The sequence below is a fragment of the Pirellulales bacterium genome (assembly GCA_019636345.1).
Classification (GTDB): Bacteria; Planctomycetota; Planctomycetia; order Pirellulales; family Lacipirellulaceae.
The window spans coordinates 57,672-173,014 of sequence record JAHBXQ010000001.1 but is presented as its reverse complement, the minus strand read 5'-3'; the positions used below and the strand labels follow the sequence as shown (position 1 = coordinate 173,014).

At 66.1% G+C, this 115,343-nt stretch carries 88 protein-coding genes and 1 pseudogene (2 of these 89 cut by a window edge); 36 read left to right on the top strand and 53 right to left on the bottom strand.

What is annotated here, in order from left to right:
* The 6 genes and pseudogenes from KF688_00630 to KF688_00605 form a co-directional block, all read left to right on the top strand.
* A pseudogene (locus KF688_00630) lies at positions 1 to 808 on the top strand (hypothetical protein); it begins 329 nt to the left of the window's first position.
* A gap of 379 nt (positions 809 to 1,187) precedes the next feature.
* On the top strand, positions 1,188 to 1,733 hold the full coding sequence (locus KF688_00625; GenBank protein ID MBX3424156.1) for a hypothetical protein: 546 nt from the start codon (positions 1,188 to 1,190) through the stop codon (positions 1,731 to 1,733).
* A gap of 80 nt (positions 1,734 to 1,813) precedes the next feature.
* Positions 1,814 to 3,079 carry a hypothetical protein gene (locus tag KF688_00620; GenBank protein ID MBX3424155.1) on the top strand — a complete coding sequence of 422 codons (1,266 nt, stop codon included), beginning with the start codon at positions 1,814 to 1,816 and terminating at the stop codon, positions 3,077 to 3,079.
* 190 nt (positions 3,080 to 3,269) lie between these two features.
* The gene (locus KF688_00615) at positions 3,270 to 4,223 is read left to right on the top strand and encodes a DMT family transporter (protein ID MBX3424154.1); all 954 of its coding nucleotides are present in this window, start codon (positions 3,270 to 3,272) and stop codon (positions 4,221 to 4,223) included.
* A gap of 64 nt (positions 4,224 to 4,287) precedes the next feature.
* Positions 4,288 to 5,400, top strand: coding sequence for an aminotransferase class I/II-fold pyridoxal phosphate-dependent enzyme (locus KF688_00610; protein ID MBX3424153.1), 1,113 nt, complete (start codon positions 4,288 to 4,290; stop codon positions 5,398 to 5,400).
* Positions 5,401 to 5,695: 295 nt separating this feature from the next.
* Positions 5,696 to 6,304, top strand: coding sequence for a CHRD domain-containing protein (locus tag KF688_00605; protein ID MBX3424152.1), 609 nt, complete (start codon positions 5,696 to 5,698; stop codon positions 6,302 to 6,304).
* A 115-nt stretch (positions 6,305 to 6,419) separates the two neighbouring features.
* On the opposite strand, the gene clpX is transcribed toward KF688_00605, so the two are convergent.
* Both clpX and KF688_00595 read right to left on the bottom strand, forming a co-directional pair.
* Positions 6,420 to 7,700 carry an ATP-dependent Clp protease ATP-binding subunit ClpX gene (gene clpX / locus KF688_00600; protein MBX3424151.1) on the bottom strand — a complete coding sequence of 427 codons (1,281 nt, stop codon included), beginning with the start codon at positions 7,698 to 7,700 and terminating at the stop codon, positions 6,420 to 6,422.
* 351 nt (positions 7,701 to 8,051) lie between these two features.
* Entirely contained in the window at positions 8,052 to 8,312 is a 261-nt protein-coding gene (locus KF688_00595; GenBank protein ID MBX3424150.1) for a hypothetical protein, read from the bottom strand.
* A 294-nt stretch (positions 8,313 to 8,606) separates the two neighbouring features.
* Between KF688_00595 and KF688_00590 the strand changes: the two genes are divergently transcribed.
* The gene (locus tag KF688_00590) at positions 8,607 to 10,745 is read left to right on the top strand and encodes a hypothetical protein (GenBank protein ID MBX3424149.1); all 2,139 of its coding nucleotides are present in this window, start codon (positions 8,607 to 8,609) and stop codon (positions 10,743 to 10,745) included.
* Between the two features lie 33 nt (positions 10,746 to 10,778).
* On the opposite strand, the gene KF688_00585 is transcribed toward KF688_00590, so the two are convergent.
* From KF688_00585 to KF688_00540, 10 genes are all read right to left on the bottom strand, one after another.
* On the bottom strand, positions 10,779 to 12,149 hold the full coding sequence (locus KF688_00585; protein ID MBX3424148.1) for an NPCBM/NEW2 domain-containing protein: 1,371 nt from the start codon (positions 12,147 to 12,149) through the stop codon (positions 10,779 to 10,781).
* A gap of 7 nt (positions 12,150 to 12,156) precedes the next feature.
* Positions 12,157 to 13,146 (bottom strand): terpene cyclase/mutase family protein, encoded by a 990-nt coding sequence (locus KF688_00580; protein MBX3424147.1) that lies wholly within the window; start codon positions 13,144 to 13,146, stop codon positions 12,157 to 12,159.
* Between the two features lie 92 nt (positions 13,147 to 13,238).
* A complete protein-coding gene (locus KF688_00575) occupies positions 13,239 to 13,874 on the bottom strand; it encodes a hypothetical protein (GenBank protein MBX3424146.1) in 636 nt (211 codons plus the stop codon).
* A 176-nt stretch (positions 13,875 to 14,050) separates the two neighbouring features.
* Entirely contained in the window at positions 14,051 to 17,404 is a 3,354-nt protein-coding gene (locus tag KF688_00570) for a hypothetical protein (protein ID MBX3424145.1), read from the bottom strand.
* Positions 17,405 to 17,474: 70 nt separating this feature from the next.
* Positions 17,475 to 19,760 carry a hypothetical protein gene (locus tag KF688_00565; protein MBX3424144.1) on the bottom strand — a complete coding sequence of 762 codons (2,286 nt, stop codon included), beginning with the start codon at positions 19,758 to 19,760 and terminating at the stop codon, positions 17,475 to 17,477.
* Positions 19,757 to 21,973, bottom strand: a complete 2,217-nt coding sequence (locus KF688_00560; protein ID MBX3424143.1) for a BatA domain-containing protein — start codon at positions 21,971 to 21,973, stop codon at positions 19,757 to 19,759. Before KF688_00560 ends, KF688_00565 begins: the two co-directional genes overlap by 4 nt.
* Before the next feature lie 46 nt (positions 21,974 to 22,019).
* The gene (locus KF688_00555) at positions 22,020 to 22,925 is read right to left on the bottom strand and encodes a DUF58 domain-containing protein (GenBank protein ID MBX3424142.1); all 906 of its coding nucleotides are present in this window, start codon (positions 22,923 to 22,925) and stop codon (positions 22,020 to 22,022) included.
* Between the two features lie 42 nt (positions 22,926 to 22,967).
* On the bottom strand, positions 22,968 to 23,945 hold the full coding sequence (locus KF688_00550; protein MBX3424141.1) for an AAA family ATPase: 978 nt from the start codon (positions 23,943 to 23,945) through the stop codon (positions 22,968 to 22,970).
* 278 nt (positions 23,946 to 24,223) lie between these two features.
* Entirely contained in the window at positions 24,224 to 26,341 is a 2,118-nt protein-coding gene (locus KF688_00545; GenBank protein MBX3424140.1) for a PQQ-binding-like beta-propeller repeat protein, read from the bottom strand.
* Positions 26,338 to 26,517 carry a hypothetical protein gene (locus tag KF688_00540; GenBank protein MBX3424139.1) on the bottom strand — a complete coding sequence of 60 codons (180 nt, stop codon included), beginning with the start codon at positions 26,515 to 26,517 and terminating at the stop codon, positions 26,338 to 26,340. The genes KF688_00545 and KF688_00540 overlap by 4 nt, the downstream gene beginning before the upstream one ends.
* Positions 26,518 to 26,803: 286 nt before the next feature.
* Here KF688_00540 and KF688_00535 point away from each other — a divergent pair, with 286 nt between their 5' ends.
* Positions 26,804 to 27,109 carry a DUF983 domain-containing protein gene (locus tag KF688_00535; GenBank protein MBX3424138.1) on the top strand — a complete coding sequence of 102 codons (306 nt, stop codon included), beginning with the start codon at positions 26,804 to 26,806 and terminating at the stop codon, positions 27,107 to 27,109.
* A gap of 34 nt (positions 27,110 to 27,143) precedes the next feature.
* On the opposite strand, the gene KF688_00530 is transcribed toward KF688_00535, so the two are convergent.
* The 18 genes from KF688_00530 to KF688_00445 form a co-directional block, all read right to left on the bottom strand.
* Entirely contained in the window at positions 27,144 to 27,431 is a 288-nt protein-coding gene (locus KF688_00530) for a hypothetical protein (protein ID MBX3424137.1), read from the bottom strand.
* Between the two features lie 62 nt (positions 27,432 to 27,493).
* Positions 27,494 to 27,982 (bottom strand): DUF420 domain-containing protein, encoded by a 489-nt coding sequence (locus KF688_00525; protein MBX3424136.1) that lies wholly within the window; start codon positions 27,980 to 27,982, stop codon positions 27,494 to 27,496.
* A 68-nt stretch (positions 27,983 to 28,050) separates the two neighbouring features.
* A complete protein-coding gene (locus tag KF688_00520) occupies positions 28,051 to 28,683 on the bottom strand; it encodes an SCO family protein (GenBank protein ID MBX3424135.1) in 633 nt (210 codons plus the stop codon).
* Positions 28,680 to 29,492 carry an ABC transporter permease gene (locus tag KF688_00515; protein ID MBX3424134.1) on the bottom strand — a complete coding sequence of 271 codons (813 nt, stop codon included), beginning with the start codon at positions 29,490 to 29,492 and terminating at the stop codon, positions 28,680 to 28,682. The genes KF688_00520 and KF688_00515 overlap by 4 nt, the downstream gene beginning before the upstream one ends.
* 163 nt (positions 29,493 to 29,655) lie before the next feature.
* Positions 29,656 to 30,594 (bottom strand): ABC transporter ATP-binding protein, encoded by a 939-nt coding sequence (locus tag KF688_00510; protein ID MBX3424133.1) that lies wholly within the window; start codon positions 30,592 to 30,594, stop codon positions 29,656 to 29,658.
* 33 nt (positions 30,595 to 30,627) lie between these two features.
* Positions 30,628 to 31,062, bottom strand: a complete 435-nt coding sequence (locus KF688_00505; GenBank protein ID MBX3424132.1) for a cytochrome C oxidase subunit IV family protein — start codon at positions 31,060 to 31,062, stop codon at positions 30,628 to 30,630.
* A gap of 136 nt (positions 31,063 to 31,198) precedes the next feature.
* On the bottom strand, positions 31,199 to 32,305 hold the full coding sequence (locus KF688_00500; GenBank protein ID MBX3424131.1) for a heme-copper oxidase subunit III: 1,107 nt from the start codon (positions 32,303 to 32,305) through the stop codon (positions 31,199 to 31,201).
* Between the two features lie 62 nt (positions 32,306 to 32,367).
* On the bottom strand, positions 32,368 to 33,306 hold the full coding sequence (cyoE, locus tag KF688_00495; GenBank protein MBX3424130.1) for a heme o synthase: 939 nt from the start codon (positions 33,304 to 33,306) through the stop codon (positions 32,368 to 32,370).
* Positions 33,303 to 34,376, bottom strand: a complete 1,074-nt coding sequence (locus KF688_00490) for a COX15/CtaA family protein (GenBank protein MBX3424129.1) — start codon at positions 34,374 to 34,376, stop codon at positions 33,303 to 33,305. Before KF688_00490 ends, cyoE begins: the two co-directional genes overlap by 4 nt.
* A gap of 117 nt (positions 34,377 to 34,493) precedes the next feature.
* Entirely contained in the window at positions 34,494 to 36,272 is a 1,779-nt protein-coding gene (locus tag KF688_00485; protein MBX3424128.1) for a cbb3-type cytochrome c oxidase subunit I, read from the bottom strand.
* A gap of 62 nt (positions 36,273 to 36,334) precedes the next feature.
* Positions 36,335 to 37,132 (bottom strand): cytochrome c oxidase subunit II, encoded by a 798-nt coding sequence (gene coxB / locus KF688_00480; protein ID MBX3424127.1) that lies wholly within the window; start codon positions 37,130 to 37,132, stop codon positions 36,335 to 36,337.
* Between the two features lie 83 nt (positions 37,133 to 37,215).
* Complete coding sequence (locus tag KF688_00475; protein MBX3424126.1) at positions 37,216 to 38,547, bottom strand: c-type cytochrome; 1,332 nt, start codon at positions 38,545 to 38,547, stop codon at positions 37,216 to 37,218.
* A 70-nt stretch (positions 38,548 to 38,617) separates the two neighbouring features.
* Positions 38,618 to 39,523 carry a hypothetical protein gene (locus KF688_00470; GenBank protein MBX3424125.1) on the bottom strand — a complete coding sequence of 302 codons (906 nt, stop codon included), beginning with the start codon at positions 39,521 to 39,523 and terminating at the stop codon, positions 38,618 to 38,620.
* A 72-nt stretch (positions 39,524 to 39,595) separates the two neighbouring features.
* On the bottom strand, positions 39,596 to 40,390 hold the full coding sequence (locus KF688_00465) for a hypothetical protein (GenBank protein ID MBX3424124.1): 795 nt from the start codon (positions 40,388 to 40,390) through the stop codon (positions 39,596 to 39,598).
* 170 nt (positions 40,391 to 40,560) lie between these two features.
* Complete coding sequence (locus tag KF688_00460; GenBank protein MBX3424123.1) at positions 40,561 to 45,216, bottom strand: c-type cytochrome; 4,656 nt, start codon at positions 45,214 to 45,216, stop codon at positions 40,561 to 40,563.
* A gap of 87 nt (positions 45,217 to 45,303) precedes the next feature.
* Entirely contained in the window at positions 45,304 to 46,692 is a 1,389-nt protein-coding gene (locus tag KF688_00455; GenBank protein ID MBX3424122.1) for a hypothetical protein, read from the bottom strand.
* Between the two features lie 110 nt (positions 46,693 to 46,802).
* Positions 46,803 to 47,579, bottom strand: coding sequence for a cytochrome b N-terminal domain-containing protein (locus tag KF688_00450; protein MBX3424121.1), 777 nt, complete (start codon positions 47,577 to 47,579; stop codon positions 46,803 to 46,805).
* 105 nt (positions 47,580 to 47,684) lie between these two features.
* Complete coding sequence (locus tag KF688_00445; GenBank protein ID MBX3424120.1) at positions 47,685 to 48,716, bottom strand: ubiquinol-cytochrome c reductase iron-sulfur subunit; 1,032 nt, start codon at positions 48,714 to 48,716, stop codon at positions 47,685 to 47,687.
* A gap of 839 nt (positions 48,717 to 49,555) precedes the next feature.
* Between KF688_00445 and purD the strand changes: the two genes are divergently transcribed.
* The 5 genes from purD to KF688_00420 all read left to right on the top strand — a co-directional run bounded on the left by purD (position 49,556) and on the right by KF688_00420 (position 56,996).
* Positions 49,556 to 50,830, top strand: a complete 1,275-nt coding sequence (gene purD / locus KF688_00440; protein MBX3424119.1) for a phosphoribosylamine--glycine ligase — start codon at positions 49,556 to 49,558, stop codon at positions 50,828 to 50,830.
* A gap of 156 nt (positions 50,831 to 50,986) precedes the next feature.
* A complete protein-coding gene (locus tag KF688_00435) occupies positions 50,987 to 51,511 on the top strand; it encodes a hypothetical protein (protein MBX3424118.1) in 525 nt (174 codons plus the stop codon).
* 187 nt (positions 51,512 to 51,698) lie between these two features.
* On the top strand, positions 51,699 to 52,085 hold the full coding sequence (locus KF688_00430) for a hypothetical protein (GenBank protein ID MBX3424117.1): 387 nt from the start codon (positions 51,699 to 51,701) through the stop codon (positions 52,083 to 52,085).
* A gap of 206 nt (positions 52,086 to 52,291) precedes the next feature.
* On the top strand, positions 52,292 to 55,765 hold the full coding sequence (locus tag KF688_00425) for an ABC transporter permease (GenBank protein ID MBX3424116.1): 3,474 nt from the start codon (positions 52,292 to 52,294) through the stop codon (positions 55,763 to 55,765).
* Between the two features lie 106 nt (positions 55,766 to 55,871).
* Positions 55,872 to 56,996: a hypothetical protein gene (locus KF688_00420; protein MBX3424115.1), complete on the top strand. Its 1,125-nt coding sequence runs from the start codon at positions 55,872 to 55,874 to the stop codon at positions 56,994 to 56,996.
* 120 nt (positions 56,997 to 57,116) lie between these two features.
* On the opposite strand, the gene KF688_00415 is transcribed toward KF688_00420, so the two are convergent.
* From KF688_00415 to queC, 3 genes are all read right to left on the bottom strand, one after another.
* Positions 57,117 to 58,220: an esterase family protein gene (locus KF688_00415; protein ID MBX3424114.1), complete on the bottom strand. Its 1,104-nt coding sequence runs from the start codon at positions 58,218 to 58,220 to the stop codon at positions 57,117 to 57,119.
* Between the two features lie 109 nt (positions 58,221 to 58,329).
* Positions 58,330 to 59,016 carry a 7-carboxy-7-deazaguanine synthase QueE gene (locus KF688_00410; protein MBX3424113.1) on the bottom strand — a complete coding sequence of 229 codons (687 nt, stop codon included), beginning with the start codon at positions 59,014 to 59,016 and terminating at the stop codon, positions 58,330 to 58,332.
* 213 nt (positions 59,017 to 59,229) lie between these two features.
* Complete coding sequence (gene queC / locus KF688_00405; protein ID MBX3424112.1) at positions 59,230 to 59,952, bottom strand: 7-cyano-7-deazaguanine synthase QueC; 723 nt, start codon at positions 59,950 to 59,952, stop codon at positions 59,230 to 59,232.
* Between the two features lie 165 nt (positions 59,953 to 60,117).
* On the opposite strand from queC, the gene queF reads away from it, so the two are divergent.
* Both queF and KF688_00395 read left to right on the top strand, forming a co-directional pair.
* Positions 60,118 to 60,501, top strand: coding sequence for a preQ(1) synthase (gene queF / locus KF688_00400; protein MBX3424111.1), 384 nt, complete (start codon positions 60,118 to 60,120; stop codon positions 60,499 to 60,501).
* An 82-nt stretch (positions 60,502 to 60,583) separates the two neighbouring features.
* The gene (locus KF688_00395) at positions 60,584 to 61,597 is read left to right on the top strand and encodes a sugar phosphate isomerase/epimerase (protein MBX3424110.1); all 1,014 of its coding nucleotides are present in this window, start codon (positions 60,584 to 60,586) and stop codon (positions 61,595 to 61,597) included.
* 180 nt (positions 61,598 to 61,777) lie between these two features.
* On the opposite strand, the gene KF688_00390 is transcribed toward KF688_00395, so the two are convergent.
* On the bottom strand, positions 61,778 to 64,228 hold the full coding sequence (locus KF688_00390) for a hypothetical protein (protein MBX3424109.1): 2,451 nt from the start codon (positions 64,226 to 64,228) through the stop codon (positions 61,778 to 61,780).
* Positions 64,229 to 64,988: 760 nt separating this feature from the next.
* On the opposite strand from KF688_00390, the gene KF688_00385 reads away from it, so the two are divergent.
* Together KF688_00385 and KF688_00380 are read left to right on the top strand one after the other, a co-directional pair.
* Positions 64,989 to 65,429 carry a TraR/DksA family transcriptional regulator gene (locus KF688_00385; protein MBX3424108.1) on the top strand — a complete coding sequence of 147 codons (441 nt, stop codon included), beginning with the start codon at positions 64,989 to 64,991 and terminating at the stop codon, positions 65,427 to 65,429.
* A gap of 132 nt (positions 65,430 to 65,561) precedes the next feature.
* Entirely contained in the window at positions 65,562 to 66,740 is a 1,179-nt protein-coding gene (locus KF688_00380; GenBank protein MBX3424107.1) for a trypsin-like peptidase domain-containing protein, read from the top strand.
* Between the two features lie 5 nt (positions 66,741 to 66,745).
* Here KF688_00380 and KF688_00375 read toward each other — a convergent pair whose 3' ends face one another.
* From KF688_00375 to proC, 3 genes are all read right to left on the bottom strand, one after another.
* Positions 66,746 to 67,291: a hypothetical protein gene (locus tag KF688_00375; GenBank protein ID MBX3424106.1), complete on the bottom strand. Its 546-nt coding sequence runs from the start codon at positions 67,289 to 67,291 to the stop codon at positions 66,746 to 66,748.
* Positions 67,292 to 67,374: 83 nt separating this feature from the next.
* Entirely contained in the window at positions 67,375 to 67,629 is a 255-nt protein-coding gene (locus tag KF688_00370) for a hypothetical protein (protein MBX3424105.1), read from the bottom strand.
* Between the two features lie 86 nt (positions 67,630 to 67,715).
* A complete protein-coding gene (gene proC / locus KF688_00365) occupies positions 67,716 to 68,537 on the bottom strand; it encodes a pyrroline-5-carboxylate reductase (GenBank protein MBX3424104.1) in 822 nt (273 codons plus the stop codon).
* A 243-nt stretch (positions 68,538 to 68,780) separates the two neighbouring features.
* Between proC and KF688_00360 the strand changes: the two genes are divergently transcribed.
* From KF688_00360 to KF688_00340, 5 genes are all read left to right on the top strand, one after another.
* The gene (locus KF688_00360) at positions 68,781 to 69,194 is read left to right on the top strand and encodes a hypothetical protein (GenBank protein ID MBX3424103.1); all 414 of its coding nucleotides are present in this window, start codon (positions 68,781 to 68,783) and stop codon (positions 69,192 to 69,194) included.
* Between the two features lie 90 nt (positions 69,195 to 69,284).
* Complete coding sequence (locus tag KF688_00355) at positions 69,285 to 69,512, top strand: hypothetical protein (protein MBX3424102.1); 228 nt, start codon at positions 69,285 to 69,287, stop codon at positions 69,510 to 69,512.
* 275 nt (positions 69,513 to 69,787) lie between these two features.
* Positions 69,788 to 71,104 (top strand): hypothetical protein, encoded by a 1,317-nt coding sequence (locus KF688_00350; protein MBX3424101.1) that lies wholly within the window; start codon positions 69,788 to 69,790, stop codon positions 71,102 to 71,104.
* Positions 71,105 to 71,296: 192 nt separating this feature from the next.
* The gene (locus tag KF688_00345) at positions 71,297 to 72,277 is read left to right on the top strand and encodes a hypothetical protein (protein ID MBX3424100.1); all 981 of its coding nucleotides are present in this window, start codon (positions 71,297 to 71,299) and stop codon (positions 72,275 to 72,277) included.
* A gap of 521 nt (positions 72,278 to 72,798) precedes the next feature.
* On the top strand, positions 72,799 to 75,033 hold the full coding sequence (locus KF688_00340; GenBank protein MBX3424099.1) for a carboxy terminal-processing peptidase: 2,235 nt from the start codon (positions 72,799 to 72,801) through the stop codon (positions 75,031 to 75,033).
* A gap of 64 nt (positions 75,034 to 75,097) precedes the next feature.
* On the opposite strand, the gene KF688_00335 is transcribed toward KF688_00340, so the two are convergent.
* Positions 75,098 to 75,871 carry an MBL fold metallo-hydrolase gene (locus KF688_00335; protein MBX3424098.1) on the bottom strand — a complete coding sequence of 258 codons (774 nt, stop codon included), beginning with the start codon at positions 75,869 to 75,871 and terminating at the stop codon, positions 75,098 to 75,100.
* 88 nt (positions 75,872 to 75,959) lie between these two features.
* Positions 75,960 to 76,982, bottom strand: coding sequence for an anthranilate phosphoribosyltransferase (gene trpD / locus KF688_00330; protein ID MBX3424097.1), 1,023 nt, complete (start codon positions 76,980 to 76,982; stop codon positions 75,960 to 75,962).
* Between the two features lie 185 nt (positions 76,983 to 77,167).
* Between trpD and KF688_00325 the strand changes: the two genes are divergently transcribed.
* Positions 77,168 to 78,103 carry a nucleoside hydrolase gene (locus KF688_00325; protein MBX3424096.1) on the top strand — a complete coding sequence of 312 codons (936 nt, stop codon included), beginning with the start codon at positions 77,168 to 77,170 and terminating at the stop codon, positions 78,101 to 78,103.
* A 33-nt stretch (positions 78,104 to 78,136) separates the two neighbouring features.
* On the opposite strand, the gene lepA is transcribed toward KF688_00325, so the two are convergent.
* Both lepA and KF688_00315 read right to left on the bottom strand, forming a co-directional pair.
* Positions 78,137 to 79,951, bottom strand: a complete 1,815-nt coding sequence (gene lepA / locus KF688_00320; GenBank protein ID MBX3424095.1) for a translation elongation factor 4 — start codon at positions 79,949 to 79,951, stop codon at positions 78,137 to 78,139.
* 197 nt (positions 79,952 to 80,148) lie between these two features.
* Positions 80,149 to 81,183 carry an ROK family protein gene (locus KF688_00315; protein ID MBX3424094.1) on the bottom strand — a complete coding sequence of 345 codons (1,035 nt, stop codon included), beginning with the start codon at positions 81,181 to 81,183 and terminating at the stop codon, positions 80,149 to 80,151.
* Positions 81,184 to 81,498: 315 nt separating this feature from the next.
* On the opposite strand from KF688_00315, the gene KF688_00310 reads away from it, so the two are divergent.
* Positions 81,499 to 82,629 carry a peptidase gene (locus tag KF688_00310; GenBank protein MBX3424093.1) on the top strand — a complete coding sequence of 377 codons (1,131 nt, stop codon included), beginning with the start codon at positions 81,499 to 81,501 and terminating at the stop codon, positions 82,627 to 82,629.
* A 12-nt stretch (positions 82,630 to 82,641) separates the two neighbouring features.
* Here the strand turns inward: KF688_00310 and KF688_00305 are convergent, their stop codons facing one another.
* Positions 82,642 to 83,385, bottom strand: a complete 744-nt coding sequence (locus tag KF688_00305; GenBank protein ID MBX3424092.1) for a hypothetical protein — start codon at positions 83,383 to 83,385, stop codon at positions 82,642 to 82,644.
* A 384-nt stretch (positions 83,386 to 83,769) separates the two neighbouring features.
* Here KF688_00305 and eno point away from each other — a divergent pair, with 384 nt between their 5' ends.
* Entirely contained in the window at positions 83,770 to 85,047 is a 1,278-nt protein-coding gene (eno, locus tag KF688_00300; GenBank protein ID MBX3424091.1) for a phosphopyruvate hydratase, read from the top strand.
* 178 nt (positions 85,048 to 85,225) lie between these two features.
* Positions 85,226 to 86,896: a hypothetical protein gene (locus KF688_00295; GenBank protein ID MBX3424090.1), complete on the top strand. Its 1,671-nt coding sequence runs from the start codon at positions 85,226 to 85,228 to the stop codon at positions 86,894 to 86,896.
* Positions 86,897 to 87,316: 420 nt separating this feature from the next.
* On the opposite strand, the gene KF688_00290 is transcribed toward KF688_00295, so the two are convergent.
* A complete protein-coding gene (locus KF688_00290) occupies positions 87,317 to 92,998 on the bottom strand; it encodes an ATP-binding protein (protein ID MBX3424089.1) in 5,682 nt (1,893 codons plus the stop codon).
* A gap of 776 nt (positions 92,999 to 93,774) precedes the next feature.
* On the opposite strand from KF688_00290, the gene KF688_00285 reads away from it, so the two are divergent.
* The 3 genes from KF688_00285 to KF688_00275 all read left to right on the top strand — a co-directional run bounded on the left by KF688_00285 (position 93,775) and on the right by KF688_00275 (position 95,996).
* On the top strand, positions 93,775 to 94,806 hold the full coding sequence (locus tag KF688_00285; GenBank protein ID MBX3424088.1) for an alpha/beta hydrolase: 1,032 nt from the start codon (positions 93,775 to 93,777) through the stop codon (positions 94,804 to 94,806).
* A 174-nt stretch (positions 94,807 to 94,980) separates the two neighbouring features.
* Positions 94,981 to 95,313 carry a hypothetical protein gene (locus KF688_00280; protein ID MBX3424087.1) on the top strand — a complete coding sequence of 111 codons (333 nt, stop codon included), beginning with the start codon at positions 94,981 to 94,983 and terminating at the stop codon, positions 95,311 to 95,313.
* 128 nt (positions 95,314 to 95,441) lie between these two features.
* Complete coding sequence (locus tag KF688_00275; protein ID MBX3424086.1) at positions 95,442 to 95,996, top strand: hypothetical protein; 555 nt, start codon at positions 95,442 to 95,444, stop codon at positions 95,994 to 95,996.
* Between the two features lie 32 nt (positions 95,997 to 96,028).
* On the opposite strand, the gene KF688_00270 is transcribed toward KF688_00275, so the two are convergent.
* The 3 genes from KF688_00270 to surE all read right to left on the bottom strand — a co-directional run bounded on the left by KF688_00270 (position 96,029) and on the right by surE (position 98,323).
* A complete protein-coding gene (locus tag KF688_00270) occupies positions 96,029 to 96,769 on the bottom strand; it encodes a hypothetical protein (GenBank protein MBX3424085.1) in 741 nt (246 codons plus the stop codon).
* A gap of 167 nt (positions 96,770 to 96,936) precedes the next feature.
* On the bottom strand, positions 96,937 to 97,461 hold the full coding sequence (locus KF688_00265) for a hypothetical protein (GenBank protein MBX3424084.1): 525 nt from the start codon (positions 97,459 to 97,461) through the stop codon (positions 96,937 to 96,939).
* Between the two features lie 58 nt (positions 97,462 to 97,519).
* On the bottom strand, positions 97,520 to 98,323 hold the full coding sequence (surE, locus tag KF688_00260) for a 5'/3'-nucleotidase SurE (protein MBX3424083.1): 804 nt from the start codon (positions 98,321 to 98,323) through the stop codon (positions 97,520 to 97,522).
* A gap of 436 nt (positions 98,324 to 98,759) precedes the next feature.
* Between surE and guaA the strand changes: the two genes are divergently transcribed.
* The gene (gene guaA / locus KF688_00255; protein ID MBX3424082.1) at positions 98,760 to 100,346 is read left to right on the top strand and encodes a glutamine-hydrolyzing GMP synthase; all 1,587 of its coding nucleotides are present in this window, start codon (positions 98,760 to 98,762) and stop codon (positions 100,344 to 100,346) included.
* Positions 100,347 to 100,422: 76 nt separating this feature from the next.
* Here guaA and KF688_00250 read toward each other — a convergent pair whose 3' ends face one another.
* Entirely contained in the window at positions 100,423 to 100,971 is a 549-nt protein-coding gene (locus tag KF688_00250; GenBank protein ID MBX3424081.1) for a DUF456 domain-containing protein, read from the bottom strand.
* A gap of 420 nt (positions 100,972 to 101,391) precedes the next feature.
* Here KF688_00250 and ettA point away from each other — a divergent pair, with 420 nt between their 5' ends.
* The 3 genes from ettA (at position 101,392) to KF688_00235 (ending at position 105,259) form a co-directional block, all read left to right on the top strand.
* On the top strand, positions 101,392 to 103,071 hold the full coding sequence (gene ettA / locus KF688_00245; protein MBX3424080.1) for an energy-dependent translational throttle protein EttA: 1,680 nt from the start codon (positions 101,392 to 101,394) through the stop codon (positions 103,069 to 103,071).
* 49 nt (positions 103,072 to 103,120) lie between these two features.
* Entirely contained in the window at positions 103,121 to 103,549 is a 429-nt protein-coding gene (locus KF688_00240; protein MBX3424079.1) for a hypothetical protein, read from the top strand.
* Between the two features lie 96 nt (positions 103,550 to 103,645).
* Positions 103,646 to 105,259, top strand: a complete 1,614-nt coding sequence (locus tag KF688_00235; GenBank protein MBX3424078.1) for a hypothetical protein — start codon at positions 103,646 to 103,648, stop codon at positions 105,257 to 105,259.
* A 107-nt stretch (positions 105,260 to 105,366) separates the two neighbouring features.
* Here the strand turns inward: KF688_00235 and KF688_00230 are convergent, their stop codons facing one another.
* The 5 genes from KF688_00230 to KF688_00210 form a co-directional block, all read right to left on the bottom strand.
* Positions 105,367 to 105,930, bottom strand: coding sequence for a translation elongation factor EF-P (locus KF688_00230; protein ID MBX3424077.1), 564 nt, complete (start codon positions 105,928 to 105,930; stop codon positions 105,367 to 105,369).
* A 127-nt stretch (positions 105,931 to 106,057) separates the two neighbouring features.
* On the bottom strand, positions 106,058 to 107,437 hold the full coding sequence (locus KF688_00225) for a sigma-54-dependent Fis family transcriptional regulator (protein MBX3424076.1): 1,380 nt from the start codon (positions 107,435 to 107,437) through the stop codon (positions 106,058 to 106,060).
* An 820-nt stretch (positions 107,438 to 108,257) separates the two neighbouring features.
* Positions 108,258 to 109,157: a tyrosine recombinase XerC gene (gene xerC, locus KF688_00220; protein ID MBX3424075.1), complete on the bottom strand. Its 900-nt coding sequence runs from the start codon at positions 109,155 to 109,157 to the stop codon at positions 108,258 to 108,260.
* A 118-nt stretch (positions 109,158 to 109,275) separates the two neighbouring features.
* Positions 109,276 to 109,512: a hypothetical protein gene (locus KF688_00215; GenBank protein ID MBX3424074.1), complete on the bottom strand. Its 237-nt coding sequence runs from the start codon at positions 109,510 to 109,512 to the stop codon at positions 109,276 to 109,278.
* Between the two features lie 156 nt (positions 109,513 to 109,668).
* Positions 109,669 to 110,886: a hypothetical protein gene (locus KF688_00210; protein ID MBX3424073.1), complete on the bottom strand. Its 1,218-nt coding sequence runs from the start codon at positions 110,884 to 110,886 to the stop codon at positions 109,669 to 109,671.
* Positions 110,887 to 111,243: 357 nt separating this feature from the next.
* Between KF688_00210 and KF688_00205 the strand changes: the two genes are divergently transcribed.
* Together KF688_00205 and KF688_00200 are read left to right on the top strand one after the other, a co-directional pair.
* A complete protein-coding gene (locus tag KF688_00205) occupies positions 111,244 to 111,990 on the top strand; it encodes an ABC transporter permease (protein ID MBX3424072.1) in 747 nt (248 codons plus the stop codon).
* 463 nt (positions 111,991 to 112,453) lie between these two features.
* A complete protein-coding gene (locus KF688_00200) occupies positions 112,454 to 112,945 on the top strand; it encodes a DinB family protein (protein MBX3424071.1) in 492 nt (163 codons plus the stop codon).
* A gap of 151 nt (positions 112,946 to 113,096) precedes the next feature.
* On the opposite strand, the gene KF688_00195 is transcribed toward KF688_00200, so the two are convergent.
* Positions 113,097 to 113,294 carry a hypothetical protein gene (locus tag KF688_00195; protein ID MBX3424070.1) on the bottom strand — a complete coding sequence of 66 codons (198 nt, stop codon included), beginning with the start codon at positions 113,292 to 113,294 and terminating at the stop codon, positions 113,097 to 113,099.
* A gap of 938 nt (positions 113,295 to 114,232) precedes the next feature.
* Between KF688_00195 and KF688_00190 the strand changes: the two genes are divergently transcribed.
* Positions 114,233 to 115,343, top strand: partial view of an aminotransferase class I/II-fold pyridoxal phosphate-dependent enzyme gene (locus tag KF688_00190; protein MBX3424069.1) — the 5' end (the start) only. Its footprint extends 2,399 nt past the window's final position; the window shows 1,111 of its 3,510 coding nt (coding positions 1-1,111); the start codon lies at positions 114,233 to 114,235; its stop codon lies beyond the right edge, outside the window.

Genomic DNA, 115,343 nt, shown 5'->3' with positions numbered 1-115,343 from the left:
CGTCAGCGGAAGCGGGTACTTCGACTCCTCCCCGCTGGTGATGCCGGGACGGCAGAACTTCTCGCAAGGCGCGATCTATCGGCTGAAACTCGCGAATCTGCCCGAGCGTCCGGGCGTGGAACTCTATCCCACGCTCGAAGTCGCCCCCGTGACGCCGCGGACCGACGCGTTCCTGGCTCACGCCCCGATCCCGGTGCAATTCACCGACGAGGACCTCGATCAGGTGCTCAGCGGCAATTTTGTGACCAAGGTGATCTACCTGCCGGATCCCGAGTTCCAGGAGCTGGCGCTGGCCGGGGTGGAAACCCTCGTCAGCACGCGACTTGATCCGGGCGTCGACCCGATCGCCGAAGCGGACCGTCGCGGTTCGATCCTGGCGATCCTGCGGGTCGGCAACCTCGATCTGCAATCGCCTGGACAAGGTGGCATGATCGGCGGGGAGGTCTATCCGGCCCAGTACTCCGAGGGGTGCATGGACGGCGGCTACGGCTCTTACGGCGGCGGGGCGCCAATGGGTCCCCAGGGGATGCCGACGACGGGGTTTTCGCCCCAAGTGATGCCTCCCCATCTCGTGAGCGGCGTCACGGGTCCGCAGTACGGCATGCCGATCACGGGCACGCCGATCGGGCTGCCCGGACCGCCCCATATTCCGCTGGGGCACCAAGCGGGATTGACGCAGCATGTGATGAAGAACCGGACCCGCGTGCTCATGCCGCCGCCGGTTCACAAGATGAAGATCTCGGTGAAGCAGCGTCCGGGCATGGATTATCCCCGGCCGGTCAATCACGTGAAGATCGACGAGACGAATCGCGCACCATTGCGGATCTTCGGCGGCACGCTTCCGCCGGCTCTCCCCGCGGCCGACAAGGCCTTGGGCGAACGGCTCGCTTCGCGGCTCGGCTGCGACAAGTGCAACGACGAAGGATGCGAGTACTGTCAGTAATCGAGTCGGATCTTTTTTTGGAATCCCAATGACAACGGTTCGCCACCCACTTCGCTGCGGCAGTCGTCGCCAGCGAGCCGCTGGCAAAATTCTTTGGGCAGGGCTGGTCTGTATCGCGAACCTCGGGTTCGCGGCCGGGCAGGACGGGCCAGCCCATTGGCTGCACGCCGGCGCCATGCCTCCGGGAGCGATTGGACGCCAGCGGCTGTTGCGCGGCGGACCGTTGTCTGGATACTGTCAGCCGGTGGAGATTCGCGCCCCTCGCGGGGCGCGGATCGCCCCGGCCGCGGGGCCCGGGTTCGGCGCGCCCCAACCCGACGCCCTGCTGGCAGGCTTGCACGTGGGATTTGTGTACCGATTTCAAGTCACCCAGATCCCCGAACACCCGGGGGTCGAAGTGTTTCCGACAGTCGAGTTGATCGATCGACTCTACCCGCCGCCGGGGGAGGCGCTCAAGTTCCCCGTGCCGGTGGACCTGACTCTGGAAGAACTGCTGATGGCCGCCGAGGGGCGGTTCGTAACCCGCGTGATTTACGTCGAAGACCCGTCGCTCGCACTGCCGATCGCTCAGGGGAGCCTCAACGAGCAACCGTGGATGGAGGTCGGCCCCGGCGAGGATCCGCTGGTGGCGGCCGACAGTCTGGGGCGCCCGATCGCGATTCTGCGAATGGGCGCCCGCACGCCTGATATGCACCAAGCCGATGGCTCGTTCAACTACGGCGCCGAACCGGCGATCGTGTACGAACGAGCTCGCCCCGAACGCCCCGCGACGACTCCGCTCGCCCGCTAAGGCGACGGGCGTCTTTCGCAATCGCAAGTTCGCCCCCTTATCTTGTAGCCTGCCGCTCGCCCGCCGGGCCTTTGCCTCTCATGTCGCAAGCCGTTGCCACGCCGACGTTCGCCACGGGTCCCGTCGGGGCCCCCGCGTGGTTTCGCTACGGCGTGATCGCCGCGGCGGCGCTGCTGATGTGCTCGTGCCGCTCGGCCGTGCCGCCGGGGGACCAGGCGAAGATCGCTCGACAATCGCCCTCGCCGTCGTTTCCGTCCGACGACGTAACGTACTCCTCCGACGGCAAAGTGGCTCCGGCTCAATACGCACCCCCGGCGGAACTCCCGTCTCATCTGACCCCCGATCAGTTGGTGGCGGCGCGCTGCCTGCCGCCGGGGTGCACCTGGCAGCCGTGCGCCGGGGGCTGCTCGTGCTGCGGTCCTAGCTGCTCGATCCGCGGACCCGACGACGAGTATCTCTGCGACGGCGGCGATCACGGACTTCCCGCCGGAGTGCGGGCCGATTGGCGCGTGACCGGGCTCGAGCAAGAAGACACGATCGCCCACTACGACACGGTCGACGGACGGACGGTCGTCACCCCCAGCAACAAAGTGTGCATCTACGCCCCGCGGTTCGGGGTGGTGCGGCGGGTCGTCGACCCGGTCGGTTACAACCAGGCAATCATGGTCGAAGCGGTCGACGAGAACGCCGCGGTCGCCCGCGTCGACGAACGCGAACGGGTCGCGGCCCGCACCGCTCGGCTCGAGCCGACGATCGACCGCATGCGGATGCCGCCGAGCCTCTTGCGCGAACGCCAACAGCCGGGCGAGTTGGATCGCGACCAGCGCGTCGCGGCCGCCTTGGGTTCGCTGGCGCCGTACGCGAATTTGTCGATCATCACCACGGGCAAGATCGTCGGCCGCGACGTGGTCGAGATCGGCCGCTCGTCGCTGGCCGCGGTCTCGTGGTCGGGCGATCAAGCGGTGCAAGTGCTGCTCGACGCCGATCGGGCGCAAGCCGAGGTCAGCGTCCAAGAGCCGGGCGTAATCTATCGCCTCGACGAACCCAACCATCCCAAGCTGCGACTCGTGAAGCTCGCCTCGCGCGGCTCGGCCCAGCAGGGCGAACTGGTTGAGTTCACGCTGCGGTACGATAACCTGGGAGACCGAGTCATCGGCAATGTGACGATTGTCGACAATCTGACCACCCGGCTCGAGTACGTCGAGGGGAGCCAGAAGTCGACCGCCAAAGCCGACTTCTCGACGAGCCGCAACGAAGCGGGCTCGCTGATCCTCCGCTGGGAGATCGACGAACCTCTGCAACCCGGCGACGGCGGCGTGTTGCAGTTCAAGGTGCGCGTGCGGTAGAGCGCCGCGGCGCTAAAGCGACCCCATCGCACTCTTCCGTAGGGTGACGACAGCCGATGGCTTGGCATGCGATGACGCGTGCCTCAGGCAGGGCTTTAGGGTTCGTCGGACGGGCGGTACGATGGCGTGGTACGCCCGCTGCCGGCCGTCGTTCGGCACGGCGCTTGTTTCCGCTCCCCGCTCGTGCGCAATGCCCTACCTCGCCTTTCTGTTCATCTGCGTGGTGTGGGGCGCCAGCTTTATCCTCATGGATCGGGCGATGCACGCCGTCGGGCCGTTGGGGGTCGGCATGGCGCGGCTGTTGGGGGGAGCCGCGGTGCTGGCCGTGTACTGCTTGGCGCGGCGAACCTGGGCGCAGTTCCGACCGATCGACTGGGTCCACCTGACGATTGTTGCGCTGCTGGCCAACACTTGGCCGTTCTTGATCCAGCCCTACGTGATGCGGCAGGCCGGCGAACACGGGTTCTTCGGGCTGATGGTCACCTTCGTCCCGCTGGTGACCATTCTCGCCTCGATGCCCATGCTGGGGCAACGCCCCACGCCGCGACAGTTGGTCGGCGTGTTGGGGGGGTTGGCTTGTGCGTGGCTCGTCGTCCTCGACGGCACGCAACGCGGCATCGGCGCATGGGATCTGGGGCTCGCCCTCACCGTGCCGCTCGGCTATGCGGTGGGCAACACCTACATCAAATGGAAGCTCGACCATCTGCCGGCCGCGCCGCTCTCGACTGCGTTCTTGGCCATCGGGGGAGCGGCGCTCGTGCCCCTGCGGATGAGCCCCGCGGCGATGACCGCTCTGAATCTGCAAGGCCCCGCCGAGCCCCGCGACTGGCCGTTGGCTATCGGATCGCTCGTGCTGCTGGGGGTAGTGAGCACGGGGGCGGCCATTCTGCTGTTCATTTGGCTTGTGAAGACGCAAGGCCCGTTGTTTGCGGGGATGGTCACCTACGTCGTTCCGATGCTGGCCTTGGTGTGGGGACAGGTCGACGACGAGCGACTCACCCCGCTGCAAATCGCCGCGGTGTCGGGAGTGCTGGCGATGGTCGCGTTGGTACAATGGGGGGCCGCACGACCGTTGCCCAGCCTCGGCGTCGATCCCGACGCCGCCAGCAATCCGGCAACGTTGCCGACGACGATAAGAAACTGACTTCAAAGCGCCGCCCTTTCGTTGATTGTCTGACACTCCGACCTCTGACCTCCGATCGCTCCTCATGCATCCTTGGCTCGCCCAGCGCACCGCGAATTTCGACAGCTCGGGCATCCGCAAGGTGTTCGACCTCGCCGCGAAGATGAAGGACCCGATCAATCTGTCGATCGGGCAGCCCGACTTCCCCGTGCCCGACGCGGTGAAGGACGCCGCGATCGACGCCATCCGCAACGATCGCAACGGCTATAGCGTAACGCAAGGCATCAGCGACTTGCGAACCCGACTGCAAGCGCAGATCGACGCCGAGTACGGCCACGCCGATCGCAAGGTGCTCGTCACCTCGGGCACCAGCGGAGCGCTGGTGATGGCGATGCTGGCGATGATCGACCCGGGGGACGAAGCGATCTTCTTCGACCCCTACTTCGTCATGTATCCGGCGCTGGTGGGAATGGTCGGCGGTCGGGCGGTGACGATCGACACCTATCCCGATTTCCAGATCGACGTCGAGAAGGTCGCCGCGGCGATTACCCCCAAGACCAAGATGATTCTGCTGAACAGCCCGGCGAACCCGACCGGGGTCGTCGCCGGCGCCGAGCAGGTGCGGGACCTCGCGGAACTGGCGGCTAAGCACAACATCGCTTTGCTCTCGGACGAGATCTACCGGCAGTTCTGCTACGACGGCGCCCTCCCCTCCCCCGCCGCGCACAATCCGCAGACGATCGTGGTCGACGGCTTCAGCAAGTCGTACGGGGTCACGGGCTGGCGCGTGGGTTGGATCCACGGCCCGGCGGCGATCATCGACAAGCTGACGGCGCTCCAGCAGTACACCTTCGTCTGCGCGCCCCACCCGCTGCAATGGGGCGTCGCAGCGGCGCTCGACGTCGACATGACCGCCCAGGCGCGCATCTACGCCGATCGCCGCGACCTGATCGTCGACGGGCTCCGCGACGCGGGGTACGAAGTCGCACCGACCGGCGGCGCGTTCTACGTGTTTCCCAAGGTCCCCCGCTGCGCCGGCAGCGGCAGCGAGTTCGTTGCGCGGGCGATCGAGAACGAACTGCTCGTCATCCCGGGAGGAATCTTCTCGGCGCGCGACACGCACTTTCGCATCAGCTACGCGGCGAGCGAAGCGACGCTCGCGCGCGGGCTCGACGTGCTCCGCCGGCTCCGCGGCTAACGGCGCCACGCCGTCTGTCGCGACGGGTCGCATGGCTTGCATTGTTTTCGGATTATTTGGAAGTTCGCCGTTTCTCGCGACTTTCGTTGCATCCAGGCGACGCGGCCTCGCGTACCGTTCGCGGCCGCTTCGAGTCCTGGCCGATGCAACGCCGCTCTTCTCGCGAAATTGCTTGCCTTGCCCTCGACAACGGCGCCATAATCACGGCGCTCTGATGGCGTGAGGAATTTCCTGGCAAGCCGCCGAGGCGTCGTTGCGGCTTGCTTCCATCATCTTTTCGACAAGGAGAGTTCTCGTGAAACGCATGCTGACGCATTGCTGCTTGGCGTGGGGCGTTCTAGCGACTTCGTTCGCCTTTGCCCACGTTCGAATCTACGAAGCGTTTATGGACGGCCCGAGCGAGTTTCCGCCCAACGCCTCGCCCGGCACGGGGTTTGTCCGCGTGACAGTCGATCTCGATCAGTTCACGATGCGCGTCGAGGCGAACTTCACCGGCCTCGTCGGAACGACGACTGCCGCTCACATCCATGGGCCAATTCCTGATGCTCCGGCCAACCCCCTGGCCTCGGTCATCTCGCAAACGCCCTCTTATCCTGGGTTTCCTATCGGAGTCACCTCGGGATCGATGGATGAAACTTTCAACATGCTGCTTACGACCAGCTACAACGGCAACCAGACCTTTGTGAACGACAACGGGGGGACCGCCGGCGCGTTCGGCGCCTTCGTCAACGGTCTCGACGCCGGGAAGATGTACTTCAACATCCACTCGACGACGTTTCCCGGGGGCGAAATCCGCGGCTTTCCCACGTTCGTTCCCGAACCGTCGTCGATCGCCCTGATCGGACTGGCGACCTGCGGGGTCGTGGCGCGGAGGATGGTCCGGCGTGCGCGAGTCGTCGCGTAACGCGACGTTCAGCCGGACGACCGAAATGACCGAGAGCCTGGTCGAGCACGTCGCTCGACCAGGCTCTGGCTGTTGGGATCGGGTTGATTCGATCCAATCGGAATCCGCAAGCGAATCACGCGCTCTTCGCCGGCGGTTCGCCGAACAGTTTCTCGCGACCGTCGACGATGTCGTCGGTGATCACGTAGCGGTTGCCGCGGGGTTGGTCGGGCAGATCGAACATGATGTCGAGCATCACGTTCTCGATGATCGACCGCAGCCCGCGGGCGCCCGTTTCGCGTTGGGCAGCCTTGTGGGCGATCGCCTGCAGGGCCTTCTCGGTGAACTTGAGGTCCGCCTCTTCCATCGCAAACAGGTGCTGGTACTGCTTGATCAGGGCGTTTTTCGGCTCCTGCAGCACGCGGACCAGCGAATCCTCGCCCAGCGGTTGCAGCGAGGTGACGACCGGCAACCGGCCGACCAGTTCGGGAATCAAGCCGTACTCGATGATGTCGTCGGCATTGACCTGGGCAAGCGTTTCGCCCAGCGTCATTTCGGAGGCGCTTTCCCCCTTCTGACCGAAGCCGATCGAACGCTTGCCGAGCCGCTTCTTGATGACGTCCTGGACGCCGTCGAAGGTGCCGCCGCAGATAAACAGGATGTTCGTGGTGTCGATCTGGATGTACTGCTGCTCGGGGTGCTTGCGGCCGCCCTGCGGGGGGACGTTCGCCGTGGTGCCTTCCAACATTTTGAGCAGGGCTTGCTGCACCCCTTCGCCCGACACGTCGCGAGTGATCGAGACGTTCTGGCTCGTCTTGCCGATTTTGTCGATCTCGTCGATGTAGAGCACGCCGCGCTGCGCCGCCTCGATGTCGAAGTCGGCCGCATGGAGCAGCTTGAGCAGCAGGTTCTCGACGTCCTCGCCCACGTAGCCGGCCTCGGTCAGCGTCGTGGCGTCGCCGATAGCGAAGGGGACGTTCAGGCTGCGAGCCAGGGTCTTGGCGAGCAGCGTCTTTCCGCAACCCGTGGGACCCACGAGCAGGATGTTCGACTTGTCGATCTCGACGTCCGACTCCTCCTCGGCGGCCATCAGCCGCTTGTAGTGGCTGTGAACCGCGACCGACAGGACGCGCTTGGCCGATTCCTGCCCGATGACGTACTCGTCAAGTTCGGCCATGATCTCCCGCGGGCTGGGGATCTTGGCGAACAGTTGTTTGCTGGAGCCGCGACGTTTCCGTTCCTGGTCGAGGATCGACTGGCACAGTTCGATGCACTCGCCGCAGATGTAAACGTCGCCGGGGCCTTCGACGAGGGGCCCGACGTCGCGGTAGCTTTTGCGACAGAACGAGCAGAAGGCGTTTTTCTTGGAGGCGGCGCCGCGCCGACCGCCGCTGGTCAAATCCTTACCGGAGGGCATGCAACTCTTCCTTTGCGTCGTCGCAGCGCGATTGGGGCATCGCCGTCCCAATGCGCCGCATGGCGTGTCACGTTGTCGCTCGAGGGGAGTTGTTACCCGGCTTACGAGCGGGGATCGGCCGAAATCCGGCCTAACCCGTCGCTCGGGCGCCCTTCCTTCATACCCGGCGAGCCGTCCTTGACGCGCCCAGTTCGAGCTGCTCTCACCTGAGAGCCCGTCGTCGTCGCTCTCTATACGTCGCCCCGACTGGCCTCGTTCATCGACTTTCTGCACAAGGTTCGGCCACGTTCGTCGCGGGCCGCCGGGCAACCGCGACAGCCGCTGCCGGCGTCAACACGGGAACAGCCGGAACTATCCGGCGCTTCCCTTCTCGTGGAGTTCCGTCTTGACGCTGCTAGCGAGCTTCGCCTTGATAGTTCGGAATTCTTCGTCGCTCAGACCACCGCGAGTATGAAGCTCGCGAAAGTTTGTCATCATCTCGTTGCTGGCGCCATCGGCGCGATTGGCGCGATCCCGCCATTTTCGCACCAAACTCATCCCCGCGGCGGTGATCAGAAAGGTGACCCACGCAAGGACCACAGCGCGCATCAAGGCATCGGCCGAGTCGGTCATCGCTGTTGCTCGCCGGCAGCCTTCGGCCGCCTCGTTCGTGAAACTTCCGCCCCAGTTGCTGGCATTATGGCGCAGTCGGCCTAACCAGTCCAGTTTAGCGCGCCGGGACCGCGCCCCGGCCGGCGCCGGCAGAACTTGCCCCAACCGCGACATTTCGCCCACTGCGCCACGTCGACCGGATTGCCGCAGTCTGAGGGGCCCGGGCTGCTTCTGTCGATAGCGGCTGATAGCGCGGCGCCCTGCGCCGACAGGTCATCGTCGCCCACAACTCCCCCGACCGCCTCGGCCGTCGAGATGCCCCGCCTTAACCAATCTGTTCGTTCGTCGAGCACGCCGTCTCCTCGGCGAGCCGGGAGCCGCCGGCAATGCGCTGCCGCGCTGGCGATCGTTCTGGGCGTTTGGGCCGCCGAGACCTTTGCGGCGGGCGTCAACGCACCTCCTGTCGCCGACCCGCGCCGCCTCGAGCCGCTCTACTGGCGCGAACCGACGTTCTTCATCCCCTTTCAACCCGACCCGCAGCAGTTCCTGGCCGGATCGATGCGCGAGGTCCGCCTGCTCGCCTCGCGCGACGGCGTCGCCTGGGACATGCTGCAACGAGCGCGGCCCGAGGTGCGGGGCTTCAGTTACCGCGCGCCCGGAGACGGCGAGTACTATTTCGCCGTGCAGGTCGAGGACTCGGCCGGCCGGCTGACGCCCGCGACGATCTCGACGCCGCAATTGCGCGTCGTCGTCGACGGCACGCGCCCGACGATCAAGCTCGAGGCGTCCGCCGGCATCGCCGGATCGACCACTTTGCGATACGACGTCAGCGATGCGACGCTCAACCCCGAGACCTTGCGAATCGAAGTCAGCGAAAGCGGCCGGGCATGGCGATCGGTTCAAGTCGGTCCCCCCGACATGACGCGACCCGATCGCCTGCTCGGCGGAGTCACGTGGGCGCCGGCCGAGACGGGGGCCAAGCTGCGGTTCCGCGTCGCAATTGCCGACCGCGCGGGAAACACGGCAACGGCGGAGACAGGAGTCGGCGAGCCAACACGTCCGTCGTCGCCGCAGGGAGGGACGCCAGGCGCGTTGGTCGCTGCCGAGGCCGCGACGCCCGGTGCGTCGCAGTTTCCGTTTCCGTCGTTTGATGCGTCGGCTCCTGCGGCCACAAGCCCCGCCACGCCCGCAGTCCAGCCAACCGGCCCCGAACTGGAAGGCCCCAGCTTCGGGGCGCCTGGGTTGAGCGCCCCGCGCCAGAACTCGCCCGCTCCGGTCGCGTCCGGCGCGGAAGGCCCCGGCTTGGAAGGCCCCGCGCTGGGTCCCGCGGCAAGTGCCGCGCCGCTTCGCGGCGCGGAGATTCCGTCGCTGCTCATCGCCGGCGATCGTGCTGGCGCCGCGACGCCGCAACTCTGGCCGGCCAGCAACGCCCCTAGAAGCCCGGCAGGGTTGGGAAGCCACTCGGATTTCGGGCAAGCGGATCTCGACATGGGCGACAACAATTCGCTGCAGGCCAATTCCTCACGCCCCGACCGCCCTGCTCCGCCGGTCGACAATCCCTATGCGGCGCCAGGACGTTCCGCGGCCAGCGGGTTCGACGCCAGTTCGTCGCGGTTGGCCGCCCACCCTGCCTCGAGCGGCGGGCGGACCGTGTATGCGGCCGACCCGTTCGCCGCGAGCGCCGAAGCGACCGTCGGCGAAGCGGCCTCGCGACCGTTCAACCCGCTCGGAACGGCGGCAAGCTCGCCTGAGAATCCGTTCGCTGCGGTCTCTGGATCGTCGCCGTCGTGGCTTGCCGCCGGCGCCGCTCCGCTGGGCGATTTGCCCCCGGGGACCATGCTCGTCAACTCGCGCACCTTCGAGGTCGAGTACGACGTCAGCACAGCCGGCGAATGGGGGGTCGCTCGCGTCGAGTTGTGGGGGACGTCCGACCATGGCGCCACGTGGCGCAGCTTTGCCGTCGATCCCGACAGCCGCAGCCCCGTGCGGGTCGCGGCGCCGGGCGGGGGATTGTTCGGCTTGCGAATCGTCATTCACGGCGCCAACGCTGCAGCGACCCCGCCCCCGGCCAGCGGCGAGAAACCCGAGATGTACGTTTACGTCGATCTCCACCCGCCGGGGGTCAACCTGCTCGGCGCCGAGCGCGGGCAAGGAGACGCCGCCGAGATGCTGCGAATCCGCTGGTCGGCGTCCGACTCGAATCTCGCCGAACGGCCGGTGACGATCCTCTACAGCAGCCACGAGACGGGCCCGTGGTCGACTGCGGCGGCCAATTTGGAGAACTCGGGCGAGTTTCACTGGCGGCTTCAACGGCATCTGCCCGAGCGACTCTTCCTGCGCGTCGAGGTCCGAGATCAAGCGGGGAACATCGGCTTTGCGCAGCTAAAAAATCCCGTGCTGCTCGAAGCCCCGCAACCGGTCGGCCGGCTGCGCGCCGTTCGCCCGGCGGGCTGATTCTCGGGACGCTTCAACTCTAGGGAGGAAGCCTTACTCGAACCGGGCGTCGAGCCAGGCCGCGCGATCAAGTTCGTCGCCCCGATCGGCCGCGTCGACTGCGAGGGCGATGCGACGGGCGCCGAGCAACTCGACGACGATCGACGTCGGCTTGTCGTCGCCGCGAAGCACGGGCGACTCGGCCGCCGCCTGCCAGGATCCGTCGTCATCCCGTTGCACGAGCACCCGGCAGCGAACGCTTCCTCCGCCGGCGGCGGAGTCCTCGATTGCCGGCGCGGCGACGAATCGCTCAGCCCCCGCCGGAACGACATATTCGACCCGGGCGGGCGCGTGGAGGGCGACCCCCTTGAAGTACTGCATTCCGCGCACCGACAGCGGCCCTCCGCCGAGGCTCGCGTCGCGAACCAGCGGCCACCTCGCCGCGAGTTCGGGCGACTGCTCGTACTCGGCCGTCGGCAGATCGGAAAGGTAACGCACCCGGGGCGCCAAGCTCTGCATGGCAACGATTGCGCGGCGGTCGATGCGTTCGCACACGGCTCCGCCGGCCAGGACAACGCGGAAGCCGTCCGGCTGCTCGCGCAGGTCGGCCGCGGAAAGCCGAGCGCCCTCGGCCAGCGCGATCCACAACCGCGCATTGCCGACGGCCGGCGACGATTCGGTCGCAGCGGCGAAACGAACGCCGACGATCCGATCGAGCGGCAACGTCAGCCTCCCCAGCGAACTGTCGATGTCGATCTGGGCGCCCTTGGCCGGCGCCGGGACTGGGCCGATCGAGCAGACCGTTCCCGTCACGGCGTCGCCAGCGGCGAGCAGCACCACGTCGCGCCCCGCGTGTCCCGCAGCCGCGCGGGCGAGTTGGCGTTCAGCCGCGGCGCGACGCACCGGATCGGCGGGGAGGCCGAGGCCGACACTGGCGAGTTCCCCGCGACGCAGCGTCACGGCGCCGACTCCGGCCACGTTCGCCGTCGCGGCGTCGCCGGCCAGCGTCAACGGCTCGGGCCCCAGCCACGACTCGGCCAGCGGAAGACGCGATCCGTCGCGGAGGCGAACCTCGCGGCGAGCCGCGCAACGCTGCGGGAGCCCCCACCGGACGAAGTCGTCGAGCGCGAGCGTCCTCTGCTCGATCGCCTCGACCGCGGACACCTCGGCAGCCGTCTGAAATCGGAGCCCGCTCGCCGCGTCGCCTCCCGTCCACACGGCGACGACCCGCGCATCGCCAAGCAGCACAAGCTCGCGAGGGACCGGTTCCGCACCATGCGAATCGCCGCGACCCAACAGGCCAGTCGCGACCAGCAGGATGCCCAGGACGGCGACTTCCGGGTCGATCCGTTCCGATCCCTGTGCCTGGAGGCGAAGGAATCCGCAGCGAAATGGCTGAGAGCAAAGTCGCTTGAGCCGTTTCATTGGAGAGTCATCGCTGCAGGATCGGCAAGTAGTTGTTGGGGGTAAGCAACACGATGCAAGCGATCGCGGTGGCGTACTCGCTGCCGATGCCGTCGCGCCACGAGCCGTCCTCCTGCTGGCGCGACATCAGATCGTCGCGGATCGCCGGATACCAGGTGCGCCAGCGCTCGTCTCCGGCGTGCCACATCGCCTGCACGGCGTAGTAGTGGGCGTAAAAGTAGTGGGGAACCATGTTTTCTCGCTCGGCCTGCGGGCGGAACTGGTCCAAGTACGTCAAACCGCGATCGATCTCGGCGCCATGGTAGACTCCCGCGTTGTAGAGCGCGACGACCCCCGCGGCGGAGCGCGGGAATTCGCTCGTCGCCTCGCCCGCAGTCAGCATATAGCGAAAGCCTCCGTCGTCGTTCTGGCAGAGTTTCACGTAGTCGAGCCCCCGGTCGATCGTCTCCCGCGGCACGGCGATCCCCGCGTTGCGGGCCGCGCGGAGCGTCATCAACTGGCACACCGTCACCGAGACGTCGGCGTCGCGCGGCGCAGGGCGATAGCGCCACCCCCCTTCCTCGTTCTGCGAACCGACGATCACGCGCACCGCGTCGGAAATCTTGTCACGCAGGTCGTTCCGCGCGGCCATGCCGTGGCACTCGCACAGGAAGAGCGCCGCGAAACCGTGCTCGTACATGATTTGGTTGGTCGTCGCCGTCGGGGCAAGAACGACCCCGGACTCGCTGACGTTGGCCAACAGATAGTCGAGGCACCGGTCTAGCGCCTCTCCGTACGGCCCGCGACCGGGCGTGCTTCCCGAGGCGAGCATCGCCATGCCGGCCAATCCGCAGATCGCGACGTTCCCCCCGGAACGACTTGCGCGGAACGCCCCGTCCTCCGTCTGCCGCTCGACGAGATATGCCAGACCGCGAACTGCCGCCTGCTCAGCGGCGGGGGTGAGCAGATCCGATTGGGGGAACAACCCGTCGCCAGCCCGCGCCGACTGCGGTGCCATCGTTCCTACGGCGATTGCGACCGCCGCGACAACCGCCGCATGCGGAATCGCGCGCCGCCGCGCGGGGCGTATTGCAGCGGCGTTGCGACGGTTCACAACGCCCCCTGATCGTCGGCGTCCGGTTCAGCCAGCGCGCGGAAATACGCCTCGATCTCCGCGGCATACTCGGGGAGGAACTCTTCGCGAAGCGGCTGCAGCAGTTCGTCCCGCTGGCGTTCGGGCAAGTGTCCCCACACGTCGCGGACCAAGTCCTCGGCCGCGGCGAGCGACGCACGCACGTCGTTTCCTTGCCCGGTCGCGGCGACGGAGCGGTTGGGGTTGGCGCCCCCCGGCTTTCCCCCCGGTTTGAGCTTCGGCGGGCCGGAACCCGGTTTGGAGCAGGTCCCCCCCATCGACTGCTGGCACTGCCGCTCAAGCTGCGCAAGGGCGGCGTCGAGCTTGACGAGCGCCGCCTGCTGCGAGCGCTCCGCCGCAGGGACCGATGCGAGCGCCGCCAGCGCCTCGGCCGCGGCATGCATGTCGGCGATAATTGGCCCCAGCGCCGCGTCGGCCGCAGGCCCGGCGACGACCGCGGCGGCGGGTCGTTGCAGCGTTCGCCGCCAGCCGGGGGAAAGCGGCTTCGGCGCCGCAGTCGCGGCGCCTGCGTACTCGACGCTGCCGAACACGACGAGCAGCAGCAGCAGCCAAGTCGCAAGCGGTGGCGTCAAGAATCGGATATGCGATCGCATGACAAATTCAAGAGCGTGGTTCGACGGCTCCCTCGCGACAAGCCCCGGATCGGGAGACGGTCCTCTTATCGGCGATCATAACGCGCCGGCAAGCGACTCGCTACGCGAGGTCGCTTGCACCCGGGGTCGTCCTCCGCGAATTGGTCCGGCTCGTGAGTTATCGGGTCCTATACGTGCTACTCATGCGCCGCCAGTTTTTCGGCGAGTTCACGCGCCAGTTCGACCAAGGCTTGTTGCTGCCGCTGCAATTCGGGAAGCTCGCCGCGCTCGTCGCCGGCGCGTTCAAGTTGGGCCGTGCGGTTTCGCAATTCGGACTGAAGTTCGCGCAGCAACCGCAGTTGGGCCGTCGCCTCGGCAAGCGACCGCTGCTGTCGCTCCGCGGCCCGCTCGGCGTCGGGAGCGGCGTCGGTCGTTGCGCCGCCGCGGGGCGTCGCTTCGCTCTGCTCGGCGATCGCCGCGGCCAGTTGCTCCAGCCGCCGCAGGGCGCGCTCCGCCGCAGGGAGCGCCTCGGCGCCCTCAGTCGTCGACTCCAACGCCGCAGCGGCAGAGTCCATCTCGGCCGCCGTCGCGCGGAGGGCGAAGGCGAATACGCCAAGTTCGGCGACCGATCGAGCCGCCGCCAGCACGTCGTCGCGCAACGCGGCCTGTTCGATCGCCAGGGGCCGACGTACGGCCTCGCCGGCGTTCGAGTCCAGCGAGCCGAGACCCGCGATCACCTCGCGCTCCCGAGAGAGGAACCGATCGACCTCGCCGGCCAAGCGGCGCAGCTTCAATTCGGCGGCAAGTTGCTTCTGCCGCGCTTCGGCGTCGGCGAGTTTCGCGTCGGCCTGCGCGAGTTTGTCCGCTGCGGCCGCAGCGCTCCGCTCGCCTGACGACGCGCCCAGTTCCCGGGCCGCGTCGGCTAGATCCCGAGCCGCCGCGGGAGCAAGGGACGTCGTTCGTTCGGCGAGCGCCGCGGCCCGCTCGGCTGCAGCGGATTGCAATGGCTTGGCCTGCGGCGGATCGCGCGTCTCCGACCGATCGGCCGCAAGCGATTCAACGTCCCGCCGCAGTCGGCCGGCGTCGCGCCGCACGGACTGCAGGTCTCGCAGCCGCTCCTGCGCCGCTGTGAAGTCCCACGCGGCAAACTCGGCGAGCAGCCGCTCCAACCGCTCGACGACCCCCTGCTGCGCCTCGGTCGCGCTGGCGTAGCGGCCTCCGGCGAGGTCCTCCGCGGCCGCCGCGGCCAGCGGTTGCACCCCCAACTCGACGGCCAGCGCTGCGATCCGCTGCAATTGCTCGGCGTCGGTCGGTTGATCGGCTGCCAATCGGGTTGCGACGTCCCCATACCGTGCGAAAGTTTCCGCAAGCCGAAACGCGACGTCCCGTTGCGCGATCGTTCGCTTGCGTCGCTGGCGGTCGGTCGGCTGCACGGACCCTGCCAAGGCCGCGCGAGCCAGTTCGGCAGTCTGTCGTCGCTCGACCAGTTGGAGATCGACGAGCGCCGTCAGTTCGCGCTTGAGTTGCTGCAACTCGCTCCAGCGGGCCAGGGCGTTGATCTCGACCGCCAGCAAGACCAGCAATTCTCGCTGAGCTGCGCCGACAGCGGCCGACGCAGCGGCTCGCTCAGAATCGTCTTGGTGAAAGTCGTTCACGGCGGCCAACGCGCCGTCAATCCGCCCAAGCAGGGCCGGGATCGGGCGATCCAGGCTTTCGGCGAGCAATTGCAGTTGTCGCGCCGCCGGTTCCGCGGCCAGGTCGTTGATCGCATAGCGGAACCGCAGATCGGCGACCGCCTGAACCGCCGCGGCGCCGCCGACGAGCAGCAGCTCGCGAACCTGGTGTTGGTCGTTTCGCACCGCGACAAGGTCGATCGCGTCGGAGCCGACCGCCGCGAAGGGGGCGTGTGCGGCCCGCTGGGCGCCCTCGGCGGCGATCAGCCGCTCGAGCAGGGCGTCGAGATCGGCCCCGAGCGACTTGAGGAGCCTGTCGCGGCCGACGACGCGAATCGCCAGCGGACGGGAACTGAACGCAATCTGCCCGCGGCTGTCGACGACCCGCAGCCGCACCGCAAGTTGATCCCCCGCGACAGCCGCGGCATTGGCCAACGACAGACGGTGGACCCCGACTGCGCGTTCTCCCTGATTGCTCAAATCGCTGTCGCCAATTGCAGCAAGGGCCAGCGGGATCGACTCCCGATGGCGCATCGCTTCGGTCGCAGTTCCGCCGGATGCATCGCCGACCGCAACCTCCACGGCCGCCAGCCCGACGTCGTCCCCTGCCTGATAGCTGAGCGGGATCGTCGCCGTGGCAAGCGTTTCCAACTCGCCGGCCGGCGCGACGATGGCGCCGAGCGGCGGTCGATCGGGTTGCACGTCGAGTTGCAGTCGGCGGCGGGCGATCGCCGTCATGCCTCGGCGGGTGACGATTTCGATGCGGTAGCTCCCGGAATCGCTGGGCGTCCACCCCGCGTCGCTCGTAATGAAGCGCAACCCGGCCGCGTCGAGTTGCATAGGCGTCGGCGCAGCGGCGACCGATTCCGGCGGCAAGATCCGCACCCTCGTCGCAGACTCGGACAGGCGTCCGGAGACCGCGACTTGCGATCCCGCGAGGAGCCGCGCCTCGCCGCCGTGACGTTCGCTCGGCCGATTGGCGTACGGCGGCGGCGCGACCTCGATCTGCAACTCGAGGATCTCCGGCGGCGGCGCCGCTTCGACCGCTCGCCACGGCATGCGACGGTCGTCGCCGCCGACCGCGCGGTACTCGAACGACTCTTGCACATTGCCGACGCGGATCTCGACACGATCGCTCGGGGCGGCGAACTGCTCGGCGACGACTTCGCCGCGGCCAGACTCTGAGGATCGTCGCTCGAATCGCACAGGATCGGGAAGAGGTCCGTTCGCATCGACGAGCACCACGACGAACTCCCCTCCGCGCGGGACGAGGGTCGGGGCGTCGACGAACTGCAACTCATGCCGCCGCGGCCACTGGGCCGCGCTGGTCGGGTCGGCTAGCCGAGCGACTCCGGCGGCGAAGTGCCACGGCGCCAGCCAAGCCGCGAGCGCCACGGCCGCGCAACTGGCTGCGGCAGCCCCTGTCGCGACGCGCCACGCCGGCTGCGGAAGCGCTGTCCCGACATCGAGCGAGGCGAGCGAGGTCGAGGCGCGAAGCACGACCGAGCGGCGCAACTCGGCGGAGCCTTCGCGGGGATCGTCCGGATCGGTGCCGGCGAACGCCCACCCGCTGCTGACGAGGCTGCCTCCGTCGGAGGAACCGCGATCGATGGATTGGGCGATCTCCAACGGGGACGCCCCGCGGCAGGCGACGCGGATGTTGGCCGCGATTGCCGTTGCAACGCCAACCGCCCCCAGCGTCGTCAAAAGCCACCGCCCCGCGCTGCCGGGGGGAGCCTGCCACCGCCAATCCGTCAGCGCGAGCGTTGCGGCCAGCGCGACTGCTGCGGCAAGGCCGTATCCCCCGATGGTCGTCAACCGCCGCCGCTGCTGGCGACGGGCAAGCCGTGCGAGTTGTTCAGCGATGTCGGCGTTCATGACGGCAAGCGTGCGTAAGTGCGATTGCGAGAGGAGCCGCGACGTTGCGGGCGATTCGCGACTGTCAATTCTAGAGCATTCCGCTGCGACGGCGGAGCAACCATTCGCCCCCCGCGAACAGGCAAAACAGTCCGATCAGCCAAGGCCGATTCCAAAGCGGTTCGGGGGGCATCCGCTCGAGCACCGTCGGCTCGGGCGGTGGCAAATCGGCCATGAGCGTCACGGCGTCGGCAATGCGGTAGCACCGGCCGCCAGTCGTGCGGGCGGCGCGCGCGAGGGCGTCCCAATCGATCGCGAGCCGACTCAATTCGCCGAGTGGCGCTGCGACCGAAAACTGCGTTTTCAGATTGTCGGCGCCGGGCGCTCCGGCTAGCGTCGCGGCGTAGTCGTCGCTCGGCAATCCTGCGATCGTCCCCTCGTAGCGGTCGCGGGTTCCTGGAATGCGCGCAAGGCTGGTCCGCCGCGTCGTGGTCGCGGCGCCGACGATTTCGACCTCGACCGAATCCGGCGGCGCCTCGTCTCCCGGCAGACGACCTTGCACACGGACGCGCACCGACTCCCCCGGTTCGTACTCGCGTCGATCGATGGAGATGCGAATCGCCCCCCGCGCGATGCGACCGCGGGCTAGCCGGCGAACGGTTTGTCCCCAGTAGCGGGCGAAGTACCGATCGTCGTTGCGCCACCGCCAGCGCCACGATTCGTCAGCCAGGTGCATCACGACCTCGCCGGCGCCGACGTAGTGCCGCAGAATCGCCGGTTCGTCGTCGACATCCTCGGCTTGCGCTTGTGCCGAGTTCTCCAGAGCGGACGCAAACACGGCCAGCGTCTCGGCGCCCGGCTTGGGTTCGACGGGGCTCAGACGGCGCCACGCTCCCGGCAATCGGCGCCAGATCTCGGCCGATTGTTCCGGGCTGGCGCCGATCTCGAGCGTCGCCTGACGGGCTCCGAGCGCCGTGGGGACCACGGCCCTCGGCACAGCGTCGTTCGGTTCCAGACGCAGCGGGTTGAGCGCCAACCTGGTCAGCGGCAGCAAAGTTTGCATTGCGGGGACGTCGCGATAGGCCGCCGGCATGTACCGCGGCCCGGCGATAATCGCCACGCCGGCTCCTTCGTCGGCCACGTAGTCGCGCAGTTCGTCCCAAGCATGCCGCGGCAGGAGCTGGGGATCGACGTCGATCAGCACGAAGGCATCGTACTCCCGCAGCGCGGTCCGCGTGAGCGGGAAGTGACTGATCGCCGCGCGGTCGACCTCGGCGAACTCCGGATCGGCGTCTTGCAGCAGGACGTTCAACGCGAGCGCGGGATCGCGCTCCAACAGGCTCTTGAGCGCCCGTAACTCGAACCCCGGGGTCGAATCGACGAGCAACACCCGGATCGGTTCGGCGCGAACCGCGACAACGCCCTCGGCGACGTTGTTCGCGGCGAGCGACTCGTCGGCGCGGGGAGCGATCGACACGGCGACTCGTACTGTCCCTGGCGCCACGGGGCGCCAGGCCAGTCGCGCGGTTGCCGCGGCCCCGTCGGAGGGGAGTTCGACTTCGGCGACGGCCTGCGACTGGCCATCGATCACCAACTCGACCTGCGCGGTCTCGCCGGCATATCCCGTGGCGCGGATTTGAGCCTCGACGTCGAGTCGATCCCCTGGGAACACGATCGGCTCGATCACAAGATCCTCGACCGCGATGTCGGGCCGGGGACGATCGCTGCCGACGGCGACGGCGTAGATCGGCACGCCGAGGGCCTGAGCCCGCAGGGCCGCGTCCTCCAACGAACGACCGGCGGTCACGACGCCGTCGGTCGCGACGACGATCGCCGCCGGCACGGTTGCCGACCGGGTCGACGCGGCGACTATTGCGTCTCCCAGCCGCGTCGCGTCCCCCACGTCCGGCATCGGGGCGGCGTGCATCTGCATCGCGTCGAGCGGAGCGACCGTCGCGTCGAATGCGAGCAGTTCGACGACGAAGTCCCGCTTAAGCTGCGCGAGGAGCGAGTTGTCCCCGGCGTCGAGCCACTCGGCCGCGGCCTGCCAGCGGGGGAGCCGCGACGATTCTGACGAGGCGTTCTCCGTCGTCGCGTCGTCTGTCAGCATGCTTCCGCTGCGGTCGACCAAGACGGCGATCCGCGGGCGGTCGAGCCGCCGCCGTTGCCATGCAGGCTGGGCGAGCATCGTCGCCAGGACGGCGATCGCCCCGCAGCGCAGCGCGGCCAGCGCCGCGCATCGTCCCCCGCCGAACGCGGCGCTCTCGCGGCGGTAGCTGGCAATCGACCAAGCCGCCGCGGCAAGCGCCGCTCCCGCGAGCGCCCACGGCGGCGCCAGCAAAGTGAACTCCAGAGTGCGATCAAGCTGGTCGGTCATGCGCGTCCCCGGGCAAGGCGGTGGACGAGCACCCGCTCGACGACCATGCCGACGAGCGCCGCGGCGAGCATCGCAAACGCCAGCGGCGTCGCCGGCGCAGCGAGCGCGTTGCGCACCGCGCCCGGCGCCGTGGGCTGACCTGCCAAAGCCAGCAGCGTCGTCGCGTCGCACGGGACGAGGTCGCTCTCGCGGGGATCGAAATTCACGGCGAATAGAGCCGCGGGAGTGCGTGCGCCGGTCTCCCCCGCGCCACGACCAACGGGCGTCAGGCGATAGAGCCCTGTCTGACAGGTTTCCAGCAGCAAAGCGGTCGGCCCGGGCGGAACGGGGCGTTCGCCGCCGGGCGTCGACCACGCGAACGGACGACCCTCGACGGGCAACGGCGTCGCGAGCGGCTCGCCCGCCAGCCGTTGGCGACTGCGGCTGGATCGTCGAACCGTCAGATCCTCGACGAACCGCTGCACGAGCGGCACGAAGGCCGGGCTCGCCGCAAGGGTCGACCACGGCTCAGCCGACGTGGCGTCGCCGCCGGGGCGACGGAGCGCGAAGTCGGTCGCAATCATCCCGACTCGACCGGCCCCGAAATCGCGGAGGACGACCAGCGGATCGCCGTCGTCGAGCGTCGCAGCAATCTCGACGGGCCCGACGACCGCCTCGCTCGCCTCCGGCCACGGTTCCAGCGGGACGTGTTTGAGAACCCGCGCGGTGAGCAGCCCGGCTCGCTCGCGCCCGGCGAACGGAGCAACCACGGGGTGGCGGTAGTCCAGCGGGTCGATCCGTCGCGGCCCGCCGATTGGCGCCCCCGCGATTCGCAACGGCGCCAACGGGATCGACGCGGCGTCGTCCTGCACCGGGCCGAAGCGGTCGTTGAAGTTGTCCGCATCAACGCGATCGCCAAGCACGACCCCCAGCGCCCCGCCAGTCGCCACGCAGCGGCGCAGTACGGTCGCCTCGCGTTCGCTGACTTCCGCCACGTTGCAGAGGATCGTCGCAGCATAGTCGCTCAGAGGCAGACCCCCGAGTTCTGCGGCGGGGAACTGCATCACGCTCATCCCAGCGGTCGCCATCGCGCCGCGCGGCGCCAGAGCCCGAGCGAAGTCATCGGCTCCGCGCGGCGATTCCTCGATGCAGGCAATCCGCCGCACGAGAGGGACCGACGCCGCAACCCAGCGACGATCGTCCGCAGCCAATGCATCGGCGCCATCGAGTCGGACCTCCCAAGCCGCATCGCCGGCGGCCAGCGGGTGGAGTTCGAACCGCACGGAGACCGCTGCATCGCGAGCCAGCTCCACTGTCTGCCGCTCCATGGCTACGCCGTCGGCGAGGAGTTCGACTTGGACAGGGCCTGTCGCGTCGCCGAAACTGCGGACCACCGCGACGATCGCCCCGCGGGCGCCGGCCGTGACGCTCGGCGGATCGAGCGCCGCGTCGACGACCGCACGATTGTCGCGAAGGCCGTCTGCCTCGAGCGGGAACCGCATGGTCGCCGTCGCCGCGAGGCGCTTCCACGCGCTCTGCCGAGCGGTCGCGACCGAGTCGTCGCCCAAGAGCTCGCCCCACGTCGTTTCAGCTCGATCGGTAAGCCACGCGACCTCCGCCGCAGCGATGTGCGGGAACAGTTCGCGGCCCCGGGCCAACGACTGCTCGACCGCCGAGAAGATCGCGTCGAGTTCCGAGCGGGTCGCTTGCTGCTCGATGGCGTTGACGGCGGCCCGGACCTGGGACGGGTCCTGCACCGGGCGCCCCAACAGTTCCTCGACCCCGGCTCCCCAGGCGAGCACCGAGAACGCGTCCCCGGGCGCCGCGACGTCGACGAGCTGTGCAGCGATCGCTTGCGCATGTTCGAGCCGGGTCGCGTCCCCGGCGCGGGCGCCCATCGACAGCGATGCGTCGAACACCAACACGCGGTGGACGGAGTCGCGTTGCGGCGCCGCCCCGGTCGCGGGGCGCCACTCCGGCTGCGCGACAGCCAAGGCGACCAACGCCACGATCCCCGTCCGAAGCGCCAACAGCAACCAGTTCTGCAACTTGATACGTCGCGATTCATTTTGAATCGCCTCGAGCAGCAACTCGATCGCCGCCCAGTGGGTTTCGTCGTACCGGTTGCGGCTCCACAGGTTCACCACCCACGGCAACGCCGCCGCCGCCAGCCAGCCCAAGAGCGCCGGGCTGCCGAACTCGAGGACGGCGATGGGCGAAGCGATATCAGGCATAGATGCGGAGACGTTTGCGAGAGCCGGCGGCGCTTGCGCCGGCGACTCACCCGCCTCGGACCGCGCGGCGCATTAGGACGCGGCGCAGCGGGGCGTCGAACGGTTCGTCAGTGCGGCAGAGCTCATAGTCGATCTGGGACTCGCGGCAACCGCTCTCAAGGGCCTCCAGGAACCGCGCGAGGGCCGCAAGGTACGCTCGCCGGACGCCGGCCGGTTCGACCTCGACCTGCGGCAGCGCCTCGAGACCGCGGAATCGCGTGGCGCGATCGAACGGGAACTCGACCTCGTCGGGATCGAGCACCTGCAGCACGACGACCTCGTGCCGCCGATGCCGCACATGCCGCAGCCCGGCGAGGGTCGCTGTCGGGTCCCCCAGCAGGTCGCTGACCACCACGACGATGCTCCGGCGCCGCAAGCGGTCGGCCAGTTCGTCGAGCGCCGGTTGAATTGCCGAGCACCGCTCGGCTGGGGCGCGTTCGAGCGTCCAGGCGATCTGAGCCAGGTCGTTCGGGTTGGCGCTCGGCGGGACGACCTCCCGCACGCGATCGTCGAACGTAAACAGCCCTGCGCTATCCCGCTGGCGGTAGACCAACAGGGCCAGCGCCGAGGCGAGGCAGGCCCCGTACTCCAGTTTCGACAACGGCGCCGCGGGGCTTTTGTAGCGCATGCTCTCGCTGACATCGACCGCCAGCGAACAGACGAGATTCGTCTCGGCCTCGTACTGCTTAAGATACATCCGGTCGGACTTGCCGAAGGCCTTCCAATCGACGTAGCGAGGATCGTCGCCGGGGGCGTACTCGCGATGCTCGGCGAACTCGACCGATTGCCCGCGGCGACGACTGCGCCGGCGACCGGCGAGATAGCCGTCGACGACATGCCGAGCCCGCAGTTCGAGCCCGGCGAGTCGCGCGACCGCATCGGGACTCAGCTTGGCGGCGGCGGCGAGGGGCATGGGGGGAAATTGGCGGTTGGTGGTCGGCCAGACTGGCTTGCTCTACTTCGTCTGGAGCAGCTCTTCGATCACGTCGTCGGTCGAAATCCGTTCCGCTTCGGCGGTGAAGTTGGCGATAAGGCGGTGCCGTAGCACGGGTTTGGCCAGCGCGCGGACGTCGGCTTCGTCGACGAAGTGCCGGCCGTCGATCGCAGCGCGGGCCTTCGCAGCAAGCACCAAATGCTGACTTGCTCGCGGCCCGGCGCCCCATCGCAGGTATTTTTGGGCGATCGGCGCCGCCTCGGGCTGACCGACCCGCGTGCGCCGGGCGATCTGCAACGCGAACCGCGCCACATGATCGGCCGTCGGAACGCGGCGGACGACGTGGATGAACGCTTGGATCTCGTCGGCGGCCAGCGTCGGCGTAGCAGCGGGGACGTAGTCGGCGGTCGTCTGCTTGACGATCGCAAGCTCCTCGTCCTCGCTCGGATAGTCGACCAGCACCTCCATCAGAAACCGATCGAGCTGCGCCTCGGGGAGCGGGTAGGTTCCCTCCTGCTCGATCGGGTTCTGCGTCGCCAGGACGAAGAACGGTCGCGGCAGTTCGCGCCGCTGCCCGCCGGCGGTCACTTGGCGCTCTTGCATCGCCTCAAGCAGCGCGGCCTGAGTCTTCGGCGGCGTGCGGTTGATTTCGTCGGCCAGCACCACGTTGGCAAACACGGGGCCGGGCAAGAAACGGAAGGTCCGCTCCCCCGTAGCCGCGTCGTGCTGAATGATGTCGGCCCCCGTGATGTCGGCCGGCATCAGGTCGGGGGTGAACTGAATCCGGTGAAAATCGAGCGACAACGCCTCGGCCAGCGTGCGCACCAGCAACGTCTTGGCGAGCCCCGGCACGCCGACCAGCAGGCAATGTCCCCCCGCGAACAACGCGGTCAGCAGTTGTTCGACGACCTCGCTCTGACCGACGACCACCTTGGCGAGTTCTCGGCGGAGATTGGCGCACGCTTCGTGGAGTCGCGCGATGGCTTGGGCGTCGGACACGGCGGCGGCTCCAGGGGGGCGGGTGCGTGAATTTGGCGATTGTCTGGTCGGGGGGGGCGGCAGAAGAGGACGCGGACAAACGCGGATGAGGCGGGTGTTCGCGGCAGTTCTCCTGTTCTTGATCCGTCACTCGAATTCCGAAAAACCGCCGATTCCGCGGATGTCGATCAGGGCGTCGGCGAGGCGATAACGGATTGCTGACGATATGCCGAGAAGCTGTGACTTCTCTGACAGATCCCGCGACGTCCCGCCTGATCCGCGTCCTCCGCATCCCACGATTATTCTCCCGGTGCGTCCGCGCGGCGAAAGACGGCGAGGTTTCGTCGGCTTGCAGCGACGAGGTGCTCGCCGGCGACAAACACGTTCACGCCTCCTTCCTCGGCCAGCGCCAGTTCGGCGCCGGCGGGCTGACATGTCGCCGCGTCGACAATTCTGACGCCGGCGGCGGTCGGCCACAACAGCCGATTTTGGGCCAACATCCCCTGCCCCGCTCCGGCCCAGAGGCCTTCGCCCCAATCGGCGTCAAGCTCGCCGTCGGCGAGTCGCAAAGCCCAAGGCCTCTCGGCCGCCAGCAGCACGCGCGGGGGTGCGACGCCGTCGTCGATTGCCAGCAGCCGTGCGTTCGCGCCGGGGAGCGGCGTGCTCCACCGCTCGCGGCCTGTCGTCAAGTCCCAGGCCGTCACGCGCGCGGCGTCGCGCGGGGCCGCGATCGCCAGCTCCCCGGCGATCAGCGGCGACTCAGGGAGCGCGTTATAGAATCGCACCCCGCCGAAGTCGTCGCGCACCAACGCCCGGTCGTACGTGCGAAGCCACAGCGGCCGGCCGTCGGCGAGACGCACCGCAGCGACCATTCCTAGGTTGGTCGACACGACGGCGATCCCTTCGGCCGCGGCAAGCCCCGCTTGCGGGTACTCGAGCGCCTGATCGAGCGCAGGCGTCGCCCCGGCGCCCAGCGGGACGCGCCACAGCAGCCGTGCGTCGTCGCGATCGAACCCCGCGAGTTCCAGGCTCCAAACGTCACCCGGGGTGCACAGCACGATGGCCGCCACGCCGTCGACGACAATCGGCGGGCTGGCGAAGACGGTCCGCTCGTCGGCGCCGTCCAATCGAGCGCGAACTTGAAGACGCGCCGAGGGACTCGCCTCGAGCGCTACGAACTCGGCGGCGCCGCGACGCGCCACGGCGCTGGCGACCGCCTGCGAGCGCGCGGCCCAGACAAGACCATCGACGATCGCGACGGCGAACTGGGGTTGTTCGATCGTCATTGTCGGCCCGTCGCGCGGCGGGGCGGCCGGCCGCTCCCAAGCGTACGCGGCCTCCGCAGCGCCGAGCGGTTCCCCCGTTGCGAGTCGTCGCAGATGCACCCCCCGCCGATCCTGCCAAGCGATCACGTCACCGACGACCGCCGGCGACGACTCGGGGGGCGTCGCCAAATTTCGTCGCGAGAGCTGGCGCGCCGCATCGTCGTTCGCATCGCTGTCGACCGAAGCCGCGAGCGTCTCGGACCACACGGAAACGTACAAACTCGATTCGGAATCGTTTGCGATTGCACTGCGATTGGCGCGCGTCGCGCCGCCGGCGTACTCGGGCCAGTCCCCACGGGAGCGCCGCGCCGCCGGCCAAGTGCGGGCCCGCTCAAGCTCTTCCTTCAGCCGATCAGCCGCCTCCGCAGATTGTGCTCCGGCGGCGGCGTCGGCCAAACCTGCAATGATTCGGCTCGCCTCGTCGAGGAGCCCTCCGCGAAGCAGCCCCAGCACGCGACGGACTTCGACGCCGGCGGGGGTGATCCCTTCGCTCGCCAATTCGGCTTGCCGCGAGTCGTCGAGGCGGAGCAGCCCGCGCGACGTCTCGGCCCAGTCGGCTCGCGCAGTGCGCCAGTCGCCCTGCTCAAGCGCCCAATCGCCGGCAAGCCATGCGGCCCGGACCGACGCCGCTGTCGCGGGAAAATCGGCGCTCACGCGACGCAACAGTCGATGGTCGCGCAGTTCGGTCGCTTCGGCCAATCGCGCGTTGGCCAGCGGCTCAGCCAGGGAATGGTAGACCGCAGCGCACTCCGCCGAAAACCGATCGACCTGGGCGGCGACTTCAGCGCCGAGCGAGCGATACGCCCCGTCGCCCGCCGGCAGCCAATGCGGCGCTGGGATCGCGGCGAGTTCGAGCGCCTCGACCGCCGCCTCACGGCATTGCCCGTGACTTGCGAACCACGCCAACCGTCCCAAGCGGCGGCGCACGTCGGCGGGGGCCTCGGCGACGCGCGGCGCGGGGAGCGGACCGATCCGCTCGGCGGCGATCGCTCCCTCGGCGGCGAGCGCGGGGAATCGGCAGCCGAGCGACGCCCAAACGGCCAGCGCGAGAAAACCAAGCCGCGCATGCCGTCGGCCGCGTCTGCCGATCATTTCTTCGCCCCGCCGTAGGCCTGCATCAGGTAACCGATCGAGAACAGGCAGATCCCCGCGACCAGGAACTGCAGCATCTGCCCCGCGGTGATCTTCTCCCCCAGTTGGGCGATCATCGCCGCGGGCAAGATGACGAACAGCGCGACGGCCTGCAGCATTCGGGCGACGGTGTGCATACTCGCACGGTAGCCGGGCCTCGGCGGCCTGACAAGACTCGAAGCCGACCGAGCTCGTGCTCAAGGACTTTGGTCGCGTCGCAAGCCGACAACTCGCCGGCGGCACACTTGCCGCCGAAACACGCACGGGTACAACTGAGAGCACTTCCGTCCCTGTCTCGCCGCTTTCCGCCCCGTGGTTGAATCCTCGCCACCCTCGCCGTCGCAAGCAGCGCTGTTGGGCCGCGCGTTGCGTCTGCGCTGCCCCGCGTGCGGCGTCGGACGAATTTTCAGCGGTTGGTTCCGGATGAACGACCCGTGCCCGAGCTGCGGGCGGCGATTCAATCGAGCGCCCGGCTATCTGCTGGGCTCGATCTACTTCAACTACGGCGTCACGGCGATGTTGGTCACCGCGGCCTACTTCGCGGGTTACTTCAGCGGCGCGTTGACGAGCGACCAGTTGCTCGCGGCGCTGGCGCTCTTCTCGCTCGCGTTCCCGCTGTGGTTCTTCCGCTACGCCCGGGCGTTGTGGATTGCGTTCGACGAACGCTGGGACCCCTGGCCGAACGAAGAGGAACGCCGCGCACGAGAATGGCCCCGTTCGCAACGCTAGCCGAGAGGCCCACGGCCTCCAGCGAACCGGATTGTCAGGACCGGGTTGCGCCCTGTTCGGCGCGCGCCTTGCGAACCGCCCGATAACAAGCCGTGCCGAACGTTCCCAGGATGGCCAGCGGCATCGTCAGCATGAAGAGAATGCTGTAGTAAAACCCGGCCGCCAAGCGCTGCGCGTCGGGGTCGTTTTCGGCGACGCCGTCTTTGCAGGTCGGGCAAGCGATGGCCGCCTCGGCCAGCGCGAACACGACCATCGCGGCCAAGGCGCACAGAGCCGCCTCGCGGGCGACGGATCGCGTCAGGCTGCGGAGGCGGCGGCTCATGATTCAAATTCCTGACGGGCTTGATCGGCGCCGGCGGGAGACCGGCTCGCTTCAATTCTAGGTCAGGCCGCCGCGGGGGGCCAGAGGTGATAGAGCATCAAGTAGACGATCACGCCGGTGACCGAAACGTACAGCCAGATCGGGAACGCCCAACGGACGACTCGGCGATGCTTGAGCCGGTACGCGCCCCGCTCGCTCGCCGGCAGCGCGGCTGCGGCGCCCCATCCCAAGGCCTTGCCGCCGAACCAAAGCGCGAGGATCGCCAGGACCGGCACGGCGAACGCTAACAGCACGTGCGAGAGCAAGATCGCGTAGTACGCATACCGCACCGGGCCGGGATGGGTGAACGTCACGCTGCCGGCGATCGCGTGGTAAGTCAGATAGCTTGCGAGAAACAAGCTCGACACGACAAAGGCCGCAACCATGGTGCGGCCGTGAGCCGACTCGGCCCCGCGCTTCACGCGGACCAGCCCGACAATCAACAGCACGGTCGCCAGCGTGTTGAGCGCGGCGTTCAGATGAACCAGGAAATGGGCGGCGGCAAGGAGCATACGGTGCGGTTTTTCTTGGAAGTGGAGACGTGGGGACGGCGGGAGCGTGGGACTCCATGGTTGGAACCTCAATCGGCATCCGTCGTCGCTTCGTCAGCCTTCGGCGGGGCCTCGGCCAGGAGTTCGACGAGTTTCTTCTCGATCCGCTCGAGTTCGGAGTACCGCCCGGCGTCGTAGGCGCCACGAATCGTTCCGGTCCGGTCGACGAGCACGAGAAAATCGCGGTGCCCCTGGTAGCTGACGTCGTCGACTTGCAGGACGTCTCGCCCCACGCGGCGGACGTACGACATCTCGCCGCGGACGAACAACCACCGCTGCGGGTCGGCGTTCATGCTCTTGGCGTACTCGGCCAGGACCGGCACGCTGTCGGTTTGCGGATCGACCGAGATGCTGACGAAGGTCACGTCGGCGAGCGCCGGCCGGCTGTGAAGGTACTTGATGTTCGCATTGAGTCGCTTGCAGGAACCGGGGCAGGTCGTGAAGAAAAACGACACGGCCCACACCTTGCCGCGCATTTCGGCCGAACGAAACGTCTCGCCGCTGCGCTCGGTGAGCTCAAACTGCTGCAGCGGCGGCAAGTTGGCCAGTTCGACGCCCCCCGAGGGGCGCGCTTGTTCGACCTGATACCATTTGTACCCGCCATAGCTGGCCGCCAACGCCACCAGCAGCGTCAACCAATACGGCAGCGTCGAATTGTTCACAGCAAATCTCCCGCGGTTCGCGCTCGGGCGGAACGCCACGCGATCGCGATCAACAGCGCCGCAAAGCCGAGCGTCACTCCCCAGCATGTCGCGAGCGAGGGGAGGTTGGCAACGGGGGACGCGACGACTTCGCTCGCATCGGCAAAGCGAAGGTAATGCCGCAAACCGGCCACGCCGTAGGTGAGCGGATTCGCGCGCACGGTCCAGGCGAGCCATCCCGAGCCCCCCGCGGGGAAAAACGCCCCCGACAGCAGCCACATCGGCAACAGGAACACGCTCATCACGGCGTGGAACCCCTGAGTCGAGTCCATCCGCCACGCGATCGAGAACCCCAGCGCCGTGAGGGCAACCGCAATCACGGCCATGAGGATCACCGCCGCGACCAGTTCGCCCGGCGAACTCGCCAGCGGCATCGTCGCCCAGCCGAGGGCCAGGAACACAAGTCCTTGCAACAGCGCGATCGCCGCCCCGCCGAGCACCTTGCCGAGCACTACCGCCCACCGCGGCGCCGGCGAAACGAGCACCGACTGCAGGAATCCCTCGCGGCGATCCTCGATCACCGAGATCGTCGCGAAGATCGCCGTGAACAGCAGGATCATCGCCACCGTGCCGGGAAAAAAGTGGGCGTAGCCCAGGTCGTTAGGCCGTAGCCCCTCGCTGAACAGCAGCCAGAAGATGATCGGCTGTCCGAGCCCGCCGAAGACGCGATTCTTCTGTCGGAAGAAACGCACAAGCTCTCGCTCAGCCAGCGTCAGGGCGGCGGCCCAACCGGGCGGGCTCGCTTCGGTTGTCAAAGGCGGATCGTTCATAAAATCTGCTGGTCGGGGAAAGCGACTCTCGCTGCGGCGGGCAGCCCCTCTCGTGCCACAACGCTTCAAAACTCAGGCAAACGTCGCCGATCGCCAGTCGCCCATTTCGCGGCCAGCCGACTCGATCTATGAGTCGGCTGCGACCTCCGCGACGAGATCGCTCCTATTCCTCGGCAACGGCGGCAAACTTGTGTCCTGTGAGGTCGATGAACACGTCCTCCAGAGTCGGCTTTCCCAGCGAGACGCTGAGGATCTCCTGCGGAAAGGACTCGACCAGGCGCGGGATCCAAAGGTGGCCGTCGGGGACCTCCAGCCGGACGGCGCCATCGACGACCATCGAGCGGCAGTCAAAGCGCTCGCCGATCGCCGCGGCGAGCTGCGTCGGGTCAGCACAGCGGATAACGATCGCATCCCCCCCGACGGCGGCCCGCAGAGCGTCGGGCGAATCGAGCGCCGCGAGTCGGCCTTGGTCCAGAATCGCAATGCGGTCGGCTCGCTCGGCTTCCTCGAGCAAGTGAGTCGTCGCGACGAGCGTCGTCCCCTGCGTCCGCTGCAAATCTCCCAGGGCTCGCCACAGGTCGATCCGCGCCGCAGGGTCGAGCCCCGTGCTCGGTTCGTCGAGCAAGAGCAGCTTCGGCCGCGACAGGAGCGCCTTGGCGAGTTCGACGCGGCGTTTCATCCCGCCCGAGAGCTTTTCGACAAGTTCGCTCGCCCGATCGGCAAGTCCGACGGCGGCGAGTTTAGCCTCGATCGCCGCTCGCAACGGCGCGCCCCCGAGCCCGTAAAGCCGGCCGTGATGCTTCAAGTTCTCCGCGACCGTGAGCTTGCGATCGAGACTAGGCGCCTGGAACACGACGCCGATCTCGCGCCGCGCGGCCGCAGCGGCGGTCCGCAGGCTGCAGCCCATGACCACGACCTCGCCCTGCTGCAACGGAATGAGCGTCGACAGCAGCCGGAACAGGGTCGTCTTGCCGCTGCCATTGGGTCCGAGAAACAGAAACGCCTCGCCTCGACGGACGGTCAGGGACAAATCGTCGAGGGCCGTTCGCTCGCCGTAGCGATGCGAGACGTGCGAAACCATCAGCGCATCGTCTGCGGACATGGTCGGGACGGCGGATGAGAACTGACCGACGATTTAGTGGTCGTCCTTGTGAACTTTCAGTCCGTCGCGATCAGGCTCGACAGCCGGGGTCTCCGCGGAGTATTTCAGCCGTTCGTACGAAGCCTTGTTCATCCGCAGCCCCACGTCGGGGACCAGCATCAAGACCAAGAACAGCGACATCAGACTCGCCGGGATCGTGAGGACCCACTTCCAGTTCGCTTCCCACTTCAGGTGCATGAAGAACATGATCACGAGCATAGCCTTGGTGCACGAAACGGCCATCATCCAGATGCGTTTCACCGCAACGCTGTCGCCAATCAGCGTTTCCCACACCGGCGTGTACGTGGCGTAAGAGCAGGCGGTCAGGAAAACTAGCGCGATCGCTACGGCCACGTAGATTCCCACCCCTTTCGGGCCGTGGTGGTCGTGGTCATGAGCGGCGTGCGGCTCGGCGGCAGAGTGCGTCATAACGAATGAACTCCAAACAACGGAGCGATCAATTAAAGTGCGATGCGAGCAAAAATGCGGCGGAGCGCCCGGGCAGGCAGGCTGAATTCGGCAAACGCTCTCTCCCCAAATCTCCGAACTCTCCCCGGCGCGCCTCTTAAAACAAATACAACAGCGGGAACAGGAAGATCCACACCAAGTCGACAAAGTGCCAATACAGGCCGACGTTTTCGATGACTCCGGCCTTGGTCGCGTCGAGGGTCTTGCCCAGCAGAATCACGAACGCAATCAGGCCGACGATGACGTGGATCGCGTGGAAGCCCGTGACCAGAAAGTAGGTGCTCGCCCACAAGTTGCCGCCGGGGATCATGATCGGCAACTTCAGCCACGGATAGCGGTCGTTCAAACCTTCAAGATGCCCGCCCCCGTGGTCCTCCGAACCGCCGCTCGCCGTCGAGGCGAGGAGGAAGCGGGGCTTTCGCGTCGAGGCGGCCTTGGCCGGCTCCTCCGCTTCGTCGTGCTCGGTCGATCCGTGATGCTCGTGCAGACTCGCCCGGGGATAGATCTTGTCGGCCAACTGCAGCAGCGCCACCCGGGCGCCAACGGCGCCGGGAGACTCGGCGTCAGGATTGTCGCGGAGCAGCTTCTCGACCGAGTCCAGTTCGGGAGCGATCTCGTCGAGCACGGCGATCTTGTCGCCGACCTCGTCGATGGCGGCGGCCAGCGCCGTTGCGTCGGCGCCCTCGGCCTCCTGCTGCTCCTCCAACGCCAGCTTGTCGGCCTGCAGTTGCAGCTTGAGATCGGCGAGACGCAGCCGCACCGCTTGAGCATAGTTCACGTCAGCCTTTTCAAAGATCTGGCTGTGCGGCAACGCGGGGTAGATGCCGTGCGAGAACTTGGCTCGGTACTCGAACGCTTTCACTCCCAAAAACACGGAGCCCAGGACGAGCGTCAATAGCATCCAACCCTTGGCCGTGGAGGCGTTGTTTCGCTTGGCCGCTTCCAGGGCGAGCACGACCGTAATGCTCGACCCGATGAGCACCGCCGTATTGATCGCACCGAGATACTCGACCAGATGCACGTCGTGCGTGCTCGGCCACGCCGGGGCGCCGAAGCGCAGCACGATGTACGCGCCGATCAGCCCCGCGAAGAACATGATCTCGGTCGACAGGAACAACCACAAGCACAGCTTGCCGTTGGGAATCGGCAAGGCGGGATGATAGTCGAACCCGGCGTGGTGGCCGTGGGAATCGTGATCAGACATGGGAATTTGGAGCGCGGATTTATGAGTTGCGAATTCTGATTTCAGATTGACTTGGGGGCGGCTCAGAGGCTCACCATCAGCAGGACGCCCATCCAGGCGGGGAGGAACACGAGCGTGCTCTTGAGCAGCAGCCGTGCCGAGGCGTCGTCGCGGTCGAAACAAAAGCGAATCGCCAGAGCGAGTTGGGCTCCCCCCAGCGTCAAGGCCCACACCGAGTAAACGCCCGGGCTGCCGCTGGTCGGCGCCAGGGCGGGCACAAGGCTCACCGGCAAGATCGCCAGCGCTCCGAGCACGGCCTGCACGCCGGCGCGCACGCCCGTCGGATCGACCACCGTAAGCATGCGATGGCCCGCCTGAGCATAGTCGCGGCGATAAAGCCACGCGATCGCCATGAAGTGGGGAAACTGCCACAGAAACAGCACGCAGGCCAGCGCTGCAGCGGTCAGACCCAGGGGCCGGCCGGTTGCGGTCCAGCCCATTAGCAGCGGCAACGCCCCGGCGACGGCGCCGACGACGGTGTTCAACGGCGTGCGAGTTTTCAGCGGGGTGTAAATCGCCACGTACAATATCCAGCTTGCCGCGCCCAAGGCGGCCGTCAGCAGATTCACGCGCAGCACAAGCCACGCCAGGCCGACGACCAGCGTCACGGCAGACAGCGCCGCCGCCTCGAGCGGCGTCACCCGCCCTGCGGGCAGAGGTCGGTCGGCCGTGCGGCGCATGCGGGCGTCGACGCGACGTTCGAGCAGTTGATTGGCCGCGCTGGCGCTGCCGGCCACCAGGGCGGTCGCGGCCAGGGCCTCGACGAGCACGCGCGGATCGAGCTCGTGGGGCGCCGCGATGCAAGCCGCCGCGGCGGCGACGATCAGTTCCAGCGTCACGATCCGCGGTTTGGCGAGTTGCAGATAATCGCGCCAGCGAGCGGCGCTCGCCCGGTGCGACTGCGGAACGGTCAGCGCGGCTGCCGGCGGGGAGAAGCGGGGATTGGTCGAGGCGCGGCTCATGCAAACGACCTCCCGACGCAGGCGGCGGCGCCGCATGCCGCGGCGACGTGCGTTCCGATTCGTTTTGCGGCAAGCAAGGCGGCGACGACCGCCAAGGCGACGATCAGCGCCCCGATGGCGCCGTGCCCAGTGACGATGATCGCCCGAACCGATTCAGCCTCGCGATTGAGATAGTGGCGCTCCCCGACCAGCGAAGTCGCCCACGCAGGCCAGCCGTACTTGGCAAGCCAAGTCGCGATCCCCAGGATGAATTGAACGGCCACGAGCGCAGCCAATCCGGCCGTGACGCCCCGCAGTTGCTCCACGCGACGCGACCGCACCGCCAAGAGCGCTAAGTGGACGACGACCGCCGCCGCGACGAGGACGTGCAAATACGCGGCCCCCTCGAACAGCGCCGGGGCCCGGTCGCCGATCATCAGCGCGCTGTGCCGCACGACGACCCCCAGCAGCAGTTGGGCATAGGCCAACCCCGCACAGATGAGAGCGAGGCGTCGCAGCTTGTAATCGGGTTGACCGGGGTTCGTGAGCGAAGGTTCGTTCTGCCATCGCGACGAGGTGAGGACGACCATCCCGGCGGCGGCGGCGAAGAACAGCGGGCCCGTGGCGCCGTGCACCAGCGCGACGACTCGCGCGCCGCCGCTCATCGTCGCGCCGGAATTCGCCGCCGTGGCGCCGTGCACCAGCGCGACGACTCGCTCGTCGAGTACGACGCGCAAACCCCCAAGCGCCCCCTGAGCGATCACCCCGACCAGCAGAGCCAAGCTGTACCGCCGCACTGCGGTGCGCTCGGGCGCCACATGGCAGGAGACGACCAACACGATCGTCAGCGCGCCCACGACCATCCCCAACAACCGGTGGCCGTGCTCGATAAACTTGTCGCCGGCGGAACTTAGCCACGGGTAGAGCGGCATCGCCACGCCGTCGGAGGTGAGCCAATCGCGAAAGGCCATCCCCGAGCCCGAGGCGACGACCCACCCGCCCCACCAGACGAGCGGAAAGGTCGCGCACGCCAAGACCCAGGCCCAGCGATGGGGCCACGAGCTTTGCGGCGATGCGGCGGTCGACGGCATGGAAACAGTCTGGGGCAGTTCTATGCGGGATGTTTGACGTTTGATTGCCGATGCGGGAAGCGATGTGCGCTCCGCAATCCACTGACATCGACAAGCGCACATCTCATATCACGCATCTCAGTGCGCCGGGGCGGGGACGACGCCTTCGGCGGGGGGTTGGGTCTGCGGGTAATAGTCTTCGCTTACCTCGGGCGAGTTGTACTCGTATGGGCCGCGGTAGATCATCGGCTGGAAGTCGAAGTTCCCATGCCCCGGCGGGCTAGGCGCCTGCCATTCCAGCCCATTGGCCTTCCACGGATTGCGCCCGCAGCGGGGCCCGAAGAACATGCTCCAGAAGAAGTTGATCACGAAGAGGATCTGCACTCCGACGAGCAAAAATGCGCACCAGCTCATGAACTGGTTCAGCGGCAACAAGTGTCGGAACGTCGCGTAGTGGTACGGGTCGGCCAACCGCCGCGGGAATCCCTGCATCCCCAGGATGTGCATGGGATAGAACACGAGGTTCATCAGCACGAACGTCAAAGCGAAGTGAACCTTGCCCCACGAGTCGTTCATCATCCGTCCGAACATCTTGGGGAACCAAAAGTAGATCGCCCCCAAGACGGCCATCGCGGTGCCGGCGAACAGCACGTAATGGAAGTGGGCGACGATGAAGTACGTGTCGTGAATGAAGATGTCGACCGGCGTGGCGGCCATGAATATCCCCGACAGGCCGCCGATGATGAACATCGACACGAACGCCAGCGAGAACAACATGGGGGTCGTGAACTGGAGATTGCCCCGCCAGATCGTCCCCAGCCAGTTGAAGGTCTTAATCGCGCTGGGCAGAGCGATCATCATCGTCGAGACCATGAAGGTCATCCCCAACGCCGGGTTCATGCCCGAGACGAACATGTGGTGCCCCCACACGATGAATCCCAGACCCGCGATGCCCGCGATGGAGTAGACCATCGGCTTGTATCCGAACAACGGTTTGCGGGAGAAGCAACTGAGCATGTCGGACACCATGCCCATCGCCGGCAGGATCATGATGTACACCGCCGGGTGGCTGTAGAACCAGAACAGGTGCTGCCATAACAGCGGCTGGCCGCCCCCCGACTGGGCAAGTTCGTTGTTCGCCGTCCAGCCGTCGGGGATGAAGAATCCCGTACCGAGCTTCAGGTCGCTCATCTGCATGAACCCGGCAGCAGTAAGGACCGGCAGCGCAAAGGCTTGCAGCACGGCGGTGATGAACATCCCCCAGATGGTCATCGGCAATCGGAACATCGTCATGCCTGGCGCCCGCATCTGAATGATCGTCGTCAGGTAATTGACCGACCCCATCATCGACGAGACGCCGACCATGGTGAGCCCAATGAGCCATAGGGTTTGTCCTGTCCCCTGCGTGAGCGCAAAGGGAGGATAGGCGGTCCAGCCCCCTGCGGAGGCCCCTCCTTCCACGAAAAAGCTCGAACCCATCGCCAGAAACGCCGGCCACATGAACCAGTAGCTCAGCATGTTGAGCGTCGGAAACGCCATGTCGTCGGCGCCGATCATCAGCGGGATCAGAAAATTGCCGAACGCCCCGGCCAGCACCGGAATGATCACGAAGAAGATCATCACGCTGGCGTGCATCGTCACCAGCATCGTGTAGACCTCGGGAGCGATCTGCCCCCCTTCTCCTTGGGCAAGCAGACTCCCCAGGATCGGCATCGGCCGCCAGGGGTAGGCAAGCTGCCAACGAACCCCTAAGGCCAAGAGCCCCCCCACGATGAACCAAATCAGCGTGCTGAACAGAAACTGCAAGCCGATGATCTTATGATCGAGCGAGAAGACGTAGGTCCGCAGGAACCCGCCCGCAGGGGCGTGCTCGGCGTGGCCGTGGCCGGCGGTCGAGTCGATCGAAACAGTACTCATGATGAATCCTCGGCTTCAGGCCGATTGACTTTGCCTCTTGGTTGCCCGCGGATGCGGGAACGTCAGTTCCCCGCGGGGACCGCGACGGTGGACGTGTTGGCGTCGGCCCGCAGTTCTTCCAGTTTCTTCTCGTACTCTGGACGGGGCAGCAGGGTGATCTCGCCCTTCATCTTGTAGTGGCCCCAGCCGCACAGTTCGGCGCAAACGATGTCGAAGCTCCCCCCTTCGGTCGCCTTGAACCACATGCTTTGCACCATGCCCGGGACCACGTCCTGCTTCAGCCGCAGGTTCGGGAGGAAGAAGCTGTGGAGCACGTCGGCGCTGGTGATCTTCAGCAACACCTCCTCGCCGTAGGGGAGGTAAAGCTTGCCGTCGGTCCGCACAATGTCGTCGGCCGTATAGAGTTCGCCGTCGGGGCCCGGGTAGCGGAAGTCCCAATTGAACTGCCGGCCGGTCACTTCGCAGGTTGGAGCCATTTCGGGGGCCCGCATCTTGTTCGCGGCCCAGGCGTCCATCTGGTAAATCGCGATGAACAGCAGCGTCACCGCGGGGATGATCGTCCACACGACCTCCAGCGAGTGGCTGCCGTGACTGAATGCGACCGGTTCGGTCGTCTTCTTCTCGCTGTACTTCCAGAGAAAGTAGAACATCACGCACTCGGTCGCGATGAACACCACCCCGGTCAGATAAAGAATGAACATGAACAGGCCGTCGATCACCCGGCCGTGCTCCGAGACGTCCTGCGGCAACCAGATTCGATAGCTCGGCGCCAGGACGAAGGTCAGCACCCCGCCGATCGGCACCAGCAAGAACAGGATCGCCCAGAAACCGGGAGCCCAGTTGAGAATTCGCTTGATCATCGGTCTGTCCGCACAGGCGGGGTGAATGTCAACGTGCTTGAGCCGCCGGGAGCGAATCGAGCATGGGAGGCAAGGCCACGGCGTTACTTGGCGATCGCCTGGATGTTGGTCGGCAGCGCCTTCTGAGGGGTGCTGGCCGCTTCGTACGGCAGCGACAGGACGTAGTCGACGATGTTCCAGATTTCGGAGTTCGACAAAGTCGCCCCGGCGCCCGGCATAGGCGACCCTGGGATCCCTTCATGAATCCGCCAGAAGACGTCGACCCGCCGTCGGCCGCCGCGATAGACGCCAGCCCGCAGATTACGCGGGATCGCGTTCCTCACCGGGTAAAGCGTGGCGAGCACGTCCTTGCGGTCGGCCAGCAACTGGATGTTGACCGCGAGTTCGGCCTCGCCCTCTTCGTCAAGTTCCGGGTCGGCCCGATCTTCGGCGATCGACTTTTCGAGTTGAGTCGTCGCTTCGATGACGGCCAGTTGCTCTTTGGTCCAGTTGTCGTAATCGGTCGTCTGTCCGTCGCCCAGGCCGGTCGGCCCGTGGCAGGTGTAACAGTTGGCCCGCTTGTCGTAGAACAATTCGCGACCCTTGGCGACCGACGCGGCGATCTCTTCCGCGCTGCGATCGTCGTCGGGGATGTCGCCGTCCGCCGGAACGACGATCGAATCGTTGGCTTCGCCCCACGCCTCGACGACCCCCGCGACGATCTCGGCGATCGCCTCGCGCTGCTCGTCGGCATATTGGCCGTCGACGGGGTTGAGCGGGATCCGCACCAGGCGCGTCGTGCCGTCCTCGCCTTCGACTTCGTCCTCGCCGAGCTCGTTGTAGACGTAGTCGGCCAGCGCCCGCTCCGCCTCGCCGCGCATCGCGAGGTACTTCACGTACTCGACAAGCGATTCGAGTTCCCCCTCGCCCAGCAGCGAAAACGAGGGCATCGAGGTCCCGGGGGCGCCGTTCCAGAGGATCCGGCGGAGGTCCTCGTCAGTCGGGCGAGCGGCGTTGGCATTCGATTTGAACTTGAACGTCCCCATCCGGTAGTCGCGGGGATAAGGGTTGAGAAACCGCGCCGTCGGCCCTCGCCCGTCGCCGCTCACCCCGTGGCAATGGACGCAGTGTTTGCGATAGAGCCCGTGACCGACGCCTCCCTCGTCGCTCCACGCGGGGCCGGCCGACAGAGCGAGCCGGGTCTGGCTCAAGCCCGAATCGGCGAGAGCGATCGGTTCGTCAGGCGTGCCGAACAACCCGTCGAGCACGTTGGCGATTTCTTGGCGGTACTCGGGGCCGATTTCGTTGTTGTTCGGTCCGACCATGCGAACCATGTTCAGCCGAAAGTTCGGCGGTTCGACCTGATCACAGCCCGCAAGCGCGGCGACGACCGCCGCGACGAGGAGCAATTGGACGCTGGCAAGTATGTGCTTCATCGACTTGTCGAGTGTTAAACGCAAAGGTCCGCCGGGGGAGGCACGAGGAAAGTTCCGCGGCGGCGAACAATCAACTGGCGAACAGGGACGCGGGAATCTGCAGATCCAACTCGCGGGTTTCGTCTTCATCGAGTTTGATCTTGAAGCGGCCCTTCTTGGTCCACTTGTATTCTTTGGCGACGTCCCCCTCGGGCACGACGCCCGCGGACGCTTCGTGCCAGACTTGAATCTCGATCTCTTCGCCGGCAGGCAAGTTGGCCAGCTCGAACGAACCGTCCGGGCCGGTGATCGACACGTAACCGTTCTTGCGAGCCAGCAGGTACGACAACATCCACGGGTGGATGCTGCACCGCACGGCGGCCGGCGAGGCGTCCTCCTTTTGCGGCACGAACGGCACCGACTGTCCGACCGGGATCGTCTGATTGAGCTTGTTGCTCCCCTCGGCGATGTTGGTGTTGTGACCGACGTCGTCGCTGTTTTTGATCTCGATCGTCTGCCCCACGACAACCGCCGCGACGTGCGTCAGGAACACGCATTGCTTCTGGTCGAACACCAACGATTCGTCGGGGGCCTCGGCCGATTCGTGAACGCGGCTTACGCTGCGGGCGTAGATCGCGACGTTCGCCAACCCGTCGCCGTCGCCGACTTTGAGCCACTCTTGCGGCGGGGCTTTGCCGCCGGGAGCGCACGTGGCCTCGTCCTTGTTCACGACGTAGGCCGGCATCGGCGGGGGATCGCCGAGGAAGGTGAACCGCCCCTTGAGGGTGGCCCACCCCGTACCGGTCGACTCGGCCGCGCTCGACGAGGTCTCGCCCCCCGCGGAGCGAAACGCCGCCGCGATCTTCGCCGCCTGACCGGCGTCGGCCACGGGGCCGATGTTCGTCGACTGCTGACAGCCGACCGCCGTCGCGATCGCCGCGCAACCGAGAAGCCGCCACGACCGCGCCACGCGGAGGCCAGGGAACGGACGAACCATGCTTCGCTCTCCCAACAAACCAAGCGGCGCCGCCCCGGCCGACGCGGCACGGGACGACGACCGACTGTTCGCTTACAAACCCAGTTGCTTCTTCGTGACCTTGATGTCGCCGAGGTCGAGCGTCTCGCCCGCCTTGACGGTCAAATCGATCCGCCCCTTGCGGTTCGTCTTCTCGCCGCCGACGACCAGATCGCGCATGTTGCCCTTGGTCTCGTGCCAGATGATGAACTCGTGCTTGCCGGCCGGGACGTTGGCCAGTTCAAACGAACCATCGTTGCCCGAAACGACCATGTACGGGTTGTCGCGGATCAACACCAACGCGTTCATCCACGGGTGGACGTTGCAAGCGAACTCGGTCGGCACCGGCTCGGACTTTTGAAATTCCTTGACGATCGGCTTGTCGTTGGTCACCTGCTCGTTGAACTTGGCGTTGACCACCAAGTTTTGTGCATTCGTGTTGTGGCCGATCCCCTGGTCGCTGTTGCGGATTTCCAGCGGCTGCTTGGTCCACACCGTCATCGCGTGCGGCTCGAAACGGCACTGGTTGTTGTCGAGCACGACCGTCTTCGCGGCGGTCTCGTAGTCGGGGTGCACCGCGACGCTCTTCGAACTGCAGTAGACGAACACGTTGGCCAGCCCGCCGTTTTCGCCCTGGACCACGCTCTCGTTGACCAGCTTGAACGGACCGCAGAACGCCGTGTCCTTGTCGACCTTGACCGGCGCCGGCTTCACCTCGCCGTCCAGCACGAAGCGACCCTTGATGGTCCCCCAATCGGCGGCCCCGGCCGAGGCGCACAGCGCCCCCGCAACGAGCGCTGCGCTCGCCGACAGACTCAAACTCTTCAGACAATCACGGTAGCAACACATGGCAACGCTCCTGACGAATTGCGAACCGACCGTCGAGCGGCGACTCCGATCGGTCCAGGTCGAGTGGTTTCAACAGTCTTCGGCTTGTCGGGCAAGATCGCAGTGTTCGCCAAGCCGCTCGCGGCCGACCGACGACAGGCCGAGGCACTGTCGTCAGCGGCGCATTCAGGTCATTCTCCTCCCGCGGCGCTCCCCGCAGCGCTCTGCGCCGCCGACTCCTGCACCAGCCCCGACACATCGGTCCGGCCCTTAGCGTAGGCGTCGAAATTCATCAGCAAGTCGACCAACCCCCGCAATTGCTCGAGGCTCGTGCCATGGTACAGGTCCTGGCTGACGCCCCCCAGTTGCGGATCGTCCGGTCGATAGGGAATGTTCACCGGCATGCCCGTGTACGGCAGAATTCGATTCGGGTTGGCGACCCAATCGCGGACGTAATCGGGCCGCAGCCGGCGGTAAACCTCCGACAAGGGGGGGCCGAAGGTCGCGCGATCTCCCTGCGGCTGAAAGTCCGACACCGCGTGGCACTTCACGCAGTAATTGCCGCTGGTGACGATTCGCATCGCCTCGTCGAGCTTCGTCTCCTGCTTATCTCCCGCGGCCACCGCGGCGACGTAACTCGAAGACTGTTGCGGCTTGTACTCGTACGGGAACTCGGCCCCGCTCGCCGCGGCGAAGTAATTGGTCAGCTTCGCCGCTTCGGCCGAGGACATCTTGAAGTTGGGCATTCGCATCACCGCCGCAGGACGCAACGGGCTGGGATCCATAAGGAACCCGTGCAGCCAGTCGGTTTGCACCTTCTCTCCCTCTTCCATCAGCGGCGGCGGGAGCCAGCCCCAGGCCTCTTTGCCGTTGACCTGCGGGTTGCGCTCTTTGGCCTTTTCGATGACCTTGGGGAACAGGTACCGAGCCAAGTCGCCCCCCCACGCCGGATACGCCTGCCCTTCGGCCGGGCCGTACTTCGTCCGGTCGGCCGGGATCAGCAATTCCTCGATGCCCCGCAGCCGCGGTTCGCCTCCCACCAGCGCGTTGCGCCAGAGGGTGAACTTGTAGAACACAGGGATCGTTTCGCCTTCCTCGGCCTCCGCTTCGGCGAGTTCTTCCGGCGAGATGGGCTCGCGATCCTCGTCGACCCACGTGACCTGCCCCGTCTCCTCGTCGAGAACCGGCATGCCGTGCACAGTGGCGTGCATCATGCCTCGCTGATCGACCGCAAGCGAAGCGGCGACGTCTTTGGGAGTGAACGCGGGCTTCAGGAACGGAAAGTCGTCGACCGTCGACGCGGTGTCGAAATCGCCGTCCCGGTAGCCGAACTGCCACTGCTCCATTTTCAGCGTGTGGCAACCGGCGCAGTTGAACCGTTCGAGCACCTGCCGGCCCTCGACGATCGCTTTCTGGGCCCCGGTCGGAGCATAGACGTACTGCGGCGCCGGCGGTTCACTGACCAACCCCAGCAGGAACGTCATCACCGCCTCGCGCTGGTCGTCGGTGAACGGGAACTTCGGCATCCGCAGCCGATCGTTGAAGCTTTTGTTGCGAGTCGTCTTGTAGTCGTAGCTGCGCGGGTAGCGAAGCTTCTGCCAAGCGAAACCGTCGCGGACATGCTTGTTGATCGCCTGGACGAAGTAGCTGTCGTCCTTGCCGATTCCCTTGGCCCCAGGATCGAGATGCCCGCCATGACCGCCATGGGCATGGTCGTCGTGACCGAGGCGCTTTACGGAAAGCTTGCCCCCGTCGCCGTACTCGACTTCGATCGACGGATCGATGCCGTGCTTCTCGAGGAACGAGCCGATGTTCTCGAACGCCAGCTTCGACGACTCCTTGCGGCCCCAGTCGGCCAAGGCGGTGCCGATCGGCTTGGCGTCCTCGTAACCGGGGATGTCGTGGCAGCCGAAACAGCCGTACTTGCCGATCGTCCGGCGAGCGACGAACTCAAGCTGCTTGTCGACGCGGTTCGCAGCGTTCATGCCCAGCAAGACCCGCTCGTCGGCCTTCAGTTTCGAGGCCATGTGATCGGGGACCCCGTCGGCCAGGTACTTCTTCGCCCGGGCCTCGGGAATCGCGTCGCTCTTGAGCCACTCCAGCGCCAGTTCGGCCAGCGCCTGCTCCTGATCCGCGTCCAGTTGCGGCGCGGGGATCCCCTGCGGCTTCCAATCGCTCGTCACGCTGAGCAGATACTCGGCGATGTCGGCCGCGGGGTCGGTGACAGCCCCCGACGGGCGACCGTCCTCGCCCGTCTCGACGATCGGATCGAGATACAGCACGGGCATACTAGTGCGCAGGTGGTAACGGTGCGGCTGCTTGAGCCACGAGTAGAGCCACTTGCGCCCCTTGGTCGTGTTGAGCTTGGCGGCGATTTCAGACAAGTCGGGGCCCTGATTCGCCTTGGCCTCGGGGAACTCGCCGTGCGAATGACACGCCAAACAGCCCCGCGACTCGAACAGCCATGCGCCGCGCTCGGCCGAGGGCTCTTCGGTGACGTTCTCGGGGGCGTCCTGGTACTCGAACTCGACGCTGTTGTTCAGCAGGAATCGCGACAACGCGAGGATCTCGATCGGCTCGAATTTGAGGCTCGCGTGAAGTTCCGCGGCGTCCTCCTCCTCGGTGAGATGCTCGTACTGCATGAAGAACTGCGGCATCTTGGTCGTCGGGCGGAAGTCCGATGGCTTGCGAATCCAACTGTAGAGCCAATCGAACTCGACCTTCGCCGCGAGATGCCGCAGGCTGGGCCCCGACTTGCGGTAGACTCCGGGGGTCTCCACGTCCTTCAGCACGCTCACCAGCGCCAGAGTCCGGGCCGACAGCTCGGTCTCGCCCTCGGCGGCGGCGGTGCTTAGTTCGGTCAACAGCTCGTTCCGAGCGACCGAATCGTCAGGGGCGACGACGATCCGCTCGGCCAATTCCCGCTGCTCGTCGGAGAGGTTCTCGTCGCGCAGAATCGCTTGGGCAAGTTCGTGGAACGCGGGCTCGAGCCGCACGTCGGGACCAATCCGCTGATTGGGACCGTTGTAGCCGTTCATTTCATGGCAGCCGTAGCAGCCGTACTCCTCGACCAGGGTCCAGCCCTCGACCAGCGAGGCGGCCGGCGGCTCGGGGAAGCGCTCGCTCGGCTCCAAGCCCCCCTTGTCGTGATGGCACTTCAGGCAGTTGCTCTCGGCGAACCGCGCCGGCCGCATCGGGAAGATCCAGTGGTGGTTGTCAAACCAGCCGTGGTTGCGGATCCAGTCCTGCTCTTGCTTCCAATCGTCGGGGGTATGCGACGTCCACTTGAACTCCGTGCCGCTCCCTTGGCCGTCGTGGCAGATCGTGCAGCCGAAGTCCTTTTGCGGATGCGGGCTGAGATCGGTCAGATACAGGTCGAGCCGCGGATGAGCGGTGAAGGGCTGATCGAGCCCGCGATGGATTTCGATCGCCACGGGCGATTCCCATTTCACGAGCTTGAGCAGCCCGTCCTTGACGCCGTCGGGGCTCTGCACCGCGACGCCGCCCACCGACCTGATCACGTCCCCCGGCTCAAGCCCCGCGATCGCCGCCGGCGACTCGGGGATCGTGTAGTGGACCGTGACGTCGGCGCCCTTGATGATGCCCGAATCCGACAGCACCAGCCCGTACAGATCGCGCAGCGCCTTGGTTCGTGTCGCGGCCGCGCCCAGATCGAGTTCCTCAGGCCGTTCGGGGGCGAGGATCGTCGCCGTGAAGTCGCGCTCGCTCTTCGGCACGTTCGGATAGAGCGGGTCGGTCGCCGTCCCGGGAGCCGTCTTCGAGATCGCCCGGTGGCACGTCGTGCATCGGTCGAACCGCGCCACTTGCGAGAAGTTGTAGTTGATCGTCAGATCCGGCAACCAAATCTGATCGATGCGAATGTTGCCGTTGTACAGGGCGCTGAGCACCGGCCAGCGCGTGATCCATTCGCCCACGTTCGACGTATTGAGCTTCACCTGCTCGGTCAGTCGAGTCAGTTCGGTGTGGATCGTCGCCAGTTCCTTCTGGATCTCCGTTTCCTGCGAGTTGACGTCCGCGACGATCGCCTCGAGGTCCATGCGATAGGTCTTGGCCGCGGAAATCTCGGCGGTCAGTTCGGCCAGTTGTTCGTCAAGCTGGTCGATCTCGGCCTGGACCTTGTCGAGCGCTTCTTGGCCCGCCCCTTCGTGGACCATCAGCCCTTTTTTGCTTACGACCGCGGTGCGGACGCCGTTAGCCGACTTCTTCTCGCCGACGAGCTTGTTTTCGCGCCGGCGAGCCTCGGCGACGAACGCGCCGAGGCGAGCGCCCAGCTTGTCGCGCGCGGCGATCGCCGCCGTTTCAGCGGCGGCCAATTGGCGAGGGGCGTCGGAAGAGGCGTCCTCGGCTTGCGCGACGTCACGGGCCTCGGCGACCTTGGTCGCCGCCTCGTTGAACGCAGTCAACGCTGCGTCGAGGCGATCGAACTGCTTCGTCGAACCGGCGTCGCCCGACGTCGCGGCCGCCTTTTCCGCCGCTTGATCGCCCAATTCCTCGATCGTGTCGGCCCCGGCCAGCCGCTGGTCTTCCAACAGGACTTCGCCTTTGAAATCCTCGATCAGTTCCGGATCGATCGGCTCGACCTTCGCCAAGCGCAGCCGCATTTCGTAGTCGGTCACCTTGTCCGAATACTGGTCGGCGAGAAAATCCCGCCGGGACGCCAGCATCCAGGCGTCTTTCTTGCGATCCGCAAGCTGCAGGTCTTTCCACTCGCGGTTCTGGTCCTTGGCGACAAGCCAAATCGTGGCAATCGCCATGACGACCGCGCTGACTGCGAACACGACGTGCAGCAGCTTCTGGTTACGCCAAGTTTGTTCTGTGGCAGGCATGGACGGGAGAGTTTAGTGATCGGTGATTGGTGACTGGTGACTGGCTGTCAGAGACCGCAGCATTGCCGCCGACTGCCCACCGCCCACTTAGAAATTCAGGAACCACTCGGGGATCGCGATGATGTACTTCAGATTGAACACCCAACGGAGCACCATCTTGATCGGCAGCGCCGCCATGAACAGCAGCAGGTTGGCCATCAGCATGAAGCGGATGAGTCCCATCTTCTGGAAATAACGCCGGAAGAACGTCAGCGCCATGATCGGCGGCAGCACGATGAAATAACCGAGCGTGAGCGCAATGCCCAACCACTCCCGCAGCAGGATGAAGCCGGCTTGCACCCAGAAACTGCTCCCCGCGGCCGCGATCGGCAAGCTCGAATTCAGCCAACTGTTCCACCAGAGTTGCGACAGGTTGACGTTGTCGGCCGCCTCGACCTTGTGAGCGTCCCAGTACTCGTACGGCCCGAAGAAATTCCAGTTCGGACCGCGCAGCAGGGTGCCCAGCACGATCAGCGTGATCCAGATTTCCAAGAACCCGAACTGGAACGTCAGGTACGCGAACTTCCGCTCCTTGATCGTGTAGTAGCCGTTGCCGGCCTTGTTGAAGTCGAGATACGGGATGGCCATCAGCCCGTTCACGACCAGCAGCGGCAACACGACCCCCGCCATCCAGGGATCGTAGTAGACGAGCATTTCCTGCAAGCCCAGGAAGTACCACGGGGCCTTCGACGGGTTGGGGGTCTTCACGCTGCTGGCCGGCTCCTCCAGCGGCGCGGGAAGCGCGATCGCCCAGAAGATCAAGAACGCCGTCAGGGCGATCATGCAGATCAACTCGGTGTAGACCAAATCGGGCCACACGAGCACCTTCTCGTCGTCCAACTTCTCCAGCGGCGGTTCGCCCCGTTCCATACGGTCGTCGTTGATCACAGCCCGGTACGTCCCCACCCAGGTGAAGAACGCCAAGAGCAAGATCAACATGACGATCGGCACGTTGTCCGGCTTGGCGACGATCTCGAAGAAGTCCCGGTCGGTCATCGACAGACCGAGAAACAGCAGCATCAGGTTGAGAATCGTCCACGCCACCGCCGGTCGGACGAAGAATCGCCGGAAAACGTACAGCACGATCAACAGCGCGGTCGTGCCGAGGCTGTAGATGACCGGCCCGGTGCTGTTGTCGATGAAGTTCTTCCACGACTCGGGCATCGACGGCATCCAATCGCCGCTTCCTCCGAGCCCCGTGCCGGCCAGAGCCGCCAACACGGCGAAGACGCCGCCAAGCAGCACCCAGACGACCACGTTGGTGACGCCGTACTTCCGCCCGTTTTGTTCCGCCAAGGGGATCCAAGTGCGCGTCCCGCCGGTGCGCCACAAGTACAACGCCGCAACGCCGTTCATGACGGCCAGCATGACGTAGTACCACACCAAGAAGGACGAAACCTTCTCAAAGAACAGCGCGTCGGTGAGTCCGTGAGTCATAGAGAGAGATTAGAGGTCGGAGGTGGGAGGTCTGGGAGGGAGTTCGCCAATCGATCGAGGTCGGGGATCGCGCTCCCTGACCTCCGAGCACTGACCTCTCCCCTCTTCTCTCACAGCGGCCCGCTGATGCCGCCGTCCTTGCGGACCCGCCAGAAGTGGATCGCCAAGAGCAGCGACACCCCGAGCGGGATGGCAATACAATGCAAAATGTAAAACCGATTGAGCGTTTCCTCGCCCACCTCGCGGGCGCCAAGCAAGGCGAACCGCGCGTCGGAGGCGTTGGTGATCATGTCGACCCCGCCCAGGGTCAGGAGCTGCTGCCCCGGGCCTTCATGTCCCAGGAAAGGATGGGCGCGGGCCATGTTCGACCCCACCGTGATCGCCCACACCGCCAACTGGTCCCACGGCAGCAGATAGCCGGTGAAGGACAACAGCAGCGTCAACAGCAGGAGCAGCACCCCGACGACCCAGTTGAACTCGCGCGGCGGCTTGTAACTGCCGGTGAGAAACACCCGGTACATGTGCAACCACACCGTGATGACCATCGCATGGGCGCCCCAGCGATGGATCTCGCGCAAGATCCCTAGCGAGTGGACGTCGCGCAGCATCTGGATGTCGGTGTACGCCCACTGCACCGTGGGACGGTAGTAGAACATCAACAGCACGCCCGTGACGGTCTCGACCAGGAACAGGAAGAAGGTCACTCCCCCCATGCACCAAGTGTACGACAGGGCGATCCCTTGCTTCTTGATCGACACCGGATGAAGGTGCAGGAAGAAGTTGGTCAGCATCACCACGATGCGATTCCGTCGGTCGACGGGCATCGGGTGGCGGAAAATGCTTTTCCAGATCTGCGACTCGCGAATCGTTTCGCCTAAACCCGGCATAGTCGTTGTGCGTGGCTAGTCCGCCGGCAAGAGGCGGAAAACTTGGCTAAAAAGAGATGGTGCGGTACGGCGACCGACGCCCGGCGGCAGGGGACGACGATCGAATCAGGCGGGAATGAAACAGGCAGGATCGCTCCACTGCCCCATTTCTTCCTGGAAGGTGCGGCTCTTGTCGACTTCGATCTGGCCGTCGTCAGCGACGCGAATCGCGTAGCGCTCCAACGGCCGAGGAGCGGGACCCTCGAAGTTGATCCCGTCCTTGTAGAACCCGCTGCCGTGGCACGGGCACTTGTACTTCTGCTCCGCTTCGAGCCAGTTCGGCGTGCAGCCCAGGTGCGTGCACACGGTCTTCAGGGCCACGATCTGCGGCTGGCCGTTGTACTCGGTGTTGACCATCCACACGCCGTACTGGGCCTTGAACTTCTCGGTGACCAGACCCGTGGGGTACTCGTCGGGGAAGCCGACCTTGAAGCGGCTTGGGGGCTCGCGCAGGACGTTGGGGAACAGGAATCGGACCGCCAGAAGCGACCACAGGGCCGAGACGCCCCCCAGGGCCCAGAAGCCCGTCGCCAAAAACCCGCGACGGTCTTGCCCCGCAGCGGCGACCGCCGCTTTGCCGGCCGGCTTCGGCTTGGCGTAGTCCGGCTTCTGCGGCATCGGGGGGACGGCCAGTTTGGCCTTCGCGGCGGCGGCGGCCAGCGATGGCTTCGCAGCGCCGGCGGCCTCGGCCTTCGAGACCGGGCCGGGACGCTCTTTTTTCCGAGCCGCGGCGAGAATGCTCGCGGTGTCGCGGGGCTCGGAAGTGGCCGCGGCGGCCGGCTTGGGCTTCGCAGCGGGCGCAGGTTTGTCAGCCGCGGCCGGCTTGGGAGCCGGTTTCGGGGCCTCGGCAGCCGGCGCGGCGCCCGCGGCCTTGCCGGCGCGAGCCATCGCCAAAATGTCGGCCGCACTTGGTCGCCCCGCAGCCCCCGGCTTGGGGATCGGCTTAGCCGGGCTCGCACTCGCAGGGGCCGTTTCGGCCGGAGCCGGCGGCGCAGGAGTCGCGTCTGCGGCCGAGTCGGCCGACGACGATCCGCCGCCGTCGGCCTTGCGAGCCGCAGCCAGCATGTCCGCTACCGACATCTTTTTCTTATCAGCCATCGTCGAGACCCGTACTGACGGGGCGACCCTCGCTGGGGCAGGATACAAAACGACCAGGCCCGCTCCGCCGCCGGGAGGCGAAGCAGCTAAACCCAAGCCAGTAAGTCACTTAAGGACACATTGTGACATTTTTCACAATGTATCCTGTTAAGATGTAAGCTTCCTGAGCTTGGTTGTCAACCTCTGCTGGCGCCGCAGCGGGCGGTTTCGCTCGCCGTGGACGATCTTCCGCCCATGGGGCGACTGGCCTTCCTATCGGTCGCGGCAGTCTACACCAACTGCCGGAACGGGCGAAGTGTGCCCTGCACCAGTTGAACCGATTTCGCGGCGAGCGATTCAACCGGCGCAGCTTCTCCCACGCTGATCCCTTCGCCGACTCTTCAAATTGTGAATCGAAACGACGCCACCGGAGGCGCGGCGCAGCAGGAGCGGAGCGTGACTGTGGTCCGCTTAGGAAACCGCGAACTGCGCGAAGCGAAGGGCTCGGCCAACACGATTGCACTCTGGCCCAAGCGTGCCGAACCGTGCGACATGGTGACGCGACTCGCGTTCTCACGCACAGGTTCGCCGAGCCCGACCGGCTTGTTCGCGTCCCGTCGCGGTTCCGCAAAGCGCAAGACCCGAATGAATCCGTGCGCCGAGGGCCGCGTCTTCCGTGCCTCTGTGGCAATTCCCGGGAGTATGAGATATTGCAGGTCTGCTGGCTCTCCCGCCCGCATGTCTTGCGGGTTTGTCACTCCCCGCGGTGAATGACTGCTACCTGCCCGCAGCGTCGGCCCGTAAAATCGGGTCCCGGCAATTTGCAGGCGTGAGAAGAGACGCACGACAAGGGACGACGGATGAACGTGTTGGTCATCGGCGGCGGGGGGCGCGAGCACTCCCTCGCCTGGAAGCTCGGACAGAGTCCGCTGGCGGACCGCGTGTTCGTCGCCCCCGGCAACGCCGGCACGGCGGTGGACGCCGAGAACGTGCCGATCGACGACGACGACGTTCCCGCCCTGGTGAAATTCGCCCGCGAGAACCGCATCGGCCTCGTCGTCGTCGGCCCCGAGTCGCCGCTCGCTGCGGGGGTCGTCGACGCGTTCACCGCCGCAGGAATCCTGGCGTTCGGCCCGAGCAAGCAGGCCGCCGAGTTGGAAGCGAGCAAGGTGTTCTGCAAGAACCTGCTCCGCGCCGCCGACGTGCCGACCGCCGATTACCGCACGTTCGCTGATGCGGCGAGCGCCGAGCGCTATCTGCAGACCCGCGACGATCTGCCCGTGGTCGTCAAGGCCGACGGGCTCGCCGCCGGCAAAGGGGTGATCGTCTGCAACAACACGAAGGAGTCGCTCGAAGCCGTGCGGAGGATCGCGGCGGATCGGGAGTTTGGCGCCGCGGGCCGGCAGCTTGTCATCGAGGAGCGACTGATCGGCCAGGAGGCGAGCGTGCTCGCGCTGACCGACGGACGGACGATCGTCACGCTCCCCGCCGCGCAGGATCACAAGCCGGCCTACGACGGCGACAGGGGTCCCAACACCGGCGGGATGGGCGCCTTCTCCCCCACGCCGCTCATTACCGACGAGTTGTTGCGCACAATCGAAGAACGCGTGCTGGTGCCGACGGTCCACCAAATGAAGCGTTCACGGCGCCCGTTTCGCGGAGTGCTCTACGCGGGACTCATGCTCACCAATTCGGGCATCAAGGTGCTCGAGTACAACGTCCGCTTCGGCGACCCTGAGTGCCAGCCGCTGATGATGCGGATGCGCAGCGACCTGTTGCCTCTGCTCCTGGCATGCGCCGAGGGAAAGCTCGAGCAGGCGGGCCGGATCGACTGGGACCCGCGCCCTGCCGTGTGCGTCGTGATGGCCAGCGAGGGGTACCCCGGCAGCTACGAAAAGGGACGCCCGATCCGCGGCCTCGAGCAAGCGGCCGAGGTCCCCGACGTGAAGGTGTTCCACGCCGGCACGACGCTGCGGGACGGCCAGCCGGTGACCAGCGGCGGGCGCGTGCTGGGGGTGACGGGAATCGGCGATTCGATCGCCAAGGCGAAACTGGCCGCCTACTCCGCGGTAAAATGCATCCGCTGGGAGGGGGCTTGGTGCCGCAAGGACATTGCCGACAAGGCTTTGGCGTGAGCCTGTACGCTGGCATACCCGCGCAGCCGATACGGCCGCCAAATTCCATTGCTTCGTCTCGCGGGAAGTCCTACAGTTGAAATAGGCCGGGGAATCGCTCCCGGCAATGACCGCTTCGCCGCGAACTCTCGTCCTGCACGCTCCGTATCACGGATTATGCAAACCATCCGCCGATCGCTGGCCTTGCGTACGCTGATCGTCTTCGCGACGTCAGCGGTGTTGCTCGCGCCGCTGACGGCCTTGGCCGGGCGGACATGCTTCGGGTGCGCCAGCGCGGCGGGATCGGCTGCCAAGGAGTCGGGGTGTTGCGGTTCGTCGCAGGGCCGCGTGGCCAGCACCGGGTCGTGCTGCCGAGGCGCCTGCGATTGCGAGTCGCGGCACAACCTCGGCACCGCTCGGGCCGACTCGCGTGTGCCCGACCGCAAGCTGGGTTGCTTGCTCGGCGGCTGCAGCGGGGAATGTCCGTGCCGAATCAGTTCCGATCGCCCGGCGCCCCTCCGCGAAGGAAACGAACCGGTTGAAACCCGCGTCCTGCCAAGGCACGACGCAGCGCCGGCGACGACGCTGGTCGTGTCGCCCGTGGCGGTCGACAGCTCTCTTTTGGACACTGCCGTCCTGTGCGCCGAGCCGCCTGGGGGCCAGTTGCGGTGGCACGCCTATCTCTCGGTGTGGCGGAATTAATGCGCGCAGGAATCGCCTCTCTGGCGATCTGCGAGCCCGCAAACCTTCTGCGGGCTCGAAGCGATTGCGTGCGTCCGGCGTCGCGTGCTGCGTCGCTGTGACTTTCCGATCCGATTCCTGCCGTGCTGCGCTACGAAGGATTTGCTCCGAGCGCGGCGTCGGTTCCATGAGAGAAAGGTTATCTACCATGTCCAGGTTTCAATTCTTGAGCCTCTGTTTCGGCTTGCTGGCCGTCGGCGTCTTCGCGGTCGCCGCGTCGGCCGACAAGAACGCCGGCAAGACCGCCGCGGGCGACTGCTCGTGCACGTCGTGCGATTGCAACGGCAACTGCGGCGACGACTGCAAGTGCGAGGATTGCCAGTGCGGCAAGTCCTCGACGTGCTGCGCCAATCAAGCCCGGCAAGCGACCCTCGCCGCGAGCGCCGCTTGCTGCTGCGGAGCCGACTGCAAGTGCGAAGAGTGCGGCTGCTCGAGCGGCACATGCACCGACTGCAACTGCGAAGCCTGCAATTGCACCGGCTGCGAGTGCGGCGGCGGTTGCGGTTCGGCCTGCTGCCAGAAGGACGTCGCCTAACGGGCGCGTTCGACGCAGGGAAACTATCGCCACCCTCAACGAAGCCCCGCGGTTGCTCCGGCAACCGCGGGGTTTTTTCATGAAACGGGTTGAGCGACGAACGCCGAAGGGCGAGACTCGGGGCTATCGGCCTGTCGTCCGTGGTCCGTTGTCCATGGCCAGTTGCGCGTGCCGCACGCCCTTCCCTCCCCCGCCTGCCCCTTCCCATGTCCTCGCTTTCCCTCCTGTTGGCCAGTCTGCGTCACTACTGGCGCACGCATGCGGCCGTGGCGGTCGGGGTGGCGATTGCGGCAGCGGTGATCACCGGAGCGCTGGTCGTGGGGGACTCGGTCCGGGGGAGCCTGCGCGACCGAGCTCTCGCCGGCTTGGGGCGGGTCGATGCGGCGCTGACCGCCGAACAGCCGTTCCGTCAACAACTCGCGGCTGAGACGCTCAAACGGGCCCAACGTCACGGCACTCAGCCCGTGGCCTTCTCGGAAACCGTCCCGCTGCTCACCGCGCGCGGAACGCTCGTCGCCGGCGCGGGCCGAACCGCTCGTCGCGCCACGGGACTCGTCGTCTACGGCGTGCCACGCGAATTCTGGCGATTGTCCGACGACGATCGCCAGAATTCGCTTGGCGAAATTCGACGTGGCGTTCCCGACGGCGCGGAGCTCGCACTGTCGCCGGCAATCGCGGCGGAGTTGGGCGCCAACGACGGCGACGTCGCGGTCCTGCGACTGCCCACGCTCGACGGGATGCCTTCCGACAGCGTTCTTGGGGAGAAGGACGATGCGATCGTCGCGCAGCGGTTTCGCATTGCGGTCGTCGACCCCGCGGACGAACCGATGATGCGGTTCGCGCTCCGCCCGATGCAGCAGGAACCGCGGAACGCGTTCGTGCCGCTTGCGCGTTTGCAGATTCTGCTCAAACTTCCCCAGCGGGCGAACGTCGCGCTGTTCGCCACGTCCCGCGGGCGGCTGGCCGACGCGGCCGCGCGCGACGCCGTCGCATCCGCGCTCCGGCCGACGCTGAACGACTACGGTCTTGCACTCGTGCCGATCGCCGGGGGCGAGAACGCCCGGGGCGGGACGATGCGGCTCGCGGCGGAACGACTGGTGCTCCCTCCGGAAGCGGCAAAAACGGCGCTGCAACTCTTCGCCAACGCCGGGGCGCAACCCGCCGTCACCTACTTGGCCAACACGATCGCCGTCGGCGAGCGCAAGATCCCCTACTCGACGATCACGGGGGTCGACTCGACCGAAGCGCTCGGCCCGCTGCTGGACGCCACGGGGGAGCCGATCGTGCTGGCCGACGACGAAATCGCGCTGAACGACTGGGCCGCGGAAGCCTTGGGGGCGAAGGTCGGCGACGTGGTGACCGTGACCTACTACCTGCCCGAGACGACCCACGGCGAGTTGCGCGAGGCGCCTCCGGCGGCGCTCACGCTGCGGGCGATCGTGCCCCTGACCGACGCGGAGGGCCGCCCGACGGCGGCGGCCGACCCGGCGTTCGCCCCCGAGTTGCCCGGCGTGACCGATCAGGCCTCGATCGACGACTGGGACCTGCCCTTCGAACTCGTCGAGAAGGTCGGCGACGCGGACGAGGCGTACTGGGACGCCCGCCGCACGACCCCCAAGGCGTTTGTCTCGCACGCGCTGGCGGCGCGGTTGTGGGGATCGCGGTGGGGGACCGACAGCGTGGTGCGGATCCCGCTCGCCGCTGAGGAAGATCCAACCGCAACGGCAGGCAAACTGCAATCCGAATTGGAAGCGCGGCTTGATCCGCCCTCGCTGGGGATGACGCTGCTGCCGGCAAAGGAAGCGGCGCTCCGCGCCGCAAGCGGAACGACGCCGTTCGACGGGTTGTTCTTGGGATTCAGCATGTTCTTGGTCGCCTCGGCCGTGATGCTGATCGCGCTTTTGTTTCGTTTGGGGATCGAGCAGCGGGCCTCCGAGTCGGGGCTCTTGCTCGCCGCGGGGTTCGCCCCGGCCGCCTTGCGACGGTTGACGCTCGCCGAGGGCGCCTTCGGTGCGGCGCTCGGGGCGGCGATCGGCGCCGGGGGGGGAATCGGCTACGCCCGGCTCATGATCTACGGCCTCAACCACTGGTGGGCCGCGGCGGCGAACGCGCCGTTCTTGCGGCTCCACTGGACGGGTCGCAGCGTGGCGCTCGGCGGCGGGCTGGCGATCCTCGTCGCCCTGGCGGCGATGGCTTGGTCCCTGCGCAAGCTGGTCAAGTTGCCGCCGCGGCAACTGCTGGCCGGCGACGCGCAGCCCCGCGACGAACGCGTGCCGACCGCGGGGGCTCGACCGTGGGCTGCCGTCGTCGCCGCACTGGCCGCCGCGGGGTTAAGCTACGCCGGACGAAGTCTCGAAGGGGAAGCCCAAGCCGGCGCGTTCTTCGGCAGCGGAGCGCTCGCCCTGACCGCAGCCCTGGCAGCCGTGCGGCGGGTGCTGCGGCGCCCGTCGGCCCAACGGCTCACGGCGCTGTCGCTCGCCGGGCTCGCAGCCCGCAACGCTCGACGCAATCCGAGCCGCACGCAACTGTCGCTTGGACTGGCGGCTGTGGCGAGCTTTTTGATCGTTGCGCTGAGCGCCTTCCGCCTCGCCCCCACCGAACGGGGCACGGGGGGGTTCGGTCTGCTGGCCACGGCCGACCTGCCGCTGCCGTACGACCTGGGGACCAGCGCAGGGCGGCGACAACTGGGCTTCAGCACGCGGGACGATGCGAGTCTGAAAAGCGTGCGCATCGTGAGCTGCCGCGCCCGGGACGGCGAGGATGCCAGTTGCCTCAACCTGTTCCAAACCGCCCAGCCCCGCGTGATCGGCGTGCCGCCGTCGATCGCCGAGAACGATTTGTTCGCCTGGGGGCCTGTCGCCGACCCCAAGGACTTCGCCGCGATTGCCGACGGCGTCTCGCCTTGGGAGTTGCTTCAGGCTGACCTAGGCGTCGACGACGCCGGGCTTCCCGTCGTGCCGATGATCCTCGATCGCAACACGGCGATGTACAGCCTCAAACTGTACGCCGTCGGCGATCGGCTTGAGCTGCGCGACGAACGCGACAAGACGCGCACGTTCCAGCTCGTCGCGATGCTCGCCAACAGCGTGCTGCAAGGGGAAGTGCTCGTGGGCGAAGCTCGATTCCTGGATCTCTACCCTGGCGCGGCGGGGAGTCGCTACTTTCTGATCGCCGAGCCCTCCGACGACGACCGCGATCCGGCGGAACTCGCCGCGTTCCTGGAATCGCAGCTCGACGACTTCGGCTTCGACGCGACGGACGCCCGCCTGCGGCTGGCCGATCTCATGGCGGTGCAGAACACGTACCTGTCGACCTTTCAAAGCCTCGGCGGCTTGGGGCTGCTGTTGGGTGTCGCGGGGCTGGCGGTCGTGCAGTTGCGCAGCATGCTCGAGCGCCGCGGCGAACTGGCGTTGATGCGGGCCGCGGGGTTCTCGCGCCGCCGGCTGGTGCAAATGGTCCTCCGCGAGAACGTGCTGTTGCTCGCCGGCGGGCTGGCGATCGGCTGCCTTGCCGCGCTGGCGGCGGTCCTGCCCCACGCTTGGTCGCAGGGGGCAAGCGTCCCCTGGCAGCTGCTGGCAAAGCTCCTCGCCGGAGTCGCCGTCGCCGGGACCGCCGCGGGGTGGGTCGCCACGCGAAAGGCGCTGCGCGTGCCGTTGTTACCGGCCCTTCGCGGGGAGTGAACCCTCGCACAAGTCGCCGCTGGCGGGATCGACCACGCCCCCTTACAGTTGAGGTCGGATCGCCGTTCGGCCGGTCCCCGCGAAGCGCAAATCCCCAGGAATCGTCATGCGTAGCCTCCTGCTGATCATCCTCTCGTTCGGCGTGACGATCTTCTGCTGGGGGGTCTACGGGCCGGTGCTCCATGCGGGGCAACACGGCATGTCGACCGACCCGGCGCAGCTGGCGCGACTGCGGCCGTTCATCTGCGTCGGGCTGGCTTACTTTCTGATCGGCGTGCTTGTGCCGAGCGTCTGGCTACGGCTGCGAGGCGAGGCGGGCGATTGGTCGGTGACGGGGATCGTCTGGAGTCTCGCCGGCGGCGCACTCGGGGCCCTGGGGGCGCTGGGAATCATCATGGCGTTCAACTTCGGCGGCAAGCCGATCTACGTCATGCCGCTGGTGTTCGGCGGGGCGCCAGTCGTCAATTCGTTCTTGACGATCTACCTCGCCCGCAAACTGAAAGAAGTCGGCCCGCTGTTTCTCGCCGGGCTGGTGATGGTGCTGTTGGGCGCAGTGACGGTGCTGGTCTTCGCCCCGCAGAAGTCGGACAAGCCCGCGCAGCCCGCGACCGCCGGCGCCACAGCCGACGAAGCCGGCGCGGACGCGAAGAAGCCGACCGTCGTCGAGCGGGCCGAACGAGGCGCATCGCAGTTCGTCCTGCAGATCTTGTCGATCGCCACGGCGGTCGTCTGCTGGGGCGCTTATGGACCGGTGCTCCACAGAGGGCAAGCCGCCATGCACCACAGCCGGCTGCGGCCGCTGATTTGCGTGGGGCTGGCCTACTTTCTGATCGCCGTGATCTTGCCCAATCTGATGCTCGCCGCCAGTCCCACGGGCGAGGCGAGCACGTGGAACTTCAGCGGCACGCTGTGGAGCTTGCTGGCCGGCGCCGCGGGGGCGTTCGGGGCCCTGGGAATCATCCTCGCGTTCAATTTCGGCGGCAAGCCAGTGTATGTGATGCCGCTGGTGTTCGGCGGGGCGCCGGTCGTCAACACCATGACCACGACGCTCGTCGGGGGACTGTGGGGCGAGGTGCACCCGATCTTTCTGGCCGGGCTGATCCTGGTCGTGGCCGGGGCGGCGATCGTGCTGGTGTTCGCCCCCAAGGGAGGCCCGCCCCCGAAGTTGGTCGAGAAAGCGCCGACCCCGCCGGCTCCCCCGGCCTCTCCCGCAGAGGCTGGAAACGGCTGATCAAACCCTTGCGCTGCGTCAGTTCGAGTCTTTTGGGCTGCGGACGACGCAACCTGTTGACAGAGAGAGATGTAGCGCCGTTCCCCACCCAAAATCTAGCCTGGTTCAAAGCACGAGAGTTTAAGGTTCGTATCCGAGCCATACCCACTCCAGCGCGGCCGGCAACGTCTGCTGCTTGACCGGCCAGTCGCAGTGCCCGGCGTTCTGAGCGAAAACGAACTGGTAGCGGTACTTCTTCGCCGCCAGCGCGGAGGCCATGCGCAGATTCGCCTCCACCCAATCGTGCATGCCGTCGTTCATCACATTGGGGTTGAGGAGATCGCGGTCGCTCGCCTCGAGCCAGATCCGCAGCGGCTTGGCGGGGCTCTCGGGAATCAGCCGTTCGTGGAATTCCCACGCTCCGTGCGGAGTCTCCGGACTGGGAGGCCATTGCTGGTTGACGAACGTGCCGGAGTAGGAGAGGACGCGGCGATACAGGTCGGGCCTGTACCACGCCATCGCCAGCGCACAGGAAGCGCCCGAGCTGCACCCCATCGTCGCCCGCCCGTCGGGATCGGCGGTCAGTTCGACGCCGCAGCGCTGCCTCGCCTGCGGCAGCACCTCGGTCTCGACGAATTCGGCGTACAGGCCGCTCATCGTGTCGTACTCGAGGCCGCGCTGGCTTCCCTGCGCATCGCCGCCCCCGTTGCCGATCGACACGGCCACCAGCGGAGGCAGGCGCCCCGCGGCGATCAGGTTGTCGAGCGCCGTGAAGAGGGCTTCGTCCGGCCCGTCGGCCCCGACCAAGAGCGGAGCTTTCGTCCCCGGTTGATATCCGTGCGGCACGTAGACGGCCACCTTGCGCGTGTACGGGGCCGGGCGGCTGGTCGTCACGATCAGCTTCGCGGGATCGTCTGGATCGGGCGTGCCGAACGTCCCTGGATCGCGGGCGATCCCCTGGTAAATCTTGCTCTCGGCCGAGTCCATCGTGAACCGCACGATGCGTCCCCGCGGCACGCCTGGCTGCGGCTTCATTTCAGGCGCCGCCGGGTGGGTCGGGCCGAGTATGAAATCCCCTTCCGCGCCCGCGGGTGGAAGCTCGCCGTCGGCCAGGCGCGTCATGTGGTCAAAGGCCTTGGCGGTCGGCGATCGAACGGGGCTCGCGCGTCGCTGCGCAACGGCGGCGCGATCGAGCGAAACGCAGCAGACGAACAAGGCCAGCGCAAAGCGGACAAGCGGCGGCATGACGACCTCGCAGCGAGAAGTCTTGGAAAAGGCAATGTTGAGCGCTGATTGCCAGCCCTCTCCATTGCCGAGAGGGGCGCCCCGAGACGGCTTCCGGCTGTCTTCACGTTCACGTTCCGCGGACGGCGCCGAACCATTCCAACTGCATTCGCGGACAATAGCTCCAGCCTTCCGCGTCGCAGAGCGGTTCGAGCCACGCGGCGTGCTGCTGCGCTTCCTCCGCGGTACGGGCTTGAGGCATGAGCAAGACGCGGCACGGGTCGATCGGCGGAAGCGACGCCAGCAGCGCGCGAACCTCCTCGATCTCCTCGGGGGAATCGATCACGAATTTGAGTTGGTGTTCGTATTGCGAGATCAGCCGCGTCAGCACCGCCGGCTTCATCCGCTCGCGTTCGTGGCGCCGAGCCCAACTTGCATGCTCGCGGCCGCGGGGGGCGCTCCCCGACAACTTGGGGCTGATCGACATCAAATCGCACTCGACCGGCAGATAAAGCGTGCCGGCCGTCTCGATCGTCACGTGCCGACCCCGCGCCCGCAGCCGCTGACAAAGCGGGATCAGTTCGGCGAACAGCATCGGCTCGCCCCCTGTGAGGACCACGTGCGAGGCGTCCCACTCCTCGACCTCGGCGACGATCTCGTCGACGGCGAAGTCCTGTCCTTCGGGCGCCCACGAGGCGAACGGCGTATCGCAAAACCAGCACCGCAAGTTGCACCCGCTGGCGCGCACGAACACGCTGACCGTCCCCGTGAGCCGGCCTTCGCCTTGAATCGATTTGTAGATCTCAGCGATCTTCATCGAGAGGATCCTTGCCGCCAAGTCACAAAGTGCGAGCAGGCGCCGGTTGCTCTGATACAGTCATGTCCGAGTGATCCTTGCAAGGCCTTGCCCCTGGCCTGAAGCTGTCCGCCTTCGGTTGTCATCATGCCAGCCACAAGCGTATTGTTCTTTTCTTATTGCTGCGAGTTCGTGGCCAACTGTGTTCGCGTCGCTCACTGCGCGCCTGCATAGTTAGCTTGTACATCCCGCATACTGCACCGGATCGTTGAGTCCCGCCTCGGCAAAACCTTTGAGCCGCAGTTGACAGGCGTCGCAGCGGCCGCAGGGTTGGCCGAGGTCGTTCGGAGCGTAGCAGGTGTGAGTCAGGGCGTAGTCGACCCCCAACTCGGCGCCGCGACGGATGATCTCGGCCTTGGTCAAATTGATCAGCGGCGTGTGGATTCGAAACGCCAGTTCCCCCTCGACCCCCGCCTTGGTCGCCAGGTTCGCCACCCGCTCGAACGCAGCGATGAACTCCGGCCGGCAGTCGGGGTAGCCGCTGTAGTCGACCGCGTTGACCCCGATGAACAAGTCCGCGGCGCCGACGACTTCGGCGTAGCCCAGGGCCAGCGACAGCATCACGGTGTTCCGCGCCGGCACGTAGGTCACTGGGATGCCGTGAGCGATTTCGTCGTCGCTGCGCCCCTGCGGCACGGCGATGTCGGCGGTCAAAGCGCTTCCTCCCAGGGCCGCCAAGTCGATCGTCAGCACGCGGCGCTCGACGACCCCGAGCGCGGCGGCGACGCGGGCGGCGCTGTCCAACTCGAACCGATGTCGTTGCCCGTAGTCGACGCTAAGAGCGTAGAGCGCGTACCCCTCGCGCCGGGCGATTGCGCCCACGGTGGCCGAGTCGAGCCCGCCGGAGAGCAGGATCACCGCTCGGCGCGGTTCGGAGCGTTGAGGATTCTCGGGCATTCGTCCGGTCCAGCGAATTATCCCCCCTGGGGCCGAGCGACGCACCCGCTCGCGGAAGCGGGACGGCTTTCGGGGCCGGCTCTATCATGCCACAATGGGCCGTTCCGCGACAGCGGCCTCGCTTTGCCTGTCCGTCCCTTCCCCGCCCTGCCCCGACCGACGACCATGAGCGACTCCCGCAGCCTGCTGGAAACCTTTGACAATCGGTTCCCCCATCGGGACTACGAGATCGAAATCGTGGCCCCCGAGTTCACGTCGGTCTGCCCCAAGACGGGTCAGCCCGATTTCGGCACGGTGACGATCGCCTACACGCCGGACGCGAAGTGCGTCGAATTGAAGAGCCTGAAGTTTTACCTGCAGAGCTTCCGGAACGAAGGGATCTTCTACGAGAACGTCGCCAATGTCATCCTCGAAGATCTCGCTTCGACGCTCGAACCGCGACGGATGAAGGTCGAGGCGCGATTCAACGCCCGCGGCGGCATCACCGAGACCGTCACGGCCCAATACGCGGCGTCGATTGAATCCGCCCCAGGCATTCCCATGAAATGATCCGAACTCGCTGCGTCAGGCTTCACCCGAAGCAAAACGCCCGACGCCGCGTTCGGCTCGCTCCTATCGAAAGCGATTCCTCATGTCGACCAACCCTAGCGTCATCCTCTCGGCCTTCGGCGACGAAGCGGCGATTCACAAGACCGCGGCCGAGCAGTTCGCCGCGCTGGCGGCGCTGGGGCTGCAGTACTACAGCCTGCGGTTTGTCGACGTGGGGAGCGGCGTCAAGAACGTCATGGACCTCACCAAGTCCGAGATCACCAAGCTGCGACACGAGGAGGACGAGTTCGGCATGAACGTCGCCTCGATCGGTTCGCCGATCGGCAAGGTCAAACTCCTCGACGTCGAGGACGGCACGAAGAACCGCTTCGTCCCGTTCAAGAAGTACCTCGCCGGCGAAGTGAAGAAGGCCTGTGAACTGGCCCATGCGTTCGAGACGAAGCTCATCCGCGGGTTCTCGTTCTACCACCCGCGCGGGGCCGACCCGTGGGAGCATCTCTCCCAAACGGTCGACCAACTCGGGCAGATCGCCGAAATCTGCCACAAGAGCGACCTCACTTTCGGTCTCGAGGTCGAGGCGAATCTCGTCGGGCAAAACGGCCAGCTCATGGCCGAGTTGCATCGCAAGGTGAACCACCCGGCGATGGTGACGATCTTCGACGGCGCCAACATCGTCTGTCAGGGTTACGACACCCAGCAGACGTTCGAGCAGTACCGCGTGATGAAGCCAAGCGTCGGCTGGATGCATATCAAGGACTATTTGGCGCCGAAGGTCGATCGCCCGATTGGGCACGTCGACGAGGACGCCCTGTCGCACTTTGTCCCGGCCGACGCCGGCGACAGCGGGCACGCCCAGATCCTCGCCGACTTCAAGCTGGAGATCCCCAAGCTGGAGAAGCGGCTCAAGAAGCGCGGCATTCCCGGCGTGATTCTCGACCTGGAGCCGCACCTCAAAGGGGGCGGGCAGTACGGCGGGTTCAGCGGCCCCGACGGCATGAGCGTCGCACTGCGAGGCCTGACGCGCGTGCTCGACTTCGTCGGCATCGACTACCACCTGCGCGACTTCGACGACGTCAAAGCGGCGCGGGGATTCTAGCGATTCAGCGCTGATTGATATTCCGGACTGCCGCGGATCGCACGAGGTTCGCCGCGCATCGATGCCGTCTACAGGCTGCGACTCGTGGGGGACATGCTCTGCCTGCGTCGGAGACCAGGTGACTCCGACAGGATCCCTGGCGATCCGCGTTATCGGCGGTCCTCGCGCAGCGCCGCCATGCTACCCGCGCTCGTCGGGAAGCGCCGCAGCCGCGCCGGAGTCGCCGGCGGGCTCGACGAGTCGTTCGGTGCGATTCGCTTTGTGCGCCGGGCGCACTTGGTCGGCCGCGGCGGAGAGGATGTTCATGAGCAGTCGCCACAAGGCCCAGGCCCCCAGAACGGCGATTTCACAACCGCCCAAGAAACTCATGCTGTCGATCGACTCGCTCGTCACGATCAGCCAAGCCGCCAATCCCAAGGCGAGGCTGGCGATAATCACCTTCCCGACGACCAATTCGGCAAGCCGCTCTTTGCGATGCTTGGCAATCGCATTGCGAGCCGAACTGTTGGCCAGTTCGCGAAGAGCGTTGAGGTCGGTGGGCAACGACGGTTTGCTCGTCGAACGACCAATCGACTCGAGGTCAAGCGGAACTTGCGGCGACTGCTCGTCGTGGATCGCAGCAACGGCGTTCCCCTGCTCCCGAACCGAGGGAGCGCACTCGATATCTTCGTCGAGCAGACCCTCGGTTTGCAGCCCCGCGCCGGCGATCCGTGAACGCTCGGCGACCTCGATCGACGATTCGCCGCGGACGCGACGCATCATTTGCTCCATGTAAGCCTGCAAGGCCGCATCGTCGTCCGAAGGGACGTCCTCGCTCGCCGGCGGTTCGGTCGGCGCAGACTGGGACGGAAGCGATAACGGCGATCTCGTCGCGGCTCCGCCAAGTTCCTGATCCTCGTCCTCCAGCAGATGGCGATACCGATCGATGAACGAAGGGGATTCGTGACCCCTGACTTCAGCGGATAAGACTTCGCCCGCCGCCGGTTGTGCGTCGCGGGGATCCGAAGCCGGCTCGGCCGATTCGCGAACGACTTCATCTGCGTCGAGTTCCTTCTCCTGCCGCAACGAGGCGGCGCGCAACCGCGCGATTGCGGCAGAAGTTGCGTCGGTCTCGTCCGCCCCTGCCGTCGACTCGCTGATCGTCGAGGGCGCTGAGGACTCGGCAGCGGCCTCCAGCGGCGCCGGCGGCGAGACGATCGCATCGAGCCGAGTCCGCAATTGTTCGACCTTTTCCCCCAGTTGCCATTCGCGCTGCTCTGCCGCGGCGGCGCGGGCCTCGGCCTGCTGCCGCTCGACGGAGTGCTGGTCGCGTTCGACAAGCACCGCATGCAGTTTGGCTTCGCTCGCGACGGCTTCGCTCTTCGCGACAGCCAGCGCAACCTGCGACGATTCGAGCACCTCGCGGAGCGAGGCGACTTCGTCGGCCAAGCGGGCGTTCTCCTCGCACGATTTCGCCAGATCGTGCCGCACCTCCGCCAGCGCGGATTCGGCTTCCGTGATCCGAGCGTCCGCGGCTTCGGCGCCCTGCGACTTCGCCGCGGCGACGGTCGCGACCAGCCGACTGGTTTCCTCGGCCGAAGCGATCAGCTCGCCTTCGAGCTTGGCGACCGACGACGTCAAGGTCTGGACGGACTGTTCGGCGTTTGTCAGCGCATCGCGGCAGGCCGCCAGTTCGGCCGTCAGGTCGGCGACGCGAGTCTCGCTGTCGGCAAGTTGTCGGCGGGCGGCGGCCAGCTCGGTCGCGTGCCGTTCCGCGGCCTCGGCGTCGCGGGATGTCGCCTCGTCGGCAAGTTCCGACTCCAACGCGGCGATCCGCTCGGCGCTGCGGGCCGCGGCTTCAGCGGCCTGGCTCTGTTGAGCAGCAAGGTCGGCCTGCACCTGTTGGCGCCAGGCAATCGCTTCGGCGACGCTAGCTTGAGCCGCGACCAGCCGTTGCTGCAGTTCTCCCTGCTGTTCGAGCGTCCGGGTCCGCTCGTTCAGCGCGGCGGCGAGTTGCTGCTCCAATTCGGCGGATTTGGTCGACAACGAATCGACGCGGCGGCGCGTCTCGCGCAGCGTGTCGACCAACCGGCGAGCCAACTCCCCGCGCCGCGACTGCCGGGTCCAAGTCCGGGCCAGCAGCGCATCGGTGAACGCCTGACTGGCCGAGCAATTCGGCTTTGGCGCTTCCGTCGTCGCCGGGGCGATCGGCTGGTTCGGCGAGGCCGTCTCGGCGACGGCCCGCGCGGACTGCTTCGGCGCCGCGGATCGCAACCGAGCCGGCCCCGGAGCGGGCGCACGCTCAGGCCGAACTGGGGCGTTTGCGGCGACCAATTCCAGGGCCGCCGAGCCGATGGTCAGGCGATCGCCCACTTCGAGGGCGCTTTCGACGAAGTCGGCGCCGTTGAGTTGCAGCCCGGGCGCCCAGCGGTTGACCCGTACGGCCTCGCCGTCGCAAGTCACAAGTCCGTGGAGCGGTCGCATCTCAGGACCGGTCAGCCGCAGGTCGCAGCGCGGGCTCGATCCGAACGTGTTCTTGCCCGGTCGCAGGAGATATCGTTCGCCGGGCTTGCCGACGAGGCGCACTTCGAGCGCCAAGCCGCCCTCGGCGGTCGTCGTGCGGTGCTCAGGTTGGCAAAGAGTCGTGCTCACAACGCGAACAGTGCAGGGCGAGTAGTAACGGGCGAAGCATGCCGGCGGTCGATAACGGCCGTATGCCCGGGGGGCTCCAGGCGCAAGCTCGGCCCGCGACGCGTGGTCTGCGACACGAAAGGCTAGGTTACGCCCGCGTCGTTGCATTCCCCTGATTTTCGGCGGAGCGACTTTCGGTATCGACATCGCGATCAGGCGCCGGTCTCCCGCAGCGCAGGTCGCAAGACCGTCAATCTCGCTGGAATCCGCCGGTTCGGATCAAGAGCCCCGGACCCTCCGCCGATAACAGAGATGCCGAAAAACGCGCAGCTCCGGGCGAAAGCTCGGAGACATGCGCGCCAGCCAGAGAAAACGAACTGTCCAGGCGTTGGCGTACCGCCGAGGGACGGGCTTCGTCGAGCGATCTGCTGCGAATCTAAGTCGAAACCCAACAGCGGTTTGCGCTCCCAAGGGGAGCCCGCCCCGCAGGGCGTTTCGCACCATTCGCAAGTCGTGGCAGGCCGCGCGACCCTTTTTTCGGGAGTTGCGTACTATAGTTACGGTGCGTTCGCGATTGCAGCATTTTGCCGGTCGGCGCAAGTCCTGGCGACGAGCCAGGATCGGGCGCCTTCCCGGCCGACGGGCACAATCGCGAACGATCGCCGGCAATCACGGAACAAGAGACCCCAAGTCCGCAGCAGCATCGCCGCTTTCCGATCTGCGCGCCGCCCACGGCGATCGCCGGTCCAGCAGCGGCCCGAGCACCAGAAGAGGTACCGCCATGGCCCGCAACGACGCCCTATTGAAACTTCGCACGACGCTCGTCAACCGGCGCGATGCGTTGCGCAAGGCCCTGGCCGGCGACCTGAGCATGCTCAAGTCGCTCCGCGATCAGTTCGGCGGGGACGTCGTCGACGCCGCCCTCGACTCGACCCAGGACGAAATCAGCTCGAAGCTGGCCGAGGTGGAAAGCCGCGAACTGGCGAACATCGAGACGGCTCTCGAGCGGATGCGGTCCGGCAATTACGGCCTGTGCGAGGTCTGCAACGGCAAGATCCCCATGGCCCGACTGAGCGCCCTTCCCTACGCCACCTCCTGCATCGACTGCCAGCGGGCGGCCGAATCGGGCGCCCAGGGCGGCGGCCATGGCGGCGACTGGAGCCGCGTCCTCGATGGCGGGGCCGACCTCGACGTCTCGTTCCGCGACCTCGAAGCGACCTGAGCTTCGTCGCTCCGCGAGGTTTCTCGAACGGCCAGGGAATTCGCTGCTAGAATTGCCGTAGTCGGCTGACATTGGGGCGCGGATCTGTCGCCCGGCCGAGTTTCTGGCCTCGCTGCTACGGAGCTTTGCTTGATGCGTTCCTCGTCGCGATCGGGATTGCGCAATGCCGCGGCGTTCTGCGGAGGGATCGCCGTCGGGATCCTCGGCGGCGTCCCCCAAGCACCGGCCCAGTTCGCCCTGGCGGCCGACTCCGCCAACGACGCGGCCCGCCGGGACCAAGAGTTCGCCGAGTTGCACCGCGACGTCGCCGAGTACGATCGCGAGTTGAGCATCTACAAGCGGGTCGTGCGACTGGTGAGCCCCTCGGTCGTCCACGTCGAGGCCCGCCCGCTGCCCCAGTACCGGTTCCGTCGCGACGTCGAAGAGGCGGGCTCGGGGGTGATCGTGCGGATCGGCGAGCGCGATTTCGTGCTCACCAACCGGCACGTCATCAAGCACTCCGACGAAGAGAACGTCAAGCTGGAACTCGTCGACGGGCGGCAATTCCGGCCGAAGCGGATTTGGACCGACCGCGAGACCGACGTCGCGGCTCTGGAGGTCGAGGAACCGGATCTCGTCCCCGCGCGAATCGGCGACAGCGACTCGATGGAAATCGGCGATCAGGTGATGGCGTTCGGCAGCCCGTTCAACCTTCGGCAGAGCGCTTCGCGGGGGATCATCAGCGCCAAGGGACGGTCGAACCTCGATCTCGGCGAGGGGGAGGTCGAGTACCAAAATTTCATGCAGACCGACGCCGCGATCAACCCCGGCAACAGCGGCGGCCCGCTGGTGAACCTGCGGGGCGAGATCATCGGGCTCAACACGGCCATCGCCAGCAACTCGGGGGGCAACGACGGGATCGGATTCTCGATCCCCGTCAACATCGTCATGAGCGTCGCCCGGCAGCTTGCCGAGCGCGGTCACGTGGAACGCGGGTTCCTGGGGGTGACGCTCGACTCGCGGTTCGACGCCCAGGCGGCCCAGTTCATCGGCCTGCCGCGGCTGGCCGGGGCGCGCGTCACCAAGGTGGCCGGCGGTTCGCCCGCGGCTCGGGCCGACCTCCGTGAAAACGACGTGATCCTCCGCTTCAACGGCGCAGCCATCGAGAACGACGACCACTTGGTCAGTCTCGTCAAGCTCGCCGAGGTGGGGCGCGAAGTGGACTTGCTCGTCTTGCGCGACGGCGAATTACTGAGCCGCCGCACGGCGATCGGCCGGGCGGGCGATTTCCAGAAGCTCGTCGATGGGGCCGCGACTGACCAGCCCCGCTAAGCGTCTCAGACGACCTCGCCTGCGGCGGCGTCGATCGTCAGCCCGTCGGTGAGGCCGGCCAGCGCCTCGACCACGGTCAGCAAGCACGTGGGGTCGAGCATCTCCAGCGGCGGTTCGCCGTACTCGTCCTCTCCGTCGCCGTCGCCCCAGGGGTCTTCGGCCATGTCGAACTCGTCCTCGGGGCGAGGCGCATCGCCCGCAGGCATTCGCTCGAAGTGGGCGACGTCGATCCGGGCGTCGGCCAGCATCAATTGCTGCAACTGCCGGGGCCCGAGCTGTCGCTGCAGCTTCTTCGCCCAGGCGAGATTCTGCTCCAGAATGGCATCGCCCGTTTCGTAGCTGATCTCGACCGCGGCGTGATCCTCGGGCGATTCGACCAAGAGCGACGCGAACCCCCCCCTGTCGTCGGCCGCGGGATTCTCCAGTTGCAGCCGCTCGTCGGCGCGGGCCAGGGCCTGCTCGACCGCCTTGAGGGTCGGGCGCCGGTTGCTGGGGAAGACGATGAAGTACGTCTCGCGCCAGAACAGTTCGTCGGATGACGCGTCGGCCATGTCGTTCGCTCCGTCGTCGCGGGCTCCGGCGAGTCCGCAAGAATCAGTTCGGGCGCCAATCGGGCCGCCGCAAGCCGGGTCGGTCACCAACTTCCGTCGGCGCCGCGGTAGTCCCCCTCGCCCCCCGGGGGGAGATCGTCGCCGTCATGCCACTCCTCCAGCTTACGGAGGACGTCGTCCCGTTCGGCCGCAGTGCCCCAGACCGATTCGCCCTGTTCGAGTCGCACCTCGTAGAAACCCTCGCGTTGGCACTCCTCGTCCCCGCAGAAGTGGGGCGTCGCCGCGACCCACATGATGCGGTACAGCGGGATGTACTTGTCGTCGACAATGGCGAACATGGGTTCCAAGTGCAACCGCGAATTCTCAAGGGGAATGGCGACGCGAGCCCGGCGACGCCGTGCCGTTTGAGTCGGCGTTCATTCTATCACGATTCGCCCAACTCGATCGACCGCTTTGCGGCCGCTTCGACGGCCGCCTGGAAGGCCGCGGCGCCGGCCATGTTCTCCAGGGTCTGCAGCCCTGCGAGGGTCGTCCCCCCGGGGCTCGTCACTTGGGCCCGCAGCTCCGCAGGCGAAAGGCCCGTTTCGCGAATCATCCCCGCGGCGCCCCGGGCCGTGGCGGCGGCCAGTTCCAGGGCCAGTTCGGGGGACATGCCCTTCGCGACAGCCCCGGCGGCCATCGCCTCAATCGCCGTGTAGACGAACGCCGGACCCGATCCGCTGAGCCCCGTCACGGCGTCGAGGAGCGACTCGTCCACTTCGCGGGCCAGGCCGACGCTGCCAAGGAGTTGCTCCACGAGCGACGCATCGGCGTCGGTCGCCGCGGCGCCGCGACTGAAGCAGCTCGCACCCTCGCCAATCAGACAAGGGGTGTTGGGCATGACGCGCACCAGCCGCGTCTCGGGGGGGAGCTGCTCTGCCAGCCAAGCGAGCGTTTTTCCCGCGGCGATCGAGACGAACAGATGCCGGGACGCCGCCTGAGTGCGAACGCCGGCCAGCACGTCGGCCATCATCTGCGGCTTCACCGCCAGCACGATCGTGTCGCACGCCGCCAGAACTGCGGCGTTGTCGTCGCCCACGCTGGCGCCGGTGACCGCCGCGGCAAAGCTGATACGAGCGCCCTCGACCGGGTCGCTCGCGTGGATTTGCTCGGCAGACGTCAGCCCGGCCGCGACGCATCCGCGAGCCAGAGCGGTCGCCATGCGGCCGGACCCGATGAAACCCAAGCGAGCAACGGAAGCAGACATATCGGCAGGACAGGTGCAAAGGAGAACGCCACGGCCGATGGTCCGGCCGCGTCTGTGGGGCATGGTAGCAGGGCGGGCGCCAGCGGAACACCGGCGGCGGGTGCGCCGCCGGCTGGGACCCCGAATTGCTCGTGCCGACGAAACGGCCTTTACCCGCTCAGGGGGTTTTGAAACACTCCGCCCCGCCTTGCGGCCGCCATGGGGGCGGCAGGCGACGGTTTTCCGTATGCGGAGGTTCGACCTGTGACGCACAAATATGGGCTGGGGTTGGTCGCCGCCGCGGCGTTGGCCGTGGCTGCGTCGGCCCGCGGACAGATTATCAACGAGGGTCTCTCGGGGAGCGGCGCGACGCAACCGGGAGCCGCGCGTCAAACGGATCCCGACGACAATCCCAAGGGAACCAACCCGTTCGCCTGGATGGTTCCCAATGTGACGATGCCGAAGATCACGATGCCCAAGCTCGAGATGCCGAAGATGCCGGCCGACCCGCTGGCCCCGGTGAAATCGAGCGCCCAGAAGGTGAAAGACGGCGCCAGAAAGGCCTGGGAGGGGACCAAGGAGATATTCACCTTCGGCCAAGGTCGCGAAGAGCGGATCGCCTCGCGCGAAGCGCCGCAGACGATGTCAGAGTGGATGTCGCAGAAGCGACCCGACTGATTCGGCTCGCTCCGGGGCGCTGGCGTTCGACTCGCGTAAGCGCCCGGGCGGACTTTCTGACTGTTTCCAGAACCGCAGCAACGCGTCGCGATGAGCAAGTACGATTCTTCCCGTCGCGCAGCACGAGATTCGCGACCGTCGCTTGAAGGCGTCGCAACGGCGGGACTGCTCGGCGTCATTCTCATGAGCGTCGGCTGCGGCTCGTTCGGCCCCAGCGGCGTCGCGGGACGAGCGAGCACGGCAGGGCAAGCGCACGAGGCGAAACGCCTCGCCGCAAACGATCCCTTCCCGACCCCCGAGCAGGCCGGGGTCAAGTAGACGCGTTTGTCTCTCATGGTGCGAGTCCGCAAGAAGGCTCCCTGATTCGAATGGATTGCGCACAAAGAAGGCTGCCAAGTTCGGAAGCCTTGGGCAAGCCAACCCGTCGCCGTACCTGCCTTTGCGTCTGTGCGGGAGTTGACTCGGGCCGCGCTCCCGAGGTCGGGAAAGTGCCGCTAGATGCTGTTGCATCGCGGCCGCTCATTGGCGCGGCTTGCGAGCGAGGAGCATAATCGAGAGCAGATTCTCTCGCTCCCCCCGCCGCCGAGGACGCCATGAACTCGCCTCATCTGCCGAAACTCCCCTCGGTGCAGGAACTGCTCGATCATCCGCGGGTGCGCGGCGTGGTCGAACGGATCAATCGCTCGACGCTCGTCCAGCGCGCCGGCAGTTACCTGGACGATCTCCGCGAGACGGTCGCCAAGCGGGCTGAGCAGTTCGAGCCCCCTTCGTTGGCAAACCTCGCCGAGCGCTTCGCCCGGCGGCTGTTGAGCGATCCCGCAGCGCCGGGGCCGTGGATCAACGCGACGGGGGTCGTGTTCGGCGCCGAGGGGCTGAGTCCCGCGCTGGCCGACGGCGCCGTTCATGCCGCGGTGCAATTGGCGGGCGACTACCATCCCGACGCCGCAGCCCTGCGAGCCGAGGCGACGAGTCTGTTCGGCGAGCTCATCCCAGGGACCGACGCGGTGATCACGGGAAGCGTCGACGCGGCGCTTGTGCTTGCAGCCTCGGCGCTGGCCGGCGGCCGGACGGCGACGGTGCTGACCGCCCGCGACGAAGCGGGCGCCGTCGACTGGGCCAAACTTGGCGCCCGCTCCGGGGCCGTGCTCAAGGTGCAACCGCTTGGCCAGCCGCTGACCGACTGCGCCGCGGCAGTCGCGTTTCGTGCGCCGGAAGCGACCGACCCGCCCGGCGAACCATGGCCGTCAACCGGCGGGGACGCGGTGCGCGTCGACGTGGCGCCGCTGGCGGGGATTCTCGACCCGGCGGACATCGGGCTTGCGACTGTGGCGCCGATCGCGGCGCGGCTCACGGCCGGGGCCGACGTCGTGATCGTCGACGGGTCGGGGCTGCTGGCGGGGCCGGCATGCGGGGTGATCGTCGGCAAGCCGGCGATCGTGGCGAAGATCGCTGCGCATCCTCTGGCCGAAATCGTGCGGGCCGACGGGCTCGTCGCGGCGATGCTCGCAGCGACGCTGCGCGTGTATGCGACCCGTCGTCACGACACCGATGCGTGTCGGCTCGCGTTGCCGGCGTGGCAGTTGCTGTCGGCTCCGCTCGACAACTTGCGACAGCGGGGCGCCCGGCTGGCGACAATCCTGGCCGCGACGCCGGGGATCGCCTCGGCGACATGCCGCGAGGAATCTCGCCCGTGGGGTTTTTGCGGCGCCCGTCCCCTGACGGCGACGACCCTGGAGATCGCCCTCGCGCCGCACGACGGCGACGGCAATCGGTTGGCGGCGGCCCTGGCCGGCGGCGCCCGCCCGATCGCGTCCCGCCGCGACGGCGAGGCGGTCGTGCTTGACATGCGAACCGTGTTCCCCCGCTGGGACCAAGATCTCGTGGCAGCGGTCGAAGCCCTGGGCAGTTGAGACGCCCCGTTGATCTTCCGGAAGCACGGCTGCACGACGATCCCAGCCCCCTTGCGGGGTGCACCAAGAGCGAAGCACGCCCTCCAACTGCGGGCGCCTGTCGCGCGGGCGGCGGCGGAGGTAAAATGGGCGATCCGCGGCGCCCTGTCGACCGGCGCCTCTGCTCCTCGCCCAGATCCCCTCCGTCAGTCCATGCACGTCGATCAACTCCTCAATCTCGCGGCACGGAGACGCGCGCGGCTCGCCCTCGGGCTGCTGACGGCGAGCAGTTGGCTCGCAGCCACGCAAGCGCCGGCGATCGATTCGTCGCAACTCGCCGATGCGAGTCCCGCCCCGGCAAGCGTCCTCGCCGCGCCGGGCATGTTGCCAGGGCCCGCGGAGTTGCGCAAGGATCCGCCGGCTGAGTTTCAGATCCCCGCGCCGCTACATCCGTGGTTGCGATTTCGCCCCGGCGCGTGGCGCCGCTACACGATCACGACCGAGTCGTTCGACGACGCGGGCGAGGCGACTTCGCAGTCGACGACGACCCAAGATGAAGTGCTCGCCAAGGTCGACGTCCGCCGGTTCGGCTTGCGGCGTCGCGCCACGGTGAGGACTCTGGGACGCTCGCTCGAAGGGCAGTGGATCGAAGCCGCCTACTGGGCCGAGTTGGACGGTCCCGGCGAGATCGTCGCCTGCGAGCGATTGCCGAACGAGACGGTGATTCTGAGCTGTCGCCCCGTGGCCTGCAGCGTGTGGCGGATTGAGTACGACCTCGAGGGGCGTCGGTTGAGCGATCGCGTGTGGTTTTCCGCCGAGCAGTTCCCTTACGTGCTGAAACGCCAGCGGACGACAGCTAGCTCGTCGGGCACGGCAAGCGACGAAGTCGAGACGATCGAAGCGTTCGCCGACGAGTTGCCGCACCGCATTGCGGGGAAGACGCTTCACTGCGCCTACGTTCGCACCGTTCGCCAGGGGCCCAAAGGGCGGACTGTCGAGGCCTCGCTCGTCAGCGCCGAGGCCCCCGGCGGCAAGGTCGCCGCGTGGTCGACCGATTGGGATGCGAACAATCGCCGCATCAGCTCGACCGTGATGTCGACGGTCGAGTACGGCGTCGCCGCTCCGGAGGACGACGCGGAGGAGGAATCCCCGAATCGCCGGGCGCTGCGCCGTCAGCAGCGGCGGGAGCGGTAGGGTTCAAGGGACGGGGGGACTGCGAGACCGGCAAACTTCATGGCCATGGAGCTTGGGGGCTTCGAGATGCGTTGCCTCGCGTTGTGCACGCCGTCGCTGAAGCGACCTCGTCCCTTGTCCTGTGATCGCATCGTGCCGGGGCCCCATGGTCCGCTCGTCCCCCCGAGCCCCGCGGCGCAAGTCCGTTTGATGCCGCACTTTCGGGGATTTGAGCCGATTTCGTCGACCTTGCCGCGTTTGGAGAGGTCGTCTACGATTCACGCGTCGCCCGAGGTTGCAGGAGTCTCTCGTCGTCGCCTGACGAAGTGCCCCCTGGCGGATGCCGGGACTTCGCGCGCGTTCTGGTCGCAGCCTGCGCGGCCGGGGGCGTTCCATTCTCTTTCCTGTTGGTCCCGCACGATCGAGAGCCGATCCGGCAGAGCGTCGATCGAACCCACGGGGCGTGACGAACGTAGCGGTATCGGGGCTTTTTCGGCGACGGGCGCGCAATCGCGAATTTTGAGCAATTCTGGAGAGACATGATGAATCGACTCGCCGCATTGGGAACCGGTCGGAACGCCCGCTTCTGGATCCTCGGGCTGCTCCTGACCGCGGTCGCGGCGTCGCTGACGGCTCCGCAGGCGTGGGCTCGCCCGGGTCAATCTCGCCAACAGGATCGGTACATCGCGCTGTTGGTTTCCTCGAAGATGGACCGCCAACACCTCTCGGGGCTGGGGGTCAACGACAAGACCTCGGAACGGGCCCTGACGATCTTCCTGGAGACGCTCGACCCGTTCAAGCTGTACCTCACGCAGGCCGACGTCGACCAGTTCGCCGCCGAGCGGACGAAAATCGACGATCAGATCCGCAGCGGCGACGTGAGCGTCGCGAATCGCATCTTCGACGTGTTTTTGAAGCGCGTCACGCAGCGGACTGCCCGAGCCCACGAGTGGGTCGACTTTGCGCACGACTTCACCATCGACGAGTCGATGGTCCGTGACCCCGAGAAGCTCGACTGGGTCAAAACCGACGGCGAAGCCGACGAGCGGTGGCGGCAACGGGTGAAGTTCGACCTGCTGCTGCAAACGACCGACAAACCCAACCCCCGGAAGACCAAGCCGCGGCAAGGCGAAGGCGCCCCCGAGGAGCAAACGCCAGGCGCGGAGCAGGAACCGAAGACCATCACCGAAGCCGAGGCCCGCGACCGGCTCCACAAGCGCTATCGCAGCATCGCCAAACGGTGGGAACAAACCGACAACGACGAGCTCTTGGAGATGTTCCTCACGGCGGTGACGACCAGCTTCGATCCGCACTCAAGCTACATGTCGCCCAGCAATCTCGACAATTTCATGATCATGATGCGGCTCGAGCTGGACGGCATCGGCGCGTCGCTCGAATCGAAATACGGCGAAACGATCGTACGGAGCCTGGTCCCCGGCGGCGCCGCCGACAAGGACGGCCGGTTGCAGATCGACGACGTCATCACCGGCGTCGGCCAAGGGACCGACGGCCAGTTGGTCGACATCACCGACATGAAGCTCAACGACGTGGTGATGATGATCCGCGGCAAGCCGGACTCGATCGTCCGGTTGGAGGTCAAGACCGCCGCAACCAGCGAACTGAAGACCTACGACATCAAGCGGGCCCGGATCGAACTGAAAGACAGCGAAGCCCGCAGCCGGATTATCGAGCGCGGGCCCGACGGCGCCGTGATCGCTCAGCCGGGCGACGAAATCGCCGATTCGAACAAGCGTCCCACGGCGCAGATCATCGGCCAGGAACGGGCCGACGGCAGCGTGATCAAGATCGGCGTCATCGACCTGCCGAGCTTCTACATGGACATGGACGGCCGCCGCGACGGCAAGGACGACTACAAGAGCACGGCGCGCGACATGGAGCGGCTGTTGCGGGAGTTCAAGGAGCAAGGGGTCGATCTGGTGATCGTCGACTTGCGGTTCAACGGCGGCGGATCGCTGCCTGAGTCGGTCGACGCCACGGGGTTGTTTATCGACAAGGGGCCGGTCGTGCAGGTCAAGGGAACCGACGGCCGCATTGTGCCGTACCGCGACGACAAGTCGGGCGCGTTGTGGTCGGGACCGCTGGTGGTGGTGATCAACAAGTTCAGCGCCAGCGCCAGCGAGATCTTCGCGGGAGCGATTCAGGACTACGCGCGCGGAATCGTCGTCGGCGACCGCGCGACCCACGGCAAAGGGACGGTCCAGCAGCTCGACGAATTGGGCCGCGTGGTGGCGCCGCTGAATCCGCCGAACTACGGCGCGCTGAAGATGACGATCCAGCAGTTCTATCGCCCCGGGGGCGACAGCACGCAGAACCGCGGCGTGGTCTCCGACGTCGAACTTCCCAGCCGGACGACCCATTGGGACGTGGGCGAGTCGGACTTGAAGTACGCCATGAAGTTCGATCGCGTGAATCCGTTGCCGCACGACAACTACCGGTTCGCGACGCCTCAGATCATCCAGCAGCTCAAGATTCGCTCGGAAGCGCGCGTGACCGCGTCGGAGCACTTCCAGAAGGAGAAGAAGGCGATCGAACGCTACCTCTCCCGGAAGGAAGACCCGTCGGTGACGCTTAATCGCGAGAAGTTCCTGGCCGAGGTCGAGGAACTCAACACCGAAAAAGACCAGGAGAAGGTGTTCGACGAGATCCAGGCGAAAGAACGCAAGATCTTCCCCGAGACCCCCTACAACGAGGAGGTCCTGGCGATCGCCGTCGATTACCTGCAACTGCTCAACGAGCAGCGGCTGGCGCAGAAGTAGTGCCAATTCGGCAGCGCCGCGTACGTCCGATCCAGGACGATCCTTAAACTGCTCCCTTCGGCGGTCAGAGGCCCACGATGGGAACTTCGAGCCCGTCGTAGGCCATCTCCACGCCGGGAGGCAAGGCCGCGTTGGTTTCGGCGTACCCCAGGTCATGCGAGGCGTGGGTCAACAACGTGCGGCGCGGGCGCAGCTGCTGGACGATATCGAGCGCCTCCTCCAGGCCGAAGTGGGTCGCGTGCGGCTCGCGGCGCAAGCAGTCGAGGACGAGGACGTCGAGATCGCGCAAACGCTCCATGCTCTCCAGCGGAATCGCGTTGACGTCGGTGCAATACGCGACGTCGCCGAAACGGAAACCCAGCACCTCGAACCGCGGACCGTGCTGCAGCCGCACGGGGAGCGCCTCGGCGCCCAGCACGCAAAACGGTTCGAGCCCGATGCGGCGAAACTCCAACTGCGGCACGGCTCCGCGATGCAGCGCGGCGGCGTCCTGAAACGCGTAGTCGAACGATTTGCGAATGCGCTGTTCGACGACCTCTTCGCAGTACAGCGGCACGGGCCCGCGCAAGTAAAACTGCATGAGCCGCAGGTCGTCGAGCCCGAAGATGTGATCGGCGTGCTCGTGCGTGTAGACGACCGCGTGGACGATGCCAATCTGCTCGCGCAAGAGTTGCTGCCGCAGGTCGGGCGGGGTGTCGACCAGGAGGTTCCCCTCGGGCAATCCCAAGACCAAGCCGCAGCGCGTGCGGCTGTCGCGCGGGTCGCCGCTCGTGCAGACGGAGCAGCCGCAGCCGATTGCAGGGACTCCGACGCTGGTCCCCGTGCCGAGGAACACCAGCTTGCCGGCGATGTTGCGACTGACGGGGGCGGACACGGCGGGCTTTCGGCGACGGACGGGCGCGGCGGGTCGGGGCAGGCGGGACGGTTCACGCGGCGTGGGACGCGGCGATCAGGCGTTCAAGCAACTGGGATGCCGCGCCGGAGTCGATCGCCTCGACGGCGCGGGCGGCAGCTTCTAAGGGGTCGATGCAGGCGCTGAAGGCGAGCAACCCTGCGGCGGCGTTGACGACGACTATGTCGCGCGCCGGTCCCGGCTCGCCAGTCAGCACGCCGCGGACGATCGCGGCGCTTTCCGCAGCATCGGCGACGGTGATCGCTTCGAGCGACTGTCGCGTCAGGCCGAATTGCTCGGGAGCGAACACGCGATGGCTCAATGCGCCTTGGGCGACCTCGGTGACGCTCGTGTCGGCGGCCAGCGTCACCTCGCCCAGTCCGTCCGCGCCGCTGACGACCAGGGCACGCTCGATCCCCAGTTCCACGAGCGCCGCGGCCAAGGGCTCGCGCAATTCGGGTCGGCCGGCGCCGAGCAGTTGGTGGGTCGCGCGGGCCGGGTTGGCCAACGGCCCCAAAATGTTGAAGATCGTCCGCACCCCCAGCCGCTTGCGCACCGCCGCGACATGCCGCATGGCCGGGTGCATGAGCGGGGCGAAGCAGAAGCATATCCCGAACTCGTCGAGACACCGCTCGACCTGCGCGAGGTCCGCCTCGATGTTCACCCCGAGGGCCGCCAGCACGTCGGCCGATCCGCTGCGACTGGTGACGCTGCGATTGCCGTGCTTGGCGACCGGCACGCCCGCGGCGGCGATCACCAACGCCGCGGCAGTGCTGATGTTGAAGGTCTGGCTTCCCCCGCCGCCGGTGCCGCACGTATCGAGCAACCGCTCGTACCGACTGCGAATCGGGGTCATGTGGCGCCGCATGGCGGCGGCGGCGCCGGCGATTTCGGCGACGCACTCTCCCTTGTCGCGCAGGGCGAGGAGGAACGTCGCGATCAACTCCTCGGCCACGCGGCCGGCCATCATGGCGTCCAGCGCCGCAGTCGCCTCGTCCCGCGACAGATCGCGCCCCGCAGCGACTTGAGCCAACAGCGATTCAAAATCCGAAGACATGGGCGAACCAGCGGCCCGGGGAGAAATGCGGCAAGGACCGAGGCATTCTACTCCGGAGTCGAGCCCCGCGCAACCGGCGCGAGCGACGGGATTCGGCGCCGGCCGAGCTTGAGTTGCGCCTGCCTCGGCGCTAGAATGCCCCCGGCCGAGGAGCCGCTCTTTTCCGCCCGATGGAACGCCGTGTCATGTCCCGACCTCGGAAAGTCATCCTCGACGTCGATCCCGGGGCGGCCGACGCTTTGGCCGTCTGCTTGGCGCTGAACGCGCCGGAGCTTGAAGTCGTGGCCGTCACCGCGACCGGCGGGAACGTGAGCCCCCGGCAAGCGAGCCGTAACGTGCAGGCGATCGTCGAGCAGGTCGACCCCGCTCGGTTGCCGCGGATCGGGATGGCCGACGAGGACCAGCCGCTGTCGACCGACAATCGACACTTGTGGGGCGCCGACGGATTCTGCGGCGCACCCCTGCGCGTCGCCGAACTGCACCAGCAGCACCCGGCGGTCAAGCTGCTGGCCGACGAAGTTCGTTCAGCGCCCGGCGAGGTGACGATCATCGCCGGGGGACCGCTGACGAACGTGGCCGCGGCGTTGCAGCGCGAGCCCGAACTGGCGACCAAGATCGGCCACCTGCTGATCGTCGGCGGGACGTTCGCGGGCCCGGGCGACGTCACTGCCGCAGCCGAGTTCAACATGTACTGCAACGCCGAGGCGGCCGACTTCGTGTTCCGCTCCCCGGCCACCAAGACGCTGCTGCCGCTGGACGCGACCGATCAGGCGATGCTAACCTTCGCGGTGCTCGGGCATTTGCCCACGGCCGATCGGCCGTTGGGGCGTTTCCTTCAGTCCATCATGCCGGGGGCTTTTCAGGCGTCGCGGCAGAAGCTGGGGATCGAAGGGCTCAACGCCCCGGAGGCGATCGCCGTGGCCGTGGCGATGCACCCCGAACTGGTCGTCACCGAGCCGTATCACTGCGAAACGGAAACCGGCGGCCGGTTGACCCATGGGGCGACGGTAATCGACCGCCGCCGTCGCCCGGAGTCGCAGCCGAACGTCGACGTCGTGATTGAAATCGACGCGGCGGGAGCGATCGACTGCATCCTGCGCGGGCTGCATGCCGAGGCGTGACGACCGGCCGAGAGACGCAGGCGGCAAGCCTCGCTACTTCTTCTTGTCCTCTTCCCCCGTCTCGAGCACCGCAAGGAACGCCTTCTGCGGGATGTCGACTTGGCCGATCGACTTCATCCGTTTCTTGCCTTCCTTTTGCTTCTCCCACAGTTTCCGCTTGCGGCTGATATCGCCGCCGTAGCACTTGGCGGTCACGTTCTTACGCATGGCGGAGATCGTTTCGCGAGCGACGATCCGGCTGCCAATGGCGGCTTGCAGGCTCACCTCGAACATGTGCCGGGGGATTTCCTGCTTGAGTTTCTTGATGATCGCCCGACCGCGGGGGTCGGCGTCGCGGCGGTCGCAGACGATCGACAGCGCATCGACCCGCTCCCCCTTGACCAGGATGTCCATCCGCACGAGGTCCCCAGGTTCGTACCCTTTCAACTCGTAATCCATCGTGCCGAAGCCGCGGGTGATGCTCTTGAGCTTGTCATGCATGTCGTACACCACCTCGGCCAGCGCGAGATCGTAGACCAGCATCACGCGGGTCGGCGAGAGATACTCCTGCCGAACGAAGATTCCGCGGCGATCGGCGCACAGCTTCATGATCCCGCCGACGTATTCGGTGGGAATGACGAAGCTGACCTGCACGATGGGCTGCTGGAACTCCTCGATGTCCCCCAGATCGGGGACGCGCGTGGGAGTGTGGACCTCGATCCACTCGCCGTCGGCCTTCTTGATGCGGTAGGTGACGTTGGGGGCGGTCTGGACGAGGTCGATGTCCGCCTCGCCTTCGAGCCGCTGCTGGATGATCTCCATGTGCAACAGGCCCAAGAACCCGCAGCGGAAGCCGAACCCCAGGGCGTCGGAGCTCTCGGGCTCGAACTCGAAACTGGGGTCGTTCACCGCGAGTTTCGAGAGGGCGTCGCGCAGGTCCTCGAAGTCCTGGCCGTCGCTGGGGTACAGTCCGCAGAACACCATCCGCTGCGGCTCGTGGTACCCGGGGAGCGGCTCGGCCTGGGCGCCGGTTGCGTTGGCGACCGTATCGCCGATGTGCACCTGCCCCAGCGACTTGATGTTGCAGACGATGTAGCCCACCTGCCCTGCCGCAAGTTGGTCGCGCGGCACGCGGCCCGGGTTGAATTGGCCCAGTTCGACGACTTCATGGACGGTCGCCGCCTGAATGAAGCGAATCTTCTGCCCCTTCTTCACGACGCCGTTCATGACGCGCACGTACGTGACTGCGCCGCGGTATTCGTCGTAGACCGAGTCGAACACCATCGCTTGCAGCGGCGCCTCGGGATCGCCGGTCGGCGGGGGGACGCGCTCGATGATCGCGGCGAGCAACTCCTCGCAGTTCTGCCCCGTCTTGGCGCTCACTCCGACGACCTCGTCGCGATCGATCGCCAGGGTCTGCTCGATCTCGTCCTTGACCTCCTCGGGTCGGGCGTGGGTGAGGTCGATCTTGTTCATCACCGCGACGATCGCCAAGTCGTGCTCCATGGCCGCGTAGGCGTTGGCGACCGTCTGGGCCTCGACTCCCTGAAACGCGTCGACCAACAGCACCGCCCCCTCGCAGCACGCCAGCGAGCGCGACACCTCGTAGTGAAAATCGACGTGCCCCGGCGTGTCGATCAGGTTCAGCTCGTACTCCTGTCCGCCGTGTCGATAGAGCATCGAGACCGGGTGGGCCTTGATCGTGATCCCCCGCTCGCGCTCCAGGTCCATCGCGTCGAGCAGTTGCTCCTTCATCTCCCGCTTCGAGACGGTGCCGGTCAACTCCAGCAGCCGATCGGCCAACGTGCTCTTGCCGTGGTCGATGTGGGCGATGATCGAGAAGTTGCGGATGTACTTGGGAGCAGGCATGGGGGGAGATGAAGGGAGAAGGCGGTGGGACGAAAGGGGAAGGCGGGCGGCGGAAGGCGAAATCGGGAGCGTGGAGGCGAACCGGTGCAAGACGCTCGGGATGGCATCGCCCCCTCGGCCTTTGGACTTTCCCCCTTTCCGTCGCTCCCTTGCCCTCTGTGTTTGCTGTGGTGAATACGCTGTCGATGTCAGGCGGCTTAGCGGTCGCCCGCGGCGAGGGCGTCGCGGCGGGCGAGCCCCGCAGCGCCAATGTAGCCGGCGTCGCTGCCGAGACGGGCGAAGCTGATCTCGATCTGACCGCGGAGCGAGGGGATCAGCCGTCGCTCGGTCTCCTCGCGCAGGCGCGCCAGGAATCGTTCGCCCAGCGGGTGGCCCGCCCCGCCGAAGGTCGCCGCCCCGCCGATCACGACGCAATCGGGATCGATCGCGTGGATCGCCGTGACGACCCCCAGAGCCATGTAACGGGCCGTGTCCATGACGATCTCGAGCGCGGTCGCGTCGCCGGCCTCGGCCTCTTGGGCGACGACCAGCGGAGTCAACTCCTCGCCCTGCGCGAAGCGCTGGCCGAGCGTCGTGTTCGCTCCCAGTTCAACCGCCGCGACGGCCCGCGCGGTCGTGCCGTACGCGCCGCAATAGCCTTCGAGCGTGCCGCGGATCCCCAGCGAGTTGAGCGGGGCGTCGTTGCGGCAGTCGATGACGACATGCCCCAACTCGGCGCCGCAACCGTGGCGACCCTCGACGAGCAGGTCGTCGACGACAATCCCGCCGCCGATGCCGGTCCCCATGGTCAGCATGACCATGCAGCGGGCCGCTTGCCCCGTGCCGCGCCAGTACTCGCCGTAGGCGGCGGCGTTGGCGTCGTTGGCGAACGTGACCGGCCGACCGCATGCCTCGGCCACGAGGTCGCGGATCGGCGCATCGTGCCACGCCGGCAAGTTGCCGGGACACAGGATCAGCCCCGCGGCGACGTCCAGCGGCCCCGGCGTCGCCAAACCGACTCGTGCGACGCGGCCCGGGGCGACGTCGCACTGCGTACAGAGCGACTTGATCGTGGCGCCCATCCGCGCGGCGGCGTCGGTCGGTCCACGGTCGGACTCGGTGGCGAGCGACTGGAACGCGACGGTGCGGCCCATGTCGTCGACCAGCCCGATCTTGATGTTCGTACCCCCGACGTCGATCCCCGCGTAAAGCGAATCGGCCGCGCGAGTCAGGGTGGCGGGAAGGGCGGACATAGGGACGAGTCGCCAGGACGCAACGACGGGGAATAGGCTTGGTTCGGCGCAGACAAACCGTCCAGTATACGGGGGGGGGCTGGAACCGACAATTCAGAGTCGCGTTGAGCCGAGCGGCCGCTTTCGTGCAAGAAAGTGCGGCGGGAGTCGCTCGCGGCGAGCCCCCAGGCACTTTTTTCGGGCTTCGCTGCGCTACGCCCCCCGGCCGTCCGCCGAGACGTGCGCGTTGCTTCGGCCAGCGAATCTCCGATAATGCGAGCCGCTGCACTCCTCGCTTGCACTGGCCGCTGGTCGCGACTCGCTCAGGATCTTGCCATGTCTCGTTCCGATTCCCCTCGTGTTTCGCGCCGCGAGTTTCATCGCGGCGCCGTGGCGCTCGCGGCGGCGTGTGCCGCACCGGGAATCGCGCTCGCCCGAAAGACCGACTCGGCAGACCCGATTCTCACGGTCGGCGACATGACGTTCGTCGCGAATCATCACTGGGCGAAGCTCCCGGCGAAGTTCGCCTGGCAAACGACCCACAATGCGGCGGTCGGCGGCGACGGGCTGGTGTACGTCATTCACGAGGGCCGGCTCGACCAACCCGAGCACCCGGCGATCTTCGTGTTCGACGCCGCCGGCACGTACGTCCGCTCGTTCGGCCAGATGCTGCAAGGGGGCGGCCACGGGCTGGAGGTCCGCCGCGAAGGGAGCGAGGAGTTCGTCTACGCCACCGCCTACAAGCAGCAACGGTCGATCGCCAAATTCACCGCCGTCGGCGAACTCGTCTGGCGCAAGTACGCCCCGATGGAATCGGGGCTCTATGCCGCGGGAGAGGACTTGGTCCCGCGAACCGACGACCCGTGGGGACGCAATCGATTCCAGCCGACCAACTTCGCCTTTTTGCCCGCGGGCGGGTTCCTGCTCGCCGACGGGTACGGATCGTTCCGCATCCATCGGTACGACGACGACGCGAATTGGGTCTCGTGCTTCGGCGGGCCCTCGGATCAGGCGAAGGCCGCAGGAACGTTCGATACGCCGCACGGGATTTGGATCGACGACCGCGGCGCCGAGCCGTTGGCGGTCGTCGCCGACCGCGCGAATGGGCGGTTGCAGTGGTTCACGCTCGCCGGCGAACATCGCCGCACGCAAGACGATTTCTATCTGCCGGCGAATCTTGATGTGCGCGAGGACCTGCTGCTGGTCCCTGACCTGTTCGGCCGAGTGACGTTGCTCGGCGCACAGAACCAAGTGCTCGGCCACTTGGGGGACGACAGCGAGCGGATCCTCGGCGACAAACCGGACGGCCGCGAAAAGCCGAACTGGACGATCCGCGGCGACGAGTCGCAATGGCGCCCAGGCAAGTTCGTCCACCCGCACGACGCATGCTTCGACGCCGACGGGAACATCTACGTGGTCGAGTGGGTGCAGACCGGGCGCGTGACGAAGCTGACGCGGATCGATTGAGCCGTGGCGAATCTACTCGCGATGCGGCGCCTTAGCTGACGCGGCTTCCCCTCCCTTGTTTTTCGAGTTGCCGTAGAACTGCTCGGCGCTTCGGAGGTACTCGGCGATCGGAGGCAAACCGGCCTCGCGCCGTCGGTCGTCGAGGGTCGCTTCATCCTCAGTCGGCCGCAGCTTGAACTTGCCCCCAACGGGCACGAACTGAGTGCCGTAGCGCTGCTTCTTCCCTTCGGCCAGTAGCACGCGATCGGTCAAGTAGGCGAGTTCTTGTTGGGAGACCGATTCCTTGGGGAGCGCGGTCATCAGGTCCAGGCACTGCCGTTGGAAGCTGACGTCCTGATCGGCGTGCTGGACAAGGAGCCACGCCGCCTTGGCGCCTTCCTTGCCGACCAACCCGGCGGTGGGCCAACCGTGATTTTCGATCACTTGCTTCATCCACGCCGTGTTGTCGACATCGATCTCTTGCGCCTGCCGCGCAAGTTTCTGAAACTCCGGGGACATCGTTTGCAGCAGCTTCTTCGCCACGGCGGCCATCTCGGCAGCCGTCTTGTCGGCGTCGGCGGCATGGACATGCACCGGCGTCCCTTGTTTTCTTTCCCATTCGACCAGTGCCCCGCGGGCCTTCTGGTCGAGGTCCATGCGGCGCAGGAGTTCTTGTTGCAGTTCGGGTTCCTTGACGACAGGTTGGCGTAGGGGTTCTTTGGCTCGCGATTGCCAACTCAAAGACAGCAGCGCGAAGACAATTAGGGCTCGAACCATGGAAACTCCCTTGTGTGCGTTGCGGGTGTTCTGCGCCTCCTGCCTCACCCGAGGTTGAACGTAGTTGAGACGTTGATTGTAGGGGCCGGATAATTCCCCACGCATCCCAATTGGAAGCGATCGGCGCGGAACCTCGCAGCTAGCCCGGTCACGCATCCCCCCGCCCCTTCCTTTGCGGGACGGGGATTTTGGCCCCCTACGACGGCCAGCCTGAATTCTCTAGAATGGCGGGAATCGGCGGCCCTCCGCGCAGCCTGACACGATGCCATCCATTCGCGATACGTAGGCCGTTCTCTCCGAGAGCGGCGATTCTCGCTCTCGGAGAGAGCGAGCCACGTACCGCGCCCCGCCTCAATCGCACTCCCACCCGAAAGGACCCCCGCCATGAGCACGATTGTCGATGTTCACGCCCGTCAAATTCTCGATAGCCGCGGCAATCCCACGATCGAGTGCGACGTCACCCTGTCGGACGGCTCCAGCGGCACGGCCGCGGTCCCCAGCGGCGCCAGCACCGGCGCCCACGAGGCCTGGGAACTGCGCGACGGCGACAAGGCCAAGTTCCTCGGCAAGGGGGTCCTCAAGGCCGTCGAGCATGTGAACGACAAGATCGCCGACGAGCTGATCGGCATGGACGGGCTCGATCAGGTGGCGGTCGACCAGCGGATGCTGGAACTCGACGGCACGGCGAACAAGAAGAGCCTCGGCGCCAACGCGATCCTCGGCGTCTCGCTGGCCACGGCCCATGCGGCGGCGCGGTACTGCGGGCTGCCGTTGTTTCGGTATCTCGGCGGGTCGAACGCTCGGCTGCTGCCCGCGCCGATGATGAACATCCTCAACGGCGGTCAGCATGCCGACAACTCGGTCGACGTCCAGGAATTCATGGTCATGCCGCTGGGCTTCGACAGCTTCAGCGACGCCCTGCGTTGCGGCTGCGAGGTGTTCCACGCGCTCAAGAAAGTGCTGCATGACAAGAAGCTGAGCACGACCGTCGGCGACGAAGGGGGGTTCGCCCCCGATCTGGCGGCCAACGCCGACGCGTTCGGCGTGATCCTCACCGCGATCGAAAAGGCCGGGTACAAGCCGGGCGAACAAGTGTGGATCGCCCTCGACCCCGCCAGCACCGAGTTCTACGACTCGAAGACCAAGATGTACACGATCGACGGCAAGTCGATCGACAGCGCCGCAATGGTCGACCTGTGGGCCGAATGGTGCGCCAAGTATCCGATCTGCTCGATCGAAGACGGCTGTGCCGAAGACGATTGGGAAGGCTGGAAGCTGCTCTCCGAACGACTGGGGGACAAGGTGCAAATCGTCGGCGACGACTTGTTCGTCACCAACGTCCAGCGGCTCCAGAAAGGCATCGACGCCGGCATCGCCAACAGCATCCTGATCAAGGTCAACCAGATCGGTTCGCTGACCGAGACGATCGACGCGATCAATCTGGCTCACCGCAACGGTTACACGAGCATCTCGAGCCACCGCAGCGGCGAGACCGAGGACAGCACGATCGCCGACTTGGCCGTCGCCTGCAGCACCGGCCAGATCAAAACCGGCAGCGCCAGCCGCAGCGACCGCTTGGCCAAGTACAACCAACTGCTGCGGATCGAGGAAATGCTCGGCGCCGCCGCCCAGTACGCGGGGCCGCTGTTCAAAAAGAAGTAGCCGTTGCCGGCATGGCCGCGGCCCTGTGACAAACTTGTGACAAGTTCCCGGCGCAATTTGCCGCACGGCTTGGCATAATACGGACGCGGCGTCGACGGGGTCGATCCCGGCGGCGCCGCGTTGTTTGCGCCGGCAGTTCGGCGCTCCTCTCGTCACGCGAAGTCACGGAGATGTTGCGATGAACGCCTCGATTCGGCGGACGACGATGCTCGTCGGCATGCTCGTTACGGCGCTGCCGCGGGTCGCTCCCGCCGGCCAGCAGGTCACGCTGCAGTCGGGCGCCGTGATCGTCGGCGAAGTCGCGATGGACGGCGCCGAACTGGTGATCGACGTCGGGGGAGCCAAGCTGCGGGTCCCCTTCAAGGAGGTCGCCATGGTGACCGACTCCGCCGTGAAGGAAGCGGGGCAAGCCGATCGGCTGCTGCTCAAGGCGCTTGAAACCCGGCTGACCCACGGCGCCGACGGGCATGCGGCGGGGTTGCTGTCCGAGGCGTATCGCCTCGCCCCCGACGATCCGCGCGTCGCCTATTGGTACGCGCGCAGTCTGGTCGACGCCGGGTACGGCAAGGGCGCTCGGGACGTGTTCCAGTCTCGCCGGGCGGCGATCGCCGGGGTCTATCCCGGATTGGTCGATCAGTTGGCGGCACAGATCGAGCAGCGCATCCGCACCGAGTTGCTGCCCCCCAAGTTGATCAAGCGGCTCGATCAGGTCGCCGCGGCGGCCGGCGGGGCTTCGTTCTTCGAGGACGGCGAACTGCACGCGGCGTATTTCCGAGTCGTCGATCAACACGACGCGGGGATCCCCTCCACGGCGCTGCGCATTTCCTGCAACGGCAACCGCGAGAAGCTCGAATCGTTCGCCGACGGGTACGTGCTGTTCACGTTCCTGCGGAATCGCTCCTCGAGAGACGATCCGTGTCGGCTGAACGTCGCGGCCCCGGGGCTCAAGAGCGCGCAGTTCGAGTTCCGCGCCACGACGCTCGGCGCCGAGGATGCCGGCCGGTTCCGTGTCGAGCGGTACGATGACGCCGACCGGGTCGTGGCGCGGGTCGACGTGGTCGACGCCAGCGGCGAACCCCTGGCCGAGACGATGATCGCGGTCCAAGACGTCGACGGCCGCGGCGACGAACCGGCGGCGCCCCAGAAGACCTCCGCCCAAGGAAACGCCGAATTCCAGTTGTTTCCCGGCAACTACCGCCTCGTCGGGACGCGCGAGGGATACAACCAGGCGTTCGAACCGCTCGAGGTCGCCCCCGGCGTCGTCGGGCTGGGCGCCAAGCTGACGCTGCACCGGCAGCTCACAGGAAAAGCCCTCGTCGCTTGGCGGGTCAAGGTCGTGGGTTATCCCGGCAGCCCCGAAGCGACGTCCGAGAGCGTCACCTCCGGCGAGGCCGAATTGGTCAGCCCCCAAGGCGGCCGACCCTCCTACGGCCCGTACGGCCCGGGGGTCCCGTGGCTGCGGTTCACGCAGACAGGCCCCGCGCTCGAACTGCACGTGACGGAGCAGATGTACTTCCCTGGATCGGGAACCGGCTGGGTCGGGCGATGGAAGCCGACCCGCACGACGACCGACGAAGCGTCGGAATCCGCCGGCCCCAATGCGCCGCAAGTTTGGAAGAAACAGTTCGAGCACTTGGACCTGACGAAACTCGACGCGCTGAAGTCCGACGCGGAAATCGTGAAACCGAGCCAAGGCTCGCCGTCACGGCCGCCGGGGACGACCGTCCTCGACGCCCAACCGGGGGCGATCTACGTCGGCCGGGTCATGTCGCGCGACATGCCGACCGGCCGCCCGGCGGTGTACGAATTCAAAGTCCTGGTGACCGAAATCGACAAGCCGGCTGAGTGAAGGCCTCCGGGGGAATCGACGCGTCTCCTCCGCTTGTTGCACCCAAACCCCGGCGGCGGAGTCCCCCGCTGCGGCTAAGGCTGGTTCTCAGAAGCTGGCGGGGCGATGCGACCGCTGTCATGGCGCAAGTGTGAGAAGCTCGCGACGGCCCAGGCCATCGAACGCAGAGTCTTGAGTTGCCCACATGCACCCCAGGACGGTTCGTCCTTGGCGCTCTTCCGGCTCTCCATAGCTGCCTTCGGCGTTTACGGCCGACGCAGTCTAAATCACGATCGACGACAAACGGAGTGGCGCGAAAAAACGGAGAGAGTTAGCGATTGAGAAATCAAATTTCACTGAAGAGGATGTACGTCGTCTCAGAAGGGCCAAGCATGCCAAGTGTCGGGCGTTGATAATGCCTAAACGCCTTTTAACACGGCATCAATCCTTGAACTGACAACTGTCAAATGTGTGCCTCTCGCGGAGATGCGGGTACCTATTCAGCATTGCATCGAATGCGGAGTGCGTAACGATCCACCGATCTATGATTGGCTGGCGATATTTCGGTCCGTGTGGGTTGCTTCGCAACGCTCCGTGTATCCGTTCGTATCGTGCAACCACCTCGCCGTCAAGAAACCACTCAAGAGGGTTTTGAGGGTTAGGCAACCAGCCAAGTCCGTCGCGCCACTCCAACGGTGGCCGGATTTCAAAGTGACAGTGCGATAACCTCTGGTGCCCGCCGACAAAAAGCCCCGAAACAAACCGACCCCGATCAATTTCTAGCGGCTCTCCGATCCACCAGACGAAGGATCTTCCGCCGGGGCATGTCGGCACTTTCGGCACAGTGATGAGAAAGGAATCCTCGGCTTCTTCAAACCAGTAGTGTAGATCATAGTCTTCCTTCCAGGTGAAGTCCCTCGTTCGCGCGGCAATGACCCTCCACCGATCTTCAACACAGGCCCCCTTGGTTGCTTCCAGCATACGCTTACATCGCGTTTCCAAATCAACGTCCTGCCCACCGTACTCAGATTCTGCTGGCCAGTCGTCTATGAGCCTGATCGCGCCAGGACGTCTCCGCTGAATCCAGGCGTCTTCATTGGGAAGGATCGCTTGGCACAACTTCGCTATCTGTGTATTGCCGCACCAGTCCGCGCTCAGGATGGAACTAACTGCGTTCCCGAATGCCTTCTCCGCCTGCGCGGTCACGTACGTAAAGTCACCATGGCGGTGTGGTCCGTGTTGTTTCCGGTCGTGACTGCTGCGGTCGACTTGGTCGATCAACTCCTTGGCAATGAGACCTTCGAGCTTCTCGAATCGGAACCCGAACAGCCCGCAGAAACGCAAGAGCATGTGAACTGATGAAAACTTGTTTGCAAGACTAACCGAGCCCAGCTCTGTGGGTGGGATCTCAAGCAATTGTCCATCTAAATTGTCGCTCTCTTGCACAGATCGCTCCGGTTTATCAGGCACCGAGAATGCGGGGCCATCTACGCCCAAGGCCTGAGCGTTTCGGGTCAAGACAATCCACGCCTGCAGGCGACAGACAAAATCGCCAGCCTGGAGCAAACTCTCAATCTTTGCCGAGGCCTCTGAAAGACTATCCGGGTAAAGAACTGCCCACGACTCAGCAGCGCTGAGCAACCATCTTCGCGGCCATTCACCAGCAACTTCGTCGAAGAGCCGCGAGATAATGGTCGGCCGCTGAGCGACATAGCTGTGGATCCCTTCCAGTGCCGCCACCGTAACCTCAACGCTGAATGTGTCCAGCAGTACCTTGCTAAGCTCTACGAAGACCTCATCGGCTGATTCCAGCTGCGCATCGGGGAGTGCTGACACCTTGCCTCCCCGTTCTCCGCCGAAAGCCCAGCGCATGTGCATATCAAGCTGAACACGAAGTCCTTCGATCAACGCGTCGTTGCCGTGCTGCTGAGCTCGCCGATGCGCGATCGCCAGGAGTCCGCTGGCGTGCCTCCAATACCGACTCTCGTCATCCTGGTCTTTGAGAAAGTCTTCAAGTTCTTTCCACCATTCACTCTCACTCCGCGGCCCAACGGGTGGTAACCCCTGGTCTTCAGTCGTCGAATGCTCACGATCCTCCTCATCGCTCTTTCTCAATACGACCGGACTTACCGATCCCATTGCCTCTTTGAACTCGCCTCTTCGCTCAAGTGATGCGTATTTGAGTAAGGCATCTCGTAGCGCCATTAGCGCGGACGTATCGCCATTTTCATGCCAGTAGCTCAGCGATAAGGCGACACTCCAAGTCTGCAGAATCTCGTCGTCACTGATGGACAGACCTTGCGCTAAAGCTAACGTGAATCCTTCAACAAATTGCTGTCGCAGCTGATAGTGCCAATCTCGCTCGCACTTTCTTGGGAATGTCGTCGAAGCCAAACGCCACCAAGCAGTGATTTTACCCGAGCGAATTGCAGCGGCGCTGATGCTCGTGAGAATCTCCGACTCTACTCGATTATCCCCACCTTTTTCATCACAGATGCGACACAGCTCCCAAAGCCTCCATCCTTCACTAGACCAGATTTCTGGGGCATTCTGCGCAGCATCCGCAAACCAGTCTTGCGTTCTAGAAAACGAATACTCTTTTCGTTCGACGTAGCCGACTATCAAGTTGCTTGCACGGCTCTCGGCATAATCGGCCACCTCGTGCATTCCAATCGACCGGGCTAGCGGTGAAAACTCCCTGACGGCTTCTCTTGCTTCCTGCGTCGCCCATTCCCATGCCCTCCCGGTGTCCCCTATGTACACCCTAACCCACTCTCGGAGCACATCGAGCCTTCCATGTCGGTTCACTACATCCCAGATTGCCCTAACCCGCGAACCACGAACAACATCCATAGCAAAGGGCAATGCCGCATCGAATGCTGCATGATCATGACTGCCTCCGAGCTTGCCGCAATACTCGGCCAGCGCTTCTGCGAGCGTGGCCGCTTCTTTCCTACCCACAAACTCATATGGCGCCATGTAAATGACGTCGCCCCACAAGGCTTGCAAGAGCTGTTGGATATAGTCTGGTGCAAACAGGGCGGACGCTGATTCCCAATCAGCTTGAGCAGAATAGCGGTCTAGCCTCCCTACGACCGCAGCTGCACGAAAAAGCAGCCGCCACGCGTTGATTACTGCTTCTTTGTCTGGTGGCTCAAAGGCCTTGTAGACCAAGTCGGCAATGTCTCCCGTGTCCAAGCTGGTGTTACTCCATCCGAGCGATCTGGCGGTGTTCACGTATTGTGCTAGGTTGAGGTCGCTTCCGGCATGGTGCTTCGGTACCCTGGGCAGCTTTTCGCAGGCGTGCTCAGCGTTCAGAATCCAATCGGATCCCGACGCAACGCCTGCCCTTAATGCGTACCAGGAGGCCTCAAGGAGGAACTCGTTGCTGAGTGATCCAATGTGGTCTTCAATCATGGCGCAGGTTTCGGCGACCATGTCCCAGGCCTCGGCTTTCGCGAGGTTCCGGATGGCTAACTCGAAATTCGTGAAGAAAAGTGGTTCGTGTTGAGCAAAGAGCTCAGTTGCGGAACCAACGGATGGCAACGCAGTGACTTCATCAACGAAACCTCTTTCGAACGCATGGAAGGCATCTTCCTCGATCGCAGGCGCTTCTTGAGGCAAATCCCCCCCGAACTCCCACTTCAACTTGGCGGAGAGTGACCCGAGTACCTCAAAATCACTAACAGCCATGTCGCTGAGCCGAGGCTCATCGTTTTGACGAATGCGGCCAGTGACATCGGATGAGAGATCTGGTATCGCCCTGACGACATCGTCAATTCGCAAATCGCCCAACCAACGGGACAGGAGTCCGAGTGCTCGATCGTCGTCGCCGCCTGCGACTAGTTCATGGGCATCCCAAACTAACTGGTGAAAGTCCGCTTGCTGCCATTGGTCGAGTGGACGTACTCCCGCCTCTGCTGGAAGGAAGGGCGGTAACTCATTTTGCAATGGCTCGATCTGCAAATAGTGTTCAGAAAACTCATTGACCCGATCAAGAGTATCGAGTGCGCAAGACACTGAGACCACCTTACACCAGTCTTTGGCGAAGGGCAGTGAGGCTACCGCTGCTTCCCCTTCTTGATGCAGCTGATTCGCTTCTATTCCGAGCACTGCACCTTCCAATACCCAATCTACGTCAAAAAGAGTCGCGGCCTCAACTATGCGACCGGAGAGCCTTAGAAGTGAGAACAGCTGAAGGTGTGCGCCAAGGCGATCAGACGCACTATCAGCGTAGTAGTCAACGATCTGAGATGCGACAGTTCGCCGCTCTTCCGCATTGAATGCGTTGAACCGTGATGCGAGAAACACTCGGACGTCGTTGTGCCTGATGAGGTACCGGTCGCCTTCTCTTCGCAGTAGCGGACCTAGATCATTCAGCACCTGCTCCCACCACGGGACGGGCTTCTCCCACACACCGAAGATTCTGGATAGTTGCTGCGATGTGATCGGTGTTCGAGCCAGTGAGATAGCTCCTGCAAGGGGGCAACTCAGGTCCTTTGCATCGCCTAACGCATCGGTCCATATGGAATCATAGTACTGGGACAACCCATCTTTGAGGGAGCGAGCGTCCAGCCGTGACTCGAGTTCCTCGAGCGTATTGCACAGCTCGGCTTCTGCAACAGCAAATACCACGGACAGTGTGTTACCTAACGAGTACCTGTTGATTAGGCGCGCTACGTCGTCCGTTTGTGACCGATTAAGAGGTGCAGACGACTCCTGGAGGAGGCACTTGATGTCAACCTGCTCAAGTACAGGCAAGTCAATGCAACGGACTTTCGGATGTTCTATCGTGAGCCACGTCGGGTACCGGTCCATGTAGTACTGGGACGGCTGACCGGCTATCAGCAGCCGAATCTGCCTTGAATGTGTTTCGTCCGGCGATGGCAGAGAAGAGAAGAACTTGCCAACTTGATCGGGCAGAATCTGCGAGGCACGTGCTGCGTGGTCGATTCCATCAATCGCGATTACGAATCGTCTACCGAGTTCCTGTCCGAGGGTGTCAGCAAGCCTTAACACATGTTCTCTCGCCTCTTGCCACGAAAGGAACTCGTTGCGTAACGGGACCTTTAATTCGTTGAGTCGACCAGTGAGCCCTCGTCTTAGCTGATTTAAAAGGGATAACCACAGCTCTTCCGGTGTGACGCGTGAAGAATCTGGGGAGATAAACGGCTGCTCTGGTCGGATCGGCTCGAAACAAAAGAACCTGACCCCTATGATTCCTTGGAAGGCTTGATCTGTCCTGCGGTTCGCCAGCCAACTTACCGCGCTTGTTTTCCCAGCCCCGGGCTCTCCAGTTAGGAACACTACTGGCTCTACATTTTCATCGAGCAAGTCTCTTTGCAGCTGCTCGGCGACGGGCAATCGAGTTGGAAAGAAGGGAGATGGAGGTGGTGGGGCGGGAGCGAAGTCTTTTGACGCCGGCGCGAGGGTCAACGCGCTGCAAAGATCCTCAACCGTGACACCATCGTGCCCCGTAGTCCATGTACGCAGTTCCCGGCACAACGCATCGAAAAGCGGGGCGGCCTGTTCATTGGTTATCCCAAACGCATCCGCTAGCGACGTGCGAATGTCGGACTCCAGTCCATCCAGGTCATCCTCTTTTGTTCGGATGTGAAGCCGCTTCAGAAACTCAGTCGCGTCGTGATTATGCCCCCTAAAGCAGGCTATCCACTCGCCCCATGCTGGTGCGTAATCCAATTGCTTGTCATCGACCGACGGCACGGAAATGTCCGCGAGATCGCTTGACTCAAGTTCCTGCTGAAGCCACTGCCAGAACTCCAGGAGAGGGGGGCGGCGATCGCCGTTCTGACGTGTTGACCAACGTGAGCCGTCTTCGCGATTGGTATAGAGGACCAACTCGTGTGCGGGGGCGAGCAGTCCGCCGTTCCTGGCGCCCTCGAAGAGACTGCCGAGGAGCGACTTTCCGGAGTCGTCTACCTCAACCAAACTACCGAAGGTTAGGTTGTGTTCTTCGCGCGTGTGTTTGACCTGGAAAAAGCGCTTGCCGTTGGAGTGTACGACTACTACATCGTCCCATCCTTGAAGTGCCGCGACCTGAAAGGCCACCTTCTCTATGCCTTCGTCTGGGTTCAGAAGCTTCACGACTTCGACCAGACCCACGAACCACTCGTACCAATACGGATGCGCCTGGCCTGATGTGTCATGGATAGTTGACATTGGGGACCCCCAGGCGCCTGTGACGTGATGATGCTGATAACGGAATTGCGGAGTTCATTGGTAGAGAGCTGAGCTTATGGGCACGTTTCGCAGAAATCCGATCTTAGCCGAGCCGGGGGAAGGCTTGACAGTGCGAAGCGGGCTGATGCCTCGGTCAGAACTTAAGGGAAGCTTCAGTCCTATTTAGGCCCATGCAACTCCTGAACCTGCGTCGAAACGACACTCCTGCGCGGCCAAGCCGACGGTCGTGAAGTGCGTCATGAGGGCGTGTCCTTCGTCGCGAACGAAGCGAACGTCGGTTGCAATAACCGACCGCAGATTTTGGTCATAGGATATAACCGAATCTGGACCAGCTTCAGCCGATTCTCGTTTCACCCCCCCCGCGGGCGGTGAACGAGCCCCCTGCCAGTCTCCCTTGCGGATCTCCCGCCGCCTCCCGGCGGACGCACCGGCGCCCTGTGAATTGCCCCGTAAATGCCGGGGACGGCGTACATGCTCGTGGCGGGACGTCCTGGCCTAGGGGGACCGCAGGCGCCTGCCTGCGTAGGTGCGGGAGACTGTTCGGACTTGACAGTTCTGCGGCAGCGAGGGCAAGTCGCTCTCGCCGTGCGGGCCGGGGAGCGTAGAATCTACCGGCGCCCCCGGCGACTTGCCTCCGGGGAATCCGCTGCGGTGCGCCCGCGACGAGACCCCTCGGCTCGCCTGCGAGTCTCCCCGACTTGCCTTCGAGCCCCCGGCTCGCCTTCGCGGCAAACCCAATCGCCGTTCTGCAGGAGCAGCCGATCGTGACCAAGGGAGATTCCTGGATCAACGCCCGCCCGGAGGGGCTGTGCCTGGCGCTGCTCGCGTCGATGCTCACGTCGATGCTCACGTCGGTGCTCACGTCGGTGCTCGCGTCGGTGCTCGCCACGTGCGCCGCCGCCGCCCCCGCGGCCGATCAGTTCTTCGACTCCGACGGCGTGACGATCCGGTACGTCGACCAGGGTCCGCGGGACGGCGAGCCGCTGCTGTTGATCCACGGCTTCGCGGCGAACATCGAGTTCCAGTGGGGACCGATCTTGCCGACTCTGACGAAGGAGCGACGGGTCGTCGCCTTCGACTGCCGCGGCCACGGCAAAAGCGACAAGCCGCGCCATGCCGAGGCGTACGGACTGAACATGGTGAAGGACGCCGAGCGGTTGCTTGCGCACTTGAAGATCGAACAGGCCGACGTCCTGGGATACTCGATGGGCGCCGGGCTCGCGGGGCGCTTCGCGATGCTCTATCCCCAGCGGACCCGGTCGCTGGTGATGGGGGGCGCGGGATTGATGCCCGACGCGGCGTTCACCGCCGTCTTCACCGAACTGGCGACGACGCTCGAGAAGCAAGGGAGCATGGCCCCGCTCGTGCGGGCGCTCACCCCCCCCGGAGCGCCGCAGCCGAGCAACTTCCAGGTGCGCAGCGCCGACATGGTGATGATGGGGATGAACGACTCGCGGGCGCTGGCCGCCATGGTCCGCGGTTTTTTGCCGATGCTGGCCGCCGACGCGAAGGAGCCGCCGGAGCATTGGCGGCAAATCACGGCGCCGACGCTGGCAATCGTCGGCGGCGCCGATCCGTTGGCCCCCAGCGTCCGCCGGTCGGTGGCGATGTTGCCGGACGCGAAGCTGGTCGTCATCCCCCAAGCCGACCACGTGACGGCCGTCCTGGCGCCGCAGTTCGTCAAGTCGGTCGACGAGTTCCTCGACGCCGTGCCGGCGGCGACCCCCTGACGATCGGCATGGCGAGTCTCTCCGCAATGAACGCCGAGACCCAGAGAACACCCGTACGCAGCGAACGCTCCGGAAGAAGCTGAATCGAATCTCCCGCGACTTCGGGCAAACGAGACCGTCGAAGCACGTTGACGAATCGCGGTGTAACCCCGTTCCCTTGGATAATCGACCGCGATGTCGCGTCTTCGTCCGCCGATCAGTGATTCGCCTTGGCTGTGGTTCGCGCTGTTCTCGGCGGTCGGATTGTCGGCGCTGTTGGCGACGGGGGGGAAGTTCGGCAAGCGGCAGGCGAACATCGAGAACAAGTACAAGGCCCGCAGCGCCGCAGCCGCGGGAACGCTCGAGATCGAGACCGAGGGCTCCGGCGCGAAGCGGGTGAAGCAGGCCCCCGAGTACTCGAGCCCCGGGGCGACGATGATCCCGCTGTGGCCGCTGGAGATCCTGCTGGGAATCGTTTGCGCCGGCTCGACGGCGATGCTCGCACGAAGTCGGTTTGCCGATCCGTAACTCAGGCTGTCGTTTCCCGGGACATCGCGAGCGGGGCGACAAGTCGCGACTTGCACGCAATCCGAACGGTCGCTGGGCGGTTCGACGCTTGAGAGACGGCGCCGCCGTCGTCCGGGAGACCTGCTTCCATGTCGCCGCTGGAGAATCCGTTGCCGATCTGGCTGGGGGGCGCCGTTCTGGCGACCTTGGCGGGGATCGTGTTTCTCGCACGGCGGAATCTCGCCTCGCTGGCGACGCTCGCCGGGGTCGTGCTGCTGACGCTGCTGGCGGCGGCGGTTGAACGACTGATCGTCACGCCGCGCGAGCAGGTCGAGGGAGCGGTCGCGGCGGCGCTCGGGGCGATCCAAGCGAACGATCTGCCGGCGGTGCTCGCCCTGATCGATCCCGCGGCGACCGCCGTGCAAGCCGACGCGAGCGCCGCCATGCCGCAGATCGACGTTCAGCGCGCAGGGATCGAAGGGCGACTCGAGATCGAATTCGCCCCCGGCGGCGAACCGGCCCGCGCGACGGCTAAGTTTCGCGGCCTGCTGATCGGCAACGCCCGGCGCGGCGGGGCGACGGTCGGCTTCCGCGATCAGGTCGAGATCGACTGGGTCCGCCGCGGCGAAGCGTGGCTCATCGACGACTACCGCGTCTTCGACAACGGCCGCCCGATCGACGCCGTCGGCCGCGCGCGGCGCTGAAGGCGACCGCACCGGCACGGCTCGTTCGACTCTCAGGCGCCTGCCGGCGGTTCCGGCGCGGGGCCTTCTTGCCGCGGCGGGAAACCGCGGGGGAAGAACTCGCGGTCGGGGACGTAGGGGAACTCCTCGCGATAGCCGTCGGCGCCGTCGGGGTCGAGCCGTCCCGGATCGGGCTGACCGTAGCCGGGACCGTAACCGTAGTATCGGGGCTGACTCGGCCGATGACCGTAGGGGCCGAAGCCGCCGTTCACACCGGGAAAGCCGCCGACGAATCCGGGATAGCCGTAACCGAAGCCGCCAAAGCCGACTCCGCCTTGGAAGGCTCCGCCGCCGACCGTCGAGCCGCGCCACGCGTCGTGGAACCGCTCCCACTCGGCGTCGATCCCGCCGCGACCGTTGCCGTAGCTTTGCACGCGATAGACCGTGTCGACCGAGCCGTCGGCGCCGCGGAGCACGGTGCGACTGCGGGTGTATCCGCTGCTCACCAGCCGCGGATCGTCAAGCGGCTCGATTGCCGGCTTGGCCGCGTACTGCGCCACGCGGGCGCCCGTTTCGGGATCGTGCGTGTAACGCCCGGGGCGAAAGATCCAGCTATCCTGCTGCGGCTGAACGACGACCGTGCGTTGGTACGTCGCCGGCTGGACGCAATCGCAAGACGCCTCAGCGGCCGACGAGCGCCGCGTGATCAGCAGCATCGCGAGCAGCGCCGCGGCGAACAGCAGTCGCCAGACGAACATCGGCAGACCCAACAGCGGGGGTACGGGGCGGGACATGGGCGGCGGGGGGGATGAGAGGCGGGATGGCGGAGGAGGGTCTCAGGCAAGTCGGGGCGCACAGCGCGATCGACGCGAAGGTTCAAGCGCGACCTTCCCTTGTCGTTCCCTGCACGACCGCCCGCAGCCGCGACCGCGCTGGTCGCCGGGGCCTGGCGGCCCAACTTTCACTCTGCTTGCTTGAGCCGCACAAGCAAGCCCTCTTCGGCTCGCTCGGGGTCGTAATGGTACTCCTGATCGTCCGGTAGTTCCGGCAGAGTGATTTGCCCGAACTCGATCACGTCCTTCATGAAAGCTTCGTGAGTCGGAGGGTACTTTCCATCGTGTTGCGACTGATAAATGTTCATGTTGTACTTGATCATGTTGAGCGTCATCTGGTGCTCGGCCCAGAATCGGGCGCCGCCGACGGCGCCCAAGTATCCGCCGACGCTCCGCGAGCGCCGGCCCTTGACCGGGTCCTTGGCGTCAAACGACCGCCCCTCGTCCGTCACCGGGGCGACGTCCCCCGGGTCGGGAAGCGCCTTGCCGTCGGCCGTCGCCGCGGCGGCCGTGCCTCGTTCCGGTCCGGCAGGCTCCGCGGGCGCCGTCGCCGCCGGAGCGGTCGCCTGGTCGGCGGGGAGTTCGGGGACCTCGCAGCCCAAGGACGCGAGCGTCACAGCGACGACCAACCCGAGCGAAACGTGCGTTGTCATGGTCGGTGTTCCTTCTGCCGAACCGGGAAGGGAGCGGGGAGTTGAGCAGCCCATGTCATTACCGCAGCGTCGCGTGGGGACGCGGAGCGGACTTGCCCTCGGCTTGGGGGTCCAGCGTCCAGGTGCGCATCGTCGCCAGGACGTCGCGGCGGGTCATGTCGAACGCCAGCGGGGTGAGCGTGATCTTCCCCTCGCGGAGCGCCGACAAGTCGGTTTCCTCGTCTTCGGGCGGGGTCGGCTGCTTGCCGGTCGCCCAGTAGTAGTTGCGGCCGCGCGGGTCGCGGCGGGTTTCGTATTGCTCGCCCCACGGCACGACGCACATCGGGGCGACGACCACCTCGGCCGGCCCGTCGAGGGCGGCCGTGGGGATGTTCAGGTTGAAGAGCTGCGGCCTCTGGTCCTTCTGCTGAAGGATTTGCCGGATGAGCGCTGCGGCCAGCGCGGCCGCCTCGTCATATCGGGCGTGCTCGTCGTATTCCAGCGAGACCGCGATGCTCGTGATTCCAAAAAAGGCTCCCTCGATCGCCGCGGCGACCGTGCCGCTGTACAGGACGTTGATCCCGGCGTTTTGCCCGCTGTTGATGCCGCTGACCACCAGTTCGGGTCGACGAGGGCAAAGCTCGGAGACCGCGAGTTTGACGCAGTCGGCCGGGCTCCCCTCGACCGCCCAGCCGCGGCGGCGCTCGCCGTCGAACGCCTCGCGACACATCAGCGGGGTCAGGTAGGTGATTGCGTGGCCGACGCCGCTCTGTTCGTGCAGGGGGGCCACCACGGTCACGTCGCCCAAGAATTGCAAGTGCCGTTCCAGGGCCGCGAGCCCCGGAGCGTGGATGCCGTCGTCGTTGGTGAGCAGGATTTGCACGCCGTAAACCTCGTTGTCCGCAGGAGTTCCGTCATCATGCCGCTACGACCATCATAACCGTGAGCGTGGCAAAAGAACAACGAGCCCGTGGCGAAGCCGCAACGCCCGGCACGCCGCCTGCTGAGGCGGGCCTTGCTCGCAACCCCGCCTGCAGTTCCGCTCCCGCTCCCTCCTTCAGCCTTCCCCCCTCCCGGGGTCGTGATCCCATTTGCCAAATTGACGGGTGGCTGGGGTCGAACGAAGTGAGCCCCCAGCGAATTCACTGGGGGCTCCGCTGCGCTGCGACCCCAGCCACCCTTCCAAGGGTGCAAATGGTATCACGACCCCTCCCGGCTCCCCCTGCCCAGCGGCGACCCGGGCCTGCTACAATCGCCCGTTTTCCCACCGCGTCGCGGCCCGCAGCACGGGGCCGCCTCTGTGAACAGGATGTCCGCCGATGACCGCCCCGGCAGGCTCGCCCCCCCCTGCTCCGACGGCCGCCGCCTCCGAGCGGGTGCTCGTGCTCGATTTCGGCTCGCAGTACGCCCAGCTCATTGCCCGGCGGGTTCGCGAGCAAAACGTGTACTGCGAAATCGTCCGGCACGACATCACCGCGGCGCGCATCCGGGAGCTCGCCCCGATCGGGCTGATCCTGTCCGGCGGCCCCAACAGCGTTTACGAGCCCGGCGCCCCGCAGTGCGACCCGGGGTTGTTCGACCTGGGCGTGCCGGTGCTGGGGATTTGCTACGGCATGCAACTCATTTGCCAAGCGCTGGGGGGCAGCGTGCAGAACGCCCCGGCCCGCGAGTACGGCCGGGCCGAGTGTGACGTGACGGCCGCGCGCGACGGGCTGTTCGCCGACGTGAGCCCCCAGACCCAGGTCTGGATGAGTCACGGCGACCAAGTCGCGGGGATCGCCGAGGAGTTCGAACCGCTCGCCCGCACGGCGACCTGCCCCTACGCGGCGATCCGGCATCGCTCGCGACCGATTTTCGGACTGCAGTTTCATCCCGAAGTGACCCATACCCCCGAGGGAGCGAAGGTCCTGCGGAACTTCCTCAAGACCTCCTGCGGCGCGGAGGGGGCATGGAAGCTAGGGGACTTCGCCGCCGAAACGATTGAGCGAATCCGCGTGCGAGTCGGCGACGACCGGGTCATCTGCGGCCTGTCCGGCGGGGTCGACTCGTCGGTCGTCGCGGCGCTGTTGTACCAAGCGATCGGGCCGCAGCTGTCGTGCATCCTGGTCGACAACGGGTTGCTAAGGCTCGACGAAGAACGGCTCGTGGTCGACGAGTTCACGAAGCACTTCAAGACCGACCTGCACGTCGTCAAGGCCGAGGAGCAGTTCCTGGGCGTATTAGCCGGGGTCGTCGATCCGCAGGAAAAACGGCGCCGGATCGGGCACACGTTCATTGATTGCTTCGCGGCCGAGGCCCGCAAGATCGAGGGGGCCAAGTACCTTGCACAGGGAACGCTGTACCCCGACGTCATCGAGAGCGGCGCCGCTCCCGACGGGCCGGCCGACACGATCAAACTCCACCACAACGTCGGCGGGCTTCCGGCGGAGTTGGGGTTCGAGCTGATCGAGCCGCTGCGCGACCTGTTCAAGGACGAGGTGCGACGGCTGGGGTTGCAATTGGGGCTCCCCGAGGAGCTTGTGTGGCGTCACCCGTTCCCGGGCCCGGGGTTGGCGGTCCGCTGCTTGGGCGAAGTGACCAAGGACAAGCTCGAAACGCTGCGACAGGCCGACGCGATCGTCGTCGGCGAGATCAAGGCGGCCGGACTGTACCGAGCCACGTCGCAGGCGTTCGCGGTGCTGCTGCCCGTGCAAAGCGTCGGCGTAATGGGGGACAGCCGCACCTACGACAACGCCCTCGCCGTACGATGCGTGAACACCGACGACTTCATGACCGCCGACTGGAGCCACCTGCCGTACGACCTCTTGGCCCGCATCAGCACGCGGATCATCAACGAGGTGAAGGGGGTCAACCGCGTCGTGTACGACATCTCGAGCAAACCGCCTGCGACGATTGAGTGGGAGTAGGTCCGGCATTCCAGCTTGGCAAACGAAGCTGGTCCCGTTCAGGATTTGACAGGCAGGAATTGACGGGGAAGTCGGATCATCGCATCAGTGCATCGACTGCGACGACGCCCAGCATCGCGGCTCCGACGATGAACTTGCCGACGGTTCCCCACAATCGTCCCCAGAAGACGGCTTTGCCCACGGCGACGCTCTCGCCATGGGAACGCATGAGGGTCGTCTCGCCGTAGTACGCCCCGGCGAACGCCCCGAGGGAACCGCCGATCAGGGCGCCGACGAGCGAACCGACCACGGGGATCGGGACGCCGACGCCCGCCCCCGCCAGACTGCCGCCGAAGCCTCCGACAAGCGAGTAGACGATGGAGCGCCGACTTGCGCCTTGTTTGACGGCCCCGGTCGCGCCGGCGGCGAATTCCATCGTCTCGCCGATCAGGGCCAGCGCCGCGAGCCAGCCGACGCAGGCCCAACTCAATCCGCGTCCCGACGCGTCCGTCGCCAGCCAAGCGAACAGGGCGGCCAACCCGACGACGAGCCAGTTGCCGGGCGCTCCGAACAGGTTGCCAAGCCAGGCAAGCGTGCAGGCGACGACAAGCGTTCCGGCAAGCAAGTAGTAAAGCCAAGGGTTCATCGCGGCCTCGCGTGCAATTGTCGCACCCAGATCTTACTCGGGCCGCGTTGCGTTCCGTGGTCGATTCTCCCCGAGAATCGACGGCCATTCTCAGTGAGAATCACCCGCGCGGGGCGGCTTGGACTCCGGAGGCTCTTTTGGGTAGTGATGCCACTTGCGCCCTTGGAAGGGCGCCTCGGGGTCGCAGCGCAGCGGAGCCCCCAGGGAATCCGCTGGGGGCTCACTTCGTTCGACCCCAGGCGCCCTTCAATTTGGCAAATGGTACCACGACCCGCTTTTGGGGCGCCTTGCCAGCCCTCGCCCCGGGCGCGTAGGCTGGTGGATCGCGCGGTCGGCTCGGGGCCAGCTTGAACGTCCCCCAACCGCGAATCCCGCCGCTTACCCTTCCTGCCGCCGTCTCCCTCGATCGCGAAGCCCCCTATGGCCCAGCAGTACATTTACCAAATTTCCAGCCTCACCAAGAAGATCGGCCAGCGCGAGATCCTCAAGGACATTTGGCTGGCGTTCTACCCCGGCGCCAAGATCGGCGTGCTGGGGCGCAACGGCAGCGGAAAGAGCACGCTGCTGAAGATCATGGCGGGGCTCGACAAGGACTTCGAGGGGGAGGCTAAACTTACCGCTGGGTTCACCGTGGGGCTCCTGTCGCAGGAGCCGCAACTCGATCCGACGAAGAACGTTCAGGAGAACGTCGAGGAAGCCGTCGCCGGGACGCGGGCGCTGCTCAAGGAATTCGAGGAGATCGGCGACAAGTACGCCGAGGTCGGCGACGACCCCGACGCGATGGAAAAGCTGATGAACCGGCAGGGGCTGCTGCAGGACAAGATCGACGCGGCCAACGCTTGGGAACTCGATCGGCAAATTGAAATCGCGATGGAAGCGATGAACCTCCCCCCCGGGGACGCCGACGTCACTAAGCTTTCCGGCGGCGAGAAGCGGCGGGTCGCCCTCTGCCAACTCCTGCTGCAGCAGCCCGATCTGTTGCTCCTCGACGAACCGACCAACCACCTCGACGCCGAGAGCGTCCTGTGGCTCGAACGCCACTTGGCCGAGTACCACGGCACGGTCGTCGCCGTGACGCACGATCGGTACTTCCTCGACAATGTGGCCCAGTGGATTCTGGAGCTCGAGTACGGTCGCGGCTTGCCGTTCGAGGGGAATTACTCGGCATGGCTGGAGCAAAAGGCGAAACGGCTCGAGTTGGAAGAGAAGCAGAAGAGCGCCCGGCAAAAGATGCTCGCCAAAGAGCTGGAGTGGGTCCGTTCGAGCCCCAAGGCTCGGCAGTCGAAGAGCAAGGCCCGCGTGCAGGCGTACGAGAAGCTGGCCGCTGAGGAATACCAGGACAAGTCGGACGAGCTCGAGATCCAAATCCCGCCGGGAAAACGCCTGGGAACCAAGGTCATTCAGGCGGTCAACCTGTCGAAGTCGTACGGCGATCGCGTGATCTTTGAGAACGTCAACTTCAGCTTGCCCCCGGGGGGGATCGTAGGGATCATCGGCCCCAACGGCGCCGGCAAGACGACCCTGCTGCGGATGCTGATGGGACAGGAACAACCCGACAGCGGCGAGCTGGTCATCGGCGAGACCGTGGAACTCGGCTACGTCGACCAATCGCGCGACGATTTGGCGGCCGACAACACGGTGTGGCAAGAGATCTCCGGCGGGCTCGACAACCTGGAGATGGGGGGGCGGGTGATGAACAGCCGGGCCTACGTCTCGCGGTTCAACTTCACCGGTCCCGACCAGCAGAAGAAGGTCGGCGTCCTGTCCGGCGGCGAGCGGAACCGCGTCCATCTTGCTAAGCTGCTGCGCCGCGGGACGAACGTGCTGTTGTTGGACGAACCCACCAACGACCTCGACGTCGACACGCTGCGGTCGCTGGAAGAGGCGGTCGCCAACTTCGTCGGGTGCGCGGTGGTGGTGAGCCACGACCGCTGGTTTCTCGACCGGTTGGCGACCCACATTCTGGCGTTCGAGGGGGACGGTTACGTCCACTGGTGCGAGGGGAACTTCCAAACCTACGAGACCCAACGCCACGAACGCCTGGGGACGGCCGCTGACGAACCGCACCGGTTCCGGTATAAGAAACTGCAGCAGAGTTAATCGTCCGTCGCCAACGGACCACAGACAACGGACCACAATCTCCTCCGCCATGAGCACGACCAGCGTAGGTTCGAACGCCCAGTATTCCGACAACTGGGACAACGTCTTCGGCGACAAGAAGGCCAAGGGGAAGAAGTCCAAGGGCGCCAAAGCGAAGGGCAAGGCGGCGAAGAAAGCCGCCGTAAAGAAGGCCTCGCCGGGCAAACCGGCGTCCGCCAAGAAAGACGCCAAGGTCGCGAAGTCGGCGAAGCCCGCAAAGACCAAGACAGCCCGCGGGGACAAGGGCTCGGCGAGCGCTCGCCACCAGGCGGCGCCAAAGCCGAAGGGCGCCGCGCCGGCGGCGAAGAAGCTCGCCGGGAAGCATCCCAAGCCGACGACCAAGGCCGCAAAAAAGACCCCGGCCGCGACCAAGCCGGTCGTCAAGCGTACGCGCAAGAGTGTCGCCGAGCCGGAATTGCGGCAGTTGGAATTGTTCTGAACCGAATTCCAGGGTTGGAGCCCGGTTCGACTGCTGCCGCGACTCACGCCGCACGCTTGCTCGCTGTTGGTTTTCGCCGACCGCCAGGAACTCGGCATGAGCGACTCGCCGTCCGCCGCCGACCGCCCGCAGAAGCCGCGCCATCGGCGGTTGCACTGGCTCACATGGCTGGCGATCGTTGCGGCGACGGCGGCGCTAGGAGTCGTCGTTCCGCCTGGGATGCCGAGCGAAGCGGGACCGGAGTTTCGCCCCCCGAGTCCGGACCTGCCGATGCCGGCGCCGTGGACGCTCGTGCAAACGTGGGAGCACGGCTGGCCGTGGACGTTTCTGACGAGGGAGGTCCCCTACGCATACAGTCCGAGTTGGCAAAACCTCGCCATCGCTCCGCCCGCCGCTGGCGAGTTCGATTACGACCCGCAGCACGATCGGACGCTGCCGCTGGAGGCGGTCCGCCTCCGCGGGGAACCGATCGCGTGGACGGCGCCGGTCGCGTGGAGATTCGCCGGCGGCGAGAGTCGCCGTTGGCGCTGGGGCGCGGCGGCGGCCGACTTGACGGTTTGCATCGTGTTGGTCTCCCTCGCCGCCTGGGCGGTCGAGCGTTGGCGGCGGCGGCGAGGAAGCCTCGTTCGCTGGCGCCTGGCAGACTTGCTGGCTGCTGTGGCGCTGGCTGCGGGGGTCATGGGGTGGGCCCGCTATCACCAGTTGCATCACGCGACCAACCAGCGCGTCGACGAATTGTTCCAGGAAATCTCCGGAGCATGGTGGAACGCCGAGGAAGCTCGCAGGAGCTACTTGTTCCAACTCGCGTACTGGGGCCCGACCGCTGCGACGTCTCCCGACGAAACGCTCCCTCCTCTTGAGCGTCCCCAGTGGCGCGAGTGGGAGTTCGTCGGGCCGCAGTGGCTGGCCCGACTCGTCGGCAGCCGCGAGTTGCTCTCGAACTGCTGGCGACTGCGGCCGATCGACCGCCGGCCGAATCGCATGACTTACAGTTTTGCAGGTTCGGCAACCGACGCCCGCGAGCTTTCCGCCTCCTCCGACTTGTCAACCCTGCGGATCGCCGCCCCCGAGTGCCTCATCGAGGACCTGCAGCCTCTGACGCGCGTGCCGACGCTGCGGCGGCTTGAGCTCCGCATCGCCGCGACGGAGGAGGAGGTGCGGCAGTTCCTGGCAGACAATTTGGAAGGACGCATCGAACTCGACCCCGCGTCGACGTTCGTCCAGCCGGACAACGTCGCCCTGCGGCGCCTGCGGCGGCGACTCAAGCAGGAAGGCCCTGAGCCGGGGAACGTCGACCCGCGATACTTGTCTCTCGCATCGCTCGACATGGACGACAAGACGCTGCAGAAGTTTGCGCCGTATCTTCTTGAAAACGTGCGGCGCCTGCGGTTCGGCCCGACGAAACTGACCCTCGATGACTGGGCGATCATCGGCCGGTGCCGCTACCTGGAGGAACTCGACACGGGGGACGCGACGCTCTCCGGCCGAGAACTGGCCGTACTGCGGCCGCTGCTGCTGCGCGAGCTGTCGCTGCGGCAGGGAGAACTGACGGTCGAGGACTTCAAATCGCTGGCCGCAATCAAATCGCTCGTCGCCGTCACGGTTCGCGACGCGACGTTCACCGACGCCGAGCAAGCGGAGTTGCGAAATGCGCTCCCCGACGCGGATCTCGAGTTTCGAAAGTCGCCGCCCCCGCAAGGGGCCGACTAGCCGGATTGCGTGCGATCCGGTTTAAGACCAGTGGAAACCAGGACGAATCGCCCTCCGACGACTTTGGCCGTTGGCCGCCGGTCGGGGAAGCGTCGCGGCGTCGTGCGTTACGCGCGGCTGAGAAAATCGCCCGTGCGGGTATCGACTTTAATCACTTCGCCTTGCTTCAGGTACTCGGGCACCTGCACGATGCGACCCGTCGACAGCTTGGCGGGCTTGGTGCGGCTGGTGGCGCTGTTCCCCTTGATGCCGGGGTCGCACTCGACAATCTCCAACGCCACGGCGGCGGGGACTTGCAGCCCCACGCACTCTCCTTCGTAGATCAGGGCGTACAACCCCTCGAGTCCCTCGGTGACGTACCCCATTTCGTCGGCAACGTCGGCCGCGGCGATGCTGTACTGCTCGTAATTCTCGACGTCGAGAAAATGGACGCTTTCGGCGTCCTGATACATCAGCGACACGACCCGCTTTGCAAAGTCGGCGTCCGCCAGGTTGTCGGTTCCCTTGCAGACGAGGTCCGTCTTCTGCTTGGTCACCAAGTGCCGGGCGCGGAACTTGTACAGCGTGCTGCCGCCGCGGGCCGAGGGAGACTGCACCTGGACGGTCTCGATAATGTACGGGGCGTCGTTTTGTTTGAAGATCGAACCGGGCTTAAGGTCTTTGGCGAGCATCGCTGTCGAAGGGGGAATGCGGTGGGAGACGACAGATGAGGACTCGGCCCCGTGCCTGTCATGCGGAATGCGTACGAGAAGTTTAGACGGGCTTGCGGCGGCCGCAAGGCGTCGACTTTCCCGGCCGCTAGCGGCCCGCTTCCTCGCGGTCTTCCAGGCCCAGCCGCTTCATCTTCTTGTACAGCGTCGTGCGGTTCACCCCCAGGGCGTCGGCCGTGGCGTTGCGGTTCCACGCGTGGGCCTCGAGCACCTCGAGAATGATCGCTCGCTCCGGCTCCTCAAGGGCCTCCTTGAGCGTCCGGTGACCGACTCGCTGCGGCCGAAAGGTCGCGGCCCCGGCAATCTCGCGCGGCAAGTCGCCGGGCATGATCAACTCGCCCTTGCCCAGCAGGACGGCCCGCTCGACGACGTTCTGCAGTTCGCGGATGTTGCCGGGCCACTGGTAGGATTCCAGCGCGGCGAGAGCCTCGTCGCTGAAGCCGACGACCTTGCGGCTCGTGTCCTCGAGCAACTGTTCCAGAAACCGCTGAGCCAGCGGCGCCACGTCGCTCCGCCGTTCCCGCAGAGGGGGCAGTTCCAGGTTAATCACGTTGACGCGGTAGTACAGATCCTGCCGAAACTTCCCCTCGGCGACCGCTTGAGCGAGGTCCTCGTTCGTGGCGAGGATGACCCGCACGTCGACCTTAAAGGTCTTGTTGCCGCCGACCTGCTCGAATTGCAGCTCCTGCAGCACGCGGAGCAGTTTCACCTGCATCGCGGGGCTGGCCGTGCCGATCTCGTCGAGGAAGATCGTCCCCCCGTCCGCCTGCTTGAACTTGCCGATCTTGTCCGTCGTCGCGCCGGTGAACGCCCCGACGACATGGCCGAACAACTCGCTTTCCAGCAGATTCTCCGGGAGCGCCCCGCAGGCGACCTCGATGAACGGCTTGCCGGCGCGACTGCTGCGGCGATGGATCGCCCGGGCGATCATGCTCTTGCCGGTGCCGCTTTCGCCGGTCACGAGCACGGTGGCCCGGGTGTCGGCGACGCTGTCGATGACCTCGAACAGTCGCTCCATCCGGGGGTGGGTCCCGACGACGTGGTCGAGCCCGGTGCGCTTGTCAAGCTCGCGGCGGAGCTGAGTGTTCTCCTCGATCACCTGCCGCTGAGCGAGGGCCTTTTCGAGGCTCATCAGCAGTTCTTCGCCGATGAGCGGCTTGGTGAGGTAGTCGATGGCGCCGGCCCGCATCGCTTCGACGGCCTGCTCCGGCTCGCCGTAGCCGGTCATCAGCACGACCTGACTCTCGGGACGGTTGCGGCGAACCTGTTCGAGCAGGCTGAACCCGTCGCCGTCCTTGAGCCGCACGTCGACGAGCAACAGGTCGTAGGCCCGGCGGCTGAGTTGTTCGAGCGCATCGCCGGAGCCGGGGACGGCCTCGACCTCGAGCCCGTGGCTGGCGAGCCACTCGGTCATCGATTCGCGAATGTGACGATCGTCGTCGACGACGAGCAAGGATCCCTGGATCATGGCGCGTGACGCTCCCGGCGGCCGCGGGGACGCGGGAGGCGCCCGCCGACGGCGGTGGCAATACGGCGATGTTGACGCCGCGCGACAGTTGGGGAGCGATGACGCGCGAACCTGATGCCAAACAGATACGTCGCAGGTGGCGACCGGTCAACAAACGCCCCGCGTCGAGGGAGTACCGCCTGGGGCCGGATATTCCGATCAAACCCTCTCTGCCCCTACGACTCGCACAGCCGTTCCTTGAGGCGAGCGGGACGCGTCAGCGTCCGGTTGCATCCGCCAGGAAGCAACTCAGGCCGCTTCGCAATGAGCAAGTTTCTGCGAACGAGGCGCAGGAAACACGGCGCCCCGGCGGGAGAGAGTGTCGCCGGGACGCCGTGGGGGAGAGAGTTCGATTGTCCAACCGGCCGAGCAAGGCGCGGCCGGCGCCATCGGACGCCGAGTTGCCTGCTCGAAACTTTCGACCGCGCCCGCTCGTCGGTTGGTCGTCACGACGGCCCGCCGGCACTCGCCGGGGCCGATGATTGCCTCGTCTCCCTCACGAGCGGCGCCCAGCTGCAAACGTTACAAGGAATCGTGGCGGCGCCGCCGGGGCGAGAGAAGAATGAGGGTAGTGATGCCATTTGCCAATTTGAGGGTGCCTGGGGTCGAACGAAGTGAGCCCCCAGCGGATTCTCTGGGGGCTCCGCTGCGCTGCGACCCCAGCCACCCTTCCAAGGGCGCAAATGGTATCACGACCAGAATGAGACGCGGGTGCGGCGGGCGGACGCACGCTGCCAGGCTCCTCCGCATCGATCCGCTCAATCCGCGACAATCCGCCGGGTCAGTGCGCCCGGGGGTGAGCTTTCTCGTACGCTTCGCGGAGGGTCGCGGTGCTGACGTGGGTGTAGATTTGCGTCGTCACCAGGCTCTTGTGGCCAAGAAGCTCCTGGACGCTGCGGATGTCGGCGCCGCGGTCGAGCAGGTGGGTGGCGAAACTGTGCCGCAGCGTGTGGGGACTGGTCCGCTGGTCGAGCCCCGTCTCGCGGAGATACTTCTCAAGCATACGTCCCACGCTGCGCGTCGTGAGCCGTGTGCCGAACCGGTTCGTGAAGACCGGCGCCTCGCGGCCCCCCTTCTCGCTCGGCGCGAGTTCGCGGGCGGCCAACCACTTTTGGAGCGCCCGGACCGCGTACGACCCGAGCGGCGAGAGCCGCTCGCGGCGCCCCTTGCCGCGGACCCGCAGCACCCCCTGGTCGAGATCGACGTCGCCGTCGTTGAGCCCAACCAGTTCGCTCACGCGCAGGCCCGCCGAGTAGATCGTTTCGAGGATCGCCCGATCGCGGAGTCCGGCATCCCCTTGGGCTGGCGGAGCGGCCAGCAGCTTGCCGACCTCCTCGGTCGTCAGGAAGTGGGGCAGCGACCGACTCTTGCGCGGGTTGCGAAGCGCCCGGGCGGGATTCGTGTCGATCCACCCCTGGCGTTGCCCGAACCGATAAAAGCTGCGGAGCGACGCCAACTTGCGCGCGATCGAGGTCTTGGCGTACCCTGCGTCATGCAAGGCCGAGAGAAATCCTCGCAGCTCCACGGCCGTCACGGTCTCGGGTTCGGGAGTCGCCCCCTGTTCGTCGGCGAAGTACTCCGCGAACGCCTCGAGGTCCTCGCGGTAGCTTTTGATCGTCAGCGGCGAAGCGCCCCGTTCGACATGCAAGTGCCGTAGAAACTGAGCAATCTTGCGGTGCATGGAACGGGCGCGAGTCTTGAGGGGCCAGGAGGACGCTTGCAGAAGCGAGACTTGGGGGACGGAGCAACAATCTCTCGCCCGCGTGCTCCCCCTCAAGACTCGCGCCTCGCGCCCTTCTTCACTCCTCCGAGGGCGTCAGGTTGACGCGGCGCGGGAGGGGGTCGCTGGCAGCTTCGGCGCCGGTGCGAATCTTTTGGCTCAGCACCGCGGCGTCGTACCAGTTGAAGCTGAGCTCGGGATTCGAGGCGAACCGCCCAAGCGTGCGCAGCGCCTCGGCCCGTTGCGAATCTTCAAACAGGAAGACGTACCGTTCTTTCCCCTTCACCAGGGCCAAGACGTTGATGTCATCGTTCACGAAAGGGGACTCCACGCGGCAAGGGCGCAGGCGAGTCGGCGGTCGCGCCAGGGGGGCGGGCTCACGGGCAGGCACTCGCGACGACGGGCCGGGGTCGTCGCAGGCAAGGGCGACGCTTGCGCATCCGTGCGCGTCGGGGACCTTGCCTACTGTGCGTTATCGGTCGCCTGGCCAGCGAGACACCAACTGCGTTTTGCGACTGCCGCCGCGGGCCGAGAGCATCTCGGAGATGTGCATGTGACAGCAGAAGCGAGTGAAGTCGTCGCTCCGCCGGAGGTACGATTCCCACCCGCCGATGCGGCGGTCGTCGCGGAAAAAGGCGTATCCCTGCAGGGCTTGCGTCACGTCGCCGTCGTCGCCGCGGTAGATTCTGGTGTGCGCCAGCACGGGTCCGAAGTGGGGTCCGCACGTCGGTTGGCGCGTCCCGACCTGCGCCGCTGGGAAACACGCGCCGTTTGTTCCGATTGCGCCCGGGGGCGGCGTCGCACCGTCTGTGCCGATCGGAGGACCCGCTAGCGGCCCCGCGCCGGTCCACGGCTGCGCGGCGCTCGAATTTCGTCCTCCTGCCGGCGTCGGCAGTTCCTCCTGTGCCTGCACCCACCGGACGTCGCCGGCAACCTGCTCGCCGGACGTGCTGGGGGCGAAAGGCTCAAGCTCGCTCGAATCGCGACGAGCCGAGCGCATCGCGGGATCGATGAACCGCCCCGACGAGCCCTCCTCCCCAGGAATGCCCGGGAGTTCGCGCCCTTGGTCGACGTCATCGTCGTCGGAGGATCTCGGCGGTTTCGGCAGCGGAATGCAAACGGCTTCGAGGCCCGGAGTGAGCGCCGCCATCTCCGATTTCGCCGCGGCGAGTTCGGCCTCGTAGGCCAAGTCGTCAGGGATGAACTCCTCTTCGGGCGTGCCAAAGGGCAATCCGTAACCCGCGGGGATCTCGTGGAATGCGGGGTTCGCGGCGTACCACTCGACCCGCAGGCCGATTCGCGGCGGATAGTAGGGGGTGTAGTCGGTCACCGAGCCGACGACGACTGCGTCGACCCCCAATTCTGCGGCCAACCGTCGAGCTTCGCCCGGGCTGCGCAGATCAATCCTGTGGGCGATAATCGCTTCCTCGACGACCCCGACCGGAACGACCTCGAACCCGCGGACCCCCTGCAACTCGGCGTAATACGCCATGGCGACTTCGCGGCCGTCGAGGGTCGGCTCGTCGCTTTGGTTGAAGAACGGGGCGACCGCCACGCGGCTCAATTGCGGGAACGGGTTGCGAATGACCGGCTTTTGGGCGGTCTGGGGCAGCACGAGACTGCACCCCGACGCGGCGGAGAGCCACGTCGCCAGCAAGAGAAGCACGATGAGTCGGGCCCGAGGCGCCACGATGTCGTCCGCGTGAAAGGAGCCCCCCTTTCAGGCGTCGCCGCGCAATGCACCGCGCCGCGTGCGGCGAGAATGCGCGTCCTTGTCCTCATCGGCATAACCGGCAAAGTCTCATGAGGCGAAGTCTCGCAAATCCGGCGTACCGCCGGCGCCGCTAGCAGATCCGAGCCGATTTGCCGCGGCTGCGCTGCCAGCTCTCCGAAATCTGAGACTCGCCCCAGTCGCGCCGTCGTGCTGAATTCCGGTTGCCCCCCTTTCGGGACCTGACAGTCGCCCCAGGGCAGATTCGGCCCGCCCCCCAGGATACGAGATACAATGGCGCCAGCATTTCGTCCGCGCCTCGATCTCTGGATTGCCATGACTCTCGCCTGCTTGCTCGCTGCCGCCGCCGACGGGGGCGCCAAGGAGATCCCCCTGACCCGATTGGCAATATCGTTTGCGCCCGTCGTCGCGCTGTTGGCGGTCCAACGGGCCTGGGGATTGGGAGTCGGCAAGTCGATGATTGCGACGGTTCGCATGTTGCTGCAGCTGCTGGTCGTCGGGTACGTGCTCGTCTCCATCTTCCAGGCCGAGGGACCGTGGATCGTGCTCGCCACGCTGTCGATCATGCTGATGGCTGCCAGTTGGATCGCGGTTCGTTCGCTCGACGTCGTCGCGGGCCATCGTCGTCGGGGAGAGGCGTTCGCCGCAATCGCGTTCTCCGGCGTCGTCACGCTCGTCATCATCACGCAGGGCGTGCTGATGCTTGAGCCCTGGCACTCCCCGCGCGAGATGATCTCGCTGGCTGGAATGATCTTCGCCAATGCGATGAATGCGGTGAGCCTCGCGGGGGAGCGATTCGCCAGCGAGCGTCGCGGCGGAGCCGGGTATCTCGCGGCCCGCAACATCGCGATGAACGCCGCACTGATTCCCCTGAACAATACGATGTTGGCCGTGGGACTCGTCTCGCTGCCGGGAATGATGACCGGCCAGTTGCTCGCCGGGGCGTCGCCGCTGGTGGCGGCACGGTATCAAATCATGGTGATGGCCATGGTGTTTGGTTCCGGCGGGATTGCAGCGGCAATTTACTTGCGCCTGCAGCGCGAGAGCGGGCAAAGAGAGTAATTGGCGATCCGTCGCGGCTGGTGGCTGGCACTTGTCCGCGCAAAGAAAAAGACGCTCCCGGATTTTGGCCCGGGGCGTCTTCTGTTGTCGCTTCTGCACTCGGCCGCGACTTGCGTCGCGGCTTGCGTCGGGCTTACTTGCCCTTCTTCGGCTGGGCGGCGCCCTTCTTGCCGGTGGGAGCGGCCTGGGGCTTCGCGCCCTTCTTGTTCTGTTGCTGAGCCATGTCGTCTTCCTTAGACAAGTCGTTCCCGGCAGCGGGGCGGGCGAACACGCCCGCCGTTTAGTCCTTTCGCTGCTCGGTTGGACGGATCGTACTGACGACGCTCATCCGCAACCAAGGCCAGTTTTGCGTGCTCGATCTTCATTCGCTCTAATGGACCATGGCGGGGACGCCTGCCTGTTCGACTTCTGTACAGACTTGCGGAAAGACGCCGCCTCGCTGCACTCGAATCATGCGCCGACCATGAGCAAAACGCTGCTGACTCTGTATGGCTTCAATCTCGCCTACTGCGAACGGCTCGCCGCCGACATCCCCGACGAGGAGATGCACACCCAGCCTTCGCCGGACGTCAACACGCCGGCTTGGTTGCTGGGGCACTTGGCGATCTGCACTGACTACGCCTTGCAAACTCTCGGACAGCCAACGCGGTTGCCCGCGGAGTGGCACGCCGAGTTCGGCCCCAGGTCGCAACCGCAGATGGAAAAACATCCCTACCCTGACAAGCAGGAACTGCTGCTGGCGCTTCGCGAGGGGCACGCGGCTGTCGCGGCAGCGCTGGAATCGGTCGACCTGGCGGTCCTCGACGAACCGAACCCGTTGCCGGTCAAGTTCCTGAAAAAGCTGCTGCCCACCAAGGGAGATCTGGTGGCGCATCTCATGGCGACCCACGAGGCGGCCCATCTAGGTCACTTGTCGAACTGGCGCCGCCAGACAGGCCGGCCTCCGCTGTTCTGATCGCCGAGCTGTCGCAGGGCGCATGCGCATCGGTTGCAAACATTACGCGCGCTTGCTCATGCATCGTCAGAGAATGCGACAAGGCCGCGAACTGATTCCAGTTCGCGGCCTTGTCGCGTGATTCTTCGGACTCGTCGGCAAGTGCGACGGGTCAGGCTTCGACGGCTTGCAACTTGTCGGCGTGAATCTTGCGGAGCTCCTCCAGTTCGCTCTGCAGACGATGCCGCAGGGGGCTGGTGCCCCGCAACTCATCGAGCAGCAAATCCGCCCGCTCGAAGGTCTCTGCGGTCACGTTGCCGCTCTTGAACAGCTTCTGCCAACTTCGCGACACTTCGCCTTCGGTAAGCAAGTGAATCCTCCTTCGCACGGGTGCGAGCAGCGGTCGAGGCGCTTCCAGCAGCGCGGCAAGGACGGCGACGCTCCGCCCAAGCCATATGCTGATTATGAAAAGCCGACGCGTGCGCGGCAAGTGTCGTGTCGACATGAACGACTGCTTCGAGAAAATCTGCCGGTTGAGACCCCGGCTTGCGCGTACCACCCGCGCTGCGGAGCGAGTCCGCAGCGGGTCGGCTCGCAACGGACCCTCCCAGGAACCACGCCAGGGGCTTGCCGCTCTCGGCCGCGGCCGCCCGCGCGTGCGTCAAACACGATGCGAAGGCGGCGTTCTTGCAGGTCCGGCTCCGGAGCGAACCTCGAGTTTGCGGGCCCCGTAAAATGGTCCGATTCGGGCCCCGTTGCGGCGGGCGCCGACCGCATCATCGGCGGTAACAAAGCTCACGCGAATTCGCTGCCGGAGGGTGGATCGCCAATTTGCCGCGGGCGAGCGAGGGTGGTAGGGTCCCTTAGAATCCCAGAATGCGTCCAAAATCCGCGGGAATCCGTGCCGCTAGCTGGGGCGGAAATGCCCCCCGAGGGGGTGCGAGGTTGCCGCCGGCTGCTTAAAATTGAGGGGCTGATAATTCCATGCTGAAACTGCCGTTCCCCCCCGTCCCCTGGTCCGCTTGGCTCGCAACGGCCCTGCGGCGAGTCGCGCCGAGGCTGCCGTTGCCCCCCTTCGGTCGCCCCGTGCTGGTTCCTGTTCCGGCGCTCGTGCGAACAATGCCGCGCCGCTTTTGACGGCACAGAGGTCTGCGGTTGGCACGAGGCCGCCGCCCCCGTCGCTCGCCGGGCCCGAGGCCCGGTCGCAGCGAATCCGCCCACCGACGCCGGGTCGCCCCGACGTCCTATCCGCGGCCGGCCTGCTTCGCGCAGAGCCGCTCGCGAGGAGCTTTCGAAACCGTGCAACACATGGATCAACTTCCCGGGTCGTTCTTCGGCCCTTCCAATCTGGTCGAACTGCTGCAGCACCGCGCCCAGCATCAGGGGAACGATGTCGGCTTTCGGTACTTGTCCGACGGCGAACGTGAGGTCGTCGAGTGGACCTACGCCGATCTCGATCGCCGGGCCCGGGCGATCGCCGCTTCGCTGCAGGCGATGGGGATGGAGGGGGAACGAGCGCTGCTGTTGTACCCTTCGGGGCTCGATTTCGTCGCCGCGTTTTTCGGCTGTCTGTTCGCCGGGGTGACGGCCGTGCCGGCCTATCCGCCGCGTCGCAATCGCAATATGGCCCGGATCGAGGCGATCGCCAACGACGCCGAGGCCAAAGTCGCTTTGACCACGTTCGACGTCCTCGAACGGGTGCAAACGATGATCGGCGACACGCCGGCGCTCCAGCAGATCCGCTGGCGGGCGACCGACCAATGGGGCCCGGAACTCGCCGACCACTGGCGCCGGCCCGAGGTTCACGGCGAGACCCTCGCCTTTCTGCAGTACACGAGCGGTTCGACCGGCACGCCCAAGGGGGTGATGCTGACCCATGCGAACCTGATGCACAACTCGGCGATGATCGCCTACGCCTTCGAGCATTCCCGTTCGGGGACCGGCATGTTTTGGCTGCCGCTCTATCACGACATGGGGCTCATCGGCGGCCTGCTGCAGCCGCTGTACATGGGCCGGCCCAATTTGCTGATGTCGCCGACCCACTTCCTGCAGAAGCCGGTCCGGTGGCTGCAAGCCATCTCGCAAGTGGGCGCCACGATCAGCGGCGGGCCTAATTTTGCCTACGACCTCTGCGTCGACAAGGTGACCCCCGCTCAGAAGCGCACCCTCGATCTGAGCCGCTGGTCGCTCGCCTTCAACGGCGCCGAGCCGGTGCGGGCCGAGACGATCGACCGCTTCAGCGAGGCCTTCGCCGAGTGCGGATTCCGCCGCGAGGCGTTTTATCCCTGCTACGGACTGGCCGAGGCGACCCTGATCGTCACCGGCGGGTTCAAACAGGCCGAGCCGGTGGTCATGCCGTTCGAGCTGGAGGCGCTTGAGCATCACAAGGTCGTCGACGCCGAACCGGGCGCCGCCGGAG

Excerpts from the sequence above, each read along its gene's own strand:
- KF688_00310 (MBX3424093.1), top strand. The coding sequence starts at position 81,499 with ATGTCTCGTTCCGATTCCCCTCGTGTTTCGCGCCGCGAGTTTCATCGC.
- KF688_00425 (MBX3424116.1), top strand. The coding sequence starts at position 52,292 with ATGTCCTCGCTTTCCCTCCTGTTGGCCAGTCTGCGTCACTACTGGCGC.
- KF688_00445 (MBX3424120.1), bottom strand. The coding sequence starts at position 48,716 with ATGGCTGATAAGAAAAAGATGTCGGTAGCGGACATGCTGGCTGCGGCT.
- KF688_00555 (MBX3424142.1), bottom strand. The coding sequence starts at position 22,925 with ATGCCCCTCGCCGCCGCCGCCAAGCTGAGTCCCGATGCGGTCGCGCGA.
- KF688_00620 (MBX3424155.1), top strand. The coding sequence starts at position 1,814 with ATGTCGCAAGCCGTTGCCACGCCGACGTTCGCCACGGGTCCCGTCGGG.
- KF688_00455 (MBX3424122.1), bottom strand. The coding sequence starts at position 46,692 with ATGACTCACGGACTCACCGACGCGCTGTTCTTTGAGAAGGTTTCGTCC.
- KF688_00570 (MBX3424145.1), bottom strand. The coding sequence starts at position 17,404 with ATGAACGCCGACATCGCTGAACAACTCGCACGGCTTGCCCGTCGCCAG.
- KF688_00315 (MBX3424094.1), bottom strand. The coding sequence starts at position 81,183 with ATGTCCGCCCTTCCCGCCACCCTGACTCGCGCGGCCGATTCGCTTTAC.
- KF688_00200 (MBX3424071.1), top strand. The coding sequence starts at position 112,454 with ATGAGCAAAACGCTGCTGACTCTGTATGGCTTCAATCTCGCCTACTGC.
- eno (MBX3424091.1), top strand. The coding sequence starts at position 83,770 with ATGAGCACGATTGTCGATGTTCACGCCCGTCAAATTCTCGATAGCCGC.
- ettA (MBX3424080.1), top strand. The coding sequence starts at position 101,392 with ATGGCCCAGCAGTACATTTACCAAATTTCCAGCCTCACCAAGAAGATC.
- KF688_00280 (MBX3424087.1), top strand. The coding sequence starts at position 94,981 with ATGTCGCGTCTTCGTCCGCCGATCAGTGATTCGCCTTGGCTGTGGTTC.
- KF688_00415 (MBX3424114.1), bottom strand. The coding sequence starts at position 58,220 with ATGCCGCCGCTTGTCCGCTTTGCGCTGGCCTTGTTCGTCTGCTGCGTT.
- KF688_00225 (MBX3424076.1), bottom strand. The coding sequence starts at position 107,437 with ATGATCCAGGGATCCTTGCTCGTCGTCGACGACGATCGTCACATTCGC.
- KF688_00485 (MBX3424128.1), bottom strand. The coding sequence starts at position 36,272 with ATGAGTACTGTTTCGATCGACTCGACCGCCGGCCACGGCCACGCCGAG.
- KF688_00340 (MBX3424099.1), top strand. The coding sequence starts at position 72,799 with ATGAATCGACTCGCCGCATTGGGAACCGGTCGGAACGCCCGCTTCTGG.
- KF688_00500 (MBX3424131.1), bottom strand. The coding sequence starts at position 32,305 with ATGTCTGATCACGATTCCCACGGCCACCACGCCGGGTTCGACTATCAT.
- KF688_00465 (MBX3424124.1), bottom strand. The coding sequence starts at position 40,390 with ATGTGTTGCTACCGTGATTGTCTGAAGAGTTTGAGTCTGTCGGCGAGC.
- KF688_00370 (MBX3424105.1), bottom strand. The coding sequence starts at position 67,629 with ATGTTCGCCATTGTCGACGACAAGTACATCCCGCTGTACCGCATCATG.
- KF688_00510 (MBX3424133.1), bottom strand. The coding sequence starts at position 30,594 with ATGTCCGCAGACGATGCGCTGATGGTTTCGCACGTCTCGCATCGCTAC.
- KF688_00470 (MBX3424125.1), bottom strand. The coding sequence starts at position 39,523 with ATGGTTCGTCCGTTCCCTGGCCTCCGCGTGGCGCGGTCGTGGCGGCTT.
- clpX (MBX3424151.1), bottom strand. The coding sequence starts at position 7,700 with ATGCCCTCCGGTAAGGATTTGACCAGCGGCGGTCGGCGCGGCGCCGCC.
- KF688_00525 (MBX3424136.1), bottom strand. The coding sequence starts at position 27,982 with ATGCTCCTTGCCGCCGCCCATTTCCTGGTTCATCTGAACGCCGCGCTC.
- KF688_00375 (MBX3424106.1), bottom strand. The coding sequence starts at position 67,291 with ATGGCCGACGCGTCATCCGACGAACTGTTCTGGCGCGAGACGTACTTC.
- KF688_00530 (MBX3424137.1), bottom strand. The coding sequence starts at position 27,431 with ATGAGCCGCCGCCTCCGCAGCCTGACGCGATCCGTCGCCCGCGAGGCG.
- KF688_00460 (MBX3424123.1), bottom strand. The coding sequence starts at position 45,216 with ATGCCTGCCACAGAACAAACTTGGCGTAACCAGAAGCTGCTGCACGTC.
- KF688_00545 (MBX3424140.1), bottom strand. The coding sequence starts at position 26,341 with ATGATCGGCAGACGCGGCCGACGGCATGCGCGGCTTGGTTTTCTCGCG.
- purD (MBX3424119.1), top strand. The coding sequence starts at position 49,556 with ATGAACGTGTTGGTCATCGGCGGCGGGGGGCGCGAGCACTCCCTCGCC.
- KF688_00560 (MBX3424143.1), bottom strand. The coding sequence starts at position 21,973 with ATGCCTGATATCGCTTCGCCCATCGCCGTCCTCGAGTTCGGCAGCCCG.
- KF688_00430 (MBX3424117.1), top strand. The coding sequence starts at position 51,699 with ATGTCCAGGTTTCAATTCTTGAGCCTCTGTTTCGGCTTGCTGGCCGTC.
- KF688_00395 (MBX3424110.1), top strand. The coding sequence starts at position 60,584 with ATGTCGACCAACCCTAGCGTCATCCTCTCGGCCTTCGGCGACGAAGCG.
- KF688_00270 (MBX3424085.1), bottom strand. The coding sequence starts at position 96,769 with ATGTCCCGCCCCGTACCCCCGCTGTTGGGTCTGCCGATGTTCGTCTGG.
- KF688_00610 (MBX3424153.1), top strand. The coding sequence starts at position 4,288 with ATGCATCCTTGGCTCGCCCAGCGCACCGCGAATTTCGACAGCTCGGGC.
- coxB (MBX3424127.1), bottom strand. The coding sequence starts at position 37,132 with ATGATCAAGCGAATTCTCAACTGGGCTCCCGGTTTCTGGGCGATCCTG.
- KF688_00305 (MBX3424092.1), bottom strand. The coding sequence starts at position 83,385 with ATGGTTCGAGCCCTAATTGTCTTCGCGCTGCTGTCTTTGAGTTGGCAA.
- KF688_00585 (MBX3424148.1), bottom strand. The coding sequence starts at position 12,149 with ATGAAACGGCTCAAGCGACTTTGCTCTCAGCCATTTCGCTGCGGATTC.
- guaA (MBX3424082.1), top strand. The coding sequence starts at position 98,760 with ATGACCGCCCCGGCAGGCTCGCCCCCCCCTGCTCCGACGGCCGCCGCC.
- KF688_00595 (MBX3424150.1), bottom strand. The coding sequence starts at position 8,312 with ATGACCGACTCGGCCGATGCCTTGATGCGCGCTGTGGTCCTTGCGTGG.
- KF688_00575 (MBX3424146.1), bottom strand. The coding sequence starts at position 13,874 with ATGCGATCGCATATCCGATTCTTGACGCCACCGCTTGCGACTTGGCTG.
- KF688_00240 (MBX3424079.1), top strand. The coding sequence starts at position 103,121 with ATGAGCACGACCAGCGTAGGTTCGAACGCCCAGTATTCCGACAACTGG.
- KF688_00380 (MBX3424107.1), top strand. The coding sequence starts at position 65,562 with ATGCGTTCCTCGTCGCGATCGGGATTGCGCAATGCCGCGGCGTTCTGC.
- lepA (MBX3424095.1), bottom strand. The coding sequence starts at position 79,951 with ATGCCTGCTCCCAAGTACATCCGCAACTTCTCGATCATCGCCCACATC.
- trpD (MBX3424097.1), bottom strand. The coding sequence starts at position 76,982 with ATGTCTTCGGATTTTGAATCGCTGTTGGCTCAAGTCGCTGCGGGGCGC.
- KF688_00295 (MBX3424090.1), top strand. The coding sequence starts at position 85,226 with ATGAACGCCTCGATTCGGCGGACGACGATGCTCGTCGGCATGCTCGTT.
- KF688_00275 (MBX3424086.1), top strand. The coding sequence starts at position 95,442 with ATGTCGCCGCTGGAGAATCCGTTGCCGATCTGGCTGGGGGGCGCCGTT.
- KF688_00565 (MBX3424144.1), bottom strand. The coding sequence starts at position 19,760 with ATGACCGACCAGCTTGATCGCACTCTGGAGTTCACTTTGCTGGCGCCG.
- KF688_00590 (MBX3424149.1), top strand. The coding sequence starts at position 8,607 with ATGCCCCGCCTTAACCAATCTGTTCGTTCGTCGAGCACGCCGTCTCCT.
- KF688_00490 (MBX3424129.1), bottom strand. The coding sequence starts at position 34,376 with ATGCCGTCGACCGCCGCATCGCCGCAAAGCTCGTGGCCCCATCGCTGG.
- xerC (MBX3424075.1), bottom strand. The coding sequence starts at position 109,157 with ATGCACCGCAAGATTGCTCAGTTTCTACGGCACTTGCATGTCGAACGG.
- KF688_00420 (MBX3424115.1), top strand. The coding sequence starts at position 55,872 with ATGCGTAGCCTCCTGCTGATCATCCTCTCGTTCGGCGTGACGATCTTC.
- KF688_00385 (MBX3424108.1), top strand. The coding sequence starts at position 64,989 with ATGGCCCGCAACGACGCCCTATTGAAACTTCGCACGACGCTCGTCAAC.
- KF688_00230 (MBX3424077.1), bottom strand. The coding sequence starts at position 105,930 with ATGCTCGCCAAAGACCTTAAGCCCGGTTCGATCTTCAAACAAAACGAC.
- KF688_00435 (MBX3424118.1), top strand. The coding sequence starts at position 50,987 with ATGCAAACCATCCGCCGATCGCTGGCCTTGCGTACGCTGATCGTCTTC.
- KF688_00580 (MBX3424147.1), bottom strand. The coding sequence starts at position 13,146 with ATGGCACCGCAGTCGGCGCGGGCTGGCGACGGGTTGTTCCCCCAATCG.
- KF688_00475 (MBX3424126.1), bottom strand. The coding sequence starts at position 38,547 with ATGAAGCACATACTTGCCAGCGTCCAATTGCTCCTCGTCGCGGCGGTC.
- KF688_00355 (MBX3424102.1), top strand. The coding sequence starts at position 69,285 with ATGAGCAAGTACGATTCTTCCCGTCGCGCAGCACGAGATTCGCGACCG.
- KF688_00515 (MBX3424134.1), bottom strand. The coding sequence starts at position 29,492 with ATGAACGATCCGCCTTTGACAACCGAAGCGAGCCCGCCCGGTTGGGCC.
- proC (MBX3424104.1), bottom strand. The coding sequence starts at position 68,537 with ATGTCTGCTTCCGTTGCTCGCTTGGGTTTCATCGGGTCCGGCCGCATG.
- KF688_00450 (MBX3424121.1), bottom strand. The coding sequence starts at position 47,579 with ATGCCGGGTTTAGGCGAAACGATTCGCGAGTCGCAGATCTGGAAAAGC.
- KF688_00250 (MBX3424081.1), bottom strand. The coding sequence starts at position 100,971 with ATGAACCCTTGGCTTTACTACTTGCTTGCCGGAACGCTTGTCGTCGCC.
- KF688_00325 (MBX3424096.1), top strand. The coding sequence starts at position 77,168 with ATGTCCCGACCTCGGAAAGTCATCCTCGACGTCGATCCCGGGGCGGCC.
- KF688_00345 (MBX3424100.1), top strand. The coding sequence starts at position 71,297 with ATGCACGTCGATCAACTCCTCAATCTCGCGGCACGGAGACGCGCGCGG.
- queF (MBX3424111.1), top strand. The coding sequence starts at position 60,118 with ATGAGCGACTCCCGCAGCCTGCTGGAAACCTTTGACAATCGGTTCCCC.
- KF688_00350 (MBX3424101.1), top strand. The coding sequence starts at position 69,788 with ATGAACTCGCCTCATCTGCCGAAACTCCCCTCGGTGCAGGAACTGCTC.
- cyoE (MBX3424130.1), bottom strand. The coding sequence starts at position 33,306 with ATGAGCCGCGCCTCGACCAATCCCCGCTTCTCCCCGCCGGCAGCCGCG.
- KF688_00410 (MBX3424113.1), bottom strand. The coding sequence starts at position 59,016 with ATGAAGATCGCTGAGATCTACAAATCGATTCAAGGCGAAGGCCGGCTC.
- KF688_00615 (MBX3424154.1), top strand. The coding sequence starts at position 3,270 with ATGCCCTACCTCGCCTTTCTGTTCATCTGCGTGGTGTGGGGCGCCAGC.
- KF688_00540 (MBX3424139.1), bottom strand. The coding sequence starts at position 26,517 with ATGCACACCGTCGCCCGAATGCTGCAGGCCGTCGCGCTGTTCGTCATC.
- KF688_00205 (MBX3424072.1), top strand. The coding sequence starts at position 111,244 with ATGACTCTCGCCTGCTTGCTCGCTGCCGCCGCCGACGGGGGCGCCAAG.
- KF688_00505 (MBX3424132.1), bottom strand. The coding sequence starts at position 31,062 with ATGACGCACTCTGCCGCCGAGCCGCACGCCGCTCATGACCACGACCAC.
- KF688_00265 (MBX3424084.1), bottom strand. The coding sequence starts at position 97,461 with ATGACAACGCACGTTTCGCTCGGGTTGGTCGTCGCTGTGACGCTCGCG.
- KF688_00535 (MBX3424138.1), top strand. The coding sequence starts at position 26,804 with ATGAACGACCCGTGCCCGAGCTGCGGGCGGCGATTCAATCGAGCGCCC.
- queC (MBX3424112.1), bottom strand. The coding sequence starts at position 59,952 with ATGCCCGAGAATCCTCAACGCTCCGAACCGCGCCGAGCGGTGATCCTG.
- KF688_00235 (MBX3424078.1), top strand. The coding sequence starts at position 103,646 with ATGAGCGACTCGCCGTCCGCCGCCGACCGCCCGCAGAAGCCGCGCCAT.